Source organism: Pantoea sp. NSTU24 (assembly GCF_050157905.1).
In the GTDB taxonomy this organism is placed as follows: domain Bacteria; phylum Pseudomonadota; class Gammaproteobacteria; order Enterobacterales; family Enterobacteriaceae; genus Pantoea.
In genome coordinates this window covers 1,827,407-1,942,749 of the sequence record NZ_JBKIWZ010000001.1, presented here as the reverse complement: position 1 = coordinate 1,942,749, position 115,343 = coordinate 1,827,407, and the positions used below count along the sequence as shown (strand labels likewise).

At 54.4% G+C, this 115,343-nt stretch carries 91 protein-coding genes, 2 pseudogenes, 1 riboswitch and 1 other annotated feature (2 of these 95 running past the window's edge); of the genes and pseudogenes, 46 read left to right on the top strand and 47 right to left on the bottom strand.

Going from position 1 to position 115,343, the window contains the following annotated elements; translation table 11 throughout:
- The 5 genes from ACLHDD_RS09255 to metG form a co-directional block, all read right to left on the bottom strand.
- Nucleotides 1-436, bottom strand: partial view of an NAD-dependent malic enzyme gene (locus tag ACLHDD_RS09255; protein WP_427103882.1) — the 5' end (the start) only. Its footprint begins 1,262 nt before the window's first position; only the first 436 of its 1,698 coding nucleotides appear in the window; it begins with the start codon at nt 434-436; its stop codon lies beyond the left edge, outside the window.
- Nucleotides 437-703: 267 nt separating this feature from the next.
- Nucleotides 704-1,594, bottom strand: a complete 891-nt coding sequence (cdd, locus tag ACLHDD_RS09250) for a cytidine deaminase (protein WP_427103881.1) — start codon at nt 1,592-1,594, stop codon at nt 704-706.
- Between the two features lie 120 nt (nt 1,595-1,714).
- A complete protein-coding gene (locus tag ACLHDD_RS09245) occupies nt 1,715-2,407 on the bottom strand; it encodes a CidB/LrgB family autolysis modulator (protein ID WP_427103880.1) in 693 nt (230 codons plus the stop codon).
- On the bottom strand, nt 2,400-2,789 hold the full coding sequence (locus ACLHDD_RS09240; protein WP_427103879.1) for a CidA/LrgA family protein: 390 nt from the start codon (nt 2,787-2,789) through the stop codon (nt 2,400-2,402). The genes ACLHDD_RS09245 and ACLHDD_RS09240 overlap by 8 nt, the downstream gene beginning before the upstream one ends.
- Before the next feature lie 197 nt (nt 2,790-2,986).
- Complete coding sequence (gene metG / locus ACLHDD_RS09235; protein ID WP_427103878.1) at nt 2,987-5,020, bottom strand: methionine--tRNA ligase; 2,034 nt, start codon at nt 5,018-5,020, stop codon at nt 2,987-2,989.
- A 177-nt stretch (nt 5,021-5,197) separates the two neighbouring features.
- Here metG and apbC point away from each other — a divergent pair, with 177 nt between their 5' ends.
- A complete protein-coding gene (apbC, locus tag ACLHDD_RS09230) occupies nt 5,198-6,310 on the top strand; it encodes an iron-sulfur cluster carrier protein ApbC (protein WP_427103877.1) in 1,113 nt (370 codons plus the stop codon).
- On the opposite strand, the gene ACLHDD_RS09225 is transcribed toward apbC, so the two are convergent.
- Nucleotides 6,307-6,762, bottom strand: coding sequence for an N-acetyltransferase family protein (locus tag ACLHDD_RS09225; protein ID WP_427103876.1), 456 nt, complete (start codon nt 6,760-6,762; stop codon nt 6,307-6,309). The genes apbC and ACLHDD_RS09225 overlap by 4 nt on opposite strands.
- 236 nt (nt 6,763-6,998) lie before the next feature.
- On the opposite strand from ACLHDD_RS09225, the gene ahpC reads away from it, so the two are divergent.
- Entirely contained in the window at nt 6,999-7,562 is a 564-nt protein-coding gene (ahpC, locus tag ACLHDD_RS09220) for an alkyl hydroperoxide reductase subunit C (protein ID WP_313654011.1), read from the top strand.
- Between the two features lie 71 nt (nt 7,563-7,633).
- On the top strand, nt 7,634-9,202 hold the full coding sequence (gene ahpF, locus ACLHDD_RS09215; RefSeq protein WP_427103875.1) for an alkyl hydroperoxide reductase subunit F: 1,569 nt from the start codon (nt 7,634-7,636) through the stop codon (nt 9,200-9,202).
- A 60-nt stretch (nt 9,203-9,262) separates the two neighbouring features.
- On the opposite strand, the gene ACLHDD_RS09210 is transcribed toward ahpF, so the two are convergent.
- The 3 genes and pseudogenes from ACLHDD_RS09210 to ACLHDD_RS09200 form a co-directional block, all read right to left on the bottom strand.
- Nucleotides 9,263-10,222, bottom strand: a complete 960-nt coding sequence (locus tag ACLHDD_RS09210) for an AEC family transporter (protein ID WP_427103874.1) — start codon at nt 10,220-10,222, stop codon at nt 9,263-9,265.
- Nucleotides 10,223-10,318: 96 nt separating this feature from the next.
- Nucleotides 10,319-10,516 (bottom strand): hypothetical protein, encoded by a 198-nt coding sequence (locus ACLHDD_RS09205; protein WP_427103873.1) that lies wholly within the window; start codon nt 10,514-10,516, stop codon nt 10,319-10,321.
- A gap of 1,150 nt (nt 10,517-11,666) precedes the next feature.
- Nucleotides 11,667-11,912 (bottom strand): annotated as a pseudogene (locus ACLHDD_RS09200) (HTH-like domain-containing protein).
- A gap of 192 nt (nt 11,913-12,104) precedes the next feature.
- Nucleotides 12,105-12,201, top strand: a riboswitch (TPP riboswitch).
- 34 nt (nt 12,202-12,235) lie between these two features.
- Here ACLHDD_RS09200 and thiM point away from each other — a divergent pair.
- Both thiM and thiD read left to right on the top strand, forming a co-directional pair.
- On the top strand, nt 12,236-13,033 hold the full coding sequence (gene thiM, locus ACLHDD_RS09195; protein WP_427103872.1) for a hydroxyethylthiazole kinase: 798 nt from the start codon (nt 12,236-12,238) through the stop codon (nt 13,031-13,033).
- A complete protein-coding gene (thiD, locus tag ACLHDD_RS09190; protein ID WP_427103871.1) occupies nt 13,020-13,820 on the top strand; it encodes a bifunctional hydroxymethylpyrimidine kinase/phosphomethylpyrimidine kinase in 801 nt (266 codons plus the stop codon). The genes thiM and thiD overlap by 14 nt, the downstream gene beginning before the upstream one ends.
- Nucleotides 13,821-13,857: 37 nt before the next feature.
- Here the strand turns inward: thiD and ACLHDD_RS09185 are convergent, their stop codons facing one another.
- The 13 genes from ACLHDD_RS09185 to ACLHDD_RS09125 form a co-directional block, all read right to left on the bottom strand.
- Nucleotides 13,858-14,544, bottom strand: a complete 687-nt coding sequence (locus ACLHDD_RS09185) for a GntR family transcriptional regulator (protein WP_427103870.1) — start codon at nt 14,542-14,544, stop codon at nt 13,858-13,860.
- A gap of 56 nt (nt 14,545-14,600) precedes the next feature.
- Entirely contained in the window at nt 14,601-16,106 is a 1,506-nt protein-coding gene (locus ACLHDD_RS09180; protein ID WP_427103869.1) for a mannitol dehydrogenase family protein, read from the bottom strand.
- Between the two features lie 64 nt (nt 16,107-16,170).
- A complete protein-coding gene (locus ACLHDD_RS09175) occupies nt 16,171-17,454 on the bottom strand; it encodes an MFS transporter (RefSeq protein WP_427103868.1) in 1,284 nt (427 codons plus the stop codon).
- 76 nt (nt 17,455-17,530) lie between these two features.
- Nucleotides 17,531-18,541, bottom strand: a complete 1,011-nt coding sequence (locus ACLHDD_RS09170; RefSeq protein WP_427103867.1) for a Zn-dependent oxidoreductase — start codon at nt 18,539-18,541, stop codon at nt 17,531-17,533.
- Between the two features lie 10 nt (nt 18,542-18,551).
- Nucleotides 18,552-19,766, bottom strand: a complete 1,215-nt coding sequence (manD, locus tag ACLHDD_RS09165; protein WP_427103866.1) for a D-mannonate dehydratase ManD — start codon at nt 19,764-19,766, stop codon at nt 18,552-18,554.
- Nucleotides 19,767-19,977: 211 nt separating this feature from the next.
- Nucleotides 19,978-20,877: a lipid kinase YegS gene (gene yegS / locus ACLHDD_RS09160; protein ID WP_427103865.1), complete on the bottom strand. Its 900-nt coding sequence runs from the start codon at nt 20,875-20,877 to the stop codon at nt 19,978-19,980.
- A 214-nt stretch (nt 20,878-21,091) separates the two neighbouring features.
- The gene (gene yegQ / locus ACLHDD_RS09155; protein WP_427103864.1) at nt 21,092-22,474 is read right to left on the bottom strand and encodes a tRNA 5-hydroxyuridine modification protein YegQ; all 1,383 of its coding nucleotides are present in this window, start codon (nt 22,472-22,474) and stop codon (nt 21,092-21,094) included.
- 122 nt (nt 22,475-22,596) lie between these two features.
- Nucleotides 22,597-23,304, bottom strand: a complete 708-nt coding sequence (gene baeR, locus ACLHDD_RS09150) for a two-component system response regulator BaeR (protein ID WP_427103863.1) — start codon at nt 23,302-23,304, stop codon at nt 22,597-22,599.
- A gap of 6 nt (nt 23,305-23,310) precedes the next feature.
- On the bottom strand, nt 23,311-24,699 hold the full coding sequence (baeS, locus tag ACLHDD_RS09145; protein WP_427103862.1) for a two-component system sensor histidine kinase BaeS: 1,389 nt from the start codon (nt 24,697-24,699) through the stop codon (nt 23,311-23,313).
- Nucleotides 24,696-26,102 carry a multidrug transporter subunit MdtD gene (gene mdtD / locus ACLHDD_RS09140; protein WP_427103861.1) on the bottom strand — a complete coding sequence of 469 codons (1,407 nt, stop codon included), beginning with the start codon at nt 26,100-26,102 and terminating at the stop codon, nt 24,696-24,698. Before mdtD ends, baeS begins: the two co-directional genes overlap by 4 nt.
- Before the next feature lie 54 nt (nt 26,103-26,156).
- Complete coding sequence (mdtC, locus tag ACLHDD_RS09135; RefSeq protein ID WP_427103860.1) at nt 26,157-29,231, bottom strand: multidrug efflux RND transporter permease subunit MdtC; 3,075 nt, start codon at nt 29,229-29,231, stop codon at nt 26,157-26,159.
- Entirely contained in the window at nt 29,228-32,350 is a 3,123-nt protein-coding gene (locus ACLHDD_RS09130; RefSeq protein WP_427103859.1) for an MdtB/MuxB family multidrug efflux RND transporter permease subunit, read from the bottom strand. Before ACLHDD_RS09130 ends, mdtC begins: the two co-directional genes overlap by 4 nt.
- Complete coding sequence (locus ACLHDD_RS09125) at nt 32,350-33,585, bottom strand: MdtA/MuxA family multidrug efflux RND transporter periplasmic adaptor subunit (protein ID WP_427103858.1); 1,236 nt, start codon at nt 33,583-33,585, stop codon at nt 32,350-32,352. Before ACLHDD_RS09125 ends, ACLHDD_RS09130 begins: the two co-directional genes overlap by 1 nt.
- 673 nt (nt 33,586-34,258) lie before the next feature.
- Between ACLHDD_RS09125 and ACLHDD_RS09120 the strand changes: the two genes are divergently transcribed.
- Entirely contained in the window at nt 34,259-35,596 is a 1,338-nt protein-coding gene (locus ACLHDD_RS09120; protein ID WP_427103857.1) for a carbohydrate porin, read from the top strand.
- Nucleotides 35,597-35,804: 208 nt separating this feature from the next.
- Here the strand turns inward: ACLHDD_RS09120 and yegD are convergent, their stop codons facing one another.
- From yegD to ACLHDD_RS09105, 3 genes are all read right to left on the bottom strand, one after another.
- Nucleotides 35,805-37,157 (bottom strand): molecular chaperone, encoded by a 1,353-nt coding sequence (gene yegD, locus ACLHDD_RS09115; RefSeq protein WP_427103856.1) that lies wholly within the window; start codon nt 37,155-37,157, stop codon nt 35,805-35,807.
- A gap of 75 nt (nt 37,158-37,232) precedes the next feature.
- Nucleotides 37,233-40,568, bottom strand: a complete 3,336-nt coding sequence (locus ACLHDD_RS09110) for a diguanylate cyclase (RefSeq protein WP_427103855.1) — start codon at nt 40,566-40,568, stop codon at nt 37,233-37,235.
- Nucleotides 40,569-40,731: 163 nt separating this feature from the next.
- Nucleotides 40,732-41,346, bottom strand: coding sequence for a phosphatase PAP2 family protein (locus tag ACLHDD_RS09105; protein WP_427103854.1), 615 nt, complete (start codon nt 41,344-41,346; stop codon nt 40,732-40,734).
- Nucleotides 41,347-41,629: 283 nt separating this feature from the next.
- Here ACLHDD_RS09105 and udk point away from each other — a divergent pair, with 283 nt between their 5' ends.
- The 3 genes from udk (at nt 41,630) to asmA (ending at nt 44,767) form a co-directional block, all read left to right on the top strand.
- Nucleotides 41,630-42,271, top strand: coding sequence for a uridine kinase (gene udk / locus ACLHDD_RS09100; protein ID WP_313654046.1), 642 nt, complete (start codon nt 41,630-41,632; stop codon nt 42,269-42,271).
- A gap of 81 nt (nt 42,272-42,352) precedes the next feature.
- On the top strand, nt 42,353-42,934 hold the full coding sequence (dcd, locus tag ACLHDD_RS09095) for a dCTP deaminase (protein ID WP_111139190.1): 582 nt from the start codon (nt 42,353-42,355) through the stop codon (nt 42,932-42,934).
- A gap of 12 nt (nt 42,935-42,946) precedes the next feature.
- Entirely contained in the window at nt 42,947-44,767 is a 1,821-nt protein-coding gene (gene asmA / locus ACLHDD_RS09090; protein ID WP_427103853.1) for an outer membrane assembly protein AsmA, read from the top strand.
- Between the two features lie 25 nt (nt 44,768-44,792).
- On the opposite strand, the gene ACLHDD_RS09085 is transcribed toward asmA, so the two are convergent.
- Complete coding sequence (locus ACLHDD_RS09085) at nt 44,793-46,364, bottom strand: TerC family protein (RefSeq protein WP_427103852.1); 1,572 nt, start codon at nt 46,362-46,364, stop codon at nt 44,793-44,795.
- A gap of 797 nt (nt 46,365-47,161) precedes the next feature.
- On the opposite strand from ACLHDD_RS09085, the gene wbaP reads away from it, so the two are divergent.
- From wbaP to gndA, 27 genes are all read left to right on the top strand, one after another.
- On the top strand, nt 47,162-48,595 hold the full coding sequence (gene wbaP, locus ACLHDD_RS09080; protein ID WP_427103851.1) for an undecaprenyl-phosphate galactose phosphotransferase WbaP: 1,434 nt from the start codon (nt 47,162-47,164) through the stop codon (nt 48,593-48,595).
- A 282-nt stretch (nt 48,596-48,877) separates the two neighbouring features.
- Nucleotides 48,878-50,017, top strand: a complete 1,140-nt coding sequence (locus tag ACLHDD_RS09075) for a polysaccharide export protein (protein ID WP_427103850.1) — start codon at nt 48,878-48,880, stop codon at nt 50,015-50,017.
- A 9-nt stretch (nt 50,018-50,026) separates the two neighbouring features.
- Complete coding sequence (locus tag ACLHDD_RS09070) at nt 50,027-50,461, top strand: protein tyrosine phosphatase (RefSeq protein ID WP_427103849.1); 435 nt, start codon at nt 50,027-50,029, stop codon at nt 50,459-50,461.
- 12 nt (nt 50,462-50,473) lie between these two features.
- Nucleotides 50,474-52,657: a tyrosine-protein kinase Wzc gene (gene wzc, locus ACLHDD_RS09065; protein ID WP_427103848.1), complete on the top strand. Its 2,184-nt coding sequence runs from the start codon at nt 50,474-50,476 to the stop codon at nt 52,655-52,657.
- 284 nt (nt 52,658-52,941) lie between these two features.
- The gene (locus tag ACLHDD_RS09060) at nt 52,942-54,081 is read left to right on the top strand and encodes an EpsG family protein (protein ID WP_427103847.1); all 1,140 of its coding nucleotides are present in this window, start codon (nt 52,942-52,944) and stop codon (nt 54,079-54,081) included.
- Between the two features lie 14 nt (nt 54,082-54,095).
- The gene (locus ACLHDD_RS09055) at nt 54,096-54,800 is read left to right on the top strand and encodes an SGNH/GDSL hydrolase family protein (RefSeq protein ID WP_427103846.1); all 705 of its coding nucleotides are present in this window, start codon (nt 54,096-54,098) and stop codon (nt 54,798-54,800) included.
- A gap of 33 nt (nt 54,801-54,833) precedes the next feature.
- Nucleotides 54,834-56,012 (top strand): acyltransferase family protein, encoded by a 1,179-nt coding sequence (locus ACLHDD_RS09050; protein ID WP_427103845.1) that lies wholly within the window; start codon nt 54,834-54,836, stop codon nt 56,010-56,012.
- Between the two features lie 75 nt (nt 56,013-56,087).
- Nucleotides 56,088-57,005: a glycosyltransferase family 2 protein gene (locus tag ACLHDD_RS09045; RefSeq protein ID WP_427103844.1), complete on the top strand. Its 918-nt coding sequence runs from the start codon at nt 56,088-56,090 to the stop codon at nt 57,003-57,005.
- A 69-nt stretch (nt 57,006-57,074) separates the two neighbouring features.
- Nucleotides 57,075-57,827, top strand: coding sequence for a glycosyltransferase family 2 protein (locus ACLHDD_RS09040; RefSeq protein ID WP_427103843.1), 753 nt, complete (start codon nt 57,075-57,077; stop codon nt 57,825-57,827).
- Between the two features lie 46 nt (nt 57,828-57,873).
- Complete coding sequence (locus ACLHDD_RS09035) at nt 57,874-58,908, top strand: glycosyltransferase family 4 protein (RefSeq protein ID WP_427103842.1); 1,035 nt, start codon at nt 57,874-57,876, stop codon at nt 58,906-58,908.
- Nucleotides 58,909-58,990: 82 nt separating this feature from the next.
- Nucleotides 58,991-61,207: a phage tailspike protein gene (locus ACLHDD_RS09030; protein WP_427103841.1), complete on the top strand. Its 2,217-nt coding sequence runs from the start codon at nt 58,991-58,993 to the stop codon at nt 61,205-61,207.
- Between the two features lie 158 nt (nt 61,208-61,365).
- Nucleotides 61,366-62,628, top strand: coding sequence for a colanic acid biosynthesis pyruvyl transferase WcaK (gene wcaK / locus ACLHDD_RS09025; protein WP_427103840.1), 1,263 nt, complete (start codon nt 61,366-61,368; stop codon nt 62,626-62,628).
- A 4-nt stretch (nt 62,629-62,632) separates the two neighbouring features.
- On the top strand, nt 62,633-63,856 hold the full coding sequence (locus ACLHDD_RS09020; RefSeq protein WP_427103839.1) for a glycosyltransferase: 1,224 nt from the start codon (nt 62,633-62,635) through the stop codon (nt 63,854-63,856).
- Nucleotides 63,853-65,193, top strand: a complete 1,341-nt coding sequence (locus ACLHDD_RS09015; protein WP_427103838.1) for a lipopolysaccharide biosynthesis protein — start codon at nt 63,853-63,855, stop codon at nt 65,191-65,193. Before ACLHDD_RS09020 ends, ACLHDD_RS09015 begins: the two co-directional genes overlap by 4 nt.
- A gap of 278 nt (nt 65,194-65,471) precedes the next feature.
- Complete coding sequence (gene galF, locus ACLHDD_RS09010; protein ID WP_427103837.1) at nt 65,472-66,374, top strand: UTP--glucose-1-phosphate uridylyltransferase GalF; 903 nt, start codon at nt 65,472-65,474, stop codon at nt 66,372-66,374.
- 42 nt (nt 66,375-66,416) lie between these two features.
- Complete coding sequence (gene galE, locus ACLHDD_RS09005; protein ID WP_427103836.1) at nt 66,417-67,430, top strand: UDP-glucose 4-epimerase GalE; 1,014 nt, start codon at nt 66,417-66,419, stop codon at nt 67,428-67,430.
- A 433-nt stretch (nt 67,431-67,863) separates the two neighbouring features.
- Nucleotides 67,864-68,943 carry a dTDP-glucose 4,6-dehydratase gene (gene rfbB, locus ACLHDD_RS09000; protein ID WP_427103835.1) on the top strand — a complete coding sequence of 360 codons (1,080 nt, stop codon included), beginning with the start codon at nt 67,864-67,866 and terminating at the stop codon, nt 68,941-68,943.
- Nucleotides 68,943-69,830 (top strand): dTDP-4-dehydrorhamnose reductase, encoded by an 888-nt coding sequence (rfbD, locus tag ACLHDD_RS08995; RefSeq protein WP_427103834.1) that lies wholly within the window; start codon nt 68,943-68,945, stop codon nt 69,828-69,830. Before rfbB ends, rfbD begins: the two co-directional genes overlap by 1 nt.
- 44 nt (nt 69,831-69,874) lie before the next feature.
- Nucleotides 69,875-70,756 (top strand): glucose-1-phosphate thymidylyltransferase RfbA, encoded by an 882-nt coding sequence (gene rfbA, locus ACLHDD_RS08990; RefSeq protein ID WP_128084183.1) that lies wholly within the window; start codon nt 69,875-69,877, stop codon nt 70,754-70,756.
- Nucleotides 70,756-71,292 carry a dTDP-4-dehydrorhamnose 3,5-epimerase gene (gene rfbC, locus ACLHDD_RS08985; protein ID WP_427103833.1) on the top strand — a complete coding sequence of 179 codons (537 nt, stop codon included), beginning with the start codon at nt 70,756-70,758 and terminating at the stop codon, nt 71,290-71,292. Before rfbA ends, rfbC begins: the two co-directional genes overlap by 1 nt.
- Nucleotides 71,293-71,564: 272 nt before the next feature.
- A complete protein-coding gene (locus tag ACLHDD_RS08980; protein ID WP_427103832.1) occupies nt 71,565-72,401 on the top strand; it encodes an ABC transporter permease in 837 nt (278 codons plus the stop codon).
- A complete protein-coding gene (locus tag ACLHDD_RS08975; RefSeq protein ID WP_427103831.1) occupies nt 72,391-73,782 on the top strand; it encodes an ABC transporter ATP-binding protein in 1,392 nt (463 codons plus the stop codon). The genes ACLHDD_RS08980 and ACLHDD_RS08975 overlap by 11 nt, the downstream gene beginning before the upstream one ends.
- Entirely contained in the window at nt 73,775-77,701 is a 3,927-nt protein-coding gene (locus tag ACLHDD_RS08970) for a glycosyltransferase (RefSeq protein WP_427103830.1), read from the top strand. The genes ACLHDD_RS08975 and ACLHDD_RS08970 overlap by 8 nt, the downstream gene beginning before the upstream one ends.
- Complete coding sequence (locus tag ACLHDD_RS08965) at nt 77,698-79,533, top strand: HAD family hydrolase (RefSeq protein ID WP_427103829.1); 1,836 nt, start codon at nt 77,698-77,700, stop codon at nt 79,531-79,533. Before ACLHDD_RS08970 ends, ACLHDD_RS08965 begins: the two co-directional genes overlap by 4 nt.
- Nucleotides 79,527-80,459 carry a glycosyltransferase family 2 protein gene (locus tag ACLHDD_RS08960; protein ID WP_427103828.1) on the top strand — a complete coding sequence of 311 codons (933 nt, stop codon included), beginning with the start codon at nt 79,527-79,529 and terminating at the stop codon, nt 80,457-80,459. The genes ACLHDD_RS08965 and ACLHDD_RS08960 overlap by 7 nt, the downstream gene beginning before the upstream one ends.
- Nucleotides 80,460-80,472: 13 nt before the next feature.
- A complete protein-coding gene (locus tag ACLHDD_RS08955) occupies nt 80,473-81,288 on the top strand; it encodes a glycosyltransferase (RefSeq protein WP_427103827.1) in 816 nt (271 codons plus the stop codon).
- A gap of 191 nt (nt 81,289-81,479) precedes the next feature.
- Entirely contained in the window at nt 81,480-82,889 is a 1,410-nt protein-coding gene (gene gndA, locus ACLHDD_RS08950; RefSeq protein WP_427103826.1) for an NADP-dependent phosphogluconate dehydrogenase, read from the top strand.
- A gap of 38 nt (nt 82,890-82,927) precedes the next feature.
- Here the strand turns inward: gndA and ACLHDD_RS08945 are convergent, their stop codons facing one another.
- From ACLHDD_RS08945 to hisL, 12 genes are all read right to left on the bottom strand, one after another.
- A complete protein-coding gene (locus ACLHDD_RS08945) occupies nt 82,928-84,223 on the bottom strand; it encodes a succinylglutamate desuccinylase/aspartoacylase family protein (RefSeq protein ID WP_427103825.1) in 1,296 nt (431 codons plus the stop codon).
- Between the two features lie 105 nt (nt 84,224-84,328).
- Nucleotides 84,329-85,120, bottom strand: coding sequence for an ABC transporter substrate-binding protein (locus ACLHDD_RS08940; RefSeq protein WP_427103824.1), 792 nt, complete (start codon nt 85,118-85,120; stop codon nt 84,329-84,331).
- 66 nt (nt 85,121-85,186) lie between these two features.
- Entirely contained in the window at nt 85,187-85,663 is a 477-nt protein-coding gene (locus ACLHDD_RS08935; RefSeq protein ID WP_427103823.1) for a YbaK/EbsC family protein, read from the bottom strand.
- Nucleotides 85,664-85,777: 114 nt separating this feature from the next.
- Nucleotides 85,778-86,389: a bifunctional phosphoribosyl-AMP cyclohydrolase/phosphoribosyl-ATP diphosphatase HisIE gene (hisIE, locus tag ACLHDD_RS08930; protein WP_427103822.1), complete on the bottom strand. Its 612-nt coding sequence runs from the start codon at nt 86,387-86,389 to the stop codon at nt 85,778-85,780.
- Nucleotides 86,383-87,159, bottom strand: a complete 777-nt coding sequence (gene hisF / locus ACLHDD_RS08925; RefSeq protein ID WP_427103821.1) for an imidazole glycerol phosphate synthase subunit HisF — start codon at nt 87,157-87,159, stop codon at nt 86,383-86,385. Before hisF ends, hisIE begins: the two co-directional genes overlap by 7 nt.
- Nucleotides 87,141-87,878: a 1-(5-phosphoribosyl)-5-[(5-phosphoribosylamino)methylideneamino]imidazole-4-carboxamide isomerase gene (gene hisA / locus ACLHDD_RS08920; RefSeq protein WP_427103820.1), complete on the bottom strand. Its 738-nt coding sequence runs from the start codon at nt 87,876-87,878 to the stop codon at nt 87,141-87,143. The genes hisF and hisA overlap by 19 nt, the downstream gene beginning before the upstream one ends.
- Entirely contained in the window at nt 87,878-88,468 is a 591-nt protein-coding gene (gene hisH / locus ACLHDD_RS08915; RefSeq protein ID WP_427103819.1) for an imidazole glycerol phosphate synthase subunit HisH, read from the bottom strand. The genes hisA and hisH overlap by 1 nt, the downstream gene beginning before the upstream one ends.
- The gene (hisB, locus tag ACLHDD_RS08910) at nt 88,468-89,535 is read right to left on the bottom strand and encodes a bifunctional histidinol-phosphatase/imidazoleglycerol-phosphate dehydratase HisB (protein WP_427103818.1); all 1,068 of its coding nucleotides are present in this window, start codon (nt 89,533-89,535) and stop codon (nt 88,468-88,470) included. Before hisB ends, hisH begins: the two co-directional genes overlap by 1 nt.
- Nucleotides 89,532-90,608 carry a histidinol-phosphate transaminase gene (gene hisC / locus ACLHDD_RS08905; protein WP_427103817.1) on the bottom strand — a complete coding sequence of 359 codons (1,077 nt, stop codon included), beginning with the start codon at nt 90,606-90,608 and terminating at the stop codon, nt 89,532-89,534. Before hisC ends, hisB begins: the two co-directional genes overlap by 4 nt.
- Nucleotides 90,605-91,909, bottom strand: coding sequence for a histidinol dehydrogenase (gene hisD, locus ACLHDD_RS08900; protein ID WP_427103816.1), 1,305 nt, complete (start codon nt 91,907-91,909; stop codon nt 90,605-90,607). Before hisD ends, hisC begins: the two co-directional genes overlap by 4 nt.
- A 3-nt stretch (nt 91,910-91,912) precedes the next feature.
- Nucleotides 91,913-92,812 (bottom strand): ATP phosphoribosyltransferase, encoded by a 900-nt coding sequence (hisG, locus tag ACLHDD_RS08895; protein WP_061062857.1) that lies wholly within the window; start codon nt 92,810-92,812, stop codon nt 91,913-91,915.
- 47 nt (nt 92,813-92,859) lie between these two features.
- Nucleotides 92,860-92,979: a sequence feature (His leader region), on the bottom strand.
- Nucleotides 92,955-93,002 (bottom strand): his operon leader peptide, encoded by a 48-nt coding sequence (hisL, locus tag ACLHDD_RS08890; RefSeq protein WP_100396937.1) that lies wholly within the window; start codon nt 93,000-93,002, stop codon nt 92,955-92,957. It overlaps the preceding feature by 25 nt.
- A gap of 179 nt (nt 93,003-93,181) precedes the next feature.
- Between hisL and ACLHDD_RS08885 the strand changes: the two genes are divergently transcribed.
- Entirely contained in the window at nt 93,182-94,009 is an 828-nt protein-coding gene (locus ACLHDD_RS08885) for an SDR family oxidoreductase (RefSeq protein WP_427103815.1), read from the top strand.
- Between the two features lie 324 nt (nt 94,010-94,333).
- Here ACLHDD_RS08885 and ACLHDD_RS08880 read toward each other — a convergent pair whose 3' ends face one another.
- The 7 genes from ACLHDD_RS08880 to puuD all read right to left on the bottom strand — a co-directional run bounded on the left by ACLHDD_RS08880 (nt 94,334) and on the right by puuD (nt 102,059).
- Complete coding sequence (locus tag ACLHDD_RS08880) at nt 94,334-95,827, bottom strand: glucosyltransferase domain-containing protein (RefSeq protein ID WP_427103814.1); 1,494 nt, start codon at nt 95,825-95,827, stop codon at nt 94,334-94,336.
- A gap of 274 nt (nt 95,828-96,101) precedes the next feature.
- Complete coding sequence (locus ACLHDD_RS08875; RefSeq protein ID WP_427103813.1) at nt 96,102-97,544, bottom strand: glucosyltransferase domain-containing protein; 1,443 nt, start codon at nt 97,542-97,544, stop codon at nt 96,102-96,104.
- Nucleotides 97,545-97,751: 207 nt separating this feature from the next.
- On the bottom strand, nt 97,752-98,675 hold the full coding sequence (locus tag ACLHDD_RS08870; RefSeq protein ID WP_427103812.1) for a glycosyltransferase family 2 protein: 924 nt from the start codon (nt 98,673-98,675) through the stop codon (nt 97,752-97,754).
- Complete coding sequence (locus ACLHDD_RS08865) at nt 98,672-99,031, bottom strand: GtrA family protein (protein ID WP_427103811.1); 360 nt, start codon at nt 99,029-99,031, stop codon at nt 98,672-98,674. The genes ACLHDD_RS08870 and ACLHDD_RS08865 overlap by 4 nt, the downstream gene beginning before the upstream one ends.
- A 413-nt stretch (nt 99,032-99,444) precedes the next feature.
- Entirely contained in the window at nt 99,445-100,722 is a 1,278-nt protein-coding gene (locus tag ACLHDD_RS08860; RefSeq protein ID WP_427103810.1) for an NAD(P)/FAD-dependent oxidoreductase, read from the bottom strand.
- Between the two features lie 19 nt (nt 100,723-100,741).
- A complete protein-coding gene (gene puuR, locus ACLHDD_RS08855; RefSeq protein ID WP_427103809.1) occupies nt 100,742-101,299 on the bottom strand; it encodes an HTH-type transcriptional regulator PuuR in 558 nt (185 codons plus the stop codon).
- Nucleotides 101,292-102,059 carry a gamma-glutamyl-gamma-aminobutyrate hydrolase gene (gene puuD, locus ACLHDD_RS08850; protein WP_427103808.1) on the bottom strand — a complete coding sequence of 256 codons (768 nt, stop codon included), beginning with the start codon at nt 102,057-102,059 and terminating at the stop codon, nt 101,292-101,294. Before puuD ends, puuR begins: the two co-directional genes overlap by 8 nt.
- 204 nt (nt 102,060-102,263) lie before the next feature.
- Here puuD and ACLHDD_RS08845 point away from each other — a divergent pair, with 204 nt between their 5' ends.
- Nucleotides 102,264-103,679, top strand: a complete 1,416-nt coding sequence (locus tag ACLHDD_RS08845; protein WP_427103807.1) for a glutamine synthetase family protein — start codon at nt 102,264-102,266, stop codon at nt 103,677-103,679.
- A 403-nt stretch (nt 103,680-104,082) separates the two neighbouring features.
- The gene (locus ACLHDD_RS08840; RefSeq protein WP_427103806.1) at nt 104,083-105,441 is read left to right on the top strand and encodes an APC family permease; all 1,359 of its coding nucleotides are present in this window, start codon (nt 104,083-104,085) and stop codon (nt 105,439-105,441) included.
- Between the two features lie 94 nt (nt 105,442-105,535).
- Here the strand turns inward: ACLHDD_RS08840 and ygbI are convergent, their stop codons facing one another.
- The gene (ygbI, locus tag ACLHDD_RS08835) at nt 105,536-106,297 is read right to left on the bottom strand and encodes a DNA-binding transcriptional repressor YgbI (protein WP_427103805.1); all 762 of its coding nucleotides are present in this window, start codon (nt 106,295-106,297) and stop codon (nt 105,536-105,538) included.
- A 266-nt stretch (nt 106,298-106,563) separates the two neighbouring features.
- Here ygbI and ltnD point away from each other — a divergent pair, with 266 nt between their 5' ends.
- The 5 genes and pseudogenes from ltnD to ACLHDD_RS08810 all read left to right on the top strand — a co-directional run bounded on the left by ltnD (nt 106,564) and on the right by ACLHDD_RS08810 (nt 111,633).
- The gene (gene ltnD / locus ACLHDD_RS08830) at nt 106,564-107,469 is read left to right on the top strand and encodes an L-threonate dehydrogenase (protein ID WP_427103804.1); all 906 of its coding nucleotides are present in this window, start codon (nt 106,564-106,566) and stop codon (nt 107,467-107,469) included.
- Nucleotides 107,469-108,731 carry a 3-oxo-tetronate kinase gene (gene otnK, locus ACLHDD_RS08825; RefSeq protein ID WP_427105191.1) on the top strand — a complete coding sequence of 421 codons (1,263 nt, stop codon included), beginning with the start codon at nt 107,469-107,471 and terminating at the stop codon, nt 108,729-108,731. Before ltnD ends, otnK begins: the two co-directional genes overlap by 1 nt.
- Nucleotides 108,724-109,368, top strand: coding sequence for an aldolase (locus tag ACLHDD_RS08820; protein ID WP_427103803.1), 645 nt, complete (start codon nt 108,724-108,726; stop codon nt 109,366-109,368). The genes otnK and ACLHDD_RS08820 overlap by 8 nt, the downstream gene beginning before the upstream one ends.
- The gene (locus ACLHDD_RS08815; protein WP_427103802.1) at nt 109,368-110,153 is read left to right on the top strand and encodes an HPr family phosphocarrier protein; all 786 of its coding nucleotides are present in this window, start codon (nt 109,368-109,370) and stop codon (nt 110,151-110,153) included. The genes ACLHDD_RS08820 and ACLHDD_RS08815 overlap by 1 nt, the downstream gene beginning before the upstream one ends.
- A gap of 122 nt (nt 110,154-110,275) precedes the next feature.
- A pseudogene (locus tag ACLHDD_RS08810) lies at nt 110,276-111,633 on the top strand (GntP family transporter).
- A 66-nt stretch (nt 111,634-111,699) separates the two neighbouring features.
- Here the strand turns inward: ACLHDD_RS08810 and sbcB are convergent.
- Nucleotides 111,700-113,127, bottom strand: coding sequence for an exodeoxyribonuclease I (sbcB, locus tag ACLHDD_RS08805; protein ID WP_427103801.1), 1,428 nt, complete (start codon nt 113,125-113,127; stop codon nt 111,700-111,702).
- Between the two features lie 628 nt (nt 113,128-113,755).
- On the opposite strand from sbcB, the gene dacD reads away from it, so the two are divergent.
- The gene (gene dacD, locus ACLHDD_RS08800; RefSeq protein ID WP_427103800.1) at nt 113,756-114,919 is read left to right on the top strand and encodes a serine-type D-Ala-D-Ala carboxypeptidase DacD; all 1,164 of its coding nucleotides are present in this window, start codon (nt 113,756-113,758) and stop codon (nt 114,917-114,919) included.
- Nucleotides 114,920-115,182: 263 nt separating this feature from the next.
- A protein-coding gene (locus tag ACLHDD_RS08795) for an FUSC family protein (RefSeq protein ID WP_427103799.1) crosses the window boundary here: on the top strand, nt 115,183-115,343 show its start. The gene runs 898 nt beyond the window's last position; 161 of the gene's 1,059 nt are visible here — the first part of the coding sequence; the start codon lies at nt 115,183-115,185; its stop codon lies beyond the right edge, outside the window.

Genomic DNA, 115,343 nt, shown 5'->3' with positions numbered 1-115,343 from the left:
TCTGTTTGGTGGCGTTCTGCAGCATGTCTTCAATGCGATCGCGGTTAGGGTAAGAGATGAAGACGCCGCGCGCACGACGATAGATTTCAGAGAAATGTTCGCAGGCAGCGCCGACGGTCGGCGTGTAGATAATCGGCATCATCTCTTCGAGATGGTTATCCAGCAGGCGATAGAACAGCGTTTCGTTGGTGTCCTGGATGTTTCGCAGGTAGACATGCTTATCGTTGTTATTTTTGAAGTCCTGGAACTGACGCCAGGCGCGCTTCGCCTGCTCTTCAATCGACTCTACCGCTTCTGGCAGCAGACCGTTGAGGTTGAATTCATTACGTTCTTCGAGGGTAAAGGCGCTGCCTTTGTTCAGAAGGGGAAATTCCAGCAAAATCGGGCCAGCATAAGGGATGTACAGCGGGCGTTTACTTTCGTATTCGAGTTCCATGCAATGATGCTCCGGTTGCAGTGTTGTCTGGCGTCACGCCGGACAGGTAGCGCCAGTATGTTACCCCTTATAGCTCAGACTGCAGGCCTGACAACGGCAGCGCGATGCTGCCGGAAAATTCACGACCGTGCTGCCATCCTGCAACCTGAATTATTCAGAGTAATTTGTAATGACGTGAATTCTGGCGCCAGATCCTATGAAATTTCCCACAGAAATACAGCGTTTTTTCATAAAAGCTCACAAAAGTGTGGCCGCACTGACAGCGGGTTATGCTTTGTTCAGCGTCACCTGTAGCAGCTCACGGCAACCAAATGTCTGAAGCGTCGCCTGTGTGGCGGCGAACTGGCTTAACGTGGCATTTTCTGCTTCCGCCAGGACCGCTTTTTTTATCTGATGCACATTACCACCCTGCATATTCAGCAGCACCAGCGCCGCCTGAAGCGGAGGGAAGCTCGGATTAAACGCCGCGTTTTCGGCATAGCGGCCGGCGACAATTTTGCCGGTTTCAGTCAGCAGCGCAACACCCGCGTGTGACTGACTGTAGGGCGCGTGACTGGCATTGGCTGCCGCCACTGCCGCCTGCACCAGCGCGTCGCCTGCGGCCACATAGCCATGATCCACCTCATCCATCAGGAAGGTAGTGATAGCGAGATCGCGCGGGCCAAACGCATCCGGCAGATAATCAGCCAGCGTGCTGACCGCGCGTTGCGGCAGGCTGATTCGGATGGCGGTACCGCTGTTCAGCTCGTTCATAAACTGACGGCAGTGGCCACACGGCGTGTAATTCACGGTGATCGTCTCTATCTGACGCTCACCCCGTAGCCAGGCATGCGTAATGGCGCTCTGCTCGGCGTGCACCGTCTGCTGCATAGGCGCGCCGACAAATTCCATATTGGCCCCGAAGTACCAGTTGCCACTCACGCCACGGGCGATAGCGCCGACGTTAAAATGGGAAACGGTAGCAACCGCACAGGCCGCTGCCAGCGGCAGCAGCGCCAGGGCCAGCGCGTCGGCTTCCATCCCGGTCTGTTGCAGCAGCAGGTTAACCTGGTCGGCACTGAGTACCGCCTGAAAATCGGGATCGTCCAGCAGGGGCGCGAGAGCGGTCTGCAGCGTTGGCGGCAATGCTTCAAACGCAGAGAGGAAACGGGATTGCATGTGAGCCTCATTAAAGTCAGCAGGGCAAGGTGCCAGTCAACGGTTTATATGTGATCTACATCGCTCTGACAATGTAACCTGTATTGCATGTTTCAACTTTGCGAGATCTCTCGCAAAGTTTTAGCTTAACCCGTGCAGCAGCAGCGGAAAAATAAAGGGTGCCAGCAGTGAGGTGATAATGCCGCAGATCACCAGCGCCAGTGAGCTGAACGCCCCTTCCTGAAAGTCGAGTTCAGCGGCCCGCGCGGTGCCCAGTGCATGCGAGGCGTTACCAATTGCCAGTCCACGCGCCGCTTTCGATTTCACGTTCAGCAGATTCAGCACCGTATGACCGAAAACGGCACCCAGCACCCCGGCAATCAGCACACAGATTGCACTGATGGCAGGAATGCCATGCAGCGATCCGGAAACGGCCATGGCAATAGGCGTTGTCACCGATTTAGGGGCAATTGTGGCGGCAATTTCCGGTGTCGCGCCGAGCCACAGGGCGATGGCGGTGCCGGAGGTCATGGCGGTCAGGCTGCCGATAAAGCAGACGCCGATGATGGATTTCCAGCGGGCACGAATCTGATGCATCTGCTCATACAGCGGCAGCGCCAGCGCAACCACCGCAGGCTGAAGGAGCTGATTAAGGATCTGACTGCCCGCGAAATAGCGTGAGTAAGGCAGATGCAACAGCAGCAGAATCGGAATGATGATCGCCATCGCGACCAGTAACGGGTTAAGCAGCGAAATTTTCAGCCGCATCGCCAGCCTGCGCGCCAGAAAAAAAGCAGCCAGCGTCAGCGGCAGTGACCACCACATTTCACTCATCAGGTTCTCCTGCCGGACGACGGCTGTGCAGATGCTGGGCGCTCACACCGACAATGGAAAGCACCAGAAACGTGCTGACGACACAGGAGATCACGATTGGCCCGAACTGGGCGGTCAGAACATCGGTATAACTCATCACCCCGACGCTGATCGGCACAAACAGCAGCGCCATATAGCGAATCAGCAGATGGCAGCCCGGTTTAACCCAGCTTACCGGCAGAATCTGTGAGGCCAGCAGCGCGAACAGGATCAGCATTCCCAGAATACTGCCGGGCAGTTTAATGGGCAGCAGGGCGGCGAGGCCGATTCCGGCGTACAGGCAGAGATAGATAATGATAAAGGCGCGAAGATAGCGGCCACAGACAGAGAGTAGGGTGCGCATGGCAGGCTCCTGTTTTTACTGCGTATCATCATACGCATTAACCGCTTAGCGTGCTAGCGGTCACATTTACAGGACGGGACAGGCAGAAGGGTGAGGCGTGTTCAGTGGAAGAGAATGACCCTTTGCGCCTGCGGGCAGACGCAAAGGGGAAAGCATCTCACGTCACTGCGGTTTACACGGTGACGGCGTGCACTGCTTTATTTGACAGGCATACCCGGAACGGCACCGCTGTCGACAGAAAGCACAAACAGATCTTTGCCGCCTGGTCCGGCAGAGAGCACCATGCCTTCAGAGATACCGAAGCGCATTTTACGCGGTGCGAGGTTAGCCACGATGATAGTCATCTTACCGACCAGCACGGATGGATCCGGATAGGCCGCGCGAATGCCGGAGAAAATCTGACGCTTTTCACCGCCCAGGTCGAGCTGCAGACGCAGCAGCTTGTCCGAGCCGTCAACCAGTTCCGCCTGCTCAATCAGGGCGACACGCATATCCACTTTGGCAAAGTCATCGATGGTGATGGTGTCACCAATCGGTGCATCTGCCAGCGGCCCCGTGACGGCTGGCGCATTGGCAGCGGCGGCATCCTCTTTCGAGGCTTCAATCAGTCCATCCACCTTCGCCATTTCGATGCGGCTGTAGAGGGCTTTAAACGGCGCAACCTGATGATTCAGCAGGGGCTGCGCAATCGCTTCCCAGCTCAGTTCGGTGTTCAGGAAGCCCTCTGCGCGGGCACTCAGTGAAGGCAGCACCGGCTTCAGCCAGGTCATCAGAATGCGGAAAAGGTTGATGCCCATTGAGCAGATCGCCTGCAGATCGGCATCGCGGCCTTCCTGCTTCGCCACTACCCAGGGGGCCTGCTCATCGACATAACGGTTTGCGAGATCGGCCAGCGTCATGATCTCACGGATCGCGCGGCTGTACTCACGGCTGGCCCAGGCGTCGCCAATCCTGTCTGATGCCTCAACAAAGGTCTGGTAGAGCGCCGGATCGGCCAGTTCAGCCGCCAGTTTGCCGTTGAAGCGTTTGGTGATGAAACCGGCGTTACGCGATGCCAGGTTAACCACTTTATTGACGATGTCGGCATTTACGCGCTGCACGAAATCTTCCAGGTTGAGGTCGATGTCGTCGATACGGGAAGAAAGCTTCGCCGCATAGTAGTAACGCAGGCTGTCGGCATCCAGATGCTGCAGCCAGGTGCTGGCTTTGATGAAGGTGCCGCGCGACTTCGACATTTTGGCGCCGTTAACGGTGACATAGCCATGTACAAACAGGTTGTTCGGCTTGCGGAAGTTGCTGCCTTCCAGCATCGCGGGCCAGAACAGGCTGTGGAAATAGACGATGTCTTTGCCGATAAAGTGATAAAGCTCGGTAGTGGAGTCTTTACGCCAGAATTCGTCGAAGTCGATGTCACCGCGCTTGTCACACAGGTTCCTGAACGAGCCCATATAACCGATAGGCGCATCCAGCCACACATAGAAATATTTGCCTGGCGCGTCCGGAATTTCAAAACCAAAGTAAGGCGCATCGCGGGAGATATCCCACTGCTGCAGGCCGGATTCGAACCACTCCTGCATCTTGTTCGCCACCTGATCCTGCAGCGCACCGGAACGGGTCCAGGCCTGCAGCATCGCGCTGAACGACGGCAGGTCAAAGAAGAAGTGCTCGGAATCGCGCAGCTCCGGCGTCGCGCCAGAAACCACTGATTTCGGCTCAATCAGTTCAGTCGGGCTGTAGGTCGCGCCACAGACTTCGCAGTTATCGCCATACTGATCGGCTGCTTTACATTTCGGGCAGGTGCCTTTCACAAAACGGTCCGGCAGGAACATCCCTTTTTCCGGATCGTAGAGCTGGGAAATGGTGCGGTTCTTAATAAAACCGTTCTCTTTCAGACGACCGTAGATCAGCCCGGCCAGCTCACGGTTCTCGTCGCTGTGGGTTGAGTGATAGTTGTCGTAGCTGATCTCAAAGCCGGCAAAGTCCGCTTCATGTTCGCTTTTCATTTCGGCGATCATCTGTTCCGGTGCGATCCCCATCTGCTGAGCTTTCAGCATGATAGGCGTACCGTGCGCATCATCGGCGCAGATGAAAAAGACCTGATTGCCACGCATTCGCTGATAACGCACCCAAATATCTGCCTGGATATGCTCGAGCATGTGGCCGAGATGGATTGATCCGTTCGCGTAAGGCAGTGCGCACGTTACCAGAATTTTTTTAGCGACTTGAGTCATAGTTTGCGTAGCTTTCTGTTGATTGAAAAAACGGGCTTAGATGGTAACTGAAGGCTTCTCCTGCGTAAACACAAGGGATTCGCCCCTGCCAGTCGCCGCGAACCGGCGGGCATCTGATATCATTGAGATTACATCGCTGAGACACAGCGTAAGCACAGCAGAAATAAGGAGCAGGGGATGACAGCACAATCCCGGGAAACGCATACGCCAGAAGGGCTGCGCGCCATCGTCGCGGGCGTATTAAGAAGCTTTGAGCATGCGACCCTTAAACAGAATCTCACCGCCCTGAAGGCGCTGCATCACGTGGCGCAGCTCGACGGAACGCTGCATATCGAACTGCTGATGCCGTTTGCCTGGGCCAGCGGCTTTGACGCGCTGAAAGAGCAGGTCAGCGTCGAGCTGCTGCGTCAGACCGGCGCGCGCGCCATCGACTGGCGGCTCAGTCACGAGATTGCCACGCTGAAACGGGTAAAAAATCAGCCGGGTGTGAACGGCGTCAAAAACATCATCGCGGTCAGCTCCGGCAAAGGCGGCGTCGGCAAATCCAGCACCGCCGTGAATATGGCACTGGCGCTGGCTGCGGAGGGCGCGCGGGTCGGTATTCTCGACGCCGATATCTATGGCCCGTCGGTGCCGGACATGCTTGGCACGCAGGACCAGCGGCCGACCTCGCCGGATGGCACCCACATGGCCCCGATAATGGCGCATGGGCTGGCGACCAACTCGATTGGCTATCTGGTCACCGATGACAACGCAATGGTGTGGCGCGGGCCAATGGCCAGCAAAGCCCTGATGCAGCTGCTGAACGAAACGCTGTGGCCAGAACTGGATTATCTGGTGCTGGATATGCCGCCCGGCACTGGCGACATTCAGCTGACGCTGGCGCAGAATGTGCCGGTTACCGGTGCGCTGGTGGTGACGACGCCACAGGACATCGCGCTGATTGATGCCCGCAAAGGGCTGGTGATGTTTGAAAAGGTCAACGTGCCGGTGCTGGGTGTGGTGGAAAACATGAGTATGCATATCTGCAGCCAGTGCGGCTTCCACGAGCCGATTTTCGGTACCGGCGGCGCTGAAAAACTGGTCAGGGATTACCAGACGCAGCTTCTGGCGCAGCTGCCACTGCATATCGATCTGCGTGAAGATCTTGATGAGGGAGAGCCGACGGTCATTCGCCGACCGGAGAGCGAGTTCACCACGCTCTATCGCCAGCTGGCCGGGCGGGTCGCCGCCCAGCTCTACTGGCAGGGCGAGGTGATCCCCGGCGATATCGCGTTCCGCGCGCTCTAAGCCCGACCCGACCCGCTGGCATAGTCTGAGGCCAGCGGGTAGTGCATTAATACATAGCCGCCATGTTCGCCTTCCCCCTGCGAAATCTTCTTCCAGCCATGTTTCAGGTAGAAAGCCTGCGCTGCGGTGTTCTTCAGCAGGCACTTCAGCGCACCGGTTGAGGTAAAACGCGCCTCGGCCGCCCTGAGCAGGGCGCTGCCAACGCCGCGACCCTGCCACTCAGGATCCACGTAGAGGCTGTGCAGGAAGTTATCATTCTCCAGCAGGCCGGCAAAGCCGGTACGCCGTCCATCTGCTTCGGCGACCAGCACGGTTTCCCCCAGAATCACCTCATCAAAATCTTCAAGTTGCCACTCGCTGCCGTCCAGCCAGTGCCAGTTATGCCTGCGTGCCGCCAGAAAGAGGGTACGCAAAAAGGGGCGATCGGCTTCAGTAAACGGGCGAATCTCCACAAGTCAGCTCCTTTATTATGAGGTCTTACAAAATTAGCAGCGATTTGCGGAAATGGCTGTGGAGGAGAAAGCGGGTTTCATGTCTGGAAAATCGCTGTACACTGCCTGCCGGGCCAGAAAGCATGAGGCTTTCAGCATTTGATAGCTTTCGTTAATCAGATTGATAACGTCTGCATATTAGATGTTGGCCCGGAAATTATGTAACCTGCATCACATATTTTAATGGAGGCCACCAGATGTCTATTATCAATACCAAAATCAAGCCGTTCAAAAACGCAGCATTCAAGAACGGCGAATTCATCGACGTAACCGAGAAAGACGTTGAAGGTAAATGGAGTGTGTTCTTCTTCTACCCAGCTGACTTCACCTTCGTCTGCCCGACCGAACTGGGCGACGTGGCTGACCACTATGAAGAGTTCCAGAAACTGGGCGTAGATATCTACTCCGTTTCGACCGACACCCACTTTACCCACAAAGCCTGGCACGGTTCTTCTGACACCATCGCAAAAATCAAATATGCGATGATCGGTGACCCGACTGGCGCGCTGACCCGTAACTTTGAAATCATGCGTGAAGACGAAGGTCTTGCTGACCGTGGCACATTCATTGTTGACCCACAAGGCGTTATCCAGGCTATCGAAATTACTGCAGAAGGCATTGGCCGCGACGCTTCTGACCTGCTGCGCAAAGTGAAAGCAGCGCAGTACGTGGCTTCACACCCAGGCGAAGTCTGCCCGGCAAAATGGAAAGAAGGTGATGCTACCCTGGCCCCATCTCTGGACCTGGTTGGTAAAATCTAATTCCGCTTCGGCCTTTCGACCATTCTCCAATCGGGTGCTGCGGCACCCGATTTTTTGACCAGGATATCACTATGCTCGACACTAATCTGAAGACGCAGCTCAGGGCCTACCTTGAGAAATTAACTAAACCTGTTGAGTTGATTGCCACCCTGGACGAGGGCGCTAAATCAACCGAGATCCGTGAACTGTTGGTTGATATCGCTGAGCTGTCTGAGAAAGTCAGTTTCCGCGAAGAGAACGATCGTCAGGTGCGCAAGCCCTCTTTCCTGATCACTAACCCAGGTTCGGACAGCGGCCCGCGTTTTGCCGGTTCGCCACTGGGTCACGAATTTACCTCACTGGTGCTGGCCCTGCTGCAGACCGGTGGGCATCCTTCGAAGGAAGCACAGAGCCTGCTGGACCAGATCGCGGCGCTGGATAGCGACTTCCATTTCGAAACGTACTATTCGCTCTCCTGCCACAACTGTCCTGACGTTGTGCAGGCGCTGAACCTGATGGCGGTCATTAACCCGCGCATCAGCCACACTGCTATCGACGGTGGTCTGTTCCAGAACGAGATTCAGGAACGGAATGTCATGGGTGTGCCAGCGATTTTCCTTAACGGTAAAGCGTTCGGCCAGGGCCGCATGAGCCTGGCGGAGATCGTCAGCAAAGTTGATACCAATGCAGACAAGCGTGCGGCTGAAGAGCTGAACAAGCGTGACGCCTATGACGTGCTGATTGTTGGCAGTGGTCCGGCGGGCGCTGCAGCAGCAGTCTACTCTGCACGTAAAGGGATCCGTACCGGCCTGCTCGGCGAGCGCTTCGGCGGCCAGGTGCTGGACACGGTCGATATTGAGAACTATATCTCCGTCCCGAAAACGGAAGGGGCAAAACTGGCAGGGTCACTGCGCGCTCACGTTGATGATTACAACGTGGATGTGATTGAAAGCCAGAGTGCGATCAAGCTGATTCCGGCCGTGAAAGAGGGCGGTTTACACGCCATCGAAACGGCTTCAGGTGCGGTACTGAAATCGCGCAGCATCATTCTGGCGACCGGTGCGCGCTGGCGTAACATGGGCGTACCGGGCGAAGAAGAGTATCGCACCAAAGGTGTGACCTACTGCCCGCACTGCGATGGTCCACTGTTTAAAGGCAAGCGCACGGCAGTCATTGGTGGCGGTAACTCCGGCGTGGAAGCCGCTATCGATCTGGCAGGCATCGTTGAACATGTCACACTGCTGGAGTTTGCCGGTGAAATGCGTGCCGACAAGGTGCTGCAGGATAAGCTGCGCAGCCTGAAAAACGTCGACGTGATCCTGAATGCGCAGACCACCGAAGTGAAAGGCGACGGCAGCAAAGTGACCGGCCTGCATTACCTTGATCGTACCACGCAGACCACCCACGAGCTGGCGCTCTCCGGTATCTTCGTCCAGATCGGTCTGCTGCCAAACACCCCATGGCTGGAAGGTGCGGTTGAGCGTAACAGGATGGGTGAGATCATCATCGATGCCAAATGCGAAACCAGCCTGAAAGGCGTGTTTGCTGCAGGTGACTGCACCACCGTGCCGTATAAACAGATTATTATCGCCAGCGGTGAAGGTGCTAAAGCCTCTCTGAGTGCGTTTGACTATCTGATCCGTACAAAATCGGCAGAATAACGCTTAACGAGTCAGACAAGAGCCCTGCAGCAGCCATGCTGCAGGGCTCTTTTTAGCCTGTTAATAGCCCGCCAGCGTCATGAGCATCATCCAGACTGGCGTCGTCACTGCCGCAAACAGCGTAGAAAAGAGCATGCTTGCCGCCGCAGGGCCGGTAATGACATTAAATTTCTGCGACATCAGATATACATTGACCCCGACTGCCATCGACCCCAGCAGCACCACGACTTTACTCTCCAGCGGGGGTAAACCAGTCAGCCAGGCCAGTGCCCATACCGTCATCGGCTGCAGTATCAGTTTCAGCAGGCAGATTGTGTAGCTCGCCTTTAAGCCGTCCCTGACCCGATAGTGCGCCAGGCTCATGCCCAATGTCACCAGCGACAGAGGCGCGGCCAGCGAGGCCAGCATCCTGAGCGGTTCAGCTGCCAGCAAGGGCAGGGGGCGCTGCAGGAAACTCCATGCGGTACCGCTGAGAATGCCGATAATGAGTGGATTCTTCAGCACGCCAGTGAGTGTGCGGTAAAGACTTTCCGGCGAAAAGCTGCCCTGTTTTGCCCACTCAACGGACACGGTCAGTAAGGTCCAGAGAATCAGGCTGTTAAAAACCAGTACCAGCGCCACCGGCGGCAGTGCATCGGGCCCCAGCAGAACCGTCGCCACCGGGATACCCAGCATGACGTTATTGGAAAAAATACCGCCCAGTGCAAATACCGACGCCGCCACCCCATCCAGATGGAACAGTCGTGTCGCCAGCATACGTCCCACGATGAATACCAGCAGGCAACCGCCAAAAAAAGCCAGCAGCAAACGGGCATCCACGGGCGGGCTTTGCGAAAAGGTACTCATTACCCGAAACAGCATGCAGGGCAGCGCGACGTTGAATACGAAACGATTCATACCTTCGCTGATACTGTCGGGCCAGTTGCGGAGGCGTGTCAGGCAATATCCCAGCAGGATTAGGATAAAGAGGGGCGCTGACAGATAAATCTGGTGGATCAGGTGTTCAGACAGGCGTGACATAGACGCAATCAATTCAGGCGATGAATAATGAACAGGCTAACAAATTGTTAAGTAAATGTTAACCCATGCGGGCCCGGCATTATCCCAATCGGAACGCTAGCCTAACCATCGACGTGCCTGCTGATCACTGATATCACGATAGTAGACGCGGTAAAGGGTTTCGCCGCAGCCCGGACAGTGGGCAGAAAGATATGTAGAGAGATACGATCTGCCGTTTGGCGCTACGGCCCCCTGACGTCTGATAGTAATGTTCTGCCATCGATGGCGGTGAGGAATAAGCGCTAAAAATCGCATCATACATCCTGAATAGTATGAAGTCCGGCTTCAGAGGTTTTCTGACGCCATGAGATGAAGGGGGTTTTACAATCAGGCGTTGAGCAGATTAGCGAGGTTGCGACAATCCGAATCGCTGCAAAAATCGTCTTCATCAGCTCTGGCTGGAATACCCACAAAGAGGTATACCAACACCCCGCGCATTTAGCCTTTTTTGGTCCCGCCAGACGTTGACCGGGATCATCGAAGCGGTTCGATTACCGATTATTTTCAGGCTTGCTTTAAGGATGGCTGGCTTATGCGTCAGGCCTTAACCCGACTCAGGTTGTCCTTCTTTGTGAAAGCTGAGAAATACCTGTATTGCCTGATGTGGATAATGCCAGAGCAGGAGGGCGATATTCGGCCTGCTTATCATCAAATCGACGCTTTATGTCGGTGGTAATGCATCTGAGGGATAAATAGGACTCAGGGCTGCGGCGTTTACTGCATTCTATATGTCTTCCGTCTGTTCTTCGGCAATAGTTGGTTGGGTGAAAAATATTCAGCACATACAGCAGAGGGCTGGCCATGATAAGATCGGAGGGATCACTAAGCACTATCTCCATAGGTTTTCTTATGGTTAGTTTCTTATGTGATTGCTGGGATTGACGGGGAGTACTGAATAGTTTCACTAACAGGCATTAAGGCTTGTATTGTCCGAAATCTGATAAATATATAAAGAACATGTGATCGTTAATCTTAAATGTTCGAAACACCCTGGCACCACCCAGACGATAAGAACAGGGGATAGAGTCTGCGAAAAGTTTCGGCTGGATTGCTGTAAATTTCATCAGTATGATTGTTGGCACAATCAGCGACTGAAACGAACACATGAGCAACCCCGAAGACTTAATACGGGAAATCTGTTTTTTATTGTCCGAAGTATCAACATCTTTGAGTGCGCGCAGGACTGTATGCATATCACCAATTCAGACAGGTCAATGTTATTCTTATATAGACATCGGCACTTTTGTGGGAAACAGGCTATAACACAACGCCATAAAGTTGCTGTAAGCGATTCACACCATAATCACCAGTGACATTTTGTCCTCGGACAAAAATCCCTTTGCAAGTCGTGACCGCTTCTCGATACTGCCAATAGGTTTCACGTGCACGCATCCACCTGAGCGCATTAACTAAACGTAAATACAGATGATCTTGTTAATCCCAGCTTCAAAGTATTAAGCCCAGCGGCTTTGAGCCGTTCAGTGATATTCCGCATTTGCTGAAATCAGTACCCAGGTCTGGCTTTAAGCCATACACCCTCGCAAAACGCTTTTGCCGTAACTTTTTACTGATGGTCGGCGTATTTGATCATCCGGAAGTGCATTTCTACCGTTTGACCATTTCGTGGTGCACTGTTGCTGGCTTGCTTAATGTTTCCGTGAACTGAGTTCTGTTATTTGTATGTCTCGCTTATCAAATTCAGATAATCAATAATTTTTGTCATTCAGATGTGGGATACAAACTGAGAGACAGGCTGGGTACAGCGTGAAGAAGCGATGACCAGGGAGAGGCTTGCGTTAGTAACCCACTTCCCCTAATCTGGCAAAAAGTAAGCTATTTTGTACCTAATGACTCGGGGTGCCCTTCTTTGTGAAGGCTGAGAAATACCCGTATTACCTGATCTGGATAATGCCAGCGTAGGGAAGTCTGATGCCTGACCGCATTCGCCTTCTTGTTCGCCGGTTGGGAGCTAACATGCTACAGCCATCTCAACACCTTTCCGCCGCGCATTTTGCGCCTTTTCTGCATGCGTTTCGCCGTCACTCACCGCTGGTCCACTGTATGACCAATGAGGTGGTACAGAACTTCACCGCCAACGTGCTGCTGGCACTGAACGCCTCTCCGGCGATGGTTATCGATGCTGACGAAGCCGCTGAGTTCAGCCGCTTTGCCGATGCGCTCCTCATCAATGTCGGTACTCTGACCCGCGAGCGCCAGCAGGCGATGCAGGCCGCCGTGTCCGCCGCCAGAGAGGCAGGCACGCCCTGGACGCTCGATCCGGTGGCGGTCGGCGCCCTGACGCTGCGCAGTGACTTCTGCCAGCAGTTGTTGAGTCAGGAACCGGCCGTGATCCGCGGCAATGCATCAGAGATTCTGGCGCTGGCAAAGCAGGCCAGCGGCGGACGCGGCGTGGATACGCTGCATCAGGCGGATGCGGCGATTGATGCCGCCCGGCAGCTCGCCACCACCTGGCGCACGCTGGTCATCGTCAGTGGGGAGGTGGACTACGCCACCGACGGTGCGCGGATCTTTGCGCTTCGCGGCGGCTCGCCCCTGATGACGCGGGTAGTCGGCACCGGCTGTGCACTGTCAGCGGTCGTGGCAGGATTCAGCAGCCTGCCCGGTGACCGGCTGCTAAACGTGGCCGCCGCCTGTCAGGTCATGTCGTCAGCGGGGGAGAGGGCGGCGTCACAGGCTGCCGCGCCGGGTAGTTTTGCCACGGCGTTTGTTGATGCACTCTGGACGCTGGAGGCACAGCATGAAACGTATTAATGCCCTGACGATTGCCGGGACCGATCCCAGCGGTGGCGCCGGGATTCAGGCCGACCTGAAAACGTTTTCCGCGCTGGGTGCCTATGGCACCAGCGTTATCACTGCGCTGGTGGCGCAGAACACCTGCGGCGTTCAGTCGGTCTGCCGTGTTGATCCGGACTTTGTGACCGCTCAGCTCGATTCGGTACTGAGCGATGTCCGCATCGACAGCGCGAAAATGGGCATGCTGTCGGAAACGGCTATCGTTGAGCAGGTGGCCGCCCGCCTGAAGCAGGCGGCAATTCCCTTTGTCGTGCTTGACACGGTGATGGTAGCGAAAAGCGGGGATGCGCTGCTTTCACCGGACGCCGTGGCCAGTGTCCGGGAGCTGTTACTGCCGCAGGTTTCGCTGATCACGCCTAATCTGCCGGAGGCCGCCGCCTTACTGGATTGTGCTCTCGCCACCAATGAGGCGGAGATGCGTGAGCAGGGACGGGCGCTGCTGGCGCTGGGCTGTCAGGCCGTGCTGATGAAGGGCGGGCACCTGGCGACGGGTGAGAGCCCGGACTGGCTGATCGCGCCCGATGCAGAGCAGCGATTCAGCACGCCGCGCGTCAACACCCGCCATACGCACGGCACAGGCTGTACGCTGTCAGCGGCGTTAACGGCCCTGCGTCCGCGCCATGCTGACTGGGCAGACACCCTCGCAGAGGCGAAAAGCTGGCTGCAGCAGGCGCTGCTGCAGGCAGATTCACTGGAGGTCGGGAAGGGCATCGGGCCGGTTCACCATTTTCATCAATGGTGGTAGTGATGCAGACCCTCACCGTCCTGGCGGACGGTGAGGGTCAGGGCGTTTCGAACCAGGCGCTGTTGCGCTCAGCAATCGGGGTGATGGAGAAGATCATCTCCTGCAGATGGAGACGCATGGCGGCTTCGGCCGCATCCGCATCGCCGGACGTCAGCGCGGCAAATATGGCGTCATGCTGCTCAATCAGCTTTTCCGGCGGGGAAACTTCACTCAGCGTCAGAAACCGTACCCGATCCATCGTCGCTTTAATGTTCTCTACCGTTTCCCACGCGAGCCTGCAGTCAATGCTTTCCGCAATCAGGCGATGAAACTCATCGTCCAGGCTGAGGAACGCCTGACTGTCATGGCGTGTGGCGGCCATGCGCTGCAGCTGCAGGTTATGCTCCAGCGCCATCAGCCCCTGGGCAGTGATCGTCTGCGCCGCACGCCGGACGACCGAGATTTCCACTGCTTCCCGGATAAAGCGGCCATCCGCCACCCGTTTGGCGGAAATTTTGCGCACGAAGGTGCCGCGCTGCGGTAATACCTGTACCAGTCCCGCCTCGGCCAGTTTGATAAACGCTTCCCGCACCGGCTGACGCGATACATTAAAGCGTGCGGAAACCTCTTTTTCTGAGAGCAGCGAGCCCGGCTGGATTGCGCAGGTGACGATGTCTTTGCGCAGATACCGGTAAATCTGCTGATTCACCGGTTCGCTGGTAGTAATGGTATAGGCGATCGACATGCAGCAATATCCATATTATGACTGGCCGGGGCCAGCACCATGGGGAAAGTGTCAGTCTAATCAGCACGCTGCGTCTGCGCCAGCCCTTTGTTGACCTGCCGCTGGCGGCGTTCAAGGCAGTGATGCACCGTCGCACGCGCGCCCTGCGTGCAGAGTTGCTGATACCAGTCGCTCAGCCGGGCGACCACGTCGCCGTTCTGCAGCAGATCCTCGCCAAAGACCTCACGCAGGGAAAGTAAGGCCCGAACGCGCGCCTCACCCTCTTCGCTGGCGGCTACACACTGCGCCAGTTGTTTCTGCATGGGATCGCGGATCGCAATCGTCTGGCCCTGTTCGTCCACGCCGCCGACGTAGCGCATCCAGCCCGCCACGCCCAGCAGCAGCAGGTCGCAGTCGCTACCGCGCTGCAGATGCCAGCGCAGGCTGTCAAGCAGGCGCTGAGGCAGCTTCTGGCTACCGTCGGTGGCGATTTGCCCGGTGCGGTGTTTAATCGCGCGGTTCTCATAACGGGCGATCAGCGAATCCGCATAGGCGTTAAGATCCACGCCCCGGGTACGCAGAGTAGGCGCCTGCTCATCCACCATCAGTGAACGGGCCGCGGCGCGAAAGTGGGGGTCGGCCATACAGTCGCTGATATGTTCATAGCCTGCCAGGAAACCAAGATAGGCCAGAAAAGAGTGGCTGCCATTCAGCATGCGCAGTTTCATCTCTTCATAGGGCAGGACATCGCTGACCAGTTCTGCGCCCGCTTTTTCCCATGCCGGTCGGCCATTGACGAAGTTATCTTCAATGACCCACTGGAAGAAAGGTTCCGCTTCGACGGCGACCGGATCGTGAGAACCCAGGCGTGCGTCAAGCGCGGTAAAGGCGGCATCGGTCATGGCTGGTACGATGCGATCCACCATGGTCGACGGGAAAGAAACCTGCTGCTGCACATAGTCGGCCAGCACCGGGTCCTGAAGCCGGGCAAGCTGCATAATAACGTTGCGTGTGACGTGGCCATTTTCCGGCATATTGTCACAGGACATCACGCTGAAGGCAGGCAGATTCCGATCCCGGCGGCGGCGTATCGCGGCCAGAATCAACCCTGGCAGCGAGCGCGGTGCGTCCGGATTCTGCAGGTCGTGGACGATATCGGGGTGATCCGGGTTTAAGTGACCACTGGCAGGCTGGTGGCAGTAGCCTTTCTCGGTCACGGTCATGGAGACAATTGCTACGTCGGGCTGAGACATCGCCTCGATGACCGCCTCAATCCCGTCGCTTTTAGCGTGCAGCGCCTCGGTAATGACGCCAATCACCCGGGTCTGCAATGCGTCATCGGCCATTTCCGTCAGGGTATAAAGCAGATGCTGCTCGCGCAGAGCCTGAATCAGCGCGCCGCTGTTGAGATTGACTTCGCAGTATCCCCAGTCGCTGCCCTGTTCCGCCAGTTTATCGCTGCACAGGGCCTGATGGGCTCGATGAAAGGCCCCGAAACCGATGTGCACCATGCGGGTTTTTAACTGACTGCGATCGTAAGCAGGGCGCCTGATCTCTGCGGGCAGGCGATCGATCTGTAACATAATCCGTCCTTATGGCAAGCGGGGCGAACAGCGCCCCAAAGCAGGGTTCTGTCAGAAATACCACTCAGACCGAAACCGGTTTATCGCGGGTTTTCGGACTGCGAATGACAAACAGCACCAGGAAAGCCCCCAGCGCAGCAACACACCCGGCCAGGACAAAGGCGCTATCGAATTTGCCGGTGTGCTGAACAATAAAGCCCGTGACAACAGGCCCGATAATGCCGGACAGGCTTCCTGTCAGATGGATAAAACCGCTGATGCTGCCGATGCGGCTTTTGTGGACCACATCCTGAATGATGGCCCAGTAAATCGCGCCGGTGATGTAGAGAAAGAAGATCGACACCGACATCATCATCACGGCGGGAACCACCTCTTTTATCGTACCCGCCAGCGCCACACAAATTGCGGCTGCCAGCAGTGAGACCACCAGCACAATTTTGCGCGACAACAACAGCTTGCCGGTAAGATTAAAGATTTTATCGGAGATCCAGCCGCCCAGCGCCAGGCCAACGAAGCCCACGATCCACGGAATCATCGTGGTGATACTCATCGATTTGATATCCAGTCCGTGCGCCTGTACCAGATAAGCCGGAAACCAGCTCAGAAAGAAGAACAGGATGTAGTTGTAGCAAAAGAAGGCAAAGGCGGTGACCAGAATAATGGGCTGGCGCAGATAGTAGCCAAAGGGATGCGGTGTCTCGGAAAGATCAACCTCATCATTCGGCGTGGCACTCTTCAGGCGCGCGATCAGCTGACGCTCATCATCCGTTATCCGTTTGCTTTTAGCCGGATTGTCTGCGGCAAAAAAGAGCCAGAACGCCATCCAGACCAGACCAATACAACAGACGATGATGAAGGCCGGCCGCCAGCCGAAAGCCAGTGCCAGATAGCCAATGATCGGGCCAGCCACTGCGCCTCCCAGCGGCGAACCGGCGCTCAGCAGGCCCATGGCCGTCGCGGCCTGTTTCCGGGGAAACCAGCCGTTGATCGCTTTGTTCGCTGAAGAGCAGATTGGCCCCTCCGCCATGCCGAACAGTATGCGCAGGATCAGCAGCGACCAGAAGCCGGTGGCCAGGGCGGTCATACCGCAGAAGACAGACCAGGCACCTACCGCTACGGCCAGGACGATTTTGGGGCCGAAGCGATCGGTGGCCAGGCCGCCGACAAAGTTAAACAGGGCGTAGCCAAAGAAGAAGCTGCCGAAAATAATGCCGAACTGCTCAGCATTAATCGCCAGATCTTTTTCAACCAGCGGAACCGTCAGCGACAGGGCAACGCGGTCCAGATAGTTAATCATGTACACCAGGAACAGCAGTAAAACGAGGGTCCAGCGCAGATTCTTGAACATACAAACTCCGGGGTCTGTTTTATCGTTTTAAAGGTGCCCGCGGACATGCTTCGGCACCGTTTCGGCACACCGGGCGTTAATCCATTTGCAGGATCACTTTGCAGCAGGTGCGCGGATCTTTCTCGAACAGTGTCATTGCCCGTTCCGCGTCCCTGAGCGGAAAGGCATGCGTAATCAGTTTTTCAGGCTGGAGTAACTGCTGTTCCATCCAGCCGATGACCTGCGGAAAACGATTGCTGTTCAGGCGGGAGGTAAAGAGCGACAGCTCTTTGCTGGTCAGGCTTTGCTGCGTAATGCTGCAGGGTTCGCCAGAGAAACCCAGCAGGCCGATGCGGGCAGCCGGTGAGGCGAGCGCCGCCGCTTCAGCCAGAATGGCGGGATGGCAGGCGGCGTCAATAATCAACGTCGGCTGCACGCCGCTGAGCTGCTCCGCCAGCGGAATGTCACCGTTATCGAAGCACTGGTCTGCGCCACTCTGCGCGGCCAGTGCCAGCCGTTCCGGCAGCCGATCCGCCACCATTACGCTCTTCACGCCATAGACTCCTTTCAGCACCTGCACGGCAGTGAGGCCCATCGGCCCGGCACCGTAGATCAAGGCGATATCGTCGGGCCGCGGCTGAAGAAACGCCGTGATGTTGGCGGCGACGGTAAAAGGCTCGATCAGGCTGGCGAGCCGATCGGGAAGGGTGTCCGGCAACGGCCAGGCATTGCGGGCGGGCGCCAGCGCATAGTCGCTGAAGCCGCCGTCGCGGTGTACGCCAATCACCTGCAGTGTGGTGCAGACGTTGGGCCGTCCGACGGAACAGGGATAGCAGCTGCCGCAGCTGATGACCGGATCGACGGCAACGCGCTGACCCAGGCGGGCCGCATCCACTCCGTCGCCCACCGCATCGATCACACCAAAAAACTCATGGCCGATGACCCGGGGATAGCGGGCGAACGGGTTGTGGCCGTGCCAGATATGGATGTCCGAGCCGCAGATACTGGCGCAGGTCACCTTTACCCGCACTTCGCCTGTAGCGGGTTGCGGCAGGGGCCGCTCTGCGATCGTCAGTTTTCCCGGCTGTTCAATCACGACGCTTTTCATCTGCTTCTCCTTACCAGTTCCAGAGGGTGCCATCTTCAAGACGGGCGACCGGCAGATAAGCAGGCTCATAGGGATATTTCGCCGCCAGCTTTTCGTTAAAGTCGATGCCGAGGCCGGGCCTGTCGCCGGGATGCATGTAGCCCTGATCAAAGCGCCAGCTGGCATCAAACAGCGCCATCATCTGTTCAGAGAAGCCCATATACTCCTGCACGCCAAAATTCGGCACCCAGAGGTCAAAGTGCAGCGCCGCCGCCATGCAGACCGGCGAGAGATCGGAGGGACCATGCGAGCCGGTGCGTACCTGATAAAGCGAGGCAAAATCCGCGATACGCCGCATGCCGGTAATGCCGCCCGCGTGGGTGAGGGTGGTGCGGATATAGTCGATCAGCTGCTCTTCAATCAGCTGCTTACAATCCCAGATGCTGTTGAACACTTCGCCCACCGCAATCGGAGTCACGGTGTGCTGGCGGATCAGGCGGAAACAGGCCTGATTCTCCGCAGGCGTCGGATCCTCCATCCAGAACAGGCGATAATCTTCCACGCTCCTGCCAAAGCGGGCCGCTTCGATCGGCGTCAGGCGATGGTGCATGTCATGCAGCAGATGTTCATCGAAACCAAATTTGTCGCGGATCGCGGCGAACAGTTTTGGGGTGAAGTCGAGATATTTTTCGGTTGACCAGAGCTGCTCTTCCGGCCAGGTGCCTTTCGTTGCAGGCTCATACGCCAGCCCTTTGCCCTTCGCCATGCCGTAGGTGGTTTTCATGCCCGGCACGCCGCACTGCGCGCGAATCGCTTTAAAGCCCATCTCTTTGTGCTTCGCATAGTCATCCATGACTTCGTCGATGGAGTGGCCGGTGGTGTGGCAATAGACCATCACCCCGGTTCGTGAAGCGCCGCCCAGCAGCTGATAAAGCGGCATGTCCGCAGCTTTGCCTTTGATATCCCACAGTGCCATATCGACAGCAGAGATGGCGGACATTGTTACCGGACCACGACGCCAGTAAGCGCCCTTGTAGAAGTATTGCCAGATCTCCTCGATCTGATGGGCATCGCGGCCGATCAACTGTGGACAGATATGATCTTTCAGATAGGAGGCGACCGGCAGCTCACGGCCGTTCAGTGTAGCGTCACCCACACCGGTCAGACCCTGGTCGGTCGTAATCTTCAGCGTGACAAAGTTCCTGCCAGCGCAGGTGACAAAGACTTCCGCCTTTACAATTTTCATTCTCTATACCTCTCATCCGTGTTCAATGATGAAAAAGTACGCGCTTTAATACTACCATACAAGTAAGGCTGGCAGAGTTGTGAAGGGAATCACAGAGTGTGGTACACGGGCAAATCACAGGACAGAAAGGAGCTGGCGCAGAAAGGGAGGCTGCTTCAGTTCATGACATAAACGGGCAGGTAACGGGGGCTGATGCCCCCGTTAGCGGTAATCAGGAAAGCAGATCGCACTGCGGTGGCAGGCGGCAGCTCAGTGCGCCAGCCATGACCTCAATGACAAATTCGCGGCCGGAAAGCGGCTCACCGTCCAGGTTAAAGGTCATCTCGTGCGGAGAACGGATGGTCAGGGATTCCAGCTGTGTGGTGATGATACCCGGATTGTCGTCGTCGCCGGTCAGGGAGTGCAGCAACGTCGGCAGCAACTCCTGGGCGGTGACGATACTCACATCCAGCCGGCCATCGTTGATCAGGGCTGAGGGACATAACCGCTGACCACCGCCCGCCTGACGTCCATTGCCGATACCGATCACCAGCGCATCGCCCTGCCAGGCGAAACCGGGCCCGCTGATTTCACAGGTGTCGGGTTTCAGCGTATCCATGCGCATCAGGCCGTGAATAAAGTAGGAGACGCCGCCCAGCGCCGACTTCAGTTTTTCCGGGGTTTCGGTGGTGATGCGGGTGCCGAATCCGCCAGTCGCCATGTTAATGAAGTAGTGGCTCTGGTTTACCCGGGCCAGATCGATAGTGTGTGCTTTACCCTGAATCGCCAGCCGCAGAGCGGGCTCCATCTCTTCCGGAATGCCGACGCTGGTGGCAAAGTCATTGGCGGTGCCCAGCGGCAGAATGCCCAGCACCGGACGATGCTCCGCATCAGACGCCGCCAGCGCCGTCGCGATTTCATTAATGGTACCATCACCACCGCCTGCCACTACGGTTTCTGCCTGCAGCGCAATCGCCTCTTTGACGTAACGGTCGCCGTCACCTTTTTCAAACGTGACACGCACCGCAATGTCGAAACCTTGTTCACGCAGGGCAGTAATCGCGTCGCGCAGATCTTCATTACCCGCGCCTTTCCCGTTCAGGATGAGCAGCGTAAGCGGTTTATTATCCATTTTGCGTTCCTTGAGGATCTACAGAGTAAGAAAGGAGTTTATAACATAGCTGCCAGCAGCAAATTATTGGAGAAAGAGAGAAGAAAACCCGCACGGGGGAGCCGGGCGGGTAAATGAGGTGGTTCCTGGTAAATCTGCCGTTTGTTGTTACTCGTTAGCAGCAGGCGGGACTATAAAGCAGTGTCCGGCAGGGGTCTGTGATCCTGTTCTGATTTCAACAAATTGTTTCCGTTGGTAAACGATTATGCGGATCGCGGGTATCTTCGCCGTGATCGAAGTTACGCAGCAGCAGGGCAAACTGCAGATCCACCTCTTCAGGCACCTGCAGCCAGACGCGATGACCATCTCCCGGCGCACTTTCCGTGGGCTCACCACGGGCATTCTGCAGGGCATCAATCCGGCATTGCAGATTCCCTGCTGGCGTCATGATTTCCACGCTGTCGTGCAGCATAAACTTGTTCTTTACCGCCACTTCCGCCCATTCAGCGCGCCGCTCGCCGGTAAATTCGCCGACAAACTGCTGGCGATCGGAAACCGAAAAGCCCTGCTGGTAGTTCTGATAGCTGTCATGCGTGTGGCGGCGCAGGAAGCCTTCGGTGTAGCCACGATGAGCCAGGCCCTCCAGGGTCTGCAGCAGCGAAGGATCAAAAGGCTTTCCGTCGGCGGCATCATCAATCGCCCGGCGATAAACCTGCGCGGTGCGGGCGCAGTAGTAGTAGGATTTGGTGCGGCCCTCGATTTTCAGCGAATGCACGCCCATCCCACTGAGCCGCTCCACATGGGCGACCGCACGCAGATCGCGCGAATTCATGATGTAGGTGCCATGCTCATCCTCGAAGGCGCTCATGATCTCGCCGGGTTTCATCTTCTCTTCCAGCAGAAACACCTTGTCGGTCGGCTGGCCCACGCCCAGCGTGGGGGTCACTTCCTGCACCGCAAGGGGTTCATGGATACCCACGATGTTCCCTGCCTCATCCTGCTGACCTTCGGCCACTTTGTACTCCCAGCGGCAGGCGTTGGTGCAGGTGCCCTGATTCGGGTCGCGCTTATTCATGTAGCCCGACAGCAGGCAGCGACCGGAATAGGCCATGCAGAGCGCACCGTGAACAAAGACTTCCAGCTCCATTTCCGGCACCTGCTGACGGATCTCAGCGATCTCTTCCAGCGAGAGCTCACGCGACAGGATCACCCGGCTCAGCCCCATCTGCTGCCAGAATTTCACCGTCGCCCAGTTGACCGCGTTGGCCTGCACCGACAGATGAATCGGCATCGCCGGAAAGGCCTCCCGCACCAGCATAATCAGGCCGGGATCGGACATGATCAGCGCGTCGGGCTGCATGGCCACGACCGGCGTCAGGTCGCGGATAAAGGTTTTCAGCTTGGCGTTATGCGGCGCAATGTTGACGACCACATAGAACTTTTTGCCCAGTGCGTGGGCCTCGCGGATGCCCAGCGCAAGATTTTCGTGAGTAAATTCGTTGTTGCGGACCCGCAGGCTGTAGCGCGGCTGGCCGGCATAGACGGCATCGGCACCGTAGGCAAAGGCGTAACGCATGTTTTTCAGCGTGCCGGCAGGGGAAAGAAGCTCAGGTTTCATGTTTTTCTCACTGATGTCAGGTCAGCATGCCGCCGCAGGCGGCAGGTGCAGGGCGATAAGCCCTGCAAAAGGTGCGGAATTGTAGGCAGTGAGAAAAGGGAAGTAAATTGATCGGGATCAAACTAGATCAAATGACAGGCATCGGCCTCCCAGCGATAGCCCATGCCGTAGACGGCGCGGATAAACGGCTGCTCGCTGTCGAGCGTCTCCAGCTTGCGGCGCAGATTTTTGATGTGGCTGTCGATGGTGCGATCCGTGACTACGCGATAATCATCATAGAGATGGTTAAGCAGCTGTTCGCGTGAAAAGACCTTGCCCGGTTCCAGCGACAGCGTTTTCAGCAGGCGGAATTCGGCGGGCGTGAGATCGAGCGCTTTATCACGCCAGCTGGCGGAGAAGCGGCTCTCATCAACCCGCAGCAGCGAGGCGCTCTGCGGCTCTTCAGCCGAACGTCTGACCCGGCGCAGAATGGTTTTTACCCGTGCCACCACCTCACGCGGGCTGAAGGGTTTGCAGATGTAATCATCTGCGCCCAGCTCCAGCCCGAGAAGCCGGTCGATCTCTTCGGTGCGCGCCGTCACCATAATAATCGGCAGGTCGGAATGGCGGCGGATTTCACGGCATAACGTTAAGCCGTCGATGCCGGGCAGCATTAAATCCAGCAGCATCAGGTCGGGTGGCGTCTGGCGGACATACTCCAGCACCGCATTGCCGTCGGCGATGTGATGGGTACGGTAATTTGAGGCGAGCAGATAATCGATCATCAGCTGCGCCAGTTTCGGCTCATCTTCGACCACCAGAATCAGCGGATCGGGGGTTTCCTGGCTCATAAGCGTCTACACAGGGGGAACATAGCGCAAGTGTAGCGCGATTTTCAGTCCACCTAAATCAGAGTGCGCCGCATGCAGGTCGCCGCCATGCGCTGCCGCAATATTTTTACAGATGGCAAGGCCAAGGCCTGAGCCGCCGCTGGCACGGTTGCGCGATCCTTCAGTGCGGAAAAAACGCTCAAAAATCTGCGCCTGATAGGCCTTATCCACGCCCGGCGCACTGTCATCAAATTCGATCTGCCAGTCTGGCGCCTCGTACCGTAGTGTCACCTCCACCCGGCCTCCGCTGTCGGTATAGCGCAGGCTGTTCTCCAGCAGGTTAGTAAACAGCTGCATCAGGCGGTCAGGATCGCCAAAGAAAGGAGCCAGGTCGGGCAGATTCAGTTTCAGCGTTAGCTGATGCGCGCGATAACGTTCGGCGAAGCTGCCCGCCGTCACTTCCAGCAGCTGCACCAGATCGGTCGCCTGTTTGCGGTAGGCGAGGGCGCCGACGTCGGACAGCGACAGCTGATGCAGGTCGTCGACCAGCTTGCTCAGCACCCCCACTTCACTCTGCAGTGAGGCGATCGCTTCCGGCGTCAGTTTGCGCACGCCATCCTGCATCGCTTCCAGCTCACCCCGCAGAATCGCCAGCGGCGTTCGCAGCTCGTGAGAGATATCGGCCATAAAAGCCCGGCGCATGCTTTCATTTTTCTCCAGCGAACGGGCAAGAAGGTTAAAGTCACCCGCCAGCTGCCCCAGTTCATCCCGGCTGCTGACTTCGACGCGGGTGGCGAAGTTGCCAGCCGCCAGATGATGGGTGCCGTCAACCAGACGCTTTACCGGGGCCAGCAGACCGCGAGCCATCAGCCAGGTGGCCAGCGCCGCCAGCAGGGTCGACAGGCCGACGATGATCCAGCTGGTGCGCCGCTGCTGAAGATCAAAGTTGATGTCAGTACTGCGCGTCAGCCGCTCCGGCGGTGAGCCGATGACCCAGCCGACTATCTTACCGGTGCTGGTGGTGATATTGCGCCGCGTGCCCTCCGGCGGCACCGGCCCCGGCGGGCCGACCATCACTTTATACTGCTGGTCGAGCACCCAGAACTGAGTGCGCCAGCCGTGAGGCGGCAGCTGACTGCTGCTGTCCGGATTCTGCTCCAGCGAACGCAGCATGGTAAAGATCAGTCGGTCGTTGTGACGTAAAAAATCCCAGTTGCCGTGCTGCTCATACTGGTCGGCCAGCGCATCGCTGAGCAGGTTCAGGCGCTGCTGATTGCCGCGCTTGATGTAATCGACGAAGCCATGTTCGAAGCTGAGCCGCACGCCCCAGTGCATGGTGATCAGCACCAGCATGCAGGTGGCAAAGATTGCCATAAACAGTTTCGCCCCGATTCCCAGGCGCAGATTCACTCTCATTTTTTTCTCCGGCGTCTCAGATCAACGTTGGTACTCACCTGGGATGGAACACGCCAGAACACCAGCGCGGGCAGGATGATAATCAGCGACATGCAAAGGTAGGTATAAATAAACATCGGGTGGTCCGCCGCGCTGCCCGCTGCGCTCTCCTGCGCAAACGCGCCCAGCAGCAGTCCGGCCACTGTGACGCCTATACTCATCGACAACTGCATGATCATCGACAGCAGGCTGTTGCCGCTGGAGGCGAGCTCATCGGGCAGCTCTTTCAGCGTCAGGGTATTCATCGACGAGAAGCGAATGGCGTTAACCATCCCCTGCAGAAACAGCACCAGCGGCAGCAGCCAGATCCAGCCCAGCATCGCCACCAGCGGGAACAGCAGCACCACCAGTGCCAGTGCCACGGTCGACATCACCAGCACCCGCCGGTAACCATAGAGATTGACGACGCGCACCACGATGCGCTTCATCCCCATGTTACCCAGCACCATCGGAATCATCATCAGACCCGCGTGGAACGGGCTGTAGCCCATGCCGAGCTGCAGAAAAATAGGGGTAATAAAGGGCAGCATGCCACTGCCGATGCGGCCGGTGAAGCTGCCGAGCAGGCCAATTGCGTAAAGGGGATGATCAAACAGCTTCAGGCTGAAGAGTGCGTTATCGTTGCCACGGGCATGCAGCAGATAAAACAGCAGCGAGAAGGTGCCCGCCAGAATCATACCGCCCAGCAGGAGAGGAGAGCCGCCGCTGCTGCGCTGACCATCCAGCGCCAGAGTCAGGGTCGCCATCCCGGCCGCCAGCAGAATAAAACCGGCAAAATCGAATTGCCGCGTCTGCATACGGTAGTTGGGCATCAGCATCTGGGTCGCGATAGCGCCCGCGATGCCGACCGGGATATTGATCAGGAAGATCCAGTGCCAGCTGGCGTATTCTACCAGCACGCCACCCAGTGCCGGGCCGAGCAGCGGGCCGATCTGGCCGGGCAGGGTGACAAAGGTCATCGCGGACATGTACTGCTCACGCGGCACGATTTTCATGACCGTAAGACGGCCCACCGGCACCATCATCGCGCCGCCAATGCCCTGAACAACCCGCGACAGCACCAGCTGATCCAGCGTGCCGGCAAGGGCGCACAACAGCGATCCCAGACTGAACAGCACAATCGCGCTGAAAAAGATGTTACGCACGCCAAAGCGGTCCGCCAGCCAGCCGCTGACTGGCAGCATGACCGCTACCGTCAGCACGTAATAGACGATCACTGCATGCATGTGCAGCGGGCTGACACCCAGATCGTGTGCCATCGAGGGGATCGCGGTATTCACGATGGTGGTGTCCAGCGTCTGCATAAAGAAGCCGATGGCAACAATCCATAACTGCCCGCGGACGTTAGTGCTTTGCGTACTCATCGATTCCCCCCGATAACGGCGTTACCCCCCCGATGTCTGACGCCACTGCACCTGTCACGGCTGCTGCGTGGCGACCCGCGGACGTTTTTTGCGCCGCAGTTTATCCATCATCAGATAGACCACCGGCGTCGTGTAAAGCGTGAGCAGCTGGCTCATTACCAGGCCGCCCGCAATGGTAATCCCCAGCGGCTGACGCAGTTCAGCGCCGTCACCGCTGCTCAGCACCAGCGGCAGCGCACCAAACAGAGCGGCCAGCGTGGTCATCATGATTGGCCGGAAACGCAACAGACAGGCCTGAAAAATCGCCTCACGCGCACTGAGCTGGCCATTGCGCTCCGCCTCCAGCGCAAAATCGACCATCATGATAGCGTTTTTTTTCACGATGCCGATGAGCAGCAGAATGCCAATCAGCGCAATCAGGCTGAAAGGCGTATCGAACAGCTCCAGCGCCAGCAGCGCCCCCACGCCCGCCGAGGGCAGGGTAGAGAGAATCGTCAGCGGATGCACATAACTCTCGTAGAGAATCCCCAGCACGATGTAGACCGCCCCGATCGCCGCCAGCATCAGCCAGAGCTGGCTGCTTTGCGACTGCTCAAACACCTGCGCCGTTCCGGCAAAGCTGCCGCGCACGCTGGAGGGCACGCCAACTGCGGTCATGGTGCGATCGATCGCTTCCGACGCCTGTGACAGCGATACTCCTTCCGGCAGGTTAAAGGAGAGGGTCGACGCAGCTGACAAGCCTTCATGATTCACCGACAGCGGCGCGTTGGCTGGCTGCCAGTGCGCGAACCAGGATAGCGGAATCGCTTTACCTGCGTCATTAATCACAAACATCTGCGACAGGGCGCTGATATCCTGGGTATAGCGTGGATCGACCTCCATCACCACTTTGTACTGGTTCATCGGCTGGTAAATGGTTGAGATCTGCCGCTGACCAAAGGCGTTGTTAAGCAGATCGTTAGCCTGTGAAACCTCAATTCCCAGCCGTGCCATGCTCTCCCGGTCATAGGTCAGCGCCATCTCACTGCCTTTGTCCTGCTGATCCGAATTGACATCCGCCAGCTGCGGCAGCGCAGAGAACGCCTTACGGATTTTCGGCTCCCATGTCCGCAGTGCGCCAAGATCGTCCGACAACAGCGAATATTGATAACTGGCATTCGACTCCCGCCCGCCAGCGCGCAGATCCTGTACTGCATTCAGATAAAGGCTGGCCCCGGGTTCTTTTGCCAGTTTGCCGCGCAGCCGGGCAATAATCGCCTGGGCGCTCTCTTTACGCTCTGACAGGGGTTTCAGTGAGATAAACATCGAACCGCTGTTGGTCTGCATACCGCCGGTAAAGCCCACCACGCTCTCAACCGCCGGATCGGCCCCGACAATCTCCATAAAATCCTGCAGCTTACTGCGCATCGCCTGGAATGAAATACTCTGGTCAGCGGAAATAAAGCCGGAGAGTCGTCCGGTATCCTGCTCCGGCATAAAGGTTTTCGGCACATGCACGAACAGCCAGCCGGTCAGGACGATCGTCGCGACAAAGAGCAGCATGACCCAGCGCGCGTGATTCAGCACGACCCTGAGCGAACGTCCATACCCCTGCTGGATAGCCATCAGCAGACGACCTGCTCCGCGGCGGCGTGGCTGGCTGCGCGGCGCATGGGGCTTCAGCAGATAAGCGCACATCATCGGCGTCAGGGTAATTGAGATGAAGAGGGAGATGACGATAGCCACCGACAGGGTAATGGCAAACTCTGAGAAGAAACGGCCAATCAGCCCGCCGATCATCAGCAGCGGCAGGAATACCGCCACCAGCGACAGACTCATCGACAGCACCGTAAAGCCGACTTCCTGCACGCCTTTCAGCGCGGCCGCCAGCGGTTTCATGCCTGCTTCCACATGGCGGGCGATGTTCTCCAGCACCACAATCGCATCATCCACGACAAACCCGGTGGCAATGGTCAGCGCCATCAACGACAGGTTATTCAGGCTGAAGCCGCAGAGGTACATAGCGGCAAAGGTGCCAATCAGCGACACCGGCACGGCAACAGCAGGAATCAGGGTAGCCCGGCCGGAACGCAGGAAAAGAAAGACCACCATGATCACCAGCACCACGGCGATCACCAGCGACTGCTCAACTTCATGCAGCGACGCACGAATGGTGGGTGAGCGATCCTGCGCAATCTGCAGATTGATCGCGGCCGGGATGACCTCATGCAGCCGGGGCATTTCGGCGCGGATTCGATCCACGGTGTCAATCACGTTCGCATCCGGCGTTTTGCGGATCAGCAGCAGCACCGCAGGTTTACCGCGCGACATCCCGGCGTTACGCACATCCTGTACTGAGTCCGCCACCGTGGCCACATCTGACAGCCTGACGGCTGCGCCGTTGTGATAATGGACGATCAGCGGCTGATAGTCGCGGGCGGTCTGCAGCGCATCGTTGGTCCGGAGCTGCCAGCGCTGCTGAGCATCATCCAGCGCGCCCTGCGGGCGTCGCTGGTTAGCGTTGGAAATAGTGGTGCGCACATCGTCCAGCGAGACGCCCTGATTAAAGAGTGCCTGAGGATTCAGGGCGACGCGAACCGCAGGCAGCGAACTGCCACCTACTGTGACGTCACCTACACCCTGAATCTGTGCCAGTTTCTGAGCCAGCTGGGTTGAGGCGTAGTCATAGAGCTGGCCCGGATTGTAGGTATCGGACGTCAGCGTCATGATCATGATCGGCGCATCGGAAGGGTTAACCTTGCGCCAGGTCGGACGGGACGGCATGCCGGTCGGCAGCAGGCTCTGGGCCGCGTTAATCGCAGCCTGCACGTCGCGCGCGGCGCCATTGATGTCACGGTCAAAATCGAACACCAGAATGATGCGGGTGCTGCCCAGCGAGCTGGTGGAGGTCATTTCGCTGACGCCTGAAATGCGTCCCAGCGAACGCTCCAGCGGCGTGGCCACTGACGATGCCATGATCTCCGGCGCCGCCCCCGGGAGCGAGGCGGAGATCACGATCACCGGAAAATCGACCTGTGGCAGCGGGGCCACCGGCAGCAGACGGAAACCCAGCACGCCGGCCAGCGTGATAGCCAGCGTCAGCAGGGTGGTTGCCACAGGCCGATGGATAAACAGGGCGAAAAACCTCACTCTGCAGCCTCCGTGCGGCGGAAGCGGCGGCGCGTCGCATGGGCCAGCCGATCGAACAGCAGGTAGATTACGGGCGTTGTGAACAGGGTCAGCACCTGGCTCAGAATCAGGCCGCCGACCATCGCAATCCCCAGCGGATGACGCAGTTCGGCACCGACCCCCGTGCTGAGCATTAGCGGCAGCGCGCCCAGCAGTGCCGCCAGCGTGGTCATCAGGATCGGACGGAAACGCAGCAGGCAGGCCTGAAAGATCGCGTCATAGGGTTTCATTCCCTGTTCACGTTCGGCCGCCAGCGCAAAGTCGATCATCATGATGGCGTTCTTTTTCACAATGCCGATCAGCAGGATAATGCCGATAATCGCCACGATATCCAGCTCATTGCCGCTGAGCATCAGCGCCAGCAGTGCGCCGACCCCGGCAGTGGGCAGCGTGGACAGAATCGTGATGGGGTGAATAAAACTCTCATAGAGCACGCCCAGCACGATATACATCGCCACGATGGCCGCCACAATCAGCCAGACGGTACTGCTTAGCGCCGCTTCAAACGCCAGCGTGCTGCCCTGGAACTGGGTCATCATCTCCGCAGGCATACCGAGCGCGGCTTCCGTCTGTGACACCGCTTTCACCGCCTCTTCCAGCGAATAGCCTTTTGCCACATTGAACGAGAAAGTCGCCGACGGGAACTGGTCGAGATGATTAATCGTCAGGGGGGCGAAGCGCTGTTCAATGCGGGCAATGGCGCTGAGCGGCACGCTGCCGCCGTCACTGCTGTTCAGACGGATTGCCTCCAGGCTTTCCAGCCCCGGGGTGGCGTGATTATCCTGCTCCAGCACCACGCGATACTGATTCGCCTGGGTATAGATGGTGGAGATGAGCCGCTGACCAAAGGCGTTGTAAAGCGCATTATCCACGTCCGCCATGCTGATGCCGAGGCGGCTGGCGCTGTCGCGATCGACGTTAACATACGCCTCCAGTCCCTGATCCTGCCAGTCGCTGCTGACATCGCGCAGTTCGGGCAGCGTATTCAGCCGGGTCAGCAGGGCCGGAACCCAGGTACTGAGTGAAGTAAGTGAACCTGACTGCAGCGTAAACTGATAAGGAGTGCGGCTCGCCTGGGTATCAATGGTCAGATCCTGTACGGCCTGCAGCCAGAGCTGCACACCCGGCACCTGACTCACCGCCGTTTGCAGACGCTGCTGAATCTCAGGAATGCGGTCTTCACGCTGATCCAGTGGTTTGAGGTTGATCTGCAGACGGGCGCTGTTAAGCGCGGCGTTGGTGCCATCCACCCCGACAAACGAAGTCAGACTTTCAACAGCCGGATCTTTCATGATGATGGAGGCAACATCGCGGGTACGCTGCGCCATGCTGGCGTAGGAAACCGACTGGGGTGCCTGCAGTGTGCCCTGAATAATGCTGTTGTCCTGCTGCGGAAAGAAACCTTTGGGAATGATCACCCACAGCATCAGCGTCAGTATCAGGGTGCCCAGCGCCACGGAGAGTGTCAGCCAGGGGTGATTGAGCACGCGGCGCAGGCAGCGGCCATAGAAAGCCACAATGCGATCAAACATCGCTTCGCTGGCGCGCGAAAAGCGGTTCTGTTTACGCAGTGACTCTGCACTTAGCATCCGGGCGCACATCATCGGTGTCAGGGTCAGCGACACGACCGCCGAGATCAGGATAGCCACCGCCAGCGTCACGGCGAATTCGCGGAACAGCCGGCCAATCACATCCCCCATAAACAGCAGCGGGATCAATACTGCAATCAGTGAGAAGGTCAGTGAGATGATGGTAAAGCCGATTTCGCCAGCGCCTTTCAACGCCGCGGTCAGCGGTTTTTCACCTTTTTCGATATAGCGCGAGATGTTCTCAATCACCACGATAGCATCATCGACGACAAAGCCCGTGGCGATAGTCAGTGCCATCAGCGTCAGGTTATTGATCGAGAAGCCCAGGAAATACATAGCGGCGAAGGTGCCGATTAGCGACAGAGGAACCGCCACCGCTGGGATCAGCGTGGCAGGCACATTACGCAGAAACAGATAGATAATCATCACCACCAGCGCCATCGCCAGCACCAGCTCAAACTGGGTGTCGCTGACCGAGGCACGGATGTTGGTGGTACGGTCGGTGAGCAGTGTGACCTCGACGGACCTGGGCAGGGTCGCCGTCAGTGCGGGCAGCATGGCGCGGATATTATCTGCCGTGGCGATGATATTGGCGCCAGGCTGGCGCTGAACGTTGAGCACAATCGCCGCATCGCGGTTGGCCCAGGCGCCCAGCCAGCTGTTTTCCGCGCCCTGTTCAATCGTCGCCACGTCGCCGAGCCGGACCGGGGCGTTGTTTTTATAACTGATAATCAGCTGCCGGTAATCTTCGGCAGACTTCATCTGATCGTTGGCGGAAAGCGTGACAGAGCGGGTGGGGCCATCCAGACTGCCTTTAGCCGAGTTAACGTTGGCATTGCTGATCGCAGTCCGCACCGTTTCGCTGGTCAGACCAAGCGCCGAGAGCGCCTGCATATTCAGCTTAACCCGCACGGCCGGGCGCTGTCCGCCAGACAGCGTAACCAGTCCGACGCCACTGACCTGCGAAATTTTCTGCGCTATCCGGGTTTCAATCATGTCCTGCACCTGCGTCAGCGGCATACTGCGGGTGGTGACGGCCAGCGTCATGATCGGTGGATCGGCGGGATTCACTTTGTTGTAGACCGGCGGATTAGGCAGGTCGCTGGGCAGCAGGTTGGTGGCGGAGTTGATCGCCGCCTGCACTTCCTGCTCTGCCACATCCAGCGGCAGCGTCAGCTGAAACTGGAGCGTCACCACCGAAGCACCGCCGGCGCTTTGCGACGACATCTGTTTCAGGCCGGACATCTGACCAAACTGATGCTCCAGCGGGGCGGTGATCGACGAGGTGACCACATCCGGGCTGGCACCCGGATAGAGGGTGACGACCTGAATAGTTGGATAATCCACTTCCGGCAGCGCCGAAACCGGCAGAAAGCGATAGCCCAGCACGCCAGCCAGCAGAATCGCAATCATCAGCAGCGACGTGGCGACCGGCCGCAGAATAAACTGGCGCGACGGTCCGCCACGCTGATCGGGAGGCATCACCTGCATTACTCACGCTCTCCTTTTGACGGCAGCGTGGCGCGGCTGCTGTGCGGCGCACTGCTCTGAGCTGCCACAACCTCGACTTTTGCCCCCTCCGTCAGGCGGTCCAGACCATCCGTTACCACGCGCTCACCTGCCTCCAGACCGGCAGTGATCACCACTTTCTGGCTATCCTGCAGACCGGCTACCACGCTTTTCTTGCTGACGTTATTGTCACTGTTAACGACCCAGACAAAGTTCCCCTCATTGCCCATCTGCAGTCCCGCAGGTGGGATGACAATCGCATCCTGCAGGGTATTGACCTTCAGGCGCACGTTGACGAACTGATTAGGAAACAGCGCATCGTCCTGATTATCAAACCGCGCCTTGATTTTGATGGTGCCGGTGGTGACATCGATCTGGTTGTCGAGGCTCAGCAGTTTGCCGCTGGCGATCAGGTTCTGATTACTGCGATCCCAGGCTTCCACCAGCAGCGGCTGGCCACTTTTCTGCGCCTTAAGAATGGGGCTGATGCTGCTCTCCGCCAGAGTGAAGAGCACATCGATGGGGTGTGTCTGGGTGATGACCACAATGCCGGTACTGTCGCCGCTGGTGACGTAGTTACCCACATCGACCTGCTTCAGGCCGACCCGTCCGGCGATTGGTGCCGTAATCCGGCTGTAAGTCAGGTTAAGCTGTGCGCTGGCAACGCTGCCTTCATCCGCTTTCAGCGTGCCGAGCGTTTCGGCCACCAGTGAACGCTGGGTATCCAGATCCTGTTGCGACACCAGGGATGTTTTTGCCAGTTTCTCATAGCGTGCCAGGTCGCGACGGGCGTTGGCCAGCGTGGCCTGGTCTTTAACCACCTGACCCTGAGCCTGAGCTAATGCCACCTGGTAAGGGCGCGGATCCACTTCCGCCAGAAGATCGCCCGCTTTGACCTGATCACCTTCAGTGAAGTGGATGGCCAGCAGATCGCCATTGACCCGGCTGCGCACGGTGGCCGTATTGGCGGCGGTGACGGTTCCCAGTCCGCTAAGATATTGTGGCACGCTCTCGCGGGTGGCCGTGGCGGCCTGAACCGGCGCCAGTGGACGACGCGCTCCCTCACCGCGGCCTTTGCCGCCCGGTGCAGACGCATCCTGCTGGCTGTCACTTTTCGGCGCAGCACTGTGCTGCCAGCCATAGTAGCCGCCCGCCACGACGGCGATCAGGGCCAGCACAATCAGGGTTTTTTTCATAACAGGGTGTCGGGTGCTCATGATTCTGATGCTCTCCAGCAGTGACGTAGTCCCAGGCGCAGACAGCAAAAGGTTAGCCTGCAAACGACAGAGTGTAGTCGCCTCTGACGGGCAAAAGTTGAAGGAAATAAGGAATCTCTGTCAGGGCGGGGTCATTATGCCTGTTCTTTCATGAATCGCAGCACAATCGTCATAAAGAGGCAAAATCCTTTTGTGAAGCAGAGAAACAGGCCATTTGTCGGGTGAGTCAGAAGCCAGAAAGCCATCATTATCAGACCCGGCAGTCAGGTGACAGTGGTCTTGCCGTTCCGCGGCTGACGTCTGACGGCAACCCATCTGGCTGAACAGTGGACTATGCCACCTCATTTTCTCTGCCCGATCCGCGGGCAGAGCGGGTGCGGGTTTATTGATATGGCTGAGGTCTGGTCCCGCTGGCTGCCGGGCAACAACGGGATAAAGCGGAAACCCCAACAAACTGAGCTGTTAAGCGCAGAAGCCATAGCGCATCGGTTCCCCGTGAGCTGGCGGAGTGTGCCGTTTCTGGCTGAAGAATAACCTGCAAGCGATCCCGGTCACAGTTATGCAAACAATCTGCTGTTTCCGGAAATTATGCGCACGTATTTACAAAAGCCGCTGAGAAGCCAGCACTATCCTCTGCGCGTAACTTTCCGTCACTTACATAAGAATCAGCCCGATGAAAAACAGAAAAGCCTGCTTTCCCTCTGCCCGTGTGGCTACCGGCACCCTGCTTATGGCTATGCTATCCGCGCGCGCCCTGGCCGCAGATGCGCTGAGTCCCGACTCTGAATGGATGTTCGGTGACTGGGGCGGCTATCGGACGCAGTTGCAGGATGACGGCATTAAGTTTGACGTCAACTACACCATGGAAAGCGCGGCCAACCTGGGCGGCGGTGCAGACAGCAACACCACCATGCGCTACAGCGACCAGTGGACGTTTGGCACCAATTTCGATCTGGAAAAGCTGCTGAACTGGCAGGATGCCGAGTTTCAGATGACGGTGACCAATCGCGACGGTCAGAACGTATCGGATCAGGTAGGGGACAGACGCGCCGGGATGCTCTCTTCGGTTCAGGAGGTCTATGGTCGTGGCCAGACCTGGCGGCTGACGCAGTTCTGGCTGCGCAAAGGGCTGTTTGACGATGTGGTCGATGTCAAAGCTGGTCGGGTAACGGTAGGTGAAGACTTCGATAACTTCGATGGTAATCTGTTCCAGAACCTGGCACTGGGCAGTGGACAGGCGGGGAACTGGCGCGGCGATCGCTGGTTCAACTGGCCGGTGTCGCAGTGGGGCGGCCGCATCAGGTTCAATCTCACCCCTGCGCTTTTCTTCCAGGTGGGGTTCTACAATCAGAACCGCGCCAACTACGATCGCGGCGACGGGTTCCGTCTGGATACCCGCCATTCCGAGGGTAATCTGGTGCCGATCGAGCTGGGCTGGAAACCGACCTTCGGGCCGGAAAAACTGCCGGGTAACTACCGCATCGGTTACTACACCTCGTCAGTGGATGGCGATGTCTACAGTAGCTGGCGCAACGGCGGCTATCAGGATCAGGCGCGTGCCTACGGCGGCTATCTGTTACTGCAGCAGCAGCTGACCGCGCAGGGTGGCGATGCCCATCGTGGTCTGGGCGTGCGCGTGCAGGCGGTGATGAACGATCACAAAACATCGAAGACCGACAACTATCAGTCACTCGCTTTCACCTGGACCGGGCCGTTTGACGCCCGTCCGCAGGATGAGATTGGCGTGGGTGCGTCACGTATTCATGTGAACAGCGACTATACCCGTTCCCTGCGTCAGCAGAATCAGGCGAACGGCGAGAGCCGTTTCGACAGTCCGACCTGGCTGCCGATTCAGGAAGGATCTGAATACGACTATGAGATCTACTACAACGCCAAAGTGACAAACTGGATGTCACTGCGACCTAACCTGCAGTATGTCGTCGCACCGGGCGCGGTTAGCCAGGTGAAAGATGCGTTTATCGGCGGTATCAGCGCCAATATCGCGTTCTGATCACAGTCAAAAGGATGGCGTGCCGGACAGGCGGCGCAGCAGAGCTCAGCAACAGGCACCTGCACCGGTAGCAAAGCATAATCCGCCCGGCAGGGCGAATTATGCGTCTGTGCGAAAAGTCCAGGCCGCCAGATTCAGTCTGGCCTTGTCCGCAAATAAAAAACGGCACCTTCGGGTGCCGTTTTGATTATTGCCGTGCAGAGCAGGATTAGCGGAACATCACTTCCGCCCAGCGGGCCAGTCCGGCGGTAACTGAGGCGAAGTCGTCGCCGCCCGCAATCGGCGTATCCGGCAGCGTCTGTTGCAGGGCTGCGCGCAGCAGCGGCGAACGCGCGCTGCCGCCGGTCAGGTAGACCACGTCAGGTCGGATCTGGCTGGTGGCCAGCGCCAGCTGCACCTGCTCCAGAATTTTCTCCAGTGGTTGGCTGATCGCCTCCTGCAACTGGTTTACTGCAATCTCTGTCTGCAATGTCGCGGCAACAAAATCGAGCGACGCAGTGTGCGCCGGGCTGGCTGACAAGGCGATTTTGCTCTCTTCAGCCACCCGAACCAGGCGATAGCTCAGTTTCTGCTGCCACACCTTCAGCAGGCGGGCCACGACGTCACCCTGTTCGGCATCCCGAACCAGATCCCGCAGCCATTTCCCACACGCAGCACTGTAAAAGTCGCTTTGAGCCGGAACGTCATTGATGGCGATCGCATTCCACCACGGCAGAGCGGGCAGGGCGGTGCCTTTCTGGGTATTACCGCCGAGACCCAGTAAAGGCATCAGCGTTTTAAACGCCAGCATGATGTCCAGATCGTTTCCACCGACACGGCATCCGCTGTGGCCTAGCAGGCTTTCACGACGATCCGCTTTGTCACGCCATTCCGGCCCCATCAGCAGCATGGAGCAGTCGGTGGTTCCGCCGCCGATATCGACGACCAGTACCCGCGTCTCCTGCTGCAGCGTCGCCTCGAAATCAAGCCCGGCTGCGACCGGCTCAAACTGAAACTCAACGTCGCGGAAACCGGCACGGTGTGCAGCGCGCAGCAGAATACCTTCAGCCTGCTGGTTAGACTCGTCACTGCCTGAACCCTGGAAGTTGACCGGTCGCCCGATAACCGCCTGCTGAATGGTCTGACCGAGCTGGCTTTCGCCCTGCTGACGAATGTGCAGCATCATGGCGCAGACCAGATCTTCAAACAGGGCAATCTGCTGAGGCTTCAGGCCAGTGGCACCGAGAAACGATTTAGGGGATTTAACGAACCAGACATCTTCCGGGTCGACCATATAGTGCTGCAGCGCGGTCAGGCCAAACTGCACGCTGTTGGGCTGAACCTCAATATCCTCTTCGCGATTGAACCGCAATGCGCGCTGCAGCAGCGCCGTAGTCTCGCTATCCGGCGTCGCAACCTGATGATGACGATAGAGCCATTCGCTGACCGACTCCCGGGTAGGCGCACAGATCATTGACGGCAGCAGGCGCTGATCGTTTTCCAGCGTTAACAGGCGTGGCGCGCCATTTTCGCTGACTGCAATAGAGCAGTTAGCCGTGCCGTAATCGAATCCTATGAACATTTTCGCCCCCATGCCGGAAAAAAAGGGGCGACTTTAGCGCAGCTCGGGCGGGGTGGCAAGCGGCCCGCGCGGGAATCAGCGGATAGCGAAGATGCGATCTTCGGCCAGCGAATGCAACGGCTGACGCTCGGCGACAGCACTGCCCCAGACGCCATCCACGTTCAGCGTTGCCAGGGTATTCAGCATGGCCGGCACCGAAACCGGACCGGCCAGCACCGAAATATGCCGCTGAGATGCCTGGCCCTGAATAATGGTCAGCAGCATCTCATCCATCAGATTGGTGTGTACGTTCGCCACCAGATCAGGCGCCAGCACCAGATAATCGACCACATCATCACTCAACAGGTTAAAGGCATCCAGATTGCGGCCAAACTGCTGCAGGGCGATATGGCAGCCGCACTGCCGCAGTTGCCGCAGCGCTGCATACACCTGGTCGCCTTTACCGATGACGCTCGCCGCCGGGAAAGCAAAACCGCTGCGGCTGTCGGCCAGTCCGGCGGCGACAAAACGCTGACAGAGCTGTTGCACGAAAGCGGCATCACTCAGTATCTGCGCATTCAGCGGCAGGATGACCGGGATACCTTTGTGACTCAGCGCCTGCACATCATGACGGAAAAATGCGGCCAGAATGTTGTTATCCAGCCGGCGACGCAGCGACTCATCGGTGAGGTTACTGCGCAGCAGTGCCTCATCCATCAGCAACCCATCAGCCGTTAACAGCTGGACATCCAGCAGCCAGATAAAGGCCGCCTGCGGCGTTTTCGGCGGCGCAGCGGCCCAGGCGGGCAGTTCAATCTGCAGGGCATCGATCATCCCGGCATCCAGCCCCTGATGTTGACCCGGCAGCGGCAGGCGATGCTGTTCATAGATCATCAGCCGTCCGCGCCCGCTGCGTTTGGCGTTGTAACAGGCGATATCCGCCTGCGATAGCACGTCGCTGCTCTGACAGTTTTCGGCGGAGATCTGTGTCACCCCGGCGCTGGCACCGACCCGATAGAGACGACCGAGCCACTGGAAGCGGTAATCATTGACCGCGGCAACGATACGCTGCACGACGTCATGCGCCTGCGCGACTTCGCAGTCGGGCATCAGCAGAGCAAACTCATCGCCGCCCAGTCGTGCCAGGAAGTCGCTGCTGCGGAGATGGTGCTGCATCAGCTCTGAGAGTTCGCGCAGGAGCGCATCTCCGGCGGCATGTCCGGCGCTGTCGTTCACCGCCTTGAACTTGTCCAGATCGATAAAGACCAGCACATGACGATGACGATGTTCTGCGGCATCAAACAGCAGACGTTTAAGCTGCAGTTCGAAGCTGGCGCGGTTGGGCAAACTGGTCAGGGTGTCATGCAACGCGCTGTAGCTCAGCCGCTTCATCAGCTTACGTGACTCACTGACATCCTGAATGACCATCACGGCGCCCTGTTCCAGACCCGCTTCTGAACGCAGCGGAGTAATGCTGTAGTGAATATCGATATGGCTACCGTCCGGGGCATGCAGTATCAGGTCTTCCGCGAAATCAGGTGTGATCTTTTCCGGTGGCAGCTGGCACAGCAGCAGGTTTTCGATCTCGGGGCCGTTGCGGCCCTGAGTGATGTGCAGCACCTTGTTCAGCGGTTGACCGGTGGCCTGCTCCTGCGACCAGCCACTCATCTTCTCTGCGATTGGGTTCATAAAGGCGACGCACATCTCTTTGTCGGTGCTGATCACCGCCTCGCCGATCGAATCCAGCGTGATGGCCATGCGCTCTTTCTCCTGGAACAGGGCCTCATTCAGATTGCGCAGCGGCGTGATGTCCTGACAGATACCCAGCATCCGCTCGATACGTCCTTCTTTGCTCAGCAGCCGGTTAGCCTGAGTACGCACCCAGCGCTGACCCTGACTGTTGACCACACGATATTCCATGTGAAAGGCGCTACGCATCTCAATAGCCTGCTGCACCGTCAGCGCCGCATACTCGCGGTCGGCGGAATGCAGCAGATGGATCCAGAGGTCATAGCTGGGTGACTCATGGGGGGCCAGGCCAAACAGCGCATACATGCGTTTATCCCACAGCATCTCGCCGGTCAGCAGATTCCACTCCCAGACGCCGATGCCCCCCGCCTCGTTAGCCAGCGTAATGCGCTCCATAAGCCGCCGGTTGACCTGTTCACTCTGCTTCAGCTCGGAGATATCGATAATCTGCGCAATAAAGTAGAGCGGAGCGTAGCTGCTGTCACGCACCAGCGATACCGTCAGACGCGCCCAGACGATTTCGCCATCTTTGCGGAAATAGCGTTTTTCAAAGGTATAGGTGTCGATGTCACCGTCCAGCAGTTGGGTCACATGCTGCATATCCAGAGAGAGATCGTCGGGATGGGTAATCTGCTGAAAGGTCAGCCGCTTCAGCTCTGCAGCCGGATAGCCGAGGATCTGACAAAGTGAGCGGTTTACCTGCAGCCAGTTACCCTGTGGGGCGACCAGCGCCATACCGATAGCCGAGTACTCCATGGCATGGCGGAAGCGGGTTTCACTGTCGGTGATATGCAGTTTTTCGCGCCGGAAAGCATCCATTACCAGCGACATGATGTGGCTGGGGACCAGCACCAGCAGAAAGGGCAGCCAGCTGGAGACCGGGCCCAGCGCGCTGTTGTTATTAACCACGCTGACCAGATCCAACGCCAGCAGCATCGAGATAAAACTGGCGTTCAGGAAGAACAGGATAAACGCCTGCAGCTTAGGCAGACGCACGGCGCACCAGAACAGAATCACTACAATAAAGGTAAAGGGCCACGGCAGAAAACGCAGTGACAGGTAACTGGCGCCCAGGGTGAGCAGCAGCGTCAGGGCGAGTTCGGTCAGACGCAGATCGCGAAACTGCGCACGACGCAGAGGCCAGGGCAGCAGCAGCAGCATCGGACCCAGCACCAGCATGCCAATGATTTCGGATATCACCCAGGTATAAAAGAAGGGGTACAACGCCTGGTCGCTGACCTGAAGCGTCCAGATCGCCAGCAGGCCGCCCAGGACCGGCGTCAGAATGCCGACCGACAGCACCAGTCGTGCCCAGTCACTCAGCGAATTCAGTGGTGCGCGCCGGTCCAGCAGGGTGCGCAGCAGCATACCGCCGACCCCGGCCTGAATCAGGTTGAGCAGCGCAAATTTAAGATTAGATAAGGCGGGACCAATTACCAAAGCGTTAGCGCTGGCGGTGCCCAGCACGCAGGCCGTCAGCAGCAAAGGCAGCTGACGCGTCGGACAGCGAAATACCACCACGGTCATCAGCGTGGTCGGGAACCAGAGCGGGGAAATCCTTCCGCTGACCACGATCAGTTCCAGGCAGAACAGCGTCAGAAAAAACAGAACCCCGCCCAGGATCAGCGCCTGGAACCAGCGATTGGGCGTGTTGTTCTGCGGGGATAAAATCTCTGTCGTCATGCGGGCTTCCGGCAGGGTGCAGGGCTCCGCAACGGCGAATCAGGCACCAGTCATTCTCTGACTGCATGCTAGCACATTCGGCAAAGAAAAAAGGGGTGAAATCAAATTTGCCCGTTATTCGGCGAATTGACGGGCAGGCAGCACTGACGGGTCAGCTTATTGATTACTGGCGAAAAAGATCGGCCCGGGTATAAGGTTTTTCCATGCCTGCGAGGCTGGCAGATAACCGCTCCAGAAACTGCTGCGTGGTAGCAACGCGGCCGTGACCCATCAGTATAAATGGCACGACCAGCGCGGCACCGACCTGCGGCCAGCTAAAGCCTTTAAGCGTGGTGCGTCGCTGCGAGATCAGAAACGCGGTGCTTAGCGTGAAGCCCAGCAGCAGACCGGTGGCGACCTCGCTCCTGGAATGTGCATGGATCACGAGGCGGGAGAATCCCACCATCAGCGGGATCAGATAGCCGACAGCAATCGCCAGCGCGCGAGCGGGTAGCGACCAACGCCCGGAGATCAGCCACAGCATTACCGGCCACAGCGTCGCGGACATCGCGCTGTGACCACTAAAGCCGGTGAAATTAAAACGGGCGCTGCCGATGCCAAATCCCAGAAACAGAATTTTCGAAATACTGACCATGAGTCCGGCCAGCCCGAATGCTACAAGCCAGTAGAGGACAGTAAGGCGGTTGTCACTTTTCCACGGCAGAATCAGCGCAATAATCACGGCTGTCGGGATCAACAGCATGCTGTCGCCAAAATAGGTCAAAGTCTTCCAGTGCATACTACTCCTGATGCATAGTCGGGTCGTTATGTCAGCCCCGCGCGCGATCTGACCAGCACGCATCCGGGCCATTTTAGTTATGATTGGCTGTGACAATAGTTTATCGGTGAAATGAGTGGCGTCCAAAGGGGAAAGTCTGAAAAGTCGCCAGCGCCATTTCTCTGGCATCAAAAGGCCGAAATCCCTATACTTAGCGCGAACACACCCTCTCCATTTCGGCCCGTCCGCTGCCCGCGTTATGTGTGTCCAGTGGCAGGCTCCAGTTATCAGGTCTTAAAAAAGTATGACTGACAAGTCTCATCAGTGCGTGATTGTAGGCATTGCCGGCGCTTCCGCATCCGGTAAAAGTTTAATTGCCAGCACGCTCTATCGTGAAATCCGTGATCAGGTAGGTGACGAGCATATCGGGGTAATCCCGGAAGATGCTTATTACAGAGATCAAAGTCACCTCACCATGGAAGAGAGGGTTAAAACCAACTATGACCATCCGAGCGCGATGGATCATGATTTATTACTGCAGCATCTGCAGGCGGTGAAAGCCGGTCAGGATATCGAACTGCCGGTCTACAGCTATGTTGAACACACGCGCACGCAGCAGACCCAGCATCTGAAAGCTAAAAAGGTGATTATTCTTGAAGGCATTCTGCTGCTCACCGACGCCCGTCTGCGTCAGGAACTCAACTTTTCTATCTTCGTAGACACACCGCTCGACATCTGTCTGATGCGCCGCATGAAACGCGACGTCAATGAGCGCGGACGTTCAATGGATTCGGTAATGAGTCAGTATCAGAAGACGGTCCGTCCGATGTTCCTGCAGTTTATCGAGCCGTCAAAGCAGTACGCCGATATCATCGTGCCGCGCGGGGGCAAAAACCGAATCGCCATTGATATCCTTAAGGCGAAAATCAATCAGTTCTTTGAATAACCCACGTCCGGCAGGACGTGGCGCAGACCGGCGGCAGGCAGGCACGCCGGTTTGCTACACTTTTGTCATGGAGTTACCGCAATGAGATTATGCGATCGCGATATTGAAGCCTGGCTGGATAGTGGCAAACTGGCCATTGAGCCACGCCCACCGGTCGAACGCATTAATGGCGCCACGGTTGACGTGCGACTGGGTAATCAGTTTCGTACGTTCAGCGGACACACCGCGGCCTTTATTGACCTGAGCGGCCCGAAGCAGGAAGTCAGCGCCGCCCTGGACCGGGTGATGAGCGATGAGATCGTGCTGGCTGAAGGCGAAGCTTTCTTTCTGCATCCGGGCGAGCTGGCGCTGGCGGTGACGCTGGAGTCGGTGACCCTGCCGGACGACCTGGTTGGCTGGCTGGATGGGCGCTCGTCGCTGGCGCGTCTGGGCCTGATGGTGCATGTCACGGCTCACCGCATCGATCCGGGCTGGCAGGGACGTATTGTGCTGGAATTCTATAATTCCGGTAAACTGCCGCTGGCACTGCGTCCCGGCATGTTAATCGGCGCGCTGAGTTTTGAACCGCTTTCCGGCCCGGCTGCACGCCCTTACAACCGCCGTGAAGATGCGAAATATCGCGGTCAGCAGGGTGCAGATGCCAGCCGCATCGACAAAGATTGATCTGAGGATGTCATGAAAAGAGTGATAACCACGCTGGCCATCCTGTTAGTGGTGGTCGTATCGGGAATGAGCGCGCTGGTGCTGCTGGTCAATCCCAACGACTTTCGTGCCTATATGGTGCAACAGGTTGAACAACGCAGTGGTTATCGGCTGGAGGTCAGCAGCGATCTGCGCTGGCACGTCTGGCCTCAGCTTAGCATCCTCGCTGGCCGGATGAGCCTGACCGCGCCAGGGGCCAGTCAGCCCCTGGTGTCGGCAGAAAACATGCGGCTGGATGTCAATCTCTGGCCGCTGCTTTCTCATCAGCTCAGCGTCAGTCAGGTCATGCTGAAAAATGCTATCGTGCGAGTTACCCCCGACAGCAGCCCGCAGCCCGCAAAAAATGCGCCGCAGGGACCGCGTGATGCGGAGCCAGCGTCATCCGCCAGTGGCTGGTCATTTGATATCGCAAAGCTGCGGGTCGCTGACAGTCTGCTTATCTGGCAGCAGCCAGGTGGCGATGAGTACAATTTCCGCGATCTCAACATCATCATGGATCAGGATGCCAGCAACCAGGCAACGCTGGTGCTAAACACCAGCCTGATGCGCAACCAGCGCAATGTGGCCCTGTCCCTGAAAGGTCAGCTTGATGCCTCACAATATCCTCATCGTCTTCGTGGCCAGTTACAGCAGCTGGATTACACTCTGTCCGGGGCGGATATTCCGGCTCAGGGCATTAAAGGTTCACTAAGTTTACAGGGCGAGTGGAACGGTGACCGCCAGCGGTTTGCTTTCAGCAATCTTCAGCTCACCGCCAATGACACGACACTGACCGGTCAGGGCAGTGGCCGTCTTACACCGCCACAGCAGCTGGCGCTGGATCTGAAAGCCAGCACGCTTAATGTTGACAGCTTACTGACCAGCGCGCCCGCGTCTGAAACGCAAGGGACTCAGCACGCGACAGTAGCCCGTTCACCGGTGATCGCGGCACCGCGCGAACGCACTAACGCCGACTCTCCGCTGAACGACATTGATCTCGCGCTGAAACTGCACGCGGACAGCGTAATCTGGCGCGGTCTCACTCTGACCGGTCTGACGCTTGACGCCAGCAATCAGCATGGGCTGATGACGCTCCGTACCCTCAGCGGCAAGCTGGGCAATGGCAGCTTCTCCGTTCCCGGTCGCATCGATATCCGTCAACCAGAAACGCAGGTGATGCTGAAACCGCAGCTCCGGCTGATTGCCATTCAGCCTCTGCTTAAAGCCTTTGATCTGCCGGAAAGCCTGCAGGGTAATCTGAGTCTCGACGGCGACCTGGCAGGCGACACGCTGAGCGTTGAAGCAGCTAAACGTCGCTGGCAGGGCAGCGCGACCCTGAGTGCCAGCAATCTGAAGCTGGCGCAGCTTAATGTGCAGCAGATGGTGCAACGTGCTGTGGCGCGCGTGAGCGATAAAGTCAGCCGTGAAGATGCTGATGATGCGGCAGATGAGGGCATTGAGTCGATTAGCGGTCAGGCGACGCTGAATAAAGGCGTGCTCAGCTTCAGCGATATCAATGGCAACGGCCATAATCTGGGCCTGCAGGGCGCCGGTAAAGTTGACCTGGCGCAACAGCAGCTGGATGTCACGCTGGGGCTGAAACTCAGCGGCTGGCGTGGCACGGAGGCACTGGTGAAAGCACTCGCCGACCAACCGGTTCCGCTGCGCATTTACGGTGACTGGAACAGCCTGCAATATTCGCTACCGGTGGATGATGTGCTGCGCGACCGCCTGCAGAGTGAGGCCAGAACACGGCTGAATCAGTGGATCGATCGCCAGAAAGAAGAAGGCAACAAACCAAATCTGAAGAAATAAGCGCGCCCGCGCCGGGCGCAGCGGCTCAGGTATCGTACTCCATATCGGGCTGCAACCGGATTTCAACCTTCTGCACCCGGTGATTTTCGACCTGCAGGGTGCGCAGTTGATAGCCCTCCAGCTGCAGCACCTCGCCCTCCTGCGGGATATGCTGCAGTCTGTCCATGAGCAGGCCGGCCAGCGTGTGGTAGTCGCGCTGCGCATCCAGCGGTAATTTCACATAGTGCGCCAGATCTTCCAGCGGCATGTGGCCATTGGCAATCCAGTGGCCTTCGCCCTGAATCTGAATATCGTAACGGGCATCCGTTTCACCCGCCTCATTCGGCAGATTGCCAGCGATTGTCTCCATCACATCGCTCAGGGTCACGACGCCTTCGACGGAACCAAACTCATCGACGACGAACGCAAAATGCGTCTGCGCCTGGCGAAACTCCTCCAGCGCCTGCAGCACCGTCAGTCGCTCTGGAAAGACCAGCGGCTGCCGGATAAGGGCACGCAAATCAAGCGAATGATGGTGCAGCGACTGGTGCAGCAGATCGATAACGTGGACCACGCCCAGCGGTTCGCTGGAGTTATCGGTGATCAGGATGCGCGTATGCTGATTACGGTCCAGCCGGGCCAGAATTTCTGCCGGGTCCTCACTAAGGTCGATGTGCTCCACATCGTGACGCGACGTCATGATGCTGTTGACATGACGCTGACCCATACCCAGTACCCGGGCAATCATTACCCGCTCCTGCCGGTTGAACAGCATGCTGGCATCGCTGTCAGCAATCAGCGATGAGGTGCCCGCATCCAGCTCTGCCGGTTCTGCGGCGCCGCGCAGCATCCGCAGTACCGCTTCCGCCGTCCGCTGCCGTAGCGGACGACCCGCTGACAGTACCCGCCGGCGATTAAAGTGAGCCAGCTGGTTCAGTGCCTCAATAATGACCGAGAAACCGATAGCGGCGTAGAGATAACCTTTGGGAATTACAAAGCCAAACCCTTCCGCCACCAGGCTGAAGCCAATCATCAGCAAAAAGCTCAGGCAGAGGATGACGATAGTGGGATGGCTATTCACAAAGCGGGTTAAAGGTTTGCTGGCGAGCAGCATCAGCAGAATGGCGATTGTCACCGCTGTCATCATGACCGGCAGATCATTGACCATTCCCACGGCCGTGATCACCGCATCCAGCGAGAAGATGGCATCCAGCACCACTATTTGCGCCACCACTGGCCAGAATTTAGCGCCGCCTTTTTGTTGACCGGCGGCCTCATCATGTCCCTCAAGGCGCGTATTTAACTCTGTAGTGGCTTTAAATAGCAGGAAAATCCCGCCAGACAGCAGCAGAAGATCGCGCGCGCTGAAGGGGTGATCGGCCAGAGTAATCCAGGGCGTTTTGAGCGTAACCAGCCAGGAAAGCGAAGCGAGCAGCAGAAGCCGGCATACTAATGCCAGCAGCAATCCAATAACGCGCGCGCGGTCGCGAAGGGGCCCTGGCAGCTTTTCTACCAGGATGGCGATGAAAATCAGATTGTCGATGCCTAAAACCAGTTCCAGAACGATTAGCGTTACTAATCCTGCCCATACCGAGGGATCGGCAATTACCTCCAGCATCTCTTATTCACCTGAATGTCTTAAATTGCGTTTTCTCTGATGATAGTGGAGTGCCTGGCCAGGTACAAATGGCAGGGCAGGGAGCGGGGGCGTCATCCGGGCCACTGAATTGTGCAAAACATGAACATGCGTGTGCAGGCTTTTGATTAATTCCGCAGAGGAGAACCGGGAAAAGAGTGAGGCATATTGTCCGGTAAAGAGGATATTCACCTGCCGGGCTTATGCGATTTATCTTAACGCGTGTATGGCATTAATCCGAATTATGCGCAAAGGATTGCGCTGCCTGTCCGGCATCAATACTAATTGCTGGTAGTCTTTTTCCTAAAATAGTCGAGGGATGGCGGGACCTGCTTGTAAACAAGCCAGTAATAACTAGTATAGCAACAAGTTAGCAAACTCTTCCCCAGAGTCGTAATTTGCGTACCGATTTGACGTTATCCGTTATGTCAGGAATACGTAATTCATCATTGAACGTCAGATGATGGGTTATGGAAGCGCGGACGCATTCCGGGGAGCAATATGAATGATGACAGCGATATTGGCAGCGACAGCCAAGGGCGGTAGCGTGCCTGAATCGCGTTTTTCGTTGATAAAATGAGCTGTGCTGGCGGTGATTAAAGTCAGAGTAATCTGTTGGTATTCATCAAAATATTACTGGTTTTATGGTTAAGATCATGGGCGTAAACGCCGCAGGAGCTCCCCTCAGAAACGGCTCAGTCTTGAGAGGTTTTCATCGCTCAACGATTAAACAGGCGATGGCCGTTGCGGGTTAAAGGAAATAAAATAAAGAGTTAAATATGCGCGATACAGAATTTACGTTTAAAAGTCTTATTACCAAATTAATGCTGGCTTGTTCAGATTTAATTTGTTTCAACGCAGCGTTATTTATAGCGATGATGCTAATTAATGTTCAGTCGCATTCGCCTCTGGCAGATATTTCTGAAAAAGAACTGCATTTAAAAATTGCTACACACATTTGTCTGTCAGTAATTTGTATTGGCTGGTTCTGGGTAAGGCTTCGTCACTACACCTACCGCAAACCTTTCTGGTTCGAATTAAAAGAAGTTTTTCGTACCATTCTGATATTTTCTGTTATCGACCTGTCGATTACCGCGCTGTCTCAGTGGCAGATGTCGCGCTTCGTCTGGTTGCTGACCTGGGTACTGGCACTGATTTTAATTCCAACCTGTCGTGCGCTGGTCAAACGTCTGCTGAACAAAAAGGGGCTGTGGAAAAAGCAGACCATCATTATCGGCAGCAGCAAAAACGCGCATGAAGCCTGGCAGGCGCTGCAGAGCGAAGAGGTGATGGGATTCGACGTTATCGCTTTCTATGATGTTGATGGCACCTGCCCGCAGGAGATCCTGAACGGTGTTCCGGTGCTGCGTGATGAGCAGGAGCTCTGGAGCCTGACAAGCAGCGAAACCCAGTTTATTGTGGCCGTGGAGTATGAGCAGAGTCAGTATCGCGACATGTGGCTCAAGTCGCTGGCAATGCACAATTGCCGTTCAGTCTCGGTAATCCCGACGCTGCGTGGTGTACCGCTTTACGGCACGGACATGGCCTATATCTTCAGCCATGAAGTAATGATCCTGCGTGTGCAGAACAACCTGGCGAAACGTACCTCACGCTTCCTGAAGCGCACATTCGATATCGTCGGTGCACTGTCGATTATCCTGATGCTGATGCCAGCGCTACTGGTTCTGGGCTTCCTGGTTGGCCGTGATGGCGGACCGCCGATTTATGGTCATGAACGTGTCGGCATGAATGGTCGTAAATTCAAATGCCTGAAATTCCGTTCGATGGTCATTAATTCCAAAGAGGTACTGGAGGAGGTGCTGCGCACTGACCCGGTGGCCCGTGCGGAGTGGGATAAAGATTTTAAACTCAAAAATGATCCCCGTATTACTAAAGTGGGACATTTCATCCGTAAAACCAGCCTTGATGAGTTACCTCAGCTCTGGAACGTAGTACGCGGTGATATGAGTCTGGTCGGTCCTCGTCCGGTCATTGAAGATGAACTCTGTCGTTATGCAGGCGATGTTGATTATTACCTGATGGCAAAGCCAGGCATGACGGGATTGTGGCAGGTCAGCGGTCGTAATGATGTTGACTATGAAACCCGCGTCTATTTCGACTCGTGGTACGTGAAAAACTGGTCTCTGTGGAATGACATCGCCATTCTGTTTAAAACAGTGGGCGTGGTATTGAAACGCGACGGTGCTTATTAATCGTGAGTCGGGAGCGTGTTAACGCACGCGGAGAGGGGTTGTGCCGTTGTCAGGCGTGTCGTTGTCGTGGCCATCATCAGGGATATCGTCGCGCATCATGAGTCCGCTATGATGCGTGGTGTTCTGGGTAGACCCTGACAGATGGTCATGACGTATAACAAGTGGAGCAAGGATAATGAACGACAGGTTCAGAGCTTAAGTCAGACAGATTTACTTTTTGTTGGACGCTTACACAGCGGCGGTTTCGCCTCTATCAATAAATAACTGATAGCGAAGATCTAAATGATTACAATCAAAATGAAATTGATACCCTTGCTGGTATCCGCCACAATTCTCAGCGGGTGTACGATCGAGCCCGGTCAGCATCTTTCTACATCAGGAAAAAATGTTGTCGAGCAGCAGGATAGCAACTTTGACATCGATAAATATGTCAACGTCTTCCCATTAACACCTTCACTGGTTGAGAAGATGCGTCCTAAGCCGCTGGTCGCGCAGACCAACCCTTCTCTGCAGAACGAAATTCAGAACTACGAATACCGTATCGGTGTAGGCGACGTCCTGACCGTGACCGTCTGGGATCACCCGGAACTGACGACCCCAGCGGGCCAGTACCGTAGCGCCAGCGACACCGGTAACTGGGTACACTCTGACGGCACTATCTTCTATCCCTACATTGGACGGGTACGCGTAGCGGGCCGGACAGTCAGTGATGTCCGTAATGAAGTTGCGCGTCGTCTGGCGCAGTACATTGAAAGTCCACAGGTTGATGTGAGCATCGCCTCTTTCAAATCGCAGAAAGCTTATGTCACGGGTTCGGTCACGACCTCAGGTCAGCAGCCGATCACTAACGTGCCATTAACGATTCTGGATGCGATCAATGCTGCAGGCGGACTTGCTGCCGATGCGGACTGGCGCAACGTCGTGCTGACGCACAACGGTCGCGAACAACGTATCTCACTGCAGGCACTGATGCAGAATGGCGACTTGAGCCAGAACCACCTCCTCTATCCGGGCGATATTCTTTACGTTCCGCGTAACGACGATCTGAAAATCTTCGTGATGGGTGAAGTGAAGCAGCAGACTACCCTGAAAATGGACCGCAGCGGCATGACGCTGGCGGAAGCGCTGGGCAATGCGGCGGGGATGGATCAGACCACCTCTGACGCCACCGGTGTCTTCGTCATCCGTCCACTGCACGGTACTGACCGCAACAAAATTGCCAACATCTATCAGTTAAACACTAAAGATGCGGCATCCATGGTGATGGGAACTGATTTCCAGCTCCAGCCTTATGACATCGTCTATGTCACCTCTACACCACTGACGCGCTGGAACCGTGTGATTTCGCAGCTGATACCAACCATTGCCGGTATCAACGATGCGACACAGGCCGCACAGCGTATCCGCAACTGGTCGAACTAAGGTCTGGCCATGATTACGTCCGTGCTCGTCGTTTGCGTCGGCAATATCTGCCGCTCTCCTACCGGAGAGCGGTTGTTTAAACGCGCATTGCCAGATTTAGATGTCCGCTCTGCCGGCCTGGGGGCGCTGGTTGGCCACCCGGCTGACAGAATGGCGTCAAACGTCGCTGCAGCACAGGGCCTGTCGCTGGAAGGACATGAGGCGCAGCAGTTGACGGCAGAGATGTGCCGTAATGCTGACCTGATTCTGGTGATGGAAAAGCGGCACATCGATCAGGTGAACCGCATCGACCCGGCTGCACGGGGTAAAACCATGCTGCTGGGGCACTGGCTGAATCAAAAAGAAATTGCGGATCCGTACAGAAAAAGCCGCGAGGCCTTTGAAGAGATTTACGGGTTACTGGAAAACGCTACCCAGAAATGGGTCAACGTATTAAGCCGATAGTTGGGATTATCCATGAATATAAAAAATAAGGTCAGTACCGCGCCGGGAGAGGATTCGAATGGATGGGATCTGGCGCATCTTGTGGGACAGCTAATTGATCATCGCTGGATCATTGTTGCCGTTACCGCATTTTTCATGCTGGCGGGAACACTCTACACACTGTTTGCAACACCGATTTATAGCGCCGATGCGCTGGTTCAGGTTGAGCAGAAGAATGCCAGTACCGTTCTGAACGAAATTGACAGCATTCTGCCACCGACGCCTGCATCAGATACTGAGATCGAAATTCTGGAATCCCGTATGGTCATCGGTAAAACCGTTGACGATCTGGGTCTGGATACCGTGGTTGAGCAGAACTACTTCCCGGTTATCGGTAAGGGTCTCTCCCGCCTGATGGGTAACAAGCCCGCCACGATTGCGATTTCGCGCCTGGAAATTCCACGCACTATCGACAAACGTAACGTTGAACTGGAAGTGACCGGCCCGGACAGCTACACCGTCTCTAAAGACGGCGATGAGCTGTTCAAAGGTAAAGTGGGCCAGCTGGAGTCGCATGGCGACGTCAGCATGCTGGTCAGCGACATTAAGGCCGACGAAGGCACCAGCTTCACCGTGACCCAGCTGAACGACCTGCAGGCTATTCGCTCCGTGCTCTCTAACCTGACTGTGGCGGATAAAGGTAAGGATACCGGCGTACTGGGTCTGGAGTATCTGGGTGAAGACCCTGAGCAGATCAGTAAAGTCCTGAACCAGATCGTGAACAACTATCTGCTGCAGAACGTTGAGCGTAAGTCTGAACAGGCCGAGAAAAGTCTGGAATTCCTGCGCACTCAGCTGCCTGCTGTACGCAGCAAGCTGGATGATGCGGAAAACAAACTGAACGCTTTCCGTCGCCAGAACGAATCGGTTGACCTGTCACTGGAAGCGAAATCTGCTCTGGACTCCTCTGTCAGCGTGCAGAGTCAGCTGAATGAACTGACTTTCCGTGAAGCCGAAGTTTCTCAGCTGTTTACCAAAGATCACCCGACTTACCGTGCGCTGCTGGAAAAACGCAAAACGCTGGAAAATGAGCAGGCGCAGCTGAACAAGAAAATTTCAGCGATGCCACAGACTCAGCAGGAAATTCTGCGTCTGACCCGTGACGTGCAGTCCGGTCAGGAGATCTACATGCAGCTGCTGAACCGTCAGCAGGAGCTGGGCATCAGCAAAGCGAGCACCGTAGGTGATGTCCGCATCATCGACAGCGCGCAGACCGCTAATGCACCGGTTGCACCGAAGAAAATGCTGATCATCGCAGCAAGCCTGATTGTCGGTCTGTTCGTGTCAGTGGGCCTGGTACTGCTGAAAGCACTGCTGCATCGCGGCATTGAGAATCCGGAGCAGCTGGAAGAGCTGGGCATGAACGTCTATGCCAGCGTGCCACTCTCTGACTGGCAGCGTAAGAAAGATACTGAAGCGCTGGCGCGTCGTGGCAGTAAGTCGAAGGTGAAAACCGACCCGCACGAAACGCTGCTGGCGCTGGGTAACCCGACTGATCTTTCGATTGAAGCGATTCGTAGCCTGCGTACCAGCCTGCACTTCGCGATGATGGAAGCCAAAAACAACATTCTGATGATCACCGGTGCCAGCCCGGGTATTGGTAAAACCTTTATCTGTGCCAACCTGGCGACCCTGATTGCTAAAGCGGGTCAGCGTGTCCTGTTCATCGATGGCGATATGCGTCGTGGCTACACCCATGAACTGCTGGGTGCAGAGAACAAAGCCGGTCTGTCAAACGTCCTGTCGGGCAAAACAGCGTTCTCTCCGGCGCTGATTCAGCAGGGTGTTTACGGATTTGATTTCCTGCCGCGTGGTCAGGTGCCACCGAACCCGTCTGAGCTGCTGATGCACCGTCGCATGGGCGAGCTGCTGGACTGGGCGAGCAAGAACTACGATCTGGTGTTAATCGATACGCCGCCGATTCTGGCCGTCACTGACGCCTCAATCATCGGTAAGCTGGCGGGTACCTCGCTGATGGTGGCGCGCTTCGAAGCCAACACCGCGAAAGAAGTGGATGTCAGCTTCAGACGCTTCGCCCAGAACGGCATTGAGATTAAAGGTGTGATCCTTAACGCCGTGGTGCGTAAAGCCGCGAATGCCTATGGCTACGGTTATGACTACTACGCCTACGACTACGGTAAGACAGAGAAAAGCTGATTACTGAGCAATAAACAGGGGGCGGTCTGACCGCCCCTTTTTATCGTCTCTCTGAATGACGACACGCAACAATTTACACAGGTTATTCTGTCCAACCCACATAAGCGATGAATCTATACATCGCATGGCGAACGTCACTCAACAGAATTCATTACCAGCATGGCATCGCCTGTACACCTGCACACTGGTTGTTACTGAGCTAACAGGCTTGCGGAAAAGCCAGTCGGGAAGGCGAAGCGGGATAATTGCTGGCATGAGCACTTGTGGAATTAAGGAATCACACCATGGCTCCATATTGGTATGTATCAGGTTTTTTATTGCTGCTTTCACTGTTTGAAATCGCACTTAAAAAAGACGAACGCACATCCCATATTTTGACTTATCTGCTCTGTATCGCGACTGTAACGCTGATTGTGTTTGGCGGTATCCGCGGCCTTGGCACCGGCATGGATGATTATCAATATCGCAGCTTCTTTGAGGATTTTATCCGGCGTATTGAGGTCAACGGTTTTTTCAACACCGTGGCTTTTTTCCGTTACGAGCCATTAATCTTTGCTATTGCCTGGATCACCAGTCTGTTTTCACATAACGCCAGCGCTTTTCTGTTCGTATTTTCGATTCTGGCGGTAGGAACTAATGCCATCTTCTTCAAAAAGATGTCACCTTATCCGATTATGGCTCTGGCGCTCTATTCAGCGCATATTTTCATCAATAAAGATGTCAATCAGATCCGCTTTGGCCTGAGCTCCGCATTTTTTTTGGGGGTTATATGGACCCTTTATCTGAAGCGTTACTGGCTGGCATTTAGTTTCTTTGTTCTTTCATTTATCAGTCACAATACGGCAGTCATGGTCGTCACGCTTATACCTTTCCTTTTTCTGCGTGAACGGCGCTGGTTTCCGATTGCGATTATTGTTCTGAGTATTCCAGCGTCAAAAGTCGGTGGGATGGGCTTTGTTACCGCTATCGCAGGACACTTAGGTGGACTAGGGGAGAGGGCAGCAGGCTATAACAATGATAATGCGGGTGGCGCAGACACTGGCAGTGTGTTCTCAATTTCGAACCTGAAAAACGTCGCGCTGGTGTTCATATTTGTCTACTTCATGCTAACGAAACAGTTAAAACAAGACAATTATTCTGTCTGGAAGCTGAATTATCTGTTGGTGATGACTTTTGCAATTGGGGGCGCTATCAGGATTTTCTTCTATAACTATCCCTCTGGCGCTCGTCTTTCAAACTACCTGTTGCAGGTAGAACCCATTGTTCTGACATTGTTGATTTACCAGTCAAAAAGAGTCTGGAAACCCGCAATGTTCGCGATGTTTGTCTTCTTCCAGGTTTATTACCTCTATTACAACACCATTTCGCTTAAACAGGCTGTGATGGGTTATGAAGTGGCGCGTGAATTCAAGTTGGTTCACTAAGACGAGAGCTGAAAATGATTCGACTATTTTCCCTGTTTTTGATTGCCTCGCCCTTACTGGCGCAGGCAACCGATACCTCACCTGCCGTTGTGATCGCAGCCTATGGTGACTCGACTACTGCCGGGGTGACCTCCTCAGGAGGGCGAAACGTCATTATCAAAGAAAATGAAATGAACTATCTGCAGCAGATGCTGCAGGAAAAATATGGCCCGGATATACGTATTGAAAATCATGGTTCGCCGGGCGCACAGGTTTCAGAACTTATTAATGCAAAAGAAAGCTGGGAACAGCGTATGGCGCAATCGGATGCCAGCATCATTTTGATCAATTATGCCATCAATGATGCACGCGTCTTTTCAGGGAAGCACCAATCTCATGGCGCAGAGAGCCCCGAGGAGTTTAATCATATTCTGACGGCGCTGGTTAAAACGGCCAGGGCGCATGGCAAACAGGTCGTACTGCAGCAGCCCAACCCGCTATGTGGCCGCGCAGAGCAGTGGAATGTCTGGCCCTATGTTTATCAGATTAATGCGGTAGCACAGCAGCAGCACGTACCCGTGGTGAAGCAGTATGAACTGATTAAGCAGCAAAAAGAGTGGAGCAGCCAGATGTCTCCGGATTGTATACATCCGACGAAAGAGCTTTACCAGTTTAAGGCGCAGCAGACATACGCGTTGTTAAGTCGGGATTTTGATGCTGTTTTTAAATCGACTCACTAACCAGATTACAATGAACCCGAGGAGCAGGGCGACATGTATGTATTGATGATGGTGTTATCATTAGTTATGGCACTAATGATATTACGGTTGTTTTCGTTTCATCACGGCGTTTACAACGGCAATGGCATTAAAAGTATCTCTGGATTGCGTGCGCTGCTGGCCAGTATCGTCGCTTTTTCACACTTTGCTCATTACGTTTATTCCCTCGACCATGAGTGGATTTTTGATAAAGACTATTTTGCATGGGTGTCTCAGGGAAACTTCTTTGCTAACTCCGGTAAGTTCGGTGTCGCTCTGTTTTTCATGATCTCCGCTTTTCTATTTTACCGCTGGCTGGACAACGACAGGCTGACAACCGCCGAACTCACACGCAAATTGCTTAAGTCGCGTGTGCGTCGCATCGTGCCAATGTTCTGGTTCTCCGGATTGCTTATCGTGGTCATTGGCTGGTTCAGTGAGGATGTTTCTGCAACCGGAGTGATGTTAGTTGACGGTCTGCGCTGGTTCTTCTTCATCGGTAATTACCACATTGGATCGATTCCGACGGCAAATATCAATGCCGGCGTTGAATGGACTTTACGACTTGAATGGCTACTTTATCTTTCAATTCCGCTGATTTATCTGCTGAATCGTGCCACCGGTAATCGTTTTAAGATGCTGCTTATTATGGGCTCAATTGGTTTGATTTTAGCCATCGCTATTGCACTGCGTCTTTGGGGGACCGCCTATACCGATCCTCGCCCTGTGCTGGGCTTTGCTGCGGGTTATCTGGCATGGCATTACCGTGATCGCTGGATGGCATTACGCTCTTCTGGTCCTGCGGCAGCGCTGGCAATTGTGCTGGCCGTTATCGCGCTATTCTTTACCAGTAGTACATTCTATTACCTTATTTTCCTGTGTTTGCTGGCCGTGGTGTTTTTCGTTATCAGTAGCGGAAATTCCCTTTTCGGCCTGCTGGAAAGCAAAACCCTGATGTCAGTTGGTGAGGTCAGCTATAGCCTTTATCTGATCCATGGCATCGTGCTTTATTTCATCAAACAGATACCAGATTCGATCATTCTGCATAACTTTGTCTTTTACACCCTGCTTTCAACACTCTTCTTTGTGGCCTCTTTCTATGTCGCGAGGCTCACCTATCTGTTTGTTGAAAAGCCGTTCATCACCAGTAGTCAAAAGAAAAAAGAGGCGGCCAACGCTTCAGCAACAATTTAGGACATCACCGGTTACCCTGCCACGTCCAAAATCTATTTCTGTGAAAGTAAGAATGTTTTTAATGAGGTGCTGGCAATGAAGGATATTCGCTTCTCTATCGTAATCCCGGCTTACAACGCGTCAGAATCGATTGTAACTACGCTGGATTGCGTCAAAGCGCAGACGTATCGCAATTTCGACGTCATCATCGTGGATGACAAATCTGCGGATGCTGCGGCGCTGGCAGAGGTGGTGCGCAGCGAACGCTATCAGGATCTCGACATCAATCTGGTGCTCTCTGAGGTCAAACTCAACGGCGCGGGCGCGCGCAACAAAGGCATTGAGCTGGCCACCGGGGATTATGTCAGCTTCCTTGACGCCGACGATGAGTGGGCCGCCGACAAACTGCACCAGGTTAGTGAAAAGATTGCCCAGCTGGAGGCCCAGGGCAAACAGAACTTCATTATTTTCAGCCAGGTGAATATCTATCAGGATGGATCTTTCCTGAAAGTGATGCCGATGCAGCCACCGGGCAAAAATGAGACCGTCGCCGAATATCTGTTTGGCTGCTACGGCTTTATCCAGACCAGCACCATTGTACTGAAGCGGGAAGACGCGGCTAAGATTCAGTTCGATACCCGTTATATCCGCCATCAGGATTATGACTTCTGCATTCGTGCCGACCGCATGGGCTATGAATTTGTGATGATCGCCGCGCCGCTGGCGAACTATCATCTGATCACTAAGTTTGGCTCGAAACACAAAGGCGAATCGGTAAAGTATTCGATGTTCTGGCTCGACGCTATGAAACCGCATCTTACCCCGCGTGATATCCACACCTACAAAGCCTTTAAGCTGCCGCTGCGCTACAAGATGGATGGCAAATCGCTGATGGCCAGCCTGAGCTTTGCTCGCTACTTCTTCCTCACCAACAAAGACAACCGTGCTTATTTCATGAATCGTGTCCGCGACAAGGTCAAAGCGCGTTTTGGCGGTGAGAAAGCGATCTCCTGACGCGCAGCACGCCTCGCCCCGCTCCTGATACCAGGAGCGCCTCTCTTTTTGTTAATTTCAGGGTTGAAGATGAAAACTTCTGTTGGAACCGTTGGCATTGTCATGCCGATGTATAATGCCCGTCAGACGGTGTTACGCGCTGTGCAATCGGTGATAAATCAGAGTTATACCGACTGGCACCTCTATCTGGTGAATGATAGATCGACCGATGACTCGCTGGAATTTGTGCGTGAACATTGTCAGGACCCGCGTATTACTATTCTCGATAACGCGGTTAACATGGGCGCCGCCGAGACCCGCAACGTCGGGCTGCGTGCCGCCACGGAAGAGATTATCGCCTTTCTGGACAGTGACGATGAGTGGCATGCGGATAAGCTGACTCAGCAGGTTGCCGCCATCGCCGCCGGTGATGATTTCGTGATCACGGAATATCACTACAAAACCCGCAAAGCTGAGCACGATATTACTTACGGCAAACCTTATCTGCAGCAGGAAAACTTTGTGAAGAAACAGTATCGCGTCTGTTTTTCCTCGGTCTGTTTCCGCCGTCCGCCGCAGGGACTTTTCTTCCAGCGCAAAGGCCATGAAGACTTCCTGTTTTTGTATGAATTATTCACCCGCTATAAGCAGGCACGCGTAATTCAGACGATTCTGGTCAACTATTACGAATTAGGTGATTCCCTTTCCCGCAATAAGAACAAAGCCGCCCAGTGGCACCTTGAATTATTAAGAATTATCTATAAAAACAATCCTTTAAAAATCTATTACTATTACGCCTGGTATATGGTGAATGGTGTGCTGTTTACCCTTAAGCATCGTTAAGCCCGTCGGCAGGATTGTCTTTAAAATTTGAGGTGGATAGCGTTTCATGAAAAAAATTGTCCTGGTGATCAAAGATGCTTATTCGTATGCGGGCACCGAGAACATCTGTAACTTCATGTCAGAGTGTCTTGGCGAAACGCACGATGTCACCATCTACTCGCTGGAAGGCAGCGGAAAAACCTTCTATCCGTTTGAACATGTCAGAGAGATTGTCAGCTTTGAAGGGCAGAGCAACCCGATTAAAAGCGCGGTAGCCCGGATTAACCAGGAGGGATTCGATACTGTCTTCCTGATCAGTATGGGTCGCCTGAGCGTGATGTTCGCCTTCTGGAATCTGCTGGCAATGAAGAAGAAGCGGGGCAAAGCTTACGCCTGCGAACATATCGCCATTAACTCCTTCAGCAAACCGATTAAGCTCCTCAAGTTTCTGCTGCTGCGCTACTACGACCGCGTGATCGTGCTGACCGAGAAAGATCATCAGGTGTTCAGCCGCTGGCGCATTCCCAGTATGGCCATCCCCAACCCGGTGGTGTACAAAAACTATCCGCGTCAGACCCGCCATCGTCAGGCACTGGCGGTGGGCCGCCTGGATAACCAGAAGGGCTTCGATCTGCTGCTGGATATCTGGCGCGACTTCGCCCGCAACCATCCGGACTGGACGCTGGTCATCGCCGGTGACGGCGAACTGCGTCAGCAGCTGCACGACCAGGCGGCGGTACTGGGCATCACTGACAGCGTGAAATTTGTCGGCAAGGTCAGCAACATTAATGACTATTACCGCGACAGCGACATGGCGCTGATGACCTCGCGCTATGAAGGCTTGCCGCTGGTGCTGCTGGAAGCAAAATCCTGGTCACTGCCGGTTGTCGCCTACGACTGCCCGACCGGTCCCCAGGAGATCATTAACCACGGTGAAGATGGTTTCCTGGTGCCGATGAATGACAAAGCCACTTTCCTGGCCAGAATGGAACAGCTCGCCACTGATGATGCGCTGTTCTATGCCATGAGCGAAAAAACAAAACAGACCGCGCTGAAATTCGACGGTAATCAAATCAAGCAAAGCTGGCTGTCACTGGTTTAACCGGAGCTGGAAAAGCTCACTTGCGACGTGCCTCAGGGACACCGCCATGGCCACTGACCTTATTGACTACGGGAATTGATGCATGAAAAGAAGAGAAGTTCTGCAGACCGCCGCCTCCGCTCTGGTGGGGGCTCTCTCCGTGAGCACCTTTTCCAGCTATGCTGCTAAAAGTAACGGTATTGCCCTGAAGCCGGTTGACGCAACGGATGTACCAAAAGGCGATGTACCAATCCTGACACCGGAAAACGTCTACGCCATGCCTCCTCAGTTCTGGCAGGGCTTTGAAGGGAAACTCTGGATTGGCAAAGCCGGTGCGGATGCCAGCAAGCCGGGTAATCAGATTCCGGTCTACCTGCGTGATGCCAGTGGCAAGGTGTCGCAGATCGCCCAGCCTATTGCACTGAATAAAGGCAATTTTGCCCAGTTTATTCAGGATAACGCTGCGCTGATTGCCGACCCCTCACACTCCATGGCGGTTGAGGACAGCAACGGTCAGACGCTGTTTAACATTACCGACGTCAGCCGTCCGGGCGCGGCAGATTTCAGTCAGCGTCTGGCACAGCCTGCGGGTTATCAGCTGATTGGCGAGATCCCCTCTGTGGCGGAGCTGCGCAAGACCCGTCCGCTGTTTGAAGGCGCCAAGGTGAAGCTGAAAAGCTGGCACGAAGGGCGGGAGGTCGGCGGCGGCGAGTTCGTCGGCAGCTTCCAGACCGCGCAGAACGATGGCGGCGTAAACTTCGCTGGTGAAGGCTTTTACTGGCGTCGCGTCGTTGACGATTTCAACCGCCTGACGCTGTTCGATTTCGGTGCAATTGCCGACGGTCAAACCGACTGTGCGCCCGCCATTATGGCGATGTTCCAGTGGTCGCAGCAGGCCAACCAGCAGATCTGCGTTCAGTTCCCGGCCGGTACTTTCATGGTTTCCGCCTGTAACCTAGGTAATAAGGATCTCAATCTTTTTCGCGTCTCTGGTGCGATGGTGAATTTCGGCTACTTCCCCGCCACCACGATCGTGTCTGACGGCAAGTCAGCATTCGTGTTTGAAGTGAATGCCCGTCGCGTTGAGCTGTCGAATCTGATTTTTGACGGTAACAGCGATAAAAGTCCAAACCAGCAGGGCTTTTTCCATAACTCCTGTTCCGGTGGCCAATTTTTCCGGGGTGCCTGCCTGCGCTTTAACGACGTTGGCGGCACCGCCCTTAGCCTGCAGGATACCCTCGACTGTAAAATTGACCAGTGGTACGCCTCTCGCTGCAGCGGCGATGTAATCAAATCGGGCTGGTCAGGGCGGAAGCAGGGCAACTGGGATCACAGCACAGCGATCGAGCTGTCTAACTTTAATGCGCAGCACTGTCGCGGCGGTAAGGTCCTTAACCTGCCGCGCTGCGCCCAGTCGATCATTCACAATGGCTGGATTGAGCATTGTGATAACCCTGGTGATCTCTCTAACGGCCAGTGGATTGTTGATGCGCTGAGTATTGAGGATTGTAAGAATCCGCTTATCGCCCATAACAGCCGCCTGAATATGCGTCAGACCAGCCTTCAGTCGGGCAGCTGGATTGACAACTCTATGCAGGGCGACCGTCTGCTCAGCATCTGGGAAATGGGGTCAACCCGCGTTGAGTCTTATGGCGTCGCGCTGGATGGCAGCCTGAAATATAACTACCTCACGTCGCGCTGGCGGCTGGAGAACAACACCAATCAGGAGACCTGGTTCGATCTCGGCTCGCTCTACTCACCGACAGTGGGCGACGCCTGGGAGATTGAAATCTTTGGTCAGGCGCAGTTCAGCAACGGCAGCGGCGACAAGCCACTGATGAACCTGATTGGCGATAAGACCACCGGCGGGCGTGCAGTCATCCGCGTGCAGCGCAAGAAAGATCTCTCAGAAGCGAGCTGGTCAGCAGAGGGCAGCTCGCCGGTTATTGACGTTCGTTACGTGGCCGAGCATGACACCGATGTCCGACTCTTTGTCAAACTGGCTGGCTGGACGCCATCGGCCGGCGTGCTGGTGAAAACCAACGCGAAAGATCGTTTTGTTACAGGTCGCTGTGCGCGGATAAATGCGCGCATGGAAAAAAGCAATCCGCCTGCCGGTGACGCCACTAAACGTGCACCGCAGCGATTCAGCCTGCATAACGGTAAAGCGGGCGTCGGTGCAAACGAGCAGGGCGATCTGCTGATGGCTTCCCGACCGCTGTCTGCCGAACAGGTCGATACCAGCAAACCGGAAGGGTTTGTTTCGGTGGTGATTAACGGCAAGCAGGTCGCATTGCCCTATTTTGCCATTAAGTCTTAATAGCCTGCATGACGGTCGCCATAAACGGAGGCGACCGGTTTTAAGGAGCAGTACCTTTGGGTGCGTTATCCCGTAAAGCATTGCTTTAAATAGAGTCCATTTTGCCCATTTCGGATCCGGGCGGCTTAGAGAATTAAAAAAATTCATTCGGAGTTGTTATGAAAATTTTATTGGTGGGTAACCATACGTGTGGGAATCGCGGGGATGGCGCGATTCTGCGTGGACTGATTGATTCGATGAGGTCCGCACGCAGTGATTTAGACATTGATGTGATCAGCCGTTATCCAACCAGCTCCGGTTATCTGCTCCAGCAGGATATTCAGCAGGATGCACTGTTCCTGCACAACAGTAAGTCAGGCAAAGGCCTGGTCGGTTCGTTTAAGCGTAAAGTCGCCAACCGTCTGATGCCTGACATCATGATGGCGCATCTGGGCAAAGGCGGCGTTTTTAAGTCATTCGCTGTGCCACCGCACCTGAAAGCCTTTACTGAAAGCCTGGCAAAATATGATGCGATCATTCAGGTAGGCGGTTCGTTCTTCGTCGATCTTTATGGCGTGACGCAGTTCGACCATGCGCTCTGTGCGCTAATGGCGAAAAAACCGATCTACCTGATCGGGCACTCGGTCGGACCTTTCCAGAACCCACGCGTCAATGCGCTGGCGAACTTTGTTTTCGACCGCGTTGACAGCCTGGTACTGCGCGAATCCGTCAGCCTTGACCTGATGAAGCGCGATGGCGTAACCAGCTCAAAAGTGGCCCCTGGCGTGGATACGGCCTTCCTGGTGCGGGCACGCGAGGTTGAAAATCCGGGTCATAACCTGCTGCACTGGCAGGGCATCATCGACGGTCGTAAAACCATTGCCATCACCGTGCGTGAGCTGGCGCCGTTTGATAAACGTCTGGGCGTGACACAGAAAGAGTATGAAGCGGCATTCGGTCGGGTAATCAACGCGATGATCGCCGAAGGCTATCAGGTCGTGGCGTTCTCGACCTGCACCGGTATCGACAGCTATGCGAAGGATGACCGCATGGTCGCCTTGACGCTGCGCGACCATGTCACACAGCCCGAACATTATCATGTCATTATGGATGAGTTTAATGACCTGGAACTCGGCATTCTGCTAAGCCATTGTCACCTCACCATTGGCACGCGTCTGCACTCGGCGATTATCTCTATGAACTTTGGCACCCCGGCCGTGGCGATTAACTATGAGCACAAGTCGATGGGTGTCATGAATCAGCTCGGTCTGCCGCAGATGGCAACCGATGTGAAAAGCCTGATGGATGGCTCGCTGATCGACAAGGTCAAAACCGTTCTTGCCGATTACGACAACATTAAGCTTAAGGTCGACACGGCCGTTGCGAATGAAAGGGAAATTGGCAACCGGATCACTGAAGAGATTCTTAAAGTATTAGGGTAATGTGATGAAACTGACTTTTTTCACCATGCGTTTCCCGGTTGCCTCTGAGACATTCGTTTTAAATCAGGTAACCCACTTTATTGATGCCGGTTACGAGGTGGAGATTATTTCAGTCTTTCCCGGCGATTTAGTCAACCGGCATGCCGCATTTGACGAATATGGTCTGGCGGAAAAAACCCACTATCTGCTGCCGGAAGAGAAGATCTCGATTGTCGATAAGCTGAATCAGCGTATCAGGCTGGTGCTGCCTAAAGTGACAAAACCTTCACTCCTGCGTTCGCTGAATATGCGCCGTTACGGTGCGCAGTCCAGCAAACTGCTGCTGCCGTCGATTGTGGCCAATGCGAAGCAGACTTTTACTGCGGATGTGTTTCTGGTGCATTTCGGCTATGCCGGTGCGCTGGCGAACAAGCTGCGTGAACTGGGCGTACTTCGGGGTAAGCAGGCTACTGTGTTTCACGGGGCCGATATTTCCCGCCGCCACATTCTGGAAGAGCATAAACTCGACTACGTTAATCTGTTCCGTCAGAGCGAACTGATGCTGCCGATCAGTCACCTGTGGAAGAACAAGCTGATTGAAATGGGCTGCCCGCCGGAAAAAATTCACGTTACGCGGATGGGCATCGAGCCGGAGAAGTTTAATTTCCAGCCCCGCCAGGCGTTTCAGAAACCGCTGCGTATCGTCTCAGTGGCACGACTCACGGAGAAAAAAGGACTGGATGTGGCGGTTAAAGCCAGCGCCATCCTGAAGCAGCGCGGCGGTCAGTTTCAGTACACGATAATCGGCAACGGCGACCAGGATGAGATGATGCGTGATTTCATCGCCCGCGAGGGGATGGAGGATTGCGTCAGCATGCCGGGCTTTAAGCCTCAGGAAGAGATCCGTCGTGCGCTGAGCGAGGCAGACATCTTCCTGCTGCCGTCCAAAACCGCCGCAGATGGCGATATGGAGGGTATCCCGGTCGCGCTGATGGAAGCTATGGCGGTTGGCCTGCCGGTGGTTTCAACCTTCCACAGCGGTATTCCGGAGCTGATTGAAAACACGGTCTCCGGCTGGCTGGTGGATGAAGATGACCCCGAGGCGCTGGCAGAGACGCTGCTGAAGCTCTCTCAGGGGGAAGTGGATGTGGCGCCCGTGGTTGCTGCGGCACGCCACAAAGTTGAAACTGAATTTAATCAGCATATCGCCTACGGCGAACTGGCGCAGATTCTGGAGCGACTGGTGTGAGTGGATTTAAGTCACAGGCGATCTGGCTGTTTGGCAGCACCTGCTTCTCGGCGGTGCTGCAGGTTGCACAGCTGAGCTTTCTCGCCCGCAAGCTGGAAACCCATGAGCTGGGACTGCTGGCCATCATCAACGCCATCCTGGCGGTGGCGGGGGTGCTGCAGGATATGGGGATGAGCAGTTATCTGGTGCATCGCCAGAATATAACCCGCCGCGAGCAGAGCACGATCTACTGGGTGAACGTCTCGCTCAGCTTGTGTACCGGCCTGATCATGTTGCTGATCGCCTTCCCGGTTTCCTGGTTCTATCATCTGCCAGAACTGACTGGGTTGATCATGCTGACCAGCCTGAACTTCCTGGTGCTGGGGCATCTGTCACAGTATCAGGCGCACTACATCAAAACCAAACGGATGGTGTCGCTGGCGAAGATTGAAATGGGCACCAAGCTGTTCGCCTTTCTCTGTGTAGTGGCGATGCTGGAGTTCACCTCGCTGACGGTTGCCGCAGCGATTCTCGGTCTGTTTATCAATGCCTTTACCCGTATTCTCTGCATGATTGCGCTGGGGGAGAAGTCGTGGCGTCCGACCTGGGAGTTTGACAAAGCGACCTTCTTCGGGGCGATTCGCTACGGCAGCTATCAGCTTGGCTCGCAGACCATTAACCAGCTACGCACCCAGGCAGATGCGCTGGTCGTGGGTAAGGTGATGGGCGCAGAGATGCTGGGTGTCTACTCGCTGGCGAAAGAGCTGGTGCTGCAACCGCTGAAGCTGGTGACGCCGGTCATTAACCGTCTGGCGCTGCCACGTTTTGCAGAAAAACAGCATGACCCTGAGCAGCTGAAGAAGCTGTTCCTGAAGGGGACGCTGGGCATTATGCTGTTCAGCAGTGCCATGTACCTGGCGATTGGTATTCTCTCACCCGTTATTGTCAGACTGCTTTACGGCCCTTCGCATGAGCAGGTCTATCATCTGATTCCGCTGATGCTGCTGTTCGGGATGCTGCGACCCATGGGCGGGCTGACCGGCGCGATTTCTCAGGCCAATGGGCGTACCAACGTTGAGTTCTACTGGAACATCGTGGCGAGTATTGTCGTGCTGGCCGTTCTGGCCACCACCTTCATCTGGCCAAACGTGCTCTATGTGGCGCTGACGCTCTCTATCTCGCAGATCCTGATTTCTGCCCTGGCGCATCCGTTCTTCATCAGACCAGTGATTGGCATCCGCTTTATGCCTTACGCCCGCCAGTGGGTTGCGGTGTCAGTGGTATTTGTCGGCGTCATGCTGCTGGTTAATCACTTCAATCTGTTCGTGATGCCAGAGTGGTTTGAGGGCTGGCTTTAATCATCAGACGGATAGCTTTGCGGGCGGCCCTGAGGTCGCCCGTTTTCATTTATGGCTGGCCTCAGCGGCGCGGCGCGCGCCTGCGAAAAAAGGCGTGGCTCTTTCTGATTACTGATTGTCTTTGTTCAGTTTATGCTGGCGCTGACAATGGGCAAAATGCCGAATTTCTAAGTTATGACAGAGAGTTACTGTCCGCTTTTCAGATAAAGATTATACTTGCACTTCCGGCCGATCCTGCATAATCGACCCACATCTTCATTTTATTAAACGGAATAAATATGACCAAGCTTAAAGCAGTAATCCCGGTTGCGGGCCTCGGTATGCATATGCTCCCTGCGACTAAAGCCATTCCGAAAGAGATGCTGCCCGTCGTCGACAAACCGATGATTCAGTACATCGTCGACGAATGTGTTGCCGCGGGTATTAAAGAAATTGTGCTGGTCACGCATGCTTCAAAAAATGCGGTTGAGAACCACTTCGACACGACGTATGAGCTGGAAGCGCTGCTGGAAGCGCGCGTGAAGCGTCAGCTGCTGAGCGAAGTGCAGTCTATCTGCCCGCCGGGCGTAACAATCATGAACGTACGCCAGGCACAGCCGCTGGGTCTGGGCCACTCCATTCTCTGCGCCCGTCCGATGATCGGCGATAATCCGTTTGTCGTGGTACTGCCGGATGTCCTGCTGGATGACTCTACCGCAGACCACATGCGCTATAACCTTGCAGCGATGGTAGCCCGTTTTGAAGAGACCGGTCACAGTCAGGTCCTGGCGCAGCACATGCCCGCGTCTGACCTCTCTGATTACTCGGTCATCACGACCGAAGAGCCGATCGATCACCCGGGCGATATCAGCACTATCACCAGCTTCGTTGAGAAGCCAGAGCATCCGGCTGAACTGAATTCCGACCTGGCCGCTGTGGGACGTTATGTGCTCTCTGCCGATATCTGGGCCGAACTCGAGCGCACCGAACCAGGCGCATGGGGCCGTATTCAGCTGACCGATGCAATCGCCAGCCTGAGCAAACACAAAACCGTTGATGTTTCTTTGCTGACCGGGCACAGTTTCGACTGCGGACGTAAGCTCGGTTACATGCAGGCATTTGTCTCTTATGGACTGCGCAATAACGCGCAGGGTCGCGATTTCCGCGAAGCTATCCAGACCATTCTTGCCAAACAAAAGTAATGATTTTGCCGCGCGCTGCGCGGCTGATTGAAAGGAGTTCACATGGCCATTTTAGTCACCGGCGGAGCAGGGTACATCGGCTCTCATACGGTACTGGCGCTGCTGCAGCGTGGTGATGATGTTGTGGTGCTGGATAACCTCTGCAACGCTTCACGCGAAGCGATCAATCGTGTAGAGAAGCTGGCGGGTAAAAAAGCGACCTTCGTTGAAGGCGATATCCGTGACCGCGCCTGTCTGCGTGATCTGTTTGCAGCCAACACCATTTCAGCGGTCATTCATTTTGCCGCACTTAAGGCGGTTGGTGAATCGACCCGTATGCCGCTGGAGTATTACGAGAACAACGTTGCAGGCACCGTGGTTCTGCTGGAAGAGATGCGAAATGCCGGTGTGTGGAACTTTATCTTCAGTTCATCAGCCACGGTCTACGGCGCAGATGCCCCGGTTCCTTATGTCGAAACGACCCCGATTGGTGGCACGACCAGCCCTTATGGCACCTCGAAGCTGATGACCGAATTCGTGATGCGCGACTTTGCAAAAGCTGAGCCGAATTTTAAGGCGATTGCACTGCGTTACTTCAACCCGGTTGGCGCACATGAGTCAGGCGAAATCGGTGAAGATCCAACCGGCATCCCAAACAACCTGCTGCCTTATATTGCTCAGGTGGCAATCGGCCGTCTGGAAAAACTGGGCGTCTTTGGTGGCGATTACGATACGCCAGACGGTACCTGTCTGCGCGACTACATTCATGTGGTTGACCTGGCGGAAGGGCACCTGAAAGCGCTGGACCATCTGAACAAAGTTGAAGGCTATACCGCCTTTAACCTGGGCGGCGGCAAAGGTTTCTCTGTTCTGGAGATGATCAAGGCGTTTGAGAAAGCGTCCGGCAAGGCGATTCCTTTCGAGATAAAGCCACGTCGCGACGGCGACCTGCCCGCGTTCTGGGCGGACGCTTCACTGGCAAACACGAAGCTCGACTGGCGCGTCACGCGCGGTATTGATGAGATGATGCGTGATACCTGGAACTGGCAGAGTAAAAATCCGAATGGGTTTAAATGATTGAAAAAAAGGCGAACCCGGGTTCGCCTTTTTTGTATCTGATCCTGATTAATGCAGTCACTGTTTATCACTATTCTGATTGCATCAGCTTGACGCATCAGCAACCATCTTCTACGCCATTAAAGCGCTCACTAGTTGAACTAACACCCCTATGACATTCGCATTTTATTCGTAATAGCTATATCTGAATGATAGAATTTGCGATTGTTGATTGATAAACCCACTTAAACAATTTCATTAATAAAGTGATATCAATCAACGAAATGCTGATTATGCAACGGATTCCCGTCATCAGCATACTCATTTGGTCAAAGATAATCAGCATCGTGGGAGCTGTAACCCAGGGGCGGTAGCGTGCTCTGAAAATGCTTTTGATTGTCTGCTTTTTATTCAGGCGCCCATGCCTCAGATAGCTTGTCAGGAATAACACGTTATGAAAATACTTATCACTGGTGGTGCAGGTTTTATCGGTTCAGCGGTTGTGCGTCACGTTATCAACAATACCAACGATGAAGTCATCAACGTTGATAAACTGACCTATGCAGGCAATCTTGAGTCCCTGGAAGCGGTGAGCAGCAATCCACGTTACACCTTTAAGCAAATCGATATCTGCGACGGTCAGGCCATCACTGACGCACTGAACGAGTACCAGCCAGACGCCATTATGCATCTGGCAGCAGAAAGCCATGTAGACCGTTCTATCACGGGTCCGGCAGAATTTGTCCAGACCAACGTGGTAGGGACCTACGCTTTACTGGAAGCCAGTCGTCAGTACTGGAGCGCACTACCCGAAGAGCGTAAAGCCGCATTCCGTTTTCATCATATTTCAACCGACGAAGTGTATGGTGACTTACCGCATCCGGATGAAATGGACGGCGAGTTGCCACTGTTTACCGAAGAGACGCCGTATGCGCCGAGCAGCCCTTACTCGTCAACCAAAGCCGCCAGCGATCATCTGGTCCGCGCATGGGGCCGTACCTATAAGCTGCCGGTCATCGTGACGAACTGCTCTAATAACTACGGACCTTATCACTTCCCGGAAAAATTGATTCCGCTGATTATCAGCAACGCACTGGAAGGTAAGCCTTTACCTATTTATGGCAAAGGCGACCAGATCCGTGACTGGCTCTATGTCGAAGACCATGCGCGTGCGCTCTATACCGTTGTTAAGCATGCTAAGACCGGCACTACCTATAATATCGGTGGCCACAACGAGAAGAAAAACATCGATGTTGTGCTGAAAGTCTGCGAACTGCTGGATGAGCTGCGTCCAAAAGCGACCTCTTACCGCGATCAGATTACTTACGTCCAGGATCGTCCGGGTCACGACCGCCGTTATGCGATCGATGCCGCTAAGATCGAAAAAGAGCTGGGCTGGAAGCCGGAAGAGACCTTTGAAACGGGCCTGAAGAAAACCGTTCAGTGGTATCTGGATAACGCACAGTGGGTTGAGCATGTGAAAAGCGGTGCTTATCAGAACTGGATCGAACAAAACTACGAGAAGCGCAGCTGATGGATATTCTGCTTTTTGGTAAAAACGGACAGGTTGCATGGGAACTTCAACGCGCACTGGCACCGTTGGGCAACCTGACTGTTGTTGATCGCCATTCCACTACGTACTGCGGTGATTTTGAAAATCCTGAAGGCGTGGCGGAAACTGTTCGCAGGCTTAAGCCAGCCGTAATTGTTAACGCAACAGCCTATACTGCAGTCGATAAAGCAGAGTCTGAACAGGATAAGGCACGTCTGGTTAATGCCACTTCTCTTCAGGCGCTGGCTCAAGCCGCTGAGGAAATCGATGCCTGGCTGATTCATTACTCAACAGATTATGTGTTTAACGGAAGCGGTGACAAGCCCTGGCGTGAAGAAGATGCGACCGCGCCGTTAAATGTTTACGGACAGACAAAGCTGGAAGGGGAGCAGGCTATCGTCAGTCACATGACCAGGTACCTGATTTTCCGTACAAGCTGGGTTTATGCCGCGAAGGGTAATAACTTCGCCAAAACGATGCTCAGACTGGCTAAAGACCGGGATACCCTGTCAGTCATTAACGATCAATATGGTGCGCCAACAGGTGCGGAACTTATCGCCGACAGCACGGCGCATGCAATCAGAGTCGCTCTGGCGAGCCCCGGCGTTGCCGGACTATACCACCTCATTGCGTCGGGGGAGACGACCTGGCACGCTTACGCAAGCCGCGTGATCGCGTTTGCAAAAGCACAGGGTGTGGAACTTCAGGTTGAAACCATTAATGCCGTGCCAACCAGCGCATTCCCGACACCAGCAAGACGCCCGGCTAATTCAAGACTGAATACAGAGAAGTTTCAACGAACCTTTGGTCTGACCTTGCCAGACTGGACGGTGGGCGTTGAACGTATGTTACTTGAAACTCTTATCTAATCGCAGCAGGCTGCAAACGCGGCCTGGTCAATGAAGGTGAAATTGTGAAAAAGAATAAAGGTATTATTCTCGCAGGCGGCTCAGGAACGCGTCTCTATCCGGTAACCATGGCGGTCAGCAAGCAGTTACTTCCGGTTTATGATAAGCCCATGATCTACTATCCGTTAAGCACGCTGATGCTGGCCGGCATTAACGATATTCTGATCATCAGTACGCCGCAGGATACGCCTCGCTTTGAAAGCCTGTTGGGTGATGGTTCACAATGGGGTATCTCTATCCAGTATAAAGTACAACCGAGTCCGGACGGCCTGGCGCAGGCATTCATCATTGGCGAAGAGTTTATTGGTGACGACTCCGTCGCGCTGATTCTGGGCGACAATATTTTCTATGGGCACGATCTCTACAAGCAGCTGGAGACAGCATCGGTAAAAGATGATGGCGCCACGGTCTTCGCCTATCACGTTACCGACCCCGAGCGCTATGGCGTGGTGGAATTTGATAGCGAAGGCAAAGCGATCTCTCTGGTTGAAAAACCTGAGCATCCACGCAGCAATTATGCGGTGACAGGACTCTATTTCTACGACAATCGCGTCGTTGAGATGGCGAAAAATCTCAAGCCATCACCGCGCGGTGAGCTGGAGATTACGGACATTAACCGGATCTATATGGAGCAGGGCAAACTCTCTGTTTCTATTATGGGTCGTGGTCATGCCTGGCTGGACACCGGGACGCACCAGAGTCTGATGGAAGCCAATAACTTCATTCAGACCATCGAATCACGCCAGGGCTTAAAAGTTGCCTGCCCGGAAGAAATTGCTTTCAGAATGGGTTTCATTAATAAAGAGCAATTACAGGAACTGGCTAAGCCTTATCTTAAGAATGAATATGGCAAATATTTAATGGCGCTGGTGGAAGGGCGTTTATAATGAAGATTATTGATACCAAAATTGCTGATGTAAAAATTATCGAGCCTAAAGTATTTGGTGACGAGCGCGGTTTTTTTCTGGAAACATTCCAAAGCGAAAGATATAAGCGCGAGCTGAATATCGACGGTGACTTTGTGCAGGATAATCACTCTCGCTCTGCCAAAAATGTTTTAAGAGGACTGCACTTCCAGCGTAATAATCCGCAAGGCAAGCTGGTCAGAGTCGTCAGAGGCGAAGTCTATGATGTCGCAGTCGATATCAGACCCGAATCACCGACATTTAAACAGTGGGTCGGTGTCTATCTGTCAGAAGAGAATAAAAAGCAATTCTGGGTTCCGCCAGGATTAGCGCACGGCTTTGTCGTGATTTCAGATTTTGCAGATTTCGAATACAAATGCACGAACTACTATGATCCCTCCAGTGAAGGCTGCCTCTCCTGGAACGATCCAGAATTAGCTATCGACTGGCCGGTGAGTGAACCGCTGCTATCGGAAAAAGATAAAGCCGGGCTGCTGCTTTCCGAACTGAAATTTTAAAGCTGTGTTGAAGTTAAGGATGAGCCAGAAAAGCCATCCTTAACTTGTTTTAAGGGATCGGGTTCCTGCATTCCAGAAGATTTATCAATAGAGATTGAGAAGAAGATCTGCTTTACCTTATAAGTATTATGAAATTATCGGCTTCAGGCAGGGTCACGTTAACCCCGTCATTAAGAACCTGAAAATTCGTCTTGTCGGCACTGTCTCGGGTAAGCGTTTAACCAGGCCGGCACAGTAGTAAAACTTCAGCTCAAGATTTTAAGAGATTACTAATGAATCCGCATAGTTCGAGATCTACATCGCTGTTATTTCTGGTTCGTCAGACATGGTCAAATCGCAATCTAATTTTTCAAATGACTAAACGAGAAGTGGTTGGGCGCTATCGCGGGTCAACGATGGGCATACTCTGGTCCTTCATCAACCCTATTTTCATGCTCATGGTTTACACTTTCGTTTTCTCCGTCGTGTTTAAAGCAAGGTGGGGAACTGCCGGGGCAATGAACGAATCGAAGACGGATTTTGCCGTAATATTGTTTGTTGGCCTGATAATCCACGGTCTTTTTGCAGAAACGCTCAGCCGCGCCCCCTCGCTGATTCTCGGCAACGTAAACTATGTCAAGAAGGTGGTGTTTCCCTTAGAGATACTGCCGATCGTCAGTTTCTCAAGCGTGCTGTTTCATAGCTTTATTAGCCTGCTGGTTTTAATTGTTGCCTTCTTTATCTTTAACGGCTTTATTCACTGGACCGTTGTTTTTATTCCTCTGGTGGTGTTGCCGCTGGCGCTATTAACGCTGGGGCTGACCTGGTTCCTGTCATCGCTGGGCGTCTATCTGAGAGACGTAGGCCAGACAATTACCATCATTATGACCGTGATGATGTTTTTATCGCCGGTATTCTACCCTATTGCCTCTCTCCCTGAGAATCTGCGCCCATTAATCATGCTCAATCCGTTAACGTTTATCATTGAACAGGCCAGAGCCGTACTGATATGGGGAAAATTACCTGATTTTTCTGGAATTGGAATCTACACGATTATCTCTTTATTGGTAATGTGGCTGTGCTACGCCTGGTTCCAAAAAACACGAAAAGGTTTTGCTGATGTCCTTTAATGAAAATGCGATAGTAATAGATGGCGTAAGTAAATGTTTTCAGGTTTATGAAAACCCGGTTCGGAGACTGAAGCAGTTCATTGTTCCCAAAGTAGATCGTGCAGTTGGGCGTGAGAGCCGCACTTATCATGAGGATTTCTGGGCTTTGCGTGATGTCTCTTTCGTTTTACCTAAGGGTGAAACGATGGGCATAGTGGGCAGGAATGGTTCAGGTAAATCCACCTTACTTCAGATCATCGCCGGCACCCTCACACCGACATCAGGCAATGTTACGGTCAACGGACGTGTTGCCGCACTGCTTGAGCTTGGTGCAGGTTTTAATAGTGATTTTAGCGGGCTGGAAAACGTTTATCTCAACGCATCCCTGATGGGATTGACGCGCGAGGAAACCGAAGCAAGGCTCGATGATATTCTCTCGTTTGCCGACATCGGCCATTTTATAAACTCCCCAGTACGCTCCTATTCCAGCGGTATGCTTGTTCGTCTTGCGTTTGCGGTGCAGGCGCAGATAGAACCGGAAGTGTTGATTGTCGATGAAGCGCTGGCCGTCGGTGATGCCAAGTTCCAGGCTAAATGTTTCGCCAGATTAAAAAAGCTCAAACAAAATGGCACTTCAATTCTTTTTGTTTCCCATGCAACAGAGCAGATCGTAACGCATTGTGACCGGGCACTGCTTCTGGATGGTGGCATTACGCAGGAGTGCGGCGCGCCAAGGGAAGTGATTAACCGTTATCTTGATATTCTTTTCGGTAAAAAACGTGAGAACGACAACACGCGGGATGAAGTTGACAAGCAGATAGCGTTAGCAGCCAAAGGTGAGAAAGAACGGCTGGATCGTGAAACGGATCTTGAAAGCGTTGAAGCGGGAAAATCAGAAAATCAGCTCAAGCTAAACAGTCGCTTTGATGAGCGGCCGCACTATAACCCTTCAGAATACCGATGGGGTGATAAAGCGGCAGAAATTCTGGACTATTATTTTGAGCAGGATGACGAGGCGTTTCCGGGAATTTTTGAGCCTAAAAAAAACATCAGGTTTCTGTTCAAAGTCGTCTGTCACGACTATATTTTCCGACCTATCTTTGGGTTTGCAGTCAAAACTAAAGAGGGTGTGACTATCTATAACACCAACAGTGAATGGCAGGCAGTTTCTATCGTTGAAGAGGCAAAACCTGATGAGAGCTTTGTTATCTCGGTCACCTTGCCGAACCTCCTGTTTGAAGGTGACTATTTTGTTTCTATTGGTATCGCAAGCAGTAATACCCAAGGCGAAATAATCCCTCATGACCGTCGTTATGACTCAATTCATTTGCCTGTAGGACCTGTGGGTACTTTTACCGGTTTGGCCGATCTAAATGCGAGAATAAAACTTGAAAATGGCTAATTTAGAAAAAATTTTATCAGATGCTGGTTTTCAGAAAAATGAAGAGGCTGCGCTATGGTCACCTTCAGAGATGAAGGATTTTGCCTATAGCGACGGAGATGCCTCTGAAAACTATATCCTGAAGACGATCGGTGAAGTTTCAGACTGCAGCGTTGACTCAGAAGAATTAGAACCTTTCATGGTTGACTGGCCTTCCACTTATCACCTCAGCGCCGTGCGGGCGAATCTGTTACGTCCTTTTCAGAACTGGATGAAAGGCAAGCGAATCCTGGAGATTGGCTGTGGCTGCGGCGCAATCAGCCGATTTTTAGGTGAGAATGCAGCGGAAGTGGTCTCTGTCGAAGGGAGCTACCGGCGAGCCACGATAGCTCGCGCTCGCTGCCGCGATCTGAGTAATGTTACTGTCATTTGCGCGCCCTCAGATACGCTGCCTGATTTAGGTGAGTTTGATGCCGTTCTGCTGATTGGCGTTCTTGAATACGCACGGGTTTTCGTGGGGGAAAATGGCGAGCAACTCCTCCTGCAGGCGTGCAGAAAACGCCTTAAGAGCGATGGAAAACTCTTTGTCGCTATTGAGAATAAATTAGGTATTAAGTATTTCTCAGGCGCGCGCGAAGATCATGTCAACTTACCCATGTATGGCATCAACAACAGTTACGATGAAAAAAGCGTGGTGACGTTTGGTCGTAAAGAACTGCTGAGCGAACTCAATAAGGCAGGTTTCCAGGATACACTGGAATATCTGCCTTTACCAGATTATAAGTTGCCCTGCACGGTGGTAACACCTCTCGGCTGGCAGAATCATTCGAAAGCGCTGAGTCAACTGGCGATGGAAAGCGCCCACAAAGAGAAGCAACTGGTGCCGCAGCATCTCTTCTCAATTGAGCAGGCGATTAAAAATATCTGGAATAATGAGATTGCAGCTGATCTTTCGAGTTCATTTTTGATGGTCGCAAGTTTAATCAAGCAGGATCCTATTCATGAAGATGTGGCTGCCATTTACTACTCAGATGAACGAATTGCAGACAAGAAAAAGAACGTAGAATTTGTCCAGACAGATGAAGGCCTCTCAGTCTCTTCTGGCGGTATCCATGATGATCATTCAAAATATATCGACATGGAAAGATTCATTTACGGGCAATCACTGTGGACCGATCTGTTACGCATTATCAATCGTCCGCACTGGCGAATCGATGAACTAGCCGCCTGGGCAAAAGGCTGGATTGATCAATTACAACTGAAAGCGCAAATCCCATTAGAGACAGACAAAGATCTCTCCCTGCCTGCCTCATATCTGGATGCATTACCATTCAATGTGATTAGAAAAGAAAATGGCGAGTTCGTTTTCTTTGATCAGGAGTGGTCAGCCACAGAAACCATCACGCTGGGCTATATTGCCTACCGTGGCGTTTATCATTCACTGTTACGTGTGACTTCTGCGTCAAACAGCAGAAACTGCAACAGCAATAATCTCGCTGAACTGACAACGGCAGTGCTGAATGCCATGGGCTTTTCATGCACGGGCGCAGACTCACGAAGCTATCTGAAGCAGGAAGCCGCATTCCTGGCGAAAATTCAGCAAAAAGATGCTGAAGATATTTACAAGACGCTTAAAACGTTTTCCCTTTCTGTTCGGGCAGAATACTGGGCCGATCTGGGTGATCTGAACTCATTGATCGGCCATGAAGAGAATCAGAAAGAGCAATTCCAGCTCCGTATTGCCAATCTTGAAGCATCGTTGAAGAGCGAAAGTGAACAGGCTGCACGACTGCAGGAGGAACTGAATCAGATCCATGCGCTTCACGATCAGCAGGGCCAGATGCTGAATAAATATCGTCATGATGTAGAGACGATTCTTAATTCTGCCAGCTGGAAGATATCTGCGCCGCTGCGAGTTGCGGGTCGTCGCGTTCCATTAAAAATCAGACAGCCAGCAAAAAGAATCTTTTTCCGACTCTTCTATCTGGGACAGAGAATCAAAGTTAAATCTGGTAAAGTTATTGCACAGGCGACAGCAAACAACAGCGGTCTGAAAAAGCGTGTTCGGGAAGTCTCCCGCAATGTTTATCTTAAACTGCCAGAGCGGTATAAAGATAAGGCGCTGAAAGTCGCGATGAAAGTGCGTCCTGCATGGTTCAGGCATCATCCTGCCTTTAATCAGGCGTTGTATGAGCAAACCATTTTCAACAACAGCAAAGGCAGTCAGCCGGTATTTCTTTCACATAGTAATAATGGGCATTATGCATTTGCCGATCGTCCGGATGAGTACGTCTATATTCCGCCTAAGAAGCCAAACTATTTTGACGACGTGCTCAATGAATTCGAAGTAAAGCCGCTGTTCTCTATCATCGTGCCTATTTACAACACCCCTCTGGACTTGCTGGAGTTAATGGTCAAGTCAGTTGAGGAGCAATGGTATGGTAATTGGGAACTGGTGCTGGCTAACGACTGCAGTCCTGACGAGCAAACTGCGCCCGCACTGGATGCCCTGAACGATCCGCGAATCAAAGTGATTCACATGGAGAAAAATCAGGGGATTGCAGGCGCAACCAATGTCGCAATCGACAACGCGAGTGGCGATTATATTGTTTTCCTGGATCATGATGATGAATTAACTCAGGACTGCCTGTTCGAATTTGTCAAATGCATCAACGAAGAAGATCCTGATTTTATCTATAGTGACGAAGATAAATTCACCCCGGAAGGCAACTACTCTCAGCCTCATTTCAAACCTGACTGGTCGCCTGATACGATGATGGGTACCATGTATACCTGCCATGCGGCCTGTGTTCGTTTAAGCACGGCCAAGCAGTTGGGTGGGCTGCGTTCTGAGTTCAATGGCTGTCAGGACTGGGACTTCATTCTAAGACTAAGTGAAATAACGCAGAAAATAGCGCATATTCCTAAGATTCTCTATCACTGGCGCATTATTCCTGCTTCAGTTGCCTCTGATATCACCGCTAAACCTTATGTTTTAGCCGCCTCAAAAGCGGTACGCGAAGACGCACTTAAGCGGCGGGGTATTGAAGGAACGGTTGAAGCGTTGCCTGGCTATCATGGCTATTTCCGGGTGAACTATGAGCTTCGTCCAGAAACGCTGATTTCGATCATTATTCCGACACGAGATAATCACGAAGTGCTTGCACGCTGCATTGATTCAATTCGTGCTAAGACAAGCTGGCAGCATTATGAGGTCATTATCATCGATAATGGTTCTCAGAAAAGCGACACGCTGGCTTATCTGGATAAGATCAAGGGTGAAGAGAACATCTCTGTTATCCGACACGATCATCCGTTCAATTTCTCAGAACTGAATAACGTTGGCGTCAGCCATTCGAAGGGAAGTCTGTTACTTTTCCTCAATGATGACACCGAAGTGCTGCAGGAAGACTGGTTGAACAGACTTGGCGGTTATGCACAGCAAAAACACATTGGCGCTGTGGGGGCTAAACTGGTCTATGCCGACGGTCAGACCATTCAGCATACGGGTGTTCTGAATCTTCAGACTGGCCCTGTACACGCCTATATCGGCCAGGATAAAAATCACCCAGGCTACTTCCTGCGCAATCAGATCGAATATAACTGGCTTGCTGTGACCGGAGCCTGTCTGATGGTCGCGCGTGATAAATATGAGTCGATCAATGGGTTTGACGAATCATTCCCTGTCGCTTACAACGATGTCGATATCTGTATGCGCCTGGTTGAAGAAGGCTACTATAACGTTATGTGCCAGGCCGTTACGCTCATCCACCATGAATCTGTGTCGCGTGGACTTGATCACATGGATGCTGAAAAAGTAAGACGTTTGCAAAACGAACTGAGTCGTCTGAACTGTAAACATCCTCAATATTATCAGTACGACCCTTTCTATAACGTAAACTTTGCGTTTAATGGACATAATTTCGAGATCATGAAATGATTAATAGCGATAACACTGTTAACCCTGCTTATACGAAAGAAGAGATGGATCTGATTTCACTTCGTCATTTAGCTAAAGACGCCAGAGTTATCTCCTTTGACTTTTTTGATACGCTTTTTATTCGTCCGTTAGACGAACCTGAAGATGCTTTTGATTTACTGGCAAATAAATTTTCCCTTCCCGACTTCAGGCAGCAGCGCCGCAAGGCGCAAAAAAATGCGTTTGCGCAGATGGTTAAAGAGGGCAGAAAAGAAATTACGCTGCGGAATATCTATAATAACTTTCAGGATAGCCGGGGCGACATTGAAAATATTATGGGTGCAGAGTATCAGCTTGAGCTGGCACTGGTTCAGCCTAATCCTTTCTTTATCGGCTTTTTTAATGATTTGATTCAATCAGGCAAAACCGTTGTTATTACCTCCGATATGTATCTTGAAGAGGAGTTTTTCCGCGCAGCGTTGAAAAAGTATGATATGCCACAGGTGCCGTTATACATTTCTGCCACCCGGAATGCGACGAAACGCGACAGCGGAGAGATTTTCGATTTTCTGCTTGCTGAATGCGAGGTTGAGCCACGCCAGGTGTTACATATTGGCGATAACGAATTAGCTGACGTGATTAAACCACGTGAAAAAAATATCATTGCATGGCACTACCACTCACCCCATCTGGTCAATAAAGGTAAAAAGCAGCCGCTTGCCTCCTCGTTGATTAATGGAATGATGCGTACCCTGCAGCGGGAGAACTTGACTGAAAGCTCTTTCCAGAAATTAGGGTATGAATATCAGGCCCCGGCTACCTGGGGATTCCTGGAATGGATTCGTAAAGAGAGTATTGTAGACAATATTGATAAGCTGCTCTTCGTTTCCCGGGACGGCTACGCGCTTGAAAGACTGGCGTCGCGCTATTTCAAAGAAAAGCTTCCTGACTTTTCCTATTTCATGGGGTCACGCATTGCCTTTAATCTGGCACTGATGGACGAAGAGAACTTCAGTCAGAATCTCGCTTTTCTGATGTCGGGTTCAGACGGCTTATCTCCTGGCGAGTTGCTTGAACGTATTGGTGTCGAACCTCCCGCCGATAATGTGATGTTATCCCTGGGTATTCCACCGGACCTGATTATTGCTGCGGATAATTACGAACTGGTGGAAAAGTTTCTTATCGCGCTGCGAGCGGAAATTCTGAAAGTCTGTCAGCGTAATCGTCGCGGCCTGTTCATTTACCTCAACTCTCTCGGCATCAAAGAGGGCGATACCCTTGCAATGGTTGATGTAGGCTGGAGCGGAACGACCCAGGAAGCGTTTATTCACACGGTTAAAAAGTTTATGAACGTTAACGTCATTGGATATTACTTCTGTATTGCTAATACCTTTGAAAGAAAGCGTCGTACTCCGCATCAGGTCATGAAAGCGTTTATCGACAACGACTCCACAAGCCCGGCTTTGGTTGACAAAATCTATGAGAATCGCGTTGCTATAGAGCTGTTTTTCTCCGCGCCACATAACACCGTGATTGGCTACAAACCGACTAAAAACGGCGTTTGTCCGGTAACCGATCCTGGCCGTACTAAGTCAAAAGATCACAATGCGATCAATGCGCAACTCACCGAGGGCGTAGACAGATTCTGTGAGGATTTTCTGGCGATGGTTGCAAGATTGCAGGTGAATCTTACGCCTATGCAATTAGCTGAACCGTTGATCTCTCTGACGACAAAAGATGACTGGCGTAGACATCATCTTTTTATGCAGATTGAAAATTTTGACTCCTGGGGCAGTACACGCAATAAGGTTGTCAAGTTTCAGGACTACTTCAAGAACACGCCGCAATGTTAATGAAACATCATAAAGGACACGTTGCTATCCTGATGGGCACCTACAACGGTGCCACTTTTATAGAGAAGCAACTGCAGTCTATAAAAGATCAGGAGTGGCAAAACTGGTCTTTGTGGGTTTCTGATGATGGCTCAAAAGATAAGACCTGCTCTATGATTGAGCAGGTTTTTGAGGGTAGCCAGAATCAATGCACGTTGCTTGCCGGGCCGGCGAAAGGATTTTGTGAAAACTTTAAGTCACTGATTGGTAACCTGGATATTGAGGCGGACTATTTTGCTTTTGCCGATCAGGATGATATCTGGCATCCCGCGAAGCTTGCGCGCGCTGTCGAATATCTTCAATCTTTGCCTGAAGAGGCTCCTGCTATGTACTGCTCGCGAACTCAGTTAATCGACGAGCAGGATCATGCTTTAGGGTTCTCGCCACTCAATGCCAAAAGACCTGGGTTTGCTAACGCTTTGCTGCAAAACATCGCAAGCGGAAACACCATGGTTTTTAATGCTGCCGCTCGTCAGCTTTTTCTGAAGATAATCGATTTGCCGTTGGTGGCACACGACTGGGCACTCTATCTAATCGTCAGCGCATCTGGTGGAAATGTCTTTTACGATTCGACGCCATCGGTACTCTACAGGCAGCACAATGCTAATGTAATCGGAAATGGCATGAAGCTGTCGCAGCGATTGAGCAACTTCGTAGATGCACATCAGGGACGTAACCGGCACTGGAATGATGTGAATTTCAGCCTTTTGAATCGGCTCAGAGAGGAGATGACGTCTGAAAACCAGCGTAGATTTGATGCTTTTCGCCAAGTCCGGAACAGTGGATTACTTGCACGTTTGAAGTTTTTTCACGATTCAGGGGTTTATCATCAGAACCGTCTGGGCCAGATGACTAATTTTTCGTACGCCCTATTTAACAAGTTCTAATTTTGGTAATCTTGTGAATATAATCGCATCGCTTGTACTATATCGTCATGCCTATGAGGATATTTCACGTACTCTGGATTCATTGCTGGCCGAACAAAGCATCGATAAAGTCTGTATTGTCGATAACGGCAATCACTGTGACTGGCTCAGGAGTTATTTGCACCCTAAGGTTTCCGTGTTATCTCTGGCTGAAAATAAAGGTTTTGGTGCAGGGCATAATAGAGTTTTTCAGGAGTATAAAGATAAATGTGAATACATTTTAATTTGTAATCCTGATATCAGCTTTAGCTGTGGAGAAGTGGATGCGCTTTTTCACTTCTCTAAAGAGCACAATCTCTCGCTGACCATACCTAAAGTCATCTATCCTGATGGAAGCCTGCAGCATAGTTGTAAGTTACTCCCTACGCCCTATCAGTTATTCATGAGACGATTTTTCTCGCCCTATATGAAAATTTCGAATCATGATTATGAACTGCATCATGCCGATTATGACCGTCCCTTTTATGCACCATCGCTTTCAGGTTGCTTTATGCTGATCAGTCAGCAGGCACTGAATCAGATTAAGGGCTTTGATGAACGGTTTTTCCTCTATATGGAAGATGTCGATTTATCCAGACGAGTTTCATCTGCAGGACTGAGCATCCAGTATTGTCCTCAGGCTACGGTCGTACATGAATCGCAACGCCGATCCTATCAGGACGCTAAATTTCTCATCTACCACATAGTCTCTGCTGTCCGTTATTTCAACAAGTGGGGATGGTTTATTGATTGTGAGAGAAAAAGGTTTAACACCAAATGCCTTTCTCAATTTAACTGTAAAAAATCGTAATAAGAAAGGTTTAAGATTTTACGTATTGTCATCTTTCTATTGTTAAGCAGTGCTTTACCTGAACACTGCTCAGGTGTTACGGATAACATTCTTTAAAAAAATGTTGTATGGTAACGGCTAAGTTATAATTTTCTGAGTTCATAAGTGGGATAGAGCTGAAGGGCTCTGTGTATATCGATCAGGAGTAAAAAATGTCCAAGCAACAGATCGGCGTTGTAGGTATGGCAGTGATGGGCCGCAATCTGGCTCTTAACATTGAGAGCCGCGGTTACACTGTTTCTATCTTCAACCGTTCACGCGAAAAGACTGATGAAGTTATCGCTGAGAATCAGGGCAAGAAGCTTGCTCCTTTTTACACCGTTGAAGAGTTTGTCGACTCGCTGGAAAAACCACGTCGCATTCTGCTGATGGTGCAGGCGGGTGAAGCGACCGATAAGACTATCGCCTCGCTGACGCCTCATCTGGATAAAGGCGACATCCTGATTGATGGCGGTAATACCTTCTACAAAGATACCATCCGTCGTAACAAAGAGCTGTCCGACCAGGGCTTCAACTTCATCGGTACCGGTGTGTCCGGCGGTGAAGAGGGCGCGCTGAAAGGTCCATCCATCATGCCGGGCGGTCAGAAAGAAGCTTACGAGCTGGTTGCACCAATCCTGGATAAGATTGCAGCACGTGCCGAAGATGGCGAAGCTTGTGTGGCTTACGTTGGTCCGGATGGTGCGGGTCACTATGTGAAGATGGTTCACAACGGCATTGAATACGGCGACATGCAGCTGATTGCGGAGGCCTATGCACTGCTGAAAGGCGCGCTGGGTCTGAACAACGAAGAGCTGGCTGAAACCTTCACCGAGTGGAATAACGGCGAACTGAGCAGCTATCTGATCGACATCACCAAAGATATCTTCACCAAAAAAGATGAAGAGGGTAAATACCTGGTTGATGTGATTCTGGACGAAGCGGCGAACAAAGGCACCGGTAAATGGACGAGCCAGAGTTCTCTGGACCTCGGCGAGCCACTGTCACTGATCACTGAGTCAGTCTTCGCCCGCTACCTCTCTTCACTGAAATCGCAGCGCGTAGCGGCCTCTAAAGTGCTGAGCGGTCCTCAGGCACAGGCCTTTACCGGTGACAAAGCGGAGTTTATCGAGAAAGTGCGCCGTGCGCTTTATCTGGGTAAAATTGTCTCTTATGCGCAGGGCTTCTCACAGCTGCGTGCCGCATCAGAAGAGAACAACTGGGATCTGCACTACGGTGAAATCGCGAAGATTTTCCGCGCGGGCTGCATCATCCGTGCCCAGTTCCTGCAGAAGATCACGGATGCTTACGCAGAAGATGCGGGCATCGCAAACCTGCTGCTGGCGCCGTACTTCAAAGATATCGCCGATCAGTATCAGCAGGCGCTGCGTGACGTGGTTTCTTACGCGATTCAAAACGGTATCCCGACACCAACCTTCTCTGCCGCGATTGCTTACTACGACAGCTATCGTTCAGAAGTCCTGCCTGCCAACCTGATTCAGGCGCAGCGTGACTACTTCGGTGCGCATACCTACAAACGCATTGATAAAGACGGTGTGTTCCACACCGAGTGGTTAGATTAATCACTAAAAAGGGCTTCCTTCGGGAAGCCCTTTTTTTATCATACCAGCAAATCCCCGCTCCGGATTTCCTGTTCGCCTGCCAGCCTGACGACCAGCATTCCTGCTGTTGCAAACCTTACCCAGTGCCTTGCATAGAGAATACCGCCATATTCGGCGACCAGCGGCGTAATGTGATCGGTAACGGGATCGATAATCTCGGCCACCACCTCGCCGGGTCGAATCTGCGCACCCAGCGGCTTACGGTGCAGAATCAGACCTGACACAGGTGAGTGGATATATTCACAGGCCGCTAACGGCGTCGGCGGATTTTTCAGGGCAGGGGAGGAAGCCGCTGCACCTTCGCTGTGTCGCTCCTTAATTACGCCCGTTTCACCCGGTGCTTCCGCCGTCTCAGGCACGGTCAGGCCAATCGGGCTGTCATTAATCGCAACTACATCATCGCCCGCCGCATTTGCCGGTACCAGCTCATCCCCGCCAATCACCGGGGCAGCCACCTCTACTGAAATGGCCGGCTCGCTCCAGGCGATGTAGCCGCCTTCCTGCAGGGCTGAAATAATCGCATCCGCATCCTTCTCCGCCTGTTCAGGTGAAACATCACGCACGCCACGCAACTCCAGCGTTACCGGCAGAAGACCGCGCGGCATCGGATAAGCATCGCCAAAGCGTTCCGCCAGCGTCAGCCAGGGCTCGCAGCAGGCTTCATCAAAAGGCTCTCCGCCCGAGATCTGCGCCAGCAGTTGTACTTCACTGCCCAGCCAGCGCGCCAGCGGCTCAATATCCGGCCAGGCATGCGGCGTAGTGTAAAGATGCGGCACGGCTTCCCAGTCACAGTGCAGATCAATCATCAGATCGGCCTGACTGGCCATCCGCATCAGCGTATAACGCTGCGCATCCAGTTCAGTTTTTGGCACCGTGTCGCGATAATGGCGATCGATCGCCTCACGAATCAGGCTTCGGTTCTGTGACTCGCTTTGCGTCAGGCTGTCGGCCAGACCAGCCGCCAGCGTTGCCCCCAGAGAGGGAAAACGGCGGTTAAAGTCCTGACCAGATAGCGTATGGTATCGGCCGAGATGGGTGCCATGCCAGTGCTGTCCCAGCGCCAGAGGATTGGCAACCGGAACGAGTGTGAATGCGGCTTTGAGGTGTCCGGCAGATTCCAGCGCCTGTAGGCGCTGCTTTAAAAACCAGGCCACCGCCATGCCGGGCAGCTCATCGCCATGTAATGCAGCCTGGATATAAACCTGACGCTCGTGGTGCTGAGCAAAATGGAAACTGATGATTTCACGCTGGGTGCCTAACGAGGCGCTTAACAGTGGATGATGTTGTTGATGCATACCGTGTTAATGTCCTTTAATCGGCAAAGGACGACAGCGCGCCGTCCCGAAAAAGTATCAGTATAGTGTTGGATTGCGGTCAGGACGAACGGGGTCGACCGGGCCTTACTGCTGGATAGAAATATCCGTGGCGAAGTAGCGTTTCTGAATCTGATCAAAGGTGCCGTTCTTTTTGATCTCAGCAAAGGCGTTATCCAGCGCAGTTTTCAGTTCGCTGTCGCCTTTGCGCAGACCAATGGCGGTGCCGGGGCCGATAATCGGATCCTGAATAATCGGACCGGCCAGCTCAAAATCTTTGCCTTGCGGATGCTTCAGGAAGCCAATGGCCGCCTGCGCCGCATCGGTAAAGACGGCATCCAGCCTGCCGGAGACCAGATCGCTTTCCACCTGCGCCTGATCGCCATAGGGCACCACGGTCACGCCGTAAGGCTGCCACTTCGCCAGCGCGTAGCGCTCCTGCACCGTTCCCTGTTCCACGCCGACGGTTTTGCCTTTCAGAGAATCAACCGTAGGCAGGATGTTGGCGCCTTTACGCGCGATCAGCTGGGTGTGGGTATCATAGAGGGGGACGGTAAAATCGATCTGCTTCAGGCGCTCCTCGGTAATGCCCATATCGGAGAGGATGGCATCAAACTTGCGCGCTTTCAGCGCCGGGATCATGCCGTCAAACTGGCTTTCAACCCAGACACACTTCGCCTGCATCTGCGCACAGAGCGCATTGCCCAGGTCGATATCAAAGCCGACCAGTTTGCCCTGCGGCGTCTTCGATTCAAACGGCGGATAGGTCGGGTCGACCGCGAAACGGATCTGGTCGATTTTCGCCTGGGCGCTGAACGCGCAGCCTGCCATGACCGCTACAGCCAGCGTCTGACGCAGGCGTTGAGTGAAAATGTTCATGATTTTGCTCTTATTCTGTCGTGATGAGTGTCTGTGCAGAGTATCGCCGGGCTGCCAGGATGGCAATTACTGTGTGATCTGTACCACTTCTGCTGCGCACAGCGCCCGGTAATCGTCGGTGTTCAGGATCACTGAACATTCCAGCAGACCGGCGTTAAAAGCAATTTCCGGATAGCGTTCAAACAGCGCGGGGTCAGCGATCACTCTGAGGTCGGGATGGAAACTAAAGGGCGGAATCGCCCCAAAGACGCAGCCGGTCAGCTGGGTGGTTTCCGCCGGGCTGGCGAGGGAGGCGCGGCGTCCTCCCGCCGCGGCGGCGACTTTGCCGAGATCGGCCTGCCGGTCGGCGGGTAACACTGCCAGCACATGCTGTTTCACGCCGTTGCCTTTCACATGGCAGACCAGCGCTTTCGCACCCTGGCCGATTTCGGTGCCGCGTATCGCCGCGACCGCTTCACATTTTCCGGTGGCCTCATGCGCCATCAGGCGATAGCGGGCCTGATGCCGGTCGAGCAGGGCAATTAATTTTTCATGGGTGGTCATTATCTTCTCCCAGGAAGATGAGCAGTGTTCATGGACGGGGAGTGGTGCAGGGTGTGAGAAGAATTCTGCTCAGAATCCGCATAAAAACGACATTCTGAGCAGTATGGTGCACATTTACTGATGGCGGGCGCGCAGGTTATTGATGACGGCGCTGAAGTCGAGATCCTGATCCTGTAGCAGCACCATCAGGTGATAGACCAGATCGGAGGCTTCATCAGTCAGCTCGTGGCGATCGTTGACGGTTGCCGCCAATGCGGTTTCAACGCCTTCTTCCCCCACTTTCTGAGCAATGCGCTTGGTGCCGCTGGCGTAGAGCCGCGCGGTATAGGAGCTCTCCGGATCGGCCGTTTTACGCGAGGCCAGCAACTGCTCCAGCTGATAGAGGAAGGTCCACTCTGGCGCAGCGGGCGAGAAGCAGCTGGTGGTGCCGAGATGGCAGGTCGGGCCAATCGGGTTCGCCAGCACCAGCAGGGTGTCGTTATCACAGTCAGGCGTGATGCTCACGACATGCAGAAAGTGACCTGAGGTTTCGCCCTTGGTCCATAAACGGTTTTTAGTGCGGGAGAAAAAGGTGACATTGCCTTCAGCCAGGGTTTTTTCCAGCGCTGCCGGGTTCATGTAGCCATGCATCAGCACTTCGCCGGAGACGTTATGCTGCACTATGACCGGCATCATGCCTTCTGTTTTTTTCCAGTCGAGAAGGGCCAGTTGTTGTTCGGTTAGCACGCGCGAATCTCCACTCCGTTGTCGATCAGAAAGCTCTTCAGCTCACCAATATTAATAATCTGTTTATGGAACACTGACGCGGCTAACGCGCCATCCACGTTTGCTTCAGTAAAGGCGTCGAGGAAGTGCTGCATCGTGCCTGCGCCACCCGAGGCAATCAGGGGCACCTTGCAGACGTCACGCATCTTCTTCAGCTGCACCAGGTCATAGCCGTTACGCACACCATCCTGATTCATCATGTTCAGTACGATCTCACCTGCACCCAGCTTCTGCACTTCCTGCACCCACTCCAGCGTTTCCCACTGGGTGACGCGGGTACGCGCTTCGTCACCGGTATACTGATTGACCTGATATTTGCCGCTGGCAACATCGAACCAGGTATCGATCCCGACCACGATACACTGCACACCAAAGCGATCGGCGAGCCGGGTAATCAGCGAGGGATCTGCCAGCGCCGGAGAGTTAATCGAAATCTTATCCGCGCCAAACTCAAGAATACGCGCCGCGTCTTCCGGCGTTTTAATGCCGCCCGCTACGCAAAAAGGGATATCGATCACTTCGGCGACCCGCGATACCCAGCTCTTATCAACGACCCGACCATCAGACGAGGCGGTGATGTCATAAAAGACCAGCTCGTCGGCACCTTCGGCGGCATAGCGCTGCGCCAGGGGGACGATGTCACCGATGATCTCGTGATTGCGGAACTGTACGCCTTTGACCACCTGACCGTCACGAACGTCGAGACAGGGGATTATCCGTTTTGCCAGCATGCGATCGCCTCCGAAACCGTAAATTTATCTTCCAGCAGCGCGCGTCCGACAATCACGCCCTGTACACCACAGCCGCGCAGGGCGGCAATATCGTTGAGGTCGCCAATGCCGCCCGATGACTGGAAAGCAACTGCAGGGAAGCGCGCCGTCACTTCCTGATAGAGCGCCACGTTGGAACCGCTCAGGGTACCGTCGCGGGAAATATCTGTGCAGAGCACATGCTTCAGGCCCACCTGCTGGAAATCGGTAATCACTTCTTCCAGCGTGACGCCCGCCGCTTCCTGCCAGCCACTGATCGCCACCTCTTTACGGTTGCTGGCGTCAATACGCACATCCAGCGCCAGCACAATCGCCTCGGCACCAAACTCTGCAAACCAGCGTTTAACCTCGTCAGGCTGTTTTACAGCGGTGGAACCCACCACCACACGACTCGCACCGGCCGCTAACAGAGCCTGAACATCATCACGGCTTCGGATGCCGCCACCGACCTGCACCGTCACATCGACGCCGTCCAGCAGTGTTTTCAGCAGCGCAATCTGACGTTTTGCCGGATCTTTCGCGCCGGTCAAATCCACCAGGTGCAGCACGGTCGCGCCCTGGCTTACGTAATCCTGCAGACGCGGCAGCGGATCGCTGCCGTAGTCGCGCTGCTGGCCATAGTCGCCCTGATGCAGACGCACCACTTTGCCATCAATTAAATCTAACGCGGGGATAATCATTACATCTCCAGGAAGTTTTTCAGCAGCTGCGCACCGGCTTTACCCGAGCGTTCCGGGTGGAACTGGACGCCAAAGAAGTTATCTTTCTGTACCGCGGCGGTGAAGGCTTCACCGTAGTGACACTGCGCGATGGTGCTGGCGTTGACTGGCATGGCATAGCTGTGAACAAAATAGAAATAGCTGCCTTCGTCGATGCCACGGAACAGATGATTGCCCGCCTGAGCGGTGATCTGGTTCCAGCCCATGTGCGGCAGGGGCAGGCCGTGTGTCTCCATCAGCGAAACCGGCTCATCAATAATGCCCAGCGTCGGCACGCCACCATTCTCGTCGCTGCCGCGTCCCAGCAGCTGCATCCCCAGACAGATCCCCAGCACGGGCTGAGTACAGGCTTTGACCAGATCGATCAGGTCACGCGCCTGCAGCTGATTCATTGCCGCCTGCGCGGTGCCCACGCCGGGCAGGAAGAGTTTGTCGGCGCGCAGCACCACATCGGAATCGCGACTCACTTCCGGGGTGTAGCCCAGACGTTCGATCGCCCATTTCACCGACGAGAGGTTGGCGCAACCGGTATCCATGATCACCACGTTCATCACAGCACTCCTTTCGAGCTCGGCAGGGTATTCCCCTCAACGCGGATCGCCTGACGCAGCGTACGGCCAAAGGCTTTAAACAGGCTCTCGACACGGTGATGGTCGTTTTTGCCTTTGGTTTTCAGGTGCAGGGTGCTCATCATGGCGTAGGAGAGTGAGCTGAAGAAGTGCTCGACCATCTCGGTGCTGAGATCGCCGACGCGCTGATAGTTGAACTCAGCTTTAAATTCGATGTGCGGACGACCGGAGATGTCCAGCGCGCAGCGGGCCAGACATTCATCCATCGGCAGCACAAAGCCAAAGCGGCCGATACCGCGTTTGTCACCGAGCGCCTTCAGCAGCGCTTCGCCGAGGGCCAGACCGGTATCTTCCACCGTGTGGTGATCGTCGATGTAGAGATCGCCTTTGACGTCGATGTGCATGCGGAATCCGCCGTGAACGGCGATCTGGTCCAGCATGTGGTCGAAGAAACCGACGCCGGTATTAATTTTGCTGCCGCCTTCGCGGTCCAGCCAGAGTTCGACACGGACCTGCGTCTCTTTGGTGTCGCGCTGCACCAGCGCATGACGGTCACGCTGGGTCAGACGCTGCTGAATGCTCTGCCAGCACTGGCCGTCAGCACCGTAATGGATGGCCTGAATGCCCATGTTCTTTGCCAGCTCAACATCGGTCAGGCGGTCGCCGATGACGTAGCTGTTGCGGGTGTCCAGTGCGTCCTCAGCCAGCCAGGCCTCCACCATCCTGGTTTTCGGCTTGCGGCAGTCGCAGTGATCTTCTGGCAGATGCGGGCAGATTAGTACATCGTCAAAAGCGATACCCTGCGAGGTCAGAATCTGCATCATCAGATTGTGCGGGCCATCGAAATCGGCCTGCGGGAATCGGGAGGTGCCAAGCCCATCCTGGTTGGTGATCATCACCAGGCGATAACCGGCGGCCTGCAGCGCCAGCAGCGCCGGGATAACGTCTGGCTCAAATGCCAGTTTATCCATACGGTCCACCTGAAAATCTTCAGGTGGCTCAGAGATTAACGTACCGTCGCGGTCGATAAAAAGAGTCTTCTGGCTCATGCTTGCTCCACAGAAAAGGCTTGCAGCGCGGCGATCACTCGCCCGCACTCTTCACGCGTGCCGATGGAGATGCGCAGGCATCCCGACAGGCCCGGATTTTTGTTCTGATCACGCAGGATAATGCCCTGATCCCACAAGGTTTTGAAGACTTTTGGTGAATCCGTAAAACGTGCCAGCACATAGTTGGTTTCACTGGGGAAAACCTGCTCGACGCACTTCAGCTGCGCCAGTTCAGCCAGCAGCCAGCCGCGGTTGTCATTCAGCTGGGCCACATGCTCACGCATCAGGGCGATGCCCTGTTCGCTCAGGGCCTGACCCGCCACATCAGCTACCGGTGTCGCCAGCGGATAGGGCGCGATCACCTTCATCAGCAGGTCGATTACCGGCTTGTTGGCCAGCGCAAAGCCGCAGCGCAGGCCTGCCAGCGCAAAGGCTTTGGAGAGCGTGCGCAGGATCACCAGGTGCGGATACTCTTTCAGCCAGCCGGTCAGCGTTGCCTGCGGACAGAATTCGATATAAGCCTCATCTGCGACCACCAGGGCTTTACCCGCGGTCATCGCCAGCAACTGACGGATGTCATCAGGATTAATCAGGTTGCCGGTCGGGTTGTTCGGGCTGCAGAGGTAAACCACCTTGACCCCTTCCAGCTGCTCCGCAATAGCGGGCAGATTCAGCTGCCAGTCGCTGAGCGCCGCAACGGTGCGGTATTCGATGCCGATAGTTTCGGCACTGACGCTGTACATACCATAGGTCGGCGGGCAGAACAGAATCGCGTCCTGACGCGGCTCGCAGAAGGCGCGCATGATCAGTTCGATCGCTTCATCCGCGCCGCGGCTGACCAGCACCTGCTCCGGCGTTAAGCCTGCATAGGCGGCGTAACGTTCAATCACCACCTTAGGCTGGCACTCCGGATAACGGTTCAGCGTCTGCTGCGACAGCTCAAACGGCACCGGCAGCGGAAACTCGTTGGCATTCAGCCATACGTCGCCGTTTCCCCCAAGGCGGCGTGCCGACATATAGGGGGTCAGGGCGCGCACATTGGCGCGTGCCAGTTGCTCAATATCCTGACTCATGCTTGCTCCTTGAGTGCGGCAACGCGCAGGGTAACGGCATTTTTATGGGCATCCAGCTGCTCGGCGGCGGCCAGGGTTTCAATGGTAGCGGCCAGGTTCAGGAAGCCCTGCGGAGTCAGTTCCTGCACCGTCATACGCTTCTGGAAATCGGCCAGCCCGAGGCTGGAACAGGTCGAAGTGTAACCGTAGGTCGGTAAGACGTGGTTGGTGCCGGATGCGTAGTCGCCTGCGGATTCCGGTGACCAGTCGCCCAGAAATACCGAACCGGCGCTGGTGATCGCCTCCACCAGATCGCGCGGCTGACGGGTCTGCAGAATCAGATGCTCCGGGCCGTAGAGATTGGAGATCTCAACACACTGAGCAAGATCACGGGCCACGATCAGGCGGCTGCTCTCCAGCGCCTGACGTGCAGTGCTGGCGCGTGACAGCTGAGCCAGCTGCTGTTCAACCGCGTCCGCAACGGCTTCAGCCATTGCGAGAGACGGCGTCAGCAGAATGACCTGCGAGTCCGGCCCGTGCTCGGCCTGCGAGAGTAAATCGGAGGCAACAAACGCGGGCGTCGCGCCGTCGTCCGCAATCACCAGCACTTCGGACGGTCCGGCTGGCATATCGATCGCTGCCCCATCCAGACGCTGACTGACCTGGCGTTTGGCCTCTGTCACCCAGGCATTGCCCGGGCCAAAAATTTTGTCCACACGCGGCACGGTTTCTGTGCCAAACGCCAGCGCAGCGATAGCCTGTGCGCCGCCCACCTGGAACACCTCTTCAACACCGCAGAGCTGCGCGGCATAAAGAATTTCATCCGCAATCGGCGGCGGCGAACAGAGCACGACGCGGCTGCAGCCAGCAATGCGCGCAGGGGTAGCCAGCATCAGCACGGTTGAGAAGAGGGGAGCGGAGCCACCCGGAATATAGAGGCCGACCGATTTTACCGGGCGGGTAACCTGCTGGCAGCGGACGCCAGGCTGCGTTTCTACATCCACCGGCGACAGAATCTGTGCGTTATGGAACGTTTCAATATTCCCTACGGCCACGGCCATCGCCTGCTTCAGCTCATCGCTCAGACGGGCGCTGGCTTCTGCAATCTGCTGCGGAGTGACGCGCAGATTCTCCACCTGGGCTTTATCAAAACGGGCGCTGAATTCGCGCAGGGCCGCGTCACCGTTCTGCTTTACCTGCTCCAGCACATTACGCACCGTCAGCGTGACATTCTCTGACGCGGCAATAGCCGGACGTAACAGCAGCGCCTGCTGCTGTTCGGCAGTGCACGCCTGCCACTCGATAGGGGTAGAAAAGGCCATGGCTTACTCCATCATCTTCTCAATAGGCAGCACCAGAATGGAACTGGCACCCAGTGCTTTCAGTTTTTCCATGGTTTCCCAGAACAGCGTTTCGCTGCTGACCATGTGCATCGCCACGCGGCTGACATCGCCTGCCAGCGGCAGCACGGTTGGACGTTCAGCACCAGGCAGCAGGCTGATTACCTCCTCCAGACGCTCGCTCGGCGCGTGCAGCATGATGTATTTCGATTCACGCGCTTTGATCACGCCCTGAATACGGGTCATCATCTTGTCGATCAGCTCCTGCTTGGCGGCGGGCATCTCGCCGTCGCGCTGAATCAGGACTGCTTTCGAACGGTAGATCACTTCCACTTCGCGCAGGCCGTTGGCTTCCAGCGTCGCACCGGTAGAAACCAGGTCGCAGATGGCGTCAGCCAGACCGGCGCGGGTCGCGACTTCCACAGATCCGTTCAGCATACAGGTTTTGAAGCTGACGCCTTTTTTGTCGAGGTACTGTTTCAGCAGGTGCGGGTAGGAGGTGGCGATGCGGGACTTATCCAGGCATTCCGGGCCGGTGTACTCGGCGTCGGTTGCCATGGCCAGTGACAGACGGCAACCGCCGAAGTCCAGACGGCGCAACGTAAAATAGCGGGGATCTTCACCCTGAGCACGGCGCGAGAGTAATTCTTCTTCCAGCACGTTCTCGCCAATGATGCCCAGGTCAACCACACCATCCATGACCAGACCAGGAATATCGTCATCGCGCACGCGCAGGATGTCGATAGGCATATTCTCCGCAAACGCAATCAGGCGCTGTTGCTGAAGGTTGATTTTAACGCCGCAGCGCGCCAGCAATTCGCGTGAATCATCACTTAAACGGCCGGATTTCTGCATAGCTATGCGTAAACGGGTGTTATCTAACATGGTTCCTGTCCTCATAATTCTGTCCTGAATCGATGGTTACGTCAGCCATAAAAAAACCCCCGGAAGACGATCTTCCGGGGTTCTCTTGCGTTCACACCACTGGAAGATCTTGAAAGTCTTCCAGCACCAATTGCCTGAAAGACTAGTCAGGATGATGGTGGTGATGATGGTTGAACTGAACGCGTGTCATAATAATCTCGTCGATGAATGAGTATTCATTTGTGGGGTTTAACCTAGCGAAGATGACTGCACTTGGCAACACTTTTTTAAACATGACGTTCGGAAAGCACTGAAACAGGTTGTTCCGGTTTGCAATCCAGGCGCAAACTACGGTGAAGTCAGGGTTGATGTTTCACGTCAGGAGTCAAAATGAAAAAGGTCGCGATTGTGGGGCTGGGCTGGTTGGGCATGCCGCTGGCCACGGCGTTAACAGCCCGGGGCTGGCAGGTTACCGGCAGTAAAACCACGCCAGATGGGGTGGATGCGGCGCGCCGCTGCGGCATCGAGGCATTTCAGCTGGAGCTGACGCCGGAACTGATTTGTGAAGCCGCAGATATCGAGCCGCTGTTTAATGCTGATGCGCTCGTCGTCACGCTGCCGGCCAGCCGGACCGCAGAAGGGGGTGAGGCCTATCTTCAGGCGGTACAGAACGTAGTTGATACGGCACTGGTCTATAAGGTGCCACGCATTATCTTCACCAGTTCCACTTCCGTCTATGGCAGCCGGTCCGGCCCTAAACGGGAGAACAGCCCACTGGATGCTGAAACAATCGCCGGAAAAACCCTGGTCAGACTGGAAAACTGGCTGCACGATCTGCCGGGCACCAGTGTGGATATTGTGCGCCTGGCTGGTCTGGTCGGGCCGAAGCGTCATCCCGGCCGGTTCCTGGCGGGTAAGCTGGATGTCGCTAACGGTTCGCAGGGCGTGAATCTGGTGCATCTGGATGATGTGGTGGAAGCGATTACGCTGCTGCTGCAGTCGCCGAAAGGGGGCCGGATCTACAATCTGTGCGCGCCTGAACATCCATCGCGCGACACCTTCTATCCGGCAGTCACGCGTCAGCTTGGCCTGCAGCCGCCGCAGTTTGCGCCCGAGGCGGTGAAAGAGAGCGGCAAGCTGATTGATGGCTCGCGCATCTGTAGTGAACTTGGGTTTGAGTATCGCTATGACGATCCGGTGAAAATGCCGCTGGAGTAGGGGGCATTCAACGAAATGTCAGATACTTTTAGTGCAAGTGGAAGGTGATTTCTGACTCGGGCGAAGTGATAAATATTCCGTCCGTACTTGCAATAATAAGTCAGACAGAGGCGGTCTGGTATTTCAAATCATGATTGATGATTAGTCTCTGCAGCCATCTCTTTGAGGAGCAGAAATCAATATGCTGTGTCAATGAGTAAAGCTCGGAGTGTTTTAACTTGTTTAAGATAAATAAAAGCTAAAAACCGGCCAGCAATTTCTGAGTTGATTCATGGTCTTATAAGTATGTTGAATAAAAAGAAAGCCCCACAGGGGCTTTCTTTTTTACAGGCAACGGGTAGGATCTGTACTTTTAGATACGCCGTTAATACAGTTCCCTGGTGCTGAGCCCAGTTTTACCACTATAACATTATTCACTTTGAAGATGGCATTCTTATTAGGCCATAATGGTGCTGAATTAATCTTATCTATTTCAGACTTTACTTCATCAAACGAAGCCGGAATAATTTTTGCGATAGCGGTTGCGTTCATAAAAGCTGAAATTCGTGCAGAGTTACCCGCATCCCAGTTAAGGAAAGAGCTTCCAAACATATCGTGGTTTGCAGGCTTATCCACCGAATTGACATTGAGTGCACCAAAAAAATAGACCCGGACAGGCCTGTCTGGAGGCATATCAATAAATCTGTAAATGTCGTTAGCAATAGATGATGATACGTTATAATCCTGATTATAGGACAAATAATCCGTATAAAAAAGTTTGCTGGATGAAGCAGTCCCGTACAATAATGCTATCAGAGGAATGGCCCACAATATCTTATTTTCAGCGTAGTGAGAAAAGATAATTATACCAGATACGGCAAAAGATACAGCGAGACAATTCATCGCCCTCGGAGGCAAAAATCCACCAATTATCACGTTCATCAGAAACGGCGATAATATCAAAACCAATGCGGACAGCAGGAACCACAGGCGGTGATTCAGTTTTCTGCTAAAAGTAATCAATAATAACAACAGGGATGTGGAATACATACCCAGACCGTATGGCGCATTAAAAGAAAAGTAATCGACTATAAACAATACTACAGACTTTAGGGTTTCATCAGCGGGTTGGTGAATCCAGCCAATCATATTAATAAAATAGGACTCTGAGCTTTTACCAAAGTGCCATTGAATGATTTTCGTTAATAATGAATAAGCGACGGCAGACAAGAATAAAACGAGAATTGGCTTTAAAATTACACTTTTAAACCTTACATCCTGATTTTTGATAATAACATGACAAACGTAAGCTGCTATTATTGAAACAGGAAGAAGAATGATCGATTGGTAGATGGAAACTGAAAAAGTTAACGCAATAACAGGTGATATCAAACTCAATAATACGCCTTTTTTTCGCAATATCAGGTAAGTCGAGACAGATGCTAAGAGTACCGCTGTAGCAAGAGTATCTGATTGGTTGGAAAATTCTAACTGATACGCAAACTGAGGCAGGGCAGAATAGAGAATAGAGAAGAAGACGGATTGTAACGTGTTCAGCTCTAGAGTTTTTGCGATAAAGGCAGCTGACAAGGCAAGGATGACCAGAGACAGCATTTCTGTATAAAAAGGAATAAACGGCTCAGGGAAAATCGTTGACTTGAGCAGCGCATGGCCCCAGCGCCCCATGCTGATCGTGTGGGCAATGTTGTTGCTAAACTCTTCATCTATAGAGAGAGTGAAGTGCGTGAGTTCAAAGTTATAGACAATGAACAGGACGAGTAGCGACGTTATAAAAGCTGTGAGAGATGCCTCTGTTTTGAGTGGGATCTTCTTAAGCATATTTAATTTCTCTGAGTAATTTTTCACTAGCCAATAAAAATCTGATTTATAATTTCTGAGATGTGAATCTTCTGCGCTAATGCTTTTTTCACTTCATTTTTTTAAATTGCTTTTGTGAGTTAGACCGATTCTCGCTTCAACAGCTGAAAAAAATTGAGTAGATTTGAAAGTGCTGGGTGCCATTATCAATCCCGAAAAGTAATTAATGAAAATAGTATCAACGGTTGAATTCATAGACTTAGGTCTAGTGAATGCCCCCGCAGGGGCACTTCTGTTAGTTTGAAAGCTTTACTAATATTTTCCCGTCAATTTCTTTGATGTAGCCATCTTGTGGCCATGAAGGCATTGTTTGTAATGCTTCTTTTTGAGCATTGCTGACGCTGTATTTACCAACTTGCAAAATATTAGCCAGGCCTGTATTTCTGATATAGTTACCAATTCTATCTGATTCGCCTCTTTCATAAAACGAAATGCCAAATTCATCTGCTCTCTCTGGTTTCCATGGGTTTTTTAAATTTATTTTACCAGAGAAGTACACAGGAGTTTCTTTGATCGCTGTTTCCGGGTATGTGCGATACATAGTATTAATGATTGAGGATGAAATCGAATATGTCTGATCTTCAGAAATCTTGTCAGAATAAAAAAGGATGTTTACATATGCACAGTTGGATAAGGCAATTGTGATGGCAATAAAATATTTGATAAAATCTTTCTTTATCGCTTGCATGCCAATTACCAAAATTGCGGCAAACACTAATGGAATCTGGCTTAATGTTCTTGCTGGCGTCCCTGCGCCTATCAAAATATTTAAGATAAAGGGTGACAGGATAGCGATGCAAGACAAAATGATTGATGGTAACAAGAAGCGAATATCTTTCTTCGCTGAACTTACTACGATTGCAACTATAGCGATTGCTGTTAGAAAATAAAGGTTAAAACCATACCAGGTAATAAGGTAGCATTGATATAGTATAAATTTGTAAACCCCGATGACGGCATCGAAAAAATCAATTTTCCCCCAAGCAATTAAGGCTGAAAAATAGCTCACATCATTAATATGATAATGGGATTTAAATAACTTTGAAATACAGAAATAGATCGCTACCGATATGATTGTTAAAAGTGATACAGAAAAAGAATCATATAACCATTTTTTGAGCGAACCATGGCAGTCTGCCATTTTTTTTAGGTGGAAAAGAGCGATAAGAGTAATGGGAAGGAAAACAAATGACTGATAAATAGATATAACCAGCACGTTAATTATAATGAATGTGATTTTGCTTTTATATGTACCGGATGAATAAACTATCAGGCTATAACAACATGCAAGTAGTGCTAATCCAACGGTTTCGGCCTGATTGCTAAACTGTAATTGGTACGCCATCTGTGGAAACGTTACAAAAAGCGCCGAAAATAGGAAGCTCTCTGTTCTGGATAACTGTAAATACTTAACAATAACGACAGAACAAATTGATAAGCATAATAGTGAAAATGCCAGAGAAAAAAATGGTATCCAGGGCTCATGGAAAACATATTTTTTTAAGACTGCATGACCCCATCGACCTAAATCAATGGTATGCAAATAGTTATCCATAACGTCGACGTCTATGGAAATAGTGTGATTTGATAACGAAAATCCATAGGCTATCAAGCAGAAAAATAATGACGATGCAAAAGTCAGTATTCGTGCATCATAATTTAAGTTTTCTTTAATCATCTCTTCTCTCTGATTTCAAAATAAATCAAAAACTTTTATTAATAAACATGAATCAGGTCTATTAACGTAAACTCAGGTCATAAGGCCTGCAAACACATTAGCCTTTTTAGAAAAAGCTGCGCAACACTATCGGATAATCAATATCAAAGGGATTGAAAATACCTTGTCGATTTTCCATCGTTTATCTGACACACATCAGCCCGACATCTATCTGTCAGCCTGATTTTTAACGATATATCGCGGCCTCTGCTTGGTCTCAATATAAATTCTGCCAATATACTCTCCCAGCACCCCAATCCCGATAAGCTGAATGCCGCCAAGGAACAGAATTGAAACCAAAATGGACGGATAACCCGCCACAGGATTACCCCAGATAATCTTATCTGCAATCATCCATACGCCGTATAAGAAAGAGAGACCGGCTACAAAGAAACCGATATACGTCCACATGCGCAAAGGAAATGTAGAGAAAGACGTTATGCCCTCAAGTGCCAGATTCCATAGCTTCCATCCGTTGAATTTTGTCGATCCAGCGACGCGCTCAGCACGAGTATATTCGACAACCTCTGTTTTGCCACCGACCCAGGAAAGAATGCCCTTCATGAACAGATTTCGTTCAGGCAGAAGCTTGATGTTATCAACAACATGTCGCGACATCAGCCGGAAATCGCCGACGTTTTCCTCTATCTGGGGCTTGCTGATCATATTATGCAGCTTATAGAACCACTCCGCACTTTTACGCTTCAGGTGGCTGTCAGATGAGCGGTCTACGCGCTTAGCCAGCACGACATCTGCACCTTCCTCCCATTTCGAAACCAGAAGGGGGATAACCTCAATGGGATCCTGCAGGTCTACATCGATAGGAATGACGACATCCCCGGTCGATGCTTCCAGACCAGCGAAAAGGGCAGGCTCTTTACCAAAGTTGCGCGTAAAGCAGACATATTTCACCAGCGCGTCATTCTGCATGATCGACTTAATCAGAAACTCGGTGTTGTCTGTGCTGCCATCGTTGATGAAAACAATCTCGATTTCATCATCTGCGAGTGGGGTGTAATTTCTTACAGTCTGATAGAAAACAGGAAGGGCTTCCTGCTCGTTCAGCACGGGAACAACAAGCGATATCTTCATTTCTTATCTCTGAAAATAATAAATTTGGAGTAGACAAAACCGCATACCAGACTGATTGCTGAGAAGACGACGAGGGTGATAATTGGATTCACCTTCATGCGATCGGCGTATGCACCAACCATGACAGCCACCATCCCCATGAAAACTACATACATGATGTATCGCGTAGTAGTGGCTTCAGAACCAAACGTCCATTTTGCGTTAGCAAAGAAAGAGAAGGTGACAGCAACACAGAACGCAATAAAGTTGGAGAGTGATTGCTGTAGCCCACTTGCGACACAGATAGCAAAGGTGGCCCAATGAATTAGCGTGTTAATGACACCAACTGACATGTATCTTGCAAAAAGTTTCAGCATGGCAAAATTCTGTAAAAAGTGAGGGGCAAATCCTGACACTTGCCAGCGTCAGGATCAAGAAATTGTTAGAGCGTTAAGTGAGTGACTCGGGGAAGCCCGTCAAGGCGGTCTATTGGATGAAAAGGGCCATACAGAGGCCTGCGATTTCTCATGATGTGGAGCAGGAGGTACAAGACGAGGCCGCTTTCAGCAAAAAAATTAGCGACCCTTAGTGTTCTTATGAAAATCCCGTGGCATTGGTGCCCTGAAACAGATGAAGAGTTACGAGTTAAGCATCAGCCGCCTCAGAACGTTGCAGTAGAGGTTGATGAGTTTATCCCTTAAAACTTATCAACCTGATTATCGCCAGAAATCGATAAAGTCCACACTTCTGACAACCAGAGCGTCTTGCCGAGCGGCACGATTAGATAATCTTAAACCCCCAGCCGATCCCGCAACGCATACCACACTGCGCCCATCGCAGTCAGCGGCACGCTGAAGCGTCGGCCGCCGGGAAACGGCAGATGGGGCAGGCGGGCGAAGGCATTAAACCGCTCAGCATTGCCACGCAGCAGTTCGCTGATCAGCCGGCCGGAAAGATGGGTGCTGGTCACACCGTGACCGCTGTCGCCCTGCATAAAATAGACATTTTTTTCCAGCTGGCCAAACTGTGGCATGCGCGAGAGCGTGAGCAGGAAATTGCCGCTCCAGCCAAAGTCCAGCTTCACGTTCTGCAACTGGGGGAAAGTACGGCGCAGTTTGGGCCGAATCAGGGCTTCAATGTCAGCAGGTTCGCGTGCGCCATAAACGACACCGCCGCCATACAGCAGGCGGTTATCCGCAGTCAGACGGAAATAGTCCAGCAGGTAGTTACAATCTTCAACGCAGTAGTTGTTCGGCAGCAGTGACAGGGCCTGATCGGGCGACAGTGGCTCAGTTGCAACAATCTGCGAGCCACACGGCATACTTTTTCGGCTCAGTCGCGGTTCCAGCTGCGGAGCCAGATAGGCGTTACCCGCAAAGATCACGAAAGTGGCACTGACCTCACCCTGGGCCGTTTTCACCCGGTTAGGTGAGCCATAAACGACCTTTGTTGCGGCAGACTGTTCATAGATGCGCCCGCCATGCCGGCGAATTGCCTCGGCTTCACCCAGCGCCAGATTCAGCGGATGCAGATGGCCGCCGCGCCTGTCCAGCAACCCCCCCGCGTAACGCTCGGTGGCGATTTCCCGGCGAATGGCGCGCTCATCCAGCAGTTCCAGGTCGTGGTTGCCATACTGCTGCCACAATGTTTTCTGCTTTTCCAGGTGCGCCATCTGACGCGCATTCAGGGCCGCAAAGATGCCACCAGGCCGGTAATCACAGGCGATCGCGTAACGATCGATGCGATCGCGGATGATCGCTGCCCCTTCGAACATCATATTGCCCAGCATCCGGGCGCTCTCTTTTCCGTAGCGCTGCTCAATCACATCCACATCGCGGCTGTAGGAGTTCACCACCTGACCGCCGTTTCGTCCGCTGGCACCGAAGCCGACCCGCGCCGCCTCCAGTACCACCACATCGTAACCCACCTCGGTCAGATGAAGTGCCGCCGACAGGCCGGTAAAACCGCCGCCGATAATGCAGACGTCACACTGAATGCTCTCCTGTAATGTCGGCCAGGGCGCATGGGGATTGGCGGTCGCTGCGTAATAACTCTCCACGTAATTCATAACAACCTCCAGGAAGCGCCTAAAAATTGGCTGGCGTATGGGCACTGACAATGCGGCAGGGAATTTCAGCCCGATTAGTAAAGCTGTGTGGCAGACCGGTATCGATGACGTAGCTCTCTCCGGCAATGAGATGAAACGACTGGCCATTAATCACCAGCGTGATTTCGCCTTCCAGCAGTGTGCCGGTCTCTTCACCCGGATGGCGCAGTTTTTCGCCCGTGCTGGCGCCGGGCTGATAGGTTTCCAGCAGCATGCCCAGCGTGCGCTGCGTTTTACCGTTGTCGATCAGCTTAAGCGAAACACCCTGGCTGCCAATCTCCAGCAACTCGCCGGGGCGGACAATCACCCTGGGCGCAGCGTCCGGTTTCGGTTCGGAAAAGAACTCTGACAGCGACAGCCCATAAACTTTCAGCAGTTTCTGCAGCGTGCTGACGGCCGGGCTGACCTTATCCTGTTCGATAGTGCTGATGGCGCTGTGGGTCAGTCCGGCCATTTCCGCCACACGTCGCTGCGACAGGCCCAGCGTCTGCCGGATCTGTGCCAGTCGGCGTCCCGGTGCCAGTGTGGCGTCACTCATCCTCTTTTCCTCTGTGATAGTGAAGGGCTGCCTGAATAAAACCGCTGAACAGCGCCTGCGATCCCGCCGTCTGTTCCGGCTGCCATTCGGGATGCCACTGCACCGCCAGGGCAAAAGGGTGATGGCGCAGGCTCACTGCCTCAATCAGCCCATCCGGCGCGCGCGCTTCAACGCGCAGTTGCGGACCCGGCTCGCGGATACCCTGATGGTGGAGTGAGTTAACCTGCAGCGGCGGGTGGCTGTCCAGCAGGGTCGCCAGCAGGCCGTCCGGCTCGATGGTGACAGTGTGCGCAGGCGCATACTGTTCATTAAGAGACTGCGTCTCATCTTCGTGATGCCCCTGCAGGCCCGGCTGTTCATCAAGATCCCGCCAGAGCGCGCCGCCGTTCGCTACCACCAGCTCCTGCATGCCGCGGCAGATTCCGAACATCGGCATTTTATGGCTGGTGGCCCAGGTAATGAGCTGGAAGGCGAGACGGTCGCGGCCGGGATCGGCGTGCGGCTCCTCGCCCGCCTCGCCATAATGCCAGGGCTCGATATTGCTGGGACTGCCGGTCAGCAGCAGACCATCCAGCACAGCCATAGCGTTTTCTGATAGATGGGGCGCTGCGAGCAGGCTGTGAGGCAAAGCGAGAGGGACGCCGCCTGCCTGGACAAGCGCATCGATATATTTGTTGTGAACCGTCTGAGTGGCATGGCCGCCCAGATCTTTCTGGCACATCACTACACCAATCAACGGCTTGTCAAAAATAATGCCCATCTCACGTCCTCGCATCGCTGTTCGAAATATCTACCGATAGGGCACGTCTGGCGGTTAAGTGTGCAATATTTTTTCAATCTAGCAATCCACTGTTTGTTCTTCAAACAGATTTGTTACATTTGCACACTTTTTATGTTGGCGCTATGTTAGTGTTGTGGCCGTTATTTTGAGCATTACGCAAACCTTACAGGGGCGGGTGAGATCATGACTAACCTGGTAGAAGTGGAAGACTTCACGCTGCATAGTGAAGAGAAACGAACCAGCGCGTTCCAGCTTGAGGTGAAAACCTGGCTGGAGCGCCATCCTGACACACAGTATGTCGATATCCTGTTAAATGATTTAAATGGTGTGTTCCGCGGCAAGCGCATTCCGGTCTCTGCGCTGCCTAAGCTGGAAAAAGGGTGTTATTTCCCTGCTTCGGTGTTTGCGATGGATATCCTTGGCAACACGGTAGAAGAAGCGGGACTCGGCCAGTCACTGGGCGAACCTGATAATCTCTGCCTGCCCGTTTCCGGTACCTTAGTTCCCTCCGCGTCTGACCCTCAGCATATTGCCCAGCTGCTGCTGACTATGTGTAACCAAGATGGCACTCCCTTTGACGTTGAACCCCGAAATGTCCTTAACCGGCTGTGGCAACAGCTGCGTAACCGCGGGCTGTTTCCGGTGGTAGCGGTAGAGCTGGAGTTCTATCTGGTGGACAAAAAGCGCGATGCGGAAGGCTTCATTCAGCCGCCGTGCTCGCCGGGCAGCGACGAACGCAATATGCAGAGTCAGGTCTACTCAGTTGATAACCTCGATCACTTTGCTGATGTCCTGCGCGATATCGACGATCTGGCACGCCTGCAGGGGATTCCGGCCGACGGCGCGCTGGCGGAGGCTTCGCCCGGACAATTTGAGATCAACCTGCATCACACCCGCGACGTTCTGCGCGCCTGTGATCACGCGATTCAGCTCAAGCGACTGATTCGTCAGGTGGCGGAGAATCACGGCATGACCGCCACCTTTATGGCGAAGCCTTATGAGGAGTATGCGGGCAGCGGGATGCATGTGCATATCAGCATGCTGGACGCGGCTGACCACAACGCCTTCGCCTGCGACGACGGCAGTGATTCCCCGCTGATGAAGCGTGCGCTGGCTGGCATGATCGATCTGATGCCCGCTTCAATGGCACTGCTGGCACCCAACGTCAACGCGTACCGGCGCTTTGTGCCCGACGCCTATGTGCCGTTACAGGCGTCGTGGGGCCACAACAACCGGACTGTGGCGCTGCGGGTTCCCTGTGGGGATATTGACAATCATCGTATTGAATACCGGGTTGCGGGGGCGGATGCAAACCCTTATCTGGTGGTGTCGGCCATTCTGGCCGGGATGCTGCACGGCCTGGACACCCAGTTGCCGCTGCCGCATCCGGTCACCGGCAACGGTCATCAGGCCGAAGGGCTGGCGCTGCCGATCCGTCAGAGCGATGCCCTATATGAGTTCGACAGCAGCTATCCGCTGCAGAAGCTGCTGGGCGAACGCTTTGCCAGCGTCTGGCACAGTTGTAAGAACTATGAACTGATGCAGTTTGAGCGGCTGGTGACCGCGACGGAAATCGACTGGATGCTGAAAAACGCCTGATGCCCCTTTTATGTGCAAACTGGCGTAATTTTTTTGCATAAGATGCCCCGACGGCTTGAATTCCTGCTGCGGGTTAGGGCAGAATACGCGGCCTGCAAAATCAGATGATAACCGTCGCTCTTAGCGCCGGTTATTTTTTTTGCATCCAGTTTTAACAGAGCGTTTTTGCTGACTTAACCGAGGCCGGGCACGCACCCGGATAGATAAACACTGAAAACACGCATACGCGTGAGATTGAGGATTACAAAGATGGGGATGTTTTACACTCTGCCAGCGAATGCTGGTACGCGTTTTCGTGATGACTACGGCGCCGTGTCCACTACCAGCCTGACTCCCTGTCGCTTAATGCGCAGTTGCCCTGTGACCCAACCCAGCCAGGTTGTCGCACATGGGGGACTGAAGCATGTCGCTTAATACCTCCGCCGCACCACAGCGTGCGCAGCTCAAAAAAACACTTACGTTACTTCCGGTCGTCATGATGGGCTTAGCCTATATGCAGCCTATGACCCTGTTCGATACCTTTGGCATCGTTTCCGGGCTGACCGATGGTCACGTCGCCACCGCCTATGCTTTCGCGCTGATTGCGATACTGTTCACTGCTGTGAGTTACGGTAAGCTGGTACGCCGCTTCCCCTCTGCGGGCTCCGCTTATACCTATGCTCAGAAGGCAATCAGTCCGCACGTCGGCTTTATGGTTGGCTGGTCATCGCTGCTGGACTACCTGTTCATGCCGATGATCAACATCCTGCTGGCGAAAAACTATTTCGAATCACTGGTGCCGGGTATCCCGTCGTGGATTTTTGTGGTGCTGCTGGTCGGCTTTATGACGCTCTCTAACCTCAAGGGCATCAAAACCGTCGCCAACTTTAACAGCGTGATTGTGGTGCTGCAGGTCGTCGTCATGGTCGGGATCACCGGCATGGTGATCTACGGTGTGGCAAGCGGCGTCGGTGCCGGCACGCTGGTGAGCAGCCGTCCGTTCTGGTCTGAGAATGCGCATGTGGTGCCGATGATTACCGGTGCGACAATACTCTGCTTCTCGTTCCTCGGCTTTGATGGCATCAGCTCACTGTCGGAAGAGACAAAAGATGCAGAACGCACCATTCCACGCGCTATTTTCCTGACGGCGCTGATTGGCGGTGTGATCTTTATCGCGGCATCCTATTTCCTGCAGCTTTATTTCCCGGACATCACACGTTTCCAGGACCCGGACTCTTCACAGCCTGAAATCATGCTGTTTGTAGCCGGAAAAGCGCTGCAGGTCGGTATCCTGATCTTCTCGGTGGTCACGGTGCTGGCATCCGGTATGGCGGCGCATGCGGGCGTGTCACGCCTGATGTATGTGATGGGACGTGATGGCGTATTCCCGGAGCGTTTCTTCGGTTATATCCATCCCAAATGGCGTACCCCGTCGCTGAACGTTCTGCTGGTGGGCGCGATTGCGCTGATGGCGATTAATTTCGACCTGGTGACTGCTACTGCGCTGATTAACTTCGGTGCGCTGGTCGCGTTTACCTTTGTTAACCTGTCAGTTATCGCGCAGTTCTGGATACGTGAGAAGCGTAACCGTACGCTGAAAGACCATGTTCAGTATCTGCTGCTGCCTCTGCTGGGCGCACTGACCGTTGGGGCGCTGTGGGTGAATCTGGAAGAGAGTTCAATGGTGCTGGGCCTGATCTGGGCCGCCATTGGTATTCTCTACCTGGCATTCGTGACCCGCAGCTTCCGTAATCCGGTGCCGCAGTTCAGCGAAGAAGTCTGATTGCGTTAAGGTTGCCGCCTTCCTGATGCCGGGAAGGCGGCGACAGCCTCACAGCCGCACCGGCTTCCCGTCTCTTGTTACTCCTGCCACAAACCTAACCCGCCAGCATCAGTTCCCAGCTTCCCGCGCTCAACTGCGCCAGCGCTGCTTCGCCCAGTTTTTTGTCGGTCACTACCTGATCAAACGTTTCCAGCGGCAATGCCAGAAATGTCGCAATCCTGTTGTACTTCGAGCTGTCACTCAGCAGGACTCGCTTGCTGCTTACGTCACAGACAGCCTGCTTGACCATCACTTTATCTTCATCCGGCGTAAACAGGCCGCGCGGCCCCCAGCAGGAGGCGGAGATAAACGCAATATCGATGGCCAGATGCCGCAGACTGCGCGCCGCCGACTCCCCGACACAGGAGCGGTTTTCGCGACACACGGTGCCGCCCGTGTGGATCACCCGGCACTGACTCGCCTCCATCAGCAGATTTGCCACCATAAAGTCGTTGGTCACCACCAGCAGATCATCGCGATCCACCAGCTCCCTCGCCAGGGCGAGGGTGGTGGTGCCGGCATCCAGATAAATGCAGCTGTTACGGGGAATATGCCGTGCGGCGGTCCGGCCAATCGCACGTTTCTCATCGTTGAACAGGGCGCTCTTCGTCAGATGCGAGGGTTCAGCCGCCAGGCGATCGGCAGAGCGTACGCCGCCCGACACCGACAGCACGGCGCCCTGTTCCTCCAGCTTCTGCACATCGCGGCGGATGGTCATGTGTGACACTCCCAGCCGCTCCGTAAGTTCAGCAATACTGACTACGCCGCGATCGGCCACCAGCGCAAGAATCTGTTGATGACGTTCAACCGGAATCATATCTGCTCCCTGACAATTACCATTTTTTCACATTGTAAGGGATCTGCTGCTTAACCAGAACAGAAAATAGCAGCCGCCGTCCGGCTCCGCGTCGCAGAGAGGCAGGCAGGCCAGCCATAGTGCGCCAGAGCGGGCGATGTTAAAAATTGTTCCGCTTCACATCGATGATGTTTTTTTGTGAGGCGAGACACGTTTTTACCGGCAGGAAGCTGGCAGGATTAACAGTAACAAACAAATAATCACTTAATTTAACAGTGGGGGCTGACATGCCAGCTGAAAATATCTGTGTTATCGGGTTGGGCTCTATGGGCATGGGAGCCGCGCAATCCTGTCTGCGCGCCGGGCTGAATACCTGGGGCGTGGATCTTAATCCTGCTGCGCTGGAAACCCTGCGCCAGGCCGGTGCGCGCGACGCGCAATCCTCGGCATCCGCGTTTGCTGACCAGCTCGACGCCGTTTTGCTGCTGGTTGTCAACGCGCAGCAGGTCAACGCGATCCTGTTCGGCGAGGATGGTCTGGCGGCAAAACTGCGTCCTGGCACGGTGGTAATGGTTTCCTCCACGCTCTCCGCCCGGGATGCGCAGCAGATCGAACAGCAGCTGACGCACTATCAGTTGCTGATGCTGGATGCACCGGTGTCGGGCGGCGCGGCCAAAGCCGCCAGCGGAGAGATGACGGTGATGGCCTCCGGCAGTGAGGCCGCTTTTGCAAAACTACAGCGCGTGCTGGAGGCGGTGGCGGCCAGAGTTTACTGCGTCGGCAGTGAGATCGGCCTTGGCTCGACAGTGAAAATCATTCATCAGCTGCTGGCGGGCGTCCATATCGCCGTCGGCGCAGAAGCGATGGCGCTGGCCGCCCGCGCCGGTATCCCGCTGGAAACCATGTATGAGGTGGTGACTCATGCGGCGGGCAATTCGTGGATGTTCGAAAACCGCATGAAGCACGTCGTCGATGGCGACTACAGCCCGAAATCGGCCGTCGATATCTTTGTGAAAGATCTGAACCTGGTCGCCGATACCGCAAAGTCGCTGCACTTCCCGCTGCCGCTGGCCTCTGTCGCGCTCAACATGTTTACCGAAGCCAGCAACGCTGGCTACGGGCGCGAAGATGACAGCGCGGTCATTAAAATCTTTAGCGGTATCACGCTGCCGCAGGCCTGGGAGAAAAAGTGATGCGTCTTGGTGTGATAGCAGACGATTTTACCGGAGCAACGGATATCGCCAGTTTTCTGGTGCAGAACGGTCTCAGCACGATTCAGTTTAACGGCATCCCCGGTGGGGAAACGATCACGGAAGCGCAGGCAATTGTGGTCAGCCTGAAGAGCCGCTCCTGCCCGCCGGAACAGGCTGTTGAACAGTCGCTGGCCGCGCTGGCGTGGCTGCAGCAGCAGGGCTGCCAGCGTTTCTACTTTAAATATTGCTCGACCTTCGACAGCACCGCGCAGGGCAATATTGGTCCGGTGACCGACGCGCTGTTAAAGGCCCTGGGTGAGACGCAGACGGTGATCTGCCCGGCGCTGCCGGTGAACGGACGCACTGTCTATCAGGGCTATCTGTTCGTCGGCGACCAGCTGCTGTCCGAGTCGGGGATGCGGGACCATCCGGTGACGCCGATGCATGACAGCAACCTGCTGCGCGTGATGAGTGCCCAGGCCAGCGGCAACGCGGGTCTGATTGCAGCATCGCAGGTTGACCGGGGTGCCGCCGCAGTTCGTGAGGCGCTGGAACAGCTCGCGGAGCAGGGTGTCAATTACGTGGTCACGGACGCGCTGCATCAGGATCATCTGCTGACGCTGGGTGAGGCCGTACGGGATCTGCGGCTGGTGACCGGCGGCTCCGGGCTGGCGATCGGTCTGGCGCGGCAGTGGGCGGGCGCACAAACGAATGCCGGCGCTGAACAGGCGGGCCGTCCGCAGGGCGAGCGCGCCGTGGTGCTGTCTGGCTCCTGCTCTCAGATGACCAACCGTCAGGTCGCCGCTTATCGCCAGCTGGCACCAGCCTGTGAAGTGGAGGTTGCGCCCTGCCTGGAGGATACAGAGGGTTATGCCCGCCAGCTGTGCGACTGGGTGGAGGCTAACCATCATCAGACGCTGGCACCGCTGCTGTTTGCCACCGCGGATGCGCAGCAGTTGCAGGCCATCCAGCAGCGCTATGGCGCCGCGCGCAGCAGCGAGGCAGTCGAACAGCTGTTTGCCGCCGTTACTCGTGAGCTGAAACAGCGGGGCTGGCAGCGCTTTATCGTGGCGGGCGGTGAAACCTCCGGCGTGGTGGCGCAGAGTCTGGGCGTGACGGCCTTCCACATCGGCCCGACGATCTCTCCCGGTGTACCCTGGGTTCGCGATATTCATCAGCCGCTCTCACTGGCGCTGAAATCGGGCAATTTTGGCGACGAAGATTTCTTCCGCCGGGCGCAAACGGAGTTTACTTATGTCTGAATCAATCTCTTCCGCTGAGCAGCAGGCGCGCGACGAGATGGTGCGTCTGGGTGCCTCTTTCTTTCAGCGCGGCTACGCCACCGGCTCGGCGGGCAATCTGTCGATGTTGCTGGAGGATGGCAATCTGCTGGCGACGCCGACCGGCTCCTGTCTGGGAGAACTGCAGGGCGACCGTCTGTCGAAGGTGACGCCTCAGGGGGCGTGGCTTTCCGGTGATAAGCCCTCCAAAGAGATCGCGTTTCACCGCGCGCTCTATCTGAACAATCCCGACTGCCGGGCAGTGGTGCATCTGCACAGCCATTACCTGACGGCGCTCTCCTGCCTGGAGGGTCTGGACACCACAAACTGCATTCGTCCCTTCACCCCCTATGTGGTAATGCGGGTCGGTGACGTCCCCGTGGTGCCTTACTACAAGCCGGGCGATGAACGACTGGCTGAGGATCTGGCCGCGCTGGCGCCGCACTACCGCGCCTTTTTGCTGGCGAATCATGGTCCGGTGGTCGTAGGGAAATCCCTGCGGGAAGCGGCCGACAATACGGAAGAGCTGGAAGAGACGGCCCGTCTGATTTTCACCCTGGGTGACCGTTCGATCCGTTATCTCAACGAAGCCGAAGTGGCTGAGTTAAGGAGCCGATAATGCCAAAGTTTGCTGCTAACCTCTCAACGCAGTTCACCGAGCTGCCCTTTGCTGAACGCTTTGCGGCGGCGGCGGAAGCCGGATTTACGGCGGTCGAGTTCCTGTTTCCCTACGACTATCCCGCCACGCAGATCAAAGCGTGGCTGGATGAAAACCAGCTGCAACTGGTGCTGTTCAATACCGCACCCGGTAACGTCGCGGCGGGAGAGTGGGGCGTGTCGGCCATCCCCGGACGGGAAACGGAAGCCAGAGCGGATATCGATCGCGCCCTGAGCTACGCGCTGGCGCTGAACTGCCCGCAGGTGCACATCATGGCGGCGACGGTGCCGCCCGGTGCCGACCGTCAGCGTTACGTTGACACTTTTATCGCCAACATGCGCTATGCAGCGGAACGCTTTGCGCCGCACGGCATCCATCTGCTGATCGAGGCGCTTAATCCGGTCACCAAACCTGGCTATCTCTACGCCAGCCAGTATCAGACGCTGGAGATGGTCGATCAGATCGACCGGCCCAACGTCTTCACCCAGCTCGATTTGTTCCATGCACAGCGGGTGGATGGCAACCTCAGCCACCTGATCCGCCACTATGCCGGACGCTATCGCCACGTGCAGATCGCCTCTGCTCCGGATCGCCATGAGCCGGATGAGGGAGAAGTTAACTATCCCTGGCTCTTTGCGCTGCTGGATGAGGTCGGCTACACCGGCTGGGTAGGCTGCGAATATTTTCCGCGCACGACGACCACGGCAGGCCTGGGCTGGTTTGCCCCCTGGCGCACACGCCACTGATCATCCGCAGCAACTCATCCCATCTGGCCGCCAGACGGGGTGAGTCGCTGCAGCTTAATAACACCAGTGCTGAATTAAAAAACATAACGTACTGAAAATTATAATTAATCAGAGGTCTTCCGATGTCCACTACGCTGCTGTTATCCATCGCGCTGGTCAGCGTGATTCTGCTGTTGTTGCTGGTGATCAAAGCCAAAGTCCATCCCTTTATTGCTCTGCTGATTGCCAGCCTGTTCGTCGCCATCACCACCGGTATTCCGGCCGAAAACATCATGAAGGTGATACTGGGCGGGATGGGGAGCCTGCTCGGCAGTATTGCCGCCATTATCGTGCTGGGCGCGATTCTCGGCGCCATCATAGAGACATCGGGCGGCGCGGACCGGCTGGCGAACCGCTTTGCTCAGCTCTGCGGGCCACAGCGCATGGTCGCTGCGCTGACGACCGTCGCCTTTATCTTAGGGCTGCCGGTCTTTTTTGACGTCGGATTTATCATCGTGGTGCCGCTGATTTACGGTTTTACCAAGGTGATGCGCGTCTCGCCGCTGAAATTCGGCTTACCGATGGCGGGGATGATGCTGATGGTGCATGTGACGGTGCCTACCCATCCGGGACCGGCAGCGGCGGCGGGCCTGCTGAATGCGGATCTTGGCTGGCTGATGATGATCGGTATCGCCCTGTCGATCCCCACGGGCATCGTTGGTTACTTCATCGCTAAAGCGCTAAACCGCAAAAAATATCACCTCTCCGTCCAGGTGCTGGAGCAGCTGCAGCTGACAGAACCCTCCGGCCAGACGACGCCTGGCAGCAACAAAGAGGCTCCGGGGGCGCTGCTGATTTCGGGCTTGATCGTTCTGCCGATCCTGCTGATTATGCTCGGGACCCTGCTGCCACCGCATCTTACGCCGGGCAGCCTGCCGCTGCAGATCCTGACGCTTGTCGGATCCCCGGCGGTCGCCCTGCTGATCACGCTGGCGCTCGCCGCCTGGTTGCTGGGACTGCGGCGCGGCTGGACGGCAGAGAAGCTGGAGACGCTGTCGAACAACGCTATCTCCACCGCGGCGGGCGTGATTTTAGTCTCAGGCGCCGGGGGGGCGTTTGGTAAGGTACTGGTGGAGTCGGGTGTTGGTAAAGCGCTGGCGGGTTCGCTGCAGACCATTCATCTGCCCCTCATCCCGGCGGCGTTTATCTCTCTCTGGCGCTGCGCGCCTCGCAGGGCTCAGCAACGGTCGCGATTGTGACAACCTGCGGACTGCTGAGCACCGCTGTAGCGGGGCTGGGCGAGATGCAGCTGGTGCTGGTCGCGCTCTCCGCCTGTTTCGGTGCGCTGGGGCTGTCACACGTCAATGATTCCGGCTTCTGGGTGGTTACCCGTTATCTCGGGCTGTCGGTCGCTGACGGGCTGCGTAGCTGGACGGTACTGACGACATTGATGGGATTATGTGGTTTTGCGCTGACCTGGCTGGTGTGGACGCTGCTGTAATTCACGCTGTTTCAACAGAAGAGAGTCAGACCCGGCACAGGTGGCCGGGTCGATGCGTTCCGGGGATCAGGAAACCAGCTCCTGAGCATAAAGATAGAGCGCCTTCAGCTGCCCCATCTTTTCAGTGTCTGCCTCATGCAGGTTAGCCAGAGCCTCCAGCTCCTGCATAAAGGCCTGTACCCGATCGCCGTTAAGCACTTCGCGGCGGTGCTGCAACCAGCGCTGCTGCTCAGCATCATCCAGCGTGCCGGGGAAGTTGCGCGCGCGATAGCGGAACAGCAGCTTCGCCACCCGTGCGCTCTCAAAACTCAGATCCAGCGCAGGCAGGTTAGCCGGCGCGGTCTGCCGGATGATGTTCATTCCGGCACGGTCGGCATCACTGAAGAAACCATCATAAAGCTGGGTGTCCACGTCGTCTGACGGCGTGAAAGGTTCGGCCTCGGCAAACAGCGTCACCAGTTTTTCCCGCACCTCGGGCTGCTGACGCAGCAGGGCCAGATTATCCAGGCAGTGCTGACGATCGATATTCAACCGGGCCGCATCCTCCGGCCGCAGCGTACTGGCTGGGGCCAGCACCGGGCACTTATTGATATGCACCAGTTTCACTGGCACCGCAGGCAGATCGCCGAGATCATTTTTTGGCGTGTAAAGCCGCTCGCGCAGCGTGTCGGCATCCAGTTGCAGCAGCGGCGACATATCACCCGCCAGATCGACCACGATCAGCGCATTGCGGTTATCAGGATGCCAGGCCAGCGGCACAATCCAGCTGGTGTTGCCGCGCGCCGCGCCGAACATGCCGGAGACGTGAACAAGGGGTTTCATCTGCGGAATGTCGATCAGGTTCATTAGCTTGTTTTTGTTTCGATGCGTAAACAGAAACGAAAACAGCTTCGGCTGCTTCTCTTTCACCAGCTTCGCCATCGCCAGCGTGGCATAGACATCGGACATCGCATCATGCGCATTTTCATGCGCTACACCGTTGGCTTTGGTCAGATGCTCCAGCCGGAAGCTGGGAAACCCCTCTTCATTTTCCGGCCAGTTGATGCCTTCCGGGCGCAGTGCGTAGCAGGCGCGCATGACGTCCAGCAGGTCCCAGCGCGAGTTGCCGTTTTGCCAGCTCCAGCCATAGGGATCGAAGAAGTTGCGATAGAAAATATTGCGCGTCACTTCGTCATCGAAACGGACATTGTTATAGCCCACCACGCAGGTCTGCTCCGTGGTGAACAGCGTGTGGATACGCTCAGCAAACCCGGCTTCGTTGATGCCGCGACGCATCGCCACCTGTGGCGTGATGCCCGTAATCATGACCGCTTCGGGCTGTGGCAGATAGTCATCAGGCAGACGGCAGTAGAACACCTCCGGCTCGCCTACCGGATTGAACTCGCTGTCGGTGCGCAGGCCAGCAAACTGAGCAGGGCGGTCACGTGAGGGACTGGTGCCAAAGGTCTCATAATCGTGGAAGAGGAAAGTAGGCTGTACGCGGTCGTTATTCAAATTTCATATCCGTTTATTGCATTCACTGACTTAATGAACAGAGTGCGATAGAACGGCTCACTGTTCGTTCTGTATCGGGTTGCGCGCCGCAGGGCGAACACATTATTTTCTGACTGAAAATTCTGTTGTGTCGTCAGTATAGCGGCCCGGGCGGCGTCTGAAGCTACCTCTATGGTAAACCATATTGCGGTGTGGCAGAAACGTCAGGCACGGTGGTCAGCGTCTGTGCTGATCATGAACCCGATTGTCTGGCTTTTGCGCCTGCCTGAGCTGAAACGCGATGCTGTTTATTTTGAGGTTATGCCGGGAGTGCAACGAAGCCATCCGGAGACGGAGACGTGTACTTTTCTCCTGACTGCCGGAATTAAGCCTGTGCGATTCAAAATAACGGGCAGTCCACCCCTTACATCAGGAAATATTATGCTGATGCCGTATCGCTGCTGCAGAGCGTAAGCCACACGCTTCAGCATTATTCAGACAGTAACCCCGCGACCATGCATTACAACCTGCGGACGGGTTCATAATTTTTTTCAATTTAATCAAACCTTCACAACGCTTTTGCCGTAAAACGTGCGGCTGTTTCCGTTTCGTTTTAGAAATTTTCTCCCGTGCAATTAAGGATGAAGTGTTGAAAAGGCGTCTGCTGTTCACCGTTACTGCTACTGTTTTCTGGACCTCGCTGGCACAAGCTGAGGCGATTTCCTTTCCTGTTACACCTCCCGCGATTGATGCAGCGTCCTGGGTTCTGATGGATGCCACGACCGGCCAGGTGCTGACCGCAGGTAATCCTGATGAACGCCGTAATCCTGCCAGCCTGACCAAACTGATGACCGGCTATGTGGTGGATCGCGCCATCGACCAGAAGAAAATCAGCCGCGATGACATGGTTACCGTCGGGAAAGACGCCTGGGCGGCGGGCAATCCGGTGTTCAAAGGCTCCTCGCTGATGTTTCTGAAGCCAGGCGACAAGCTGAGCGTCCGGGATTTAAGCCGCGGCGTGATCATTGATTCCGGTAACGACGCCTGTGTTGCGCTGGCTGACTATGTCGCGGGCAGCGAAGCGAATTTTGTCGGCATGATGAACCATTATGTCGAAAAGCTCGGCCTGCAGAACACCCATTTTGAAACGGTTCATGGTCTGGATGCACCCGGCCAGTACTCCAGCGCGCTCGATATGGCGAAACTGTCACGCGCCATCATTGATGGCGAGCCTGACTTTTACGCGATGTATAGCGAAAAGACGCTGAGCTGGAACGGGATTACCCAGAACAACCGCAATGGCCTGCTGTGGGACAATAATCTGCATGTGGATGGACTGAAGACCGGTCATACCGAAACTGCAGGCTTTAACATCATCGCCTCAAACGTAGTGGGCAAGCATCGCCTGATCGCCGTCGTGATGGGCGGAAAAAGTGCCAAAGGTCGTGAAGAGCAGGCGCGTAAGCTGCTGGTCTGGGGGCAGAACACCTTTGACACCGTCCAGCTGTTCCACGCCGGTAAGAAAATTGGCAGCGAAAACGTCTGGTACGGCAATCCGCATCAGGTCGATGTGGGCACGGCAGAGGATGTCTACCTTTCTCTGCCACGAAGCGATGTACAGAATGTGAAAGCGAAATATGTTATCGCTCGCAAAGATCTGGAAGCGCCGCTGAAAGCTAATGAGGTCATCGGTGAAATTCAGGTGATGGATAAAGATCAGGAAATTGCGCACTATCCGCTGGTGGCGCTCAGCGCAGTCGAACCGGCAGGCGTGATTACCCGTCTGACAGACTATCTGAAGCAGAAGTTCTGATTAGCCGACATCCGGTTCATGAACGGGCAGCCAGCAGGCTGTCCGTTTTGCGTTTCGCCAGACGCGTCGCGCCTGTTACCAACAGCCGATGAAGGTTAAAAAGCCGTGTGTCATTGTTTTAACCTGCTCACAGAGATGTGAGGAGAATGTTGATAATTGTAAGGGAACGTCAAAACGAATCTGAAACTGACCGGCAGGACTGAGTCTGCACCTGATTCAGAGTTAAGATAGCCCCATCGTTATCCCGCAACCGGAAAGTCATTTTGCGTTCTGACAAGCCTATCTCAACACTGGAGTTCTGGCTTTATCGCCACTACCGTTCCGTCCACGGCGTTCGTATTGCCATCGCCTTTATACTCTGCTTTATCTTTGTCCGCGCCACCGGGATCCCGGAAGGCACCTGGCCGCTGATTACGCTGGTGGT

Coding starts and splice junctions, on each gene's coding strand:
- cdd (WP_427103881.1), bottom strand. CDS start 1,594: ATGCAATCCCGTTTCCTCTCTGCGTTTGAAGCATTGCCGCCAACGCTG.
- ACLHDD_RS09245 (WP_427103880.1), bottom strand. CDS start 2,407: ATGAGTGAAATGTGGTGGTCACTGCCGCTGACGCTGGCTGCTTTTTTT.
- ACLHDD_RS09240 (WP_427103879.1), bottom strand. CDS start 2,789: ATGCGCACCCTACTCTCTGTCTGTGGCCGCTATCTTCGCGCCTTTATC.
- metG (WP_427103878.1), bottom strand. CDS start 5,020: ATGACTCAAGTCGCTAAAAAAATTCTGGTAACGTGCGCACTGCCTTAC.
- apbC (WP_427103877.1), top strand. CDS start 5,198: ATGACAGCACAATCCCGGGAAACGCATACGCCAGAAGGGCTGCGCGCC.
- ahpC (WP_313654011.1), top strand. CDS start 6,999: ATGTCTATTATCAATACCAAAATCAAGCCGTTCAAAAACGCAGCATTC.
- ahpF (WP_427103875.1), top strand. CDS start 7,634: ATGCTCGACACTAATCTGAAGACGCAGCTCAGGGCCTACCTTGAGAAA.
- ACLHDD_RS09210 (WP_427103874.1), bottom strand. CDS start 10,222: ATGTCACGCCTGTCTGAACACCTGATCCACCAGATTTATCTGTCAGCG.
- ACLHDD_RS09205 (WP_427103873.1), bottom strand. CDS start 10,516: ATGCGATTTTTAGCGCTTATTCCTCACCGCCATCGATGGCAGAACATT.
- thiM (WP_427103872.1), top strand. CDS start 12,236: ATGCTACAGCCATCTCAACACCTTTCCGCCGCGCATTTTGCGCCTTTT.
- thiD (WP_427103871.1), top strand. CDS start 13,020: ATGAAACGTATTAATGCCCTGACGATTGCCGGGACCGATCCCAGCGGT.
- ACLHDD_RS09185 (WP_427103870.1), bottom strand. CDS start 14,544: ATGTCGATCGCCTATACCATTACTACCAGCGAACCGGTGAATCAGCAG.
- ACLHDD_RS09180 (WP_427103869.1), bottom strand. CDS start 16,106: ATGTTACAGATCGATCGCCTGCCCGCAGAGATCAGGCGCCCTGCTTAC.
- ACLHDD_RS09175 (WP_427103868.1), bottom strand. CDS start 17,454: ATGTTCAAGAATCTGCGCTGGACCCTCGTTTTACTGCTGTTCCTGGTG.
- ACLHDD_RS09170 (WP_427103867.1), bottom strand. CDS start 18,541: ATGAAAAGCGTCGTGATTGAACAGCCGGGAAAACTGACGATCGCAGAG.
- manD (WP_427103866.1), bottom strand. CDS start 19,766: ATGAAAATTGTAAAGGCGGAAGTCTTTGTCACCTGCGCTGGCAGGAAC.
- yegS (WP_427103865.1), bottom strand. CDS start 20,877: ATGGATAATAAACCGCTTACGCTGCTCATCCTGAACGGGAAAGGCGCG.
- yegQ (WP_427103864.1), bottom strand. CDS start 22,474: ATGAAACCTGAGCTTCTTTCCCCTGCCGGCACGCTGAAAAACATGCGT.
- baeR (WP_427103863.1), bottom strand. CDS start 23,304: ATGAGCCAGGAAACCCCCGATCCGCTGATTCTGGTGGTCGAAGATGAG.
- baeS (WP_427103862.1), bottom strand. CDS start 24,699: ATGAGAGTGAATCTGCGCCTGGGAATCGGGGCGAAACTGTTTATGGCA.
- mdtD (WP_427103861.1), bottom strand. CDS start 26,102: ATGAGTACGCAAAGCACTAACGTCCGCGGGCAGTTATGGATTGTTGCC.
- ACLHDD_RS09130 (WP_427103859.1), bottom strand. CDS start 32,350: ATGCAGGTGATGCCTCCCGATCAGCGTGGCGGACCGTCGCGCCAGTTT.
- ACLHDD_RS09125 (WP_427103858.1), bottom strand. CDS start 33,585: ATGAGCACCCGACACCCTGTTATGAAAAAAACCCTGATTGTGCTGGCC.
- ACLHDD_RS09120 (WP_427103857.1), top strand. CDS start 34,259: ATGAAAAACAGAAAAGCCTGCTTTCCCTCTGCCCGTGTGGCTACCGGC.
- yegD (WP_427103856.1), bottom strand. CDS start 37,157: ATGTTCATAGGATTCGATTACGGCACGGCTAACTGCTCTATTGCAGTC.
- ACLHDD_RS09110 (WP_427103855.1), bottom strand. CDS start 40,568: ATGACGACAGAGATTTTATCCCCGCAGAACAACACGCCCAATCGCTGG.
- ACLHDD_RS09105 (WP_427103854.1), bottom strand. CDS start 41,346: ATGCACTGGAAGACTTTGACCTATTTTGGCGACAGCATGCTGTTGATC.
- udk (WP_313654046.1), top strand. CDS start 41,630: ATGACTGACAAGTCTCATCAGTGCGTGATTGTAGGCATTGCCGGCGCT.
- dcd (WP_111139190.1), top strand. CDS start 42,353: ATGAGATTATGCGATCGCGATATTGAAGCCTGGCTGGATAGTGGCAAA.
- asmA (WP_427103853.1), top strand. CDS start 42,947: ATGAAAAGAGTGATAACCACGCTGGCCATCCTGTTAGTGGTGGTCGTA.
- ACLHDD_RS09085 (WP_427103852.1), bottom strand. CDS start 46,364: ATGCTGGAGGTAATTGCCGATCCCTCGGTATGGGCAGGATTAGTAACG.
- wbaP (WP_427103851.1), top strand. CDS start 47,162: ATGCGCGATACAGAATTTACGTTTAAAAGTCTTATTACCAAATTAATG.
- ACLHDD_RS09075 (WP_427103850.1), top strand. CDS start 48,878: ATGATTACAATCAAAATGAAATTGATACCCTTGCTGGTATCCGCCACA.
- ACLHDD_RS09070 (WP_427103849.1), top strand. CDS start 50,027: ATGATTACGTCCGTGCTCGTCGTTTGCGTCGGCAATATCTGCCGCTCT.
- wzc (WP_427103848.1), top strand. CDS start 50,474: ATGAATATAAAAAATAAGGTCAGTACCGCGCCGGGAGAGGATTCGAAT.
- ACLHDD_RS09060 (WP_427103847.1), top strand. CDS start 52,942: ATGGCTCCATATTGGTATGTATCAGGTTTTTTATTGCTGCTTTCACTG.
- ACLHDD_RS09055 (WP_427103846.1), top strand. CDS start 54,096: ATGATTCGACTATTTTCCCTGTTTTTGATTGCCTCGCCCTTACTGGCG.
- ACLHDD_RS09050 (WP_427103845.1), top strand. CDS start 54,834: ATGTATGTATTGATGATGGTGTTATCATTAGTTATGGCACTAATGATA.
- ACLHDD_RS09045 (WP_427103844.1), top strand. CDS start 56,088: ATGAAGGATATTCGCTTCTCTATCGTAATCCCGGCTTACAACGCGTCA.
- ACLHDD_RS09040 (WP_427103843.1), top strand. CDS start 57,075: ATGAAAACTTCTGTTGGAACCGTTGGCATTGTCATGCCGATGTATAAT.
- ACLHDD_RS09035 (WP_427103842.1), top strand. CDS start 57,874: ATGAAAAAAATTGTCCTGGTGATCAAAGATGCTTATTCGTATGCGGGC.
- ACLHDD_RS09030 (WP_427103841.1), top strand. CDS start 58,991: ATGAAAAGAAGAGAAGTTCTGCAGACCGCCGCCTCCGCTCTGGTGGGG.
- wcaK (WP_427103840.1), top strand. CDS start 61,366: ATGAAAATTTTATTGGTGGGTAACCATACGTGTGGGAATCGCGGGGAT.
- ACLHDD_RS09020 (WP_427103839.1), top strand. CDS start 62,633: ATGAAACTGACTTTTTTCACCATGCGTTTCCCGGTTGCCTCTGAGACA.
- galF (WP_427103837.1), top strand. CDS start 65,472: ATGACCAAGCTTAAAGCAGTAATCCCGGTTGCGGGCCTCGGTATGCAT.
- galE (WP_427103836.1), top strand. CDS start 66,417: ATGGCCATTTTAGTCACCGGCGGAGCAGGGTACATCGGCTCTCATACG.
- rfbB (WP_427103835.1), top strand. CDS start 67,864: ATGAAAATACTTATCACTGGTGGTGCAGGTTTTATCGGTTCAGCGGTT.
- rfbD (WP_427103834.1), top strand. CDS start 68,943: ATGGATATTCTGCTTTTTGGTAAAAACGGACAGGTTGCATGGGAACTT.
- rfbC (WP_427103833.1), top strand. CDS start 70,756: ATGAAGATTATTGATACCAAAATTGCTGATGTAAAAATTATCGAGCCT.
- ACLHDD_RS08980 (WP_427103832.1), top strand. CDS start 71,565: ATGAATCCGCATAGTTCGAGATCTACATCGCTGTTATTTCTGGTTCGT.
- ACLHDD_RS08975 (WP_427103831.1), top strand. CDS start 72,391: ATGTCCTTTAATGAAAATGCGATAGTAATAGATGGCGTAAGTAAATGT.
- ACLHDD_RS08970 (WP_427103830.1), top strand. CDS start 73,775: ATGGCTAATTTAGAAAAAATTTTATCAGATGCTGGTTTTCAGAAAAAT.
- ACLHDD_RS08965 (WP_427103829.1), top strand. CDS start 77,698: ATGATTAATAGCGATAACACTGTTAACCCTGCTTATACGAAAGAAGAG.
- ACLHDD_RS08960 (WP_427103828.1), top strand. CDS start 79,527: ATGTTAATGAAACATCATAAAGGACACGTTGCTATCCTGATGGGCACC.
- gndA (WP_427103826.1), top strand. CDS start 81,480: ATGTCCAAGCAACAGATCGGCGTTGTAGGTATGGCAGTGATGGGCCGC.
- ACLHDD_RS08945 (WP_427103825.1), bottom strand. CDS start 84,223: ATGCATCAACAACATCATCCACTGTTAAGCGCCTCGTTAGGCACCCAG.
- ACLHDD_RS08940 (WP_427103824.1), bottom strand. CDS start 85,120: ATGAACATTTTCACTCAACGCCTGCGTCAGACGCTGGCTGTAGCGGTC.
- ACLHDD_RS08935 (WP_427103823.1), bottom strand. CDS start 85,663: ATGACCACCCATGAAAAATTAATTGCCCTGCTCGACCGGCATCAGGCC.
- hisF (WP_427103821.1), bottom strand. CDS start 87,159: ATGCTGGCAAAACGGATAATCCCCTGTCTCGACGTTCGTGACGGTCAG.
- hisA (WP_427103820.1), bottom strand. CDS start 87,878: ATGATTATCCCCGCGTTAGATTTAATTGATGGCAAAGTGGTGCGTCTG.
- hisH (WP_427103819.1), bottom strand. CDS start 88,468: ATGAACGTGGTGATCATGGATACCGGTTGCGCCAACCTCTCGTCGGTG.
- hisB (WP_427103818.1), bottom strand. CDS start 89,535: ATGAGCCAGAAGACTCTTTTTATCGACCGCGACGGTACGTTAATCTCT.
- hisC (WP_427103817.1), bottom strand. CDS start 90,608: ATGAGTCAGGATATTGAGCAACTGGCACGCGCCAATGTGCGCGCCCTG.
- hisD (WP_427103816.1), bottom strand. CDS start 91,909: ATGGCCTTTTCTACCCCTATCGAGTGGCAGGCGTGCACTGCCGAACAG.
- hisG (WP_061062857.1), bottom strand. CDS start 92,812: ATGTTAGATAACACCCGTTTACGCATAGCTATGCAGAAATCCGGCCGT.
- ACLHDD_RS08885 (WP_427103815.1), top strand. CDS start 93,182: ATGAAAAAGGTCGCGATTGTGGGGCTGGGCTGGTTGGGCATGCCGCTG.
- ACLHDD_RS08880 (WP_427103814.1), bottom strand. CDS start 95,827: ATGCTTAAGAAGATCCCACTCAAAACAGAGGCATCTCTCACAGCTTTT.
- ACLHDD_RS08875 (WP_427103813.1), bottom strand. CDS start 97,544: ATGATTAAAGAAAACTTAAATTATGATGCACGAATACTGACTTTTGCA.
- ACLHDD_RS08870 (WP_427103812.1), bottom strand. CDS start 98,675: ATGAAGATATCGCTTGTTGTTCCCGTGCTGAACGAGCAGGAAGCCCTT.
- ACLHDD_RS08865 (WP_427103811.1), bottom strand. CDS start 99,031: ATGCTGAAACTTTTTGCAAGATACATGTCAGTTGGTGTCATTAACACG.
- ACLHDD_RS08860 (WP_427103810.1), bottom strand. CDS start 100,722: ATGAATTACGTGGAGAGTTATTACGCAGCGACCGCCAATCCCCATGCG.
- puuR (WP_427103809.1), bottom strand. CDS start 101,299: ATGAGTGACGCCACACTGGCACCGGGACGCCGACTGGCACAGATCCGG.
- puuD (WP_427103808.1), bottom strand. CDS start 102,059: ATGGGCATTATTTTTGACAAGCCGTTGATTGGTGTAGTGATGTGCCAG.
- ACLHDD_RS08845 (WP_427103807.1), top strand. CDS start 102,264: ATGACTAACCTGGTAGAAGTGGAAGACTTCACGCTGCATAGTGAAGAG.
- ACLHDD_RS08840 (WP_427103806.1), top strand. CDS start 104,083: ATGTCGCTTAATACCTCCGCCGCACCACAGCGTGCGCAGCTCAAAAAA.
- ygbI (WP_427103805.1), bottom strand. CDS start 106,297: ATGATTCCGGTTGAACGTCATCAACAGATTCTTGCGCTGGTGGCCGAT.
- ltnD (WP_427103804.1), top strand. CDS start 106,564: ATGCCAGCTGAAAATATCTGTGTTATCGGGTTGGGCTCTATGGGCATG.
- otnK (WP_427105191.1), top strand. CDS start 107,469: ATGCGTCTTGGTGTGATAGCAGACGATTTTACCGGAGCAACGGATATC.
- ACLHDD_RS08820 (WP_427103803.1), top strand. CDS start 108,724: ATGTCTGAATCAATCTCTTCCGCTGAGCAGCAGGCGCGCGACGAGATG.
- ACLHDD_RS08815 (WP_427103802.1), top strand. CDS start 109,368: ATGCCAAAGTTTGCTGCTAACCTCTCAACGCAGTTCACCGAGCTGCCC.